Source organism: Flavobacterium sp. LC2016-01 (genome assembly GCF_009711135.1).
Taxonomy (GTDB): domain Bacteria; phylum Bacteroidota; class Bacteroidia; order Flavobacteriales; family Flavobacteriaceae; genus Flavobacterium.
On the sequence record NZ_WMIC01000005.1, the window covers coordinates 1 to 115,343 of the forward strand.

Genomic DNA, 115,343 nt, shown 5'->3' on the forward strand with positions numbered 1-115,343 from the left:
ACAGTAACTCCGAAACCTGCAAAAGTAATCACGACAGCAACAATCTGCTCTGGTGATACTTACACATGGTCAGTAAATTCAACAGCCTATACAACAGGCGGAACCTATACAGTTGCAAACAACGGCTGTACGGCCGATCAGGAACTGCAGTTGACAGTAAGTCCAAAACCGGCAAAAGTAATCACGACAGCGACTATCTGCTCTGGTGATACTTACACATGGCCAGTAAACTCAACAGCTTATACAACAGGCGGAACCTATACAGTTGCAAACAATGGCTGTACGGCAGATCAGGAACTGCAGTTGACAGTAACTCCGAAACCTGCAAAAGTAATCACGACAGCAACAATCTGCTCTGGTGATACTTACACATGGTCAGTAAACTCGGCTAATTATACAGCAGGCGGAACTTATGTGGTTACCAACAATGGATGCACGGCAGATCAGGAACTGCAGTTGACAGTAACTCCGAAACCTGCAAAAGTGGTTACCACCGCGACTATCTGTTCGGGAGATACTTACACATGGTCAGTAAACTCGGCTAATTATACAACAGGCGGAACCTATACAGTTGCAAACAATGGATGCACGGCTGATCAGGAACTGCAGTTGACGGTAACTCCGAAACCGGCAAAAGTAATCACGACAGCGACTATCTGCTCTGGTGATACCTACAACTGGACAGTAAACTCAACAGCTTATACAGCAGGCGGAACTTACACAGTTGCAAACAATGGATGCACGGCTGATCAGGAACTGCACTTGACAGTAACTCCGAAACCCACAAAAGTGGTTACTACGGCAACAATCTGCTCTGGTGATACCTACAACTGGACAGTAAACTCAACAGCTTATACAGCCGGCGGAACTTATACAGTTGCAAATAATGGATGCACGGCTGATCAGGAACTGCAGTTGACAGTAATGAATCTTGCAAGTCCGATAGTTGGATTAATAACTCAGCCGACATGCACATCATCAACCGCTAGTGTTGAATTAAGTGGTTTACCAACTGGATCATGGACTATTAATCCGGGGAATATTATTGGAAATACTGCTACAACAACAATTACTGGCTTAATTGGTGGTAATACTTATAATTATACAGTTACTGACTCTTTAGGATGTCAATCTGCACCTTCTTCAAACGTAGCGGTTTCAAATTATATTTGTGCAGAAGATGATACTCCATCAATAATTAATGGAGCGACAGGTGGAACTATTTCGACTGTTTTTGCAAATGACAAAATAAATGGATCTTCATTTTTACCAACAAATGTTACTGTTTCTACAAGTACACTTCCAACAGGAATAGTTTTTAATTCTGATGGAACAATAACGGTTGCATCTAATACGCTTGCTGGTACACACTTGATTACTTATACGATTTGCATGTCGGCAAACACTAGTATTTGTGATTCTGCAACGGTAGAGATAGTAATTGAAAGACCGGTAATCGACGCAGTAACAGAGATTACAACAGCGATCAACAGCAACAACGGTGGTACAACTATCTCTTTAACTGCCAATGATACGCTGAACGGAACTCCGGTTACAGTAGGCACAGGCGCTGGTAAAGTAACATTCACATTAATCAACACGCTTCCAACAGGACTTACAATCAACGCAGACAAAACCATCACGGTAGCTCCGGGCACAGCCTCAGGAAACTACGAAGTGGAATACACGATCTGTGACAATGACCATGCGCTGAACTGCGATACGGTGAAGAGTTATATTTCCGTTACAGGCGATACGCTGGTTGCCAATACAGATTCTCCGGCTTCAGTGACACAGTCAACAACGGCTCAGACAATCATCACGGTAATCAGCAACGATACCAGAAACGGACAACCATTGACAGCATCAGAAGTAAAAATCACAACCACAGTTCAGGATCCTTCAGGCTACCTGACATTGGATCCGACAACAGGAGTTGTAACGCTTGGCGCAAATGCTCCAGCGGGAACTTACACGCTGACGTATTCGATCTGTGACAAGAGCAATACATCAAACTGCTCAACGGCGATTGTGAACCTAACGGTAAATGCTCCGGTAGTAATACCTGTAATCGACGCGGTGACTGAAACGACAACAGCCATCAACAGCAATAATGGAGGTACGACGGTATCACTAATAACTAATGATACACTGAACGGAACCCCGGTTATAGTGGGAACAGGTGCAGGACAGGTTGGCTTTACACTGGTAAGCACGCTTCCGGCAGGATTAACGCTAAATGCAGACAAAACGATCACGGTAGCTCCGGGCACAGCCTCAGGAAACTACGAAGTGGAATACACGATCTGTGACAACGACCATACGCTGAACTGTGATACAGTGAAGAGTTATGTTCAAGTAACAGGCGATACGCTTGTTGCCAATACCGATAATCCGAGCGCAGTGACACAATCAACAACGGCCCAGACAATCATCACGGTAATCAGCAACGATACCAGAAACGGACAACCGCTTACAGCATCGGAAGTAAAAATCACAACCACAGTTCAGGACCCTTCAGGCTACCTGACATTGGATCCGACAACAGGAGTTGTAACGCTTGGGGCTAATGCTCCGGCGGGAACTTACACCTTGACCTATTCAATCTGTGACAAGACCAATACATCGAACTGCTCAACAGCTACAGCAAACTTAACGGTAAATGCTCCGGTTGTGATTTCGATAATCGATGCGGTAACTGAAACGACAACAGCGATCAACAGCAATGTTGGAGGTACAACTATCTCTTTGACGGCTAATGATACGCTGAACGGAACTCCGGTTACAGTGGGAACAGGCGCAGGTCAGGTAGGCTTTACCCTTATCAGCACGCTTCCAACAGGACTTACAATCAACGCAGACAAAACCATCACAGTAGCTCCGGGCACAGCATCGGGAAGCTACGAAGTGGAATACACGATCTGTGACAATGACCATGCGCTGAACTGTGATACGGTGAAGAGTTATGTTTCCGTTACAGGCGATACACTGGTTGCCAATACCGATAATCCGAGTGCAGTGACACAGTCAACATCGGCTCAGACGATCATCACAGTAATTAACAACGATACCAGAAACGGACAGCCATTAACAGCATCGGAAGTAAAAATCACAACCACAGTTCAGGATCCTTCAGGCTACCTGACCTTGGATCCGGCAACAGGCGTTGTAACGCTTGGGGCTAATGCTCCGGCGGGAACTTATACTCTGACGTATTCGATCTGTGACAAGACCAATACATCAAACTGCTCAACGGCGAGTGTGAACTTAACGGTAAATGCTCCGGTTGTGATTCCTGTAATCGATGCGGTGACGGAAACTACAACGGCCATCAACAGCAACGCAGGTGGTACAACAATATCTTTGACGGCCAATGATACGCTGAACGGAACTCCGGTTACAGTAGGCACAGGTGCAGGTGAAGTAACTTTCACATTAATCAGCACGCTTCCAACAGGACTTACAATCAACGCAGACAAAACCATCACAGTAGCTCCGGGCACAGCCTCAGGAAACTACGAAGTGGAATACACGATCTGTGACAATGACCATACGCTGAACTGTGATACGGTGAAGAGTTATGTTTCCGTTACAGGTGATACATTGATAGCTAATACAGATGCTCCAAGCCCAGTGACACAGTCAACAACGGCTCAGACCATTATCACAGTTGTGAACAACGATACCAGAAACGGACAGCCATTAACAGCATCGGAAGTAAAAATCACAACCACAGTTCAGGACCCTTCAGGGTACCTGACATTGGATCCGACAACAGGAGTTGTAACGCTTGGCGCGAATGCTCCAGCGGGAACTTACACGCTGACGTATTCGATCTGTGACAAGACCAATACATCAAACTGCTCAACGGCGAGTGTGAACCTAACGGTAAATGCTCCGGTTGTGATTCCGGTAATCGATGCGGTAACCGAAACGACAACAGCGATCAACAGCAACGCAGGAGGCACTACCATCTCGCTTACGGCCAATGATACGCTGAACGGAACTCCGGTTACAGTGGGAACGGGTGCAGGACAGGTTGGCTTTACGCTTATCAGCACGCTTCCGTCAGGCTTAACTTTAAATGCTGACAAAGCCATCACGGTAGCTCCGGGTACAGCCTCAGGAAACTACGAAGTGGAATACACGATCTGTGACAACGACCATGCACTGAACTGTGATACAGTGAAGAGTTATGTTCAGATTACGGGCGATTTATTAGTATTGAAAGATGATGTAGCAGGTCCAATTGCAGGAGTTAATCATGCAGTGACGGTTATAAATGTTTTAGGAAATGATACTAAAAACGGATTGCCAATTACGGCTTCTGATGTAAATCTTTCTGTAACTATTGCAGATCCATCAGGGTATTTAACTTTAAATCCAGACGGAACAATAGTCTTAAAAGAAAATGCACCAGCAGGAACTTATGGACTTACTTATCAGGTTTGTGAATTGAACACAACAAATTGTGCAACAGCCAATGTGAAAGTTACAGTTGTTCTTCCAACGATGACCGTAACGGCAAATAGTTATTGCTCTAATGATGTTCCGTATGTATCTTATAACGTAACACCGGATAACTTTACAACAAATAATTTATTGACTGTAAAATGGATTGATAGTGCCAACAATGTTGTAGCGACTCAAACTAATTTACCATTGAGCGGAAATATTTTATGGCCAGGTGCAATTGTTGACGGCAACGGAATTGGAGTTGACTGGCCAGGATGGTTGCTAACAAACGGTCAATGGACAGAAGGCGCAGATGGATTTGAGAAAACCAGAACGGGAGTTACAATGGAGTTTTCATTAAACCCTACTGTAAGTGTAGCTGTAAGTTATCCTCCGGCAACACCACAATGTAATGCGAGACCAACTTTTGAAATCAAAGCAAACAACGACAGTGCTGGACCAATTGATGCTAAAAAAGGCATTAGCACGGCATTGAATATATTTAGTAATGACCGTTTAAACCAAACTACAGTAAACCAAACAGCTGTTGTTTTAAGTACTGTGGTTGCAAACCCTAATTTGATTTTAAACGCAGATGGTTCTGTTGATGTTAAAACAGGTACACCATCAGGAACGTATCAATTGACATATCAAATTTGCGAAGCTTCGAATTTGTCAAATTGCAGTCAGGCAGTTGTAAACGTTACAGTCGTGAATTCAGATGATCCGGCACCAGCACCACAGATTATTACAAAAGATGATCTTCAGGTAAATGTTGACGGAATTAATGGACAGCTTGAATTTATCAATATTTTAGATAATGACTTGCTGAATAACTTGCCAATCGATCCAGCAAATGTTGTCATTTCTAATACACCAAAAAGTCCATATTTTGAATTTAATGCAGACGGAACAGTAAATGTAAAACCAAATACGCCGGGAGGAACTTATGCTTTGACTTATCAAGTATGTGAAAAAGCAAATGCATCAAATTGCAGTTCGGCTACATTAAATGTTTTTGTTGAAGTTCCAAATATTGCCATTATTAAAACGGCAGTATTTAATGATGAAAACGGAAATGGATTTGCAAATGCAGGTGAAACAATCACCTATAAATTTAAAGTTACCAATACTGGTAATGTTCCGTTGACAAAAATAACAGTTAAAGATCCTTTACCTGGAGTTGTCGTTTCAGGACAAGCAATTGATCTAGCAGTAGGTGAAGCTAATCAGAATAATTTTACCGCACAGTATAAAATCACGCAAAGCGATATTATTCTGGGTACTGTCAGCAATCAGGCAACTGCAATTGGTTTTAGCGCTAGAGGAGTTGATGTTGAAGACAAATCAGATGATGAAAGCAATACAGGAGATAATCCGACAGTATTAAGCTTAGATGGCTGTAAAATAAAAGTGCTGAATGCTTTTTCACCAAATGGAGATTCAAAAAATGCAAGATTCTATATTCAAGGAATAGAATGTTATCCTGAAAATACAGTTGAAATTTATAATAGGTGGGGTGTATTGGTATTTGATACTGACCACTATAACAATCAAGACCGCGTTTTTGTTGGAGTTTCAGCAGGACGAGCGACTGTAAAAGAATCAGATGGATTGCCGGTTGGAACCTATTTTTATGTCTTGAAATATAAAGATAATGATTCAAATCCGCACGAACAGTCAGGTTACTTGTATCTTAATAAATAAAAAATGATAAACGGCTTGACTTTTAGCCAAGCCGTTTTAAAAGCTTACTAAATGAAAAAATTAATTTTAATTTTCATGTTTTTTTCAGTTGTGTGTTCCGCTCAGCAAGATTCGCAGTATACACAATATATGTATAATACAATCTCTGTGAATCCAGCATACGCGGGTTCGCGAGGTGTACTAAACGTATTTGGATTGTATCGTACACAATGGGTAGGACTTGACGGAGCACCACAAACAAGTACTTTTTCAGTAAACACACCTTTAGATAATACTAAATTAGGATTGGGTGTTTCTTTAGTCAATGATAAAATTGGGCCAACTGTTGAAAATACATTGTCAGCTGATTTGTCTTATAGTATTCCAACTTCTGAATCATTTAAACTTTCTTTCGGAATAAAAGCTACGGCCAATTTGTTTAATCTTGACGTAAACAAATTAAGTTTTGAAGATCAAGGCGATGAACAATTCCAAGATTTAAATAATAAATTCACGCCAAATATCGGTGCCGGTGTTTATTGGCATTCGGACCGAGCTTATTTAGGATTCTCGGTTCCTAATTTCATCGAAACAAATCGTTATGACGATAATAATACCGCCATTTTTAAAGAAAAAATCAATTACTATCTAATGGCGGGTTATGTATTTAATCTGGACAAATTAGAATATATCAGGTTTAAGCCAGCCTTATTGACCAAAATGGTTCAGGGAGCTCCTTTACAGGTTGATGTTTCAGGTAATTTTATGTTCTATGATAAATTTGTTGTTGGGCTTGCTTATCGCTGGAGCGCTTCAGTAAGTGCAATGGCAGGTTTTCAAGTGTCAAAAGGGATGTATATTGGTTATGGATATGATCACGAAACGACTGCTTTAAGAAGATATAACTCAGGATCTCATGAAATTTTCCTTCGTTTCGAGTTTTTCAACAGTTTTAACAAAATGATCTCTCCACGATTCTTCTAATTAATGCCAGCTATGAGAATTAAAATTTTAAGCTTTTCTGTTTTGTTTGTGTGCTTTCTTTTCAAAATGAATGCGCAGACAGCAAACAATACAAATGCCGCAGACAAAAAGTACGACGATTATGCTTACGCCGATGCCATAAAAGCATATGAAAGCCTTATAGATAAAGGTGTTAAAGATGAAAGAATCGTGCAAAGACTTGGCAATTCGTATTATTTTATTGGTGAGTTGCCCTCTGCTCTTCAATGGTACAAAGAGTTGTTTGCAATAAATGAAGAACAGGAACCGGAATATTTGTACCGATATGCTCAGTGCTTAAAAGCATCCGGAAATTATCGAAAGGCCGATGAAGTTTTAGAAAAATTCAACCTAAAAGCGGGTTCAGAAAAAAGAGCTTCATTGATTAGAGAGGATAAAAATTATTTGGAACAGATAAAATTAAATTCGGGACGATATGAAGTTGCTGATGCCGGAATAAATTCGCCTTATTCTGATTATGGAAGTGTTATTTACGATAAAAGAATTGTTTTTACTTCGGCCAGAGATACGGGCGGAATTGCAAAAACGAGTTTTAAATGGACAAACAAATCTTTTTCTAAATTATATATTGCCGATTTAATGCCAGATGGAAGTGTCAGCAAGCCAAAATTATTCCGTAAAAAACAAAAATCAAGATTCAACGAGTCAACTCCTGTTTTTACAAAAGATGGCCGAACGATGTATTTTACAAGAAATAATTTTACTGACGGAAAAAGAGGAAGCAGCGATAAGCAAATAACACTTTTAAAACTCTATAAATCAGAGTATGTTAATGATGCTTGGGAAGAAGCTAAAGAACTTCCTTTCAATAGTGATCAGTACAGCACTGCGCATCCCGCATTGAGCATGGATGAAAAAATCTTGTATTTTGCATCCGATATGCCAGGAACTTTAGGACAGTCAGATTTGTTTAAAGTTGCCATAAATGCAGACGGAACTTTTGGACAGCCTCAAAATTTAGGACCGGTGATTAATACCGAAGGAAGAGAAACTTTCCCTTTTATATCTGCCGAAAATGAACTTTATTTTGCTTCAGATGGACGTCCAGGATTGGGCGGACTTGATATTTTTGTTACAAAAATAAATGCCGATGGTACAATCGACGATGATGTACAAAATGTGGGAGAACCTGTAAACAGCAAACAAGATGATTTTGCATTTACAATTGATAGAAAAAACAGAAACGGATTCTTTTCTTCCAATAGAGAAAACGGCCAAGGTTTAGATGATGTTTATCGTTTTACAGAAACTAAAAGGCTGGTTTGCGAACAGGATTTAATGGGAACAGTTTCTGATGCTGAATCGAATGAAGTTTTATCAAATGTCAGTTTAACTTTATTTGATGAAAATTTAAATCCTCTTTCAACAATTACAACAGATGAAAAAGGAAATTATATATTTCCAAAAATAAAATGCGGTAAAAAATATTCTATTCGAGCATCAAAAAGTGATTATGGAATAAAAGATATTTCGACAGCAGTTAAAAAAGCAAATGGCAAGACAACTATGGATTTTACAATGCAAAAAATATTCAAACCTTTAGCGGCTAAAACTATCGAAATCAAAAAAACAGCAGTGAAACCGGTTAAACTCGGACCAATAAAAATTGGAACCGATTTGGCCAAATTGCTTCATATTCCAATGAACTTTTTTGATTTAGGAAAAGCAACTATCAAAAAAACATCTGAGCCTGATTTGCAAAAAGTGGTTGATATTTTAAATCAGTATCCAAACATAAAATTAGACATACGTTCGCATACTGACAGCCGTTCATCGGCAGAAAGCAATCAAATTTTATCAGATAAAAGAGCACAGTCAACTAAAGATTGGCTTATCAGCAAAGGAATTGATGCTGGCCGATTAACAGCAAAAGGTTACGGTGAAACAAAATTAATAAACAGATGTGCTGACGGAGTAAAATGTACCGAAAAAGAGCATCAGCAAAACAGACGAAGTGAATTTATCATCGTAGGTTTGTAAAAAAATAATTCATAAAAAAGAGCGCTTTTCTTAACTTAGAAAAGCGCTCTTTTTTATGGAATCATTAAAAGCGTTAAAAAAACAAATTTTTCACAAAAAACTTCTTCAATTGATTTCATTCTTTATTGAATAATTTTGAAAAATCGAAATGTGCTGTATTTTATTTAAAATGAATGAATTAGCTTTTTAAAAAGTAAATTTTAATAACAAGTTTTATCATTTTTTATTTAACTTTATAAAACTAAATTTTTTCAGATATGACTGTAAATCAAATACTAAACGCAAAAGGGAGAAATGTTTTTTCCGTACTTTCAACTACAACAGTTTATGAAGCATTGAAAGTAATGGGTGAAAAAAACATCGGGGCTATCCTTGTAATTGATGGAACCGACCTTAAAGGAATATTGTCTGAAAGAGATTATGCCCGAAAAATTGTTTTAAAAGACAAATCGTCAAAAGAAACATTTGTGCATGAAATTATGGAAAGCAATGTTTTCTCAGTAAATCTTTCAAATAATATTGAAGATTGTATGGAGCTGATGAGTACAAAAAGAATCAGACATTTGCCTGTTTTAGAAGATGGAACTGTAGTTGGAATTATCTCAATCAGTGATGTTGTAAAGGCAATTATCGAAATTCAGAAAGACACAATAAACCATCTAAATTCTTATATTTCCCAATAAAGAAAACCTGAAAAATATACTTTTAAAAATAGTCCTGATTTTGATGGACTATTTTTTTTTGATGCTATAAATTGTTATTTTAACAAAAGAAAGCACTAAAAACGCCCCATTTTAAACTAAGACTTATATCTTTGTAAGCTAGAATAAAAGCTAAAAATAATGAACAAAGAGAGTAAAAGAAGAGAAGCGCTGCTGTATCACTCAGAGCCGACTCCAGGAAAAATTCAGGTAGTTCCAACAAAAAAATACGCAACCCAGAGAGACTTATCGCTGGCTTATTCGCCAGGAGTTGCAGAGCCATGTTTAGATATTGCAGCAAACGTTGAAGACGTTTATAAATACACAGCAAAAGGAAACTTAGTAGCTGTAATTTCAAATGGTACTGCAGTTTTAGGACTTGGAGACATTGGTCCTGAAGCATCAAAACCTGTAATGGAAGGAAAAGGTTTATTATTCAAAATATTCTCTGATATTGATGTTTTTGATATAGAAGTCAATACAAAAGATGTAGAAGAATTTATCCAGACAGTAAAAAATATCGCTCCAACTTTTGGAGGTATTAATCTTGAAGATATTAAAGCACCGGAATCTTTCGAAATTGAAAGAAGATTGGTAGAAGAATTAGATATTCCGGTAATGCACGATGACCAGCATGGTACGGCGATTATCTCGTCAGCGGCATTAATCAATGCGCTAGAATTAGCAGGAAAAAAAGCAGAAGATGTAAAAGTAGTAGTTTCTGGCGCAGGTTCGGCTGCAATAGCATGTACTGATTTATATGTTTTACTTGGTGTACAGGTTAAGAATATTTTAATGTATAACAGTAAAGGACTTTTAACAAAAGACAATCCTTCACTTTCTGAATTACAATTAAAATATGCAATTGACGGTCCTAAAATTGAATTAGCTGAAGCTGTAAAAGGTGCAGATGTTTTCATCGGACTATCTTCAGGAGATATTCTATCGCCTGAAATGTTATTGACAATGAAAGATAATCCGATTGTTTTTGCAATGGCAAATCCAAATCCGGAGATCGATTATAATTTAGCTGTAGAAACTCGTAAAGATGTTATTATGGCTACGGGACGTTCTGATTTTCCTAATCAGGTTAATAACGTTCTTGGTTTCCCATATATTTTTAGAGGAGCACTAGACGTAAGAGCTACAAAAATTAACGAAGCAATGAAAATGGCGGCTGTAAAAGCTTTAGCTATTTTGGCAAAAGAACCAGTTCCAGAACAAGTTAACGTAGCTTACGGTGCGACAAAATTAGGTTTTGGTCAAGAATATATCATTCCAAAACCGTTTGATCCTAGATTGATTACAATTGTAGCGCCTGCAGTTGCAAAAGCAGCAATGGAATCTGGTGTAGCAAAAAATCCTATTACGGATTGGGCAGCTTATGAAGATGTGCTTCGCGAACGTATGGGGAATGATAACAAAATGGTACGTTTAATTACGAACCGTGCTAAATTAGATCCTAAACGAATTGTTTTTGCTGAAGCGGATCACTTAAATGTATTAAAAGCGGCGCAAATTGTTTATGAAGATGGTATTGGTTTCCCTATTTTATTAGGAAACAGAGAAATTATATTAGAATTAAAAGCAGAATTAGGTTTTGATGCTGATCTTGAAATCATCGATCCTAAAACAAATGAAGAAGAAGCAAGACGCAATAGATTTGCAAATTCATACTGGGAAGCAAGAGAGCGCAGAGGTGTTTCATTGCTTGATGCTCAAAAATTCATGCGCGAAAGAAACTATTTTGCAGCCATGATGGTAAATGAAGGAGAAGCTGATGCTGTTGTTACTGGTCATTCTAGAAGTTATCCAAGTGTGGTAAAACCAATGCTTCAGTTAATTGAAAAAGCACCGGGAGCTTCACTTGTTGCAACTGCAAATATGATGCTTACAGCACGTGGTCCAATGTTTTTATCAGATACTGCAATCAATATTAATCCGTCTGCTCAAGATTTAATTAATATTGCATTGATGACTGCTAAAACAGCAAAAATGTTTGGTATTGAGCCAGTTATTGCGATGGTTTCGTATTCAAATTTTGGTTCATCAACACATCAAAATGCTTCAAAAGTGAGAGAAGCGGTTGCTTATCTGCATAAAAATCATCCTGAATTGATTGTTGATGGAGAAATTCAGGCAGATTTCGCTTTAAATTCTGAAATGCTTAAAGAAAAATTCCCTTTCTCTAAATTAGCAGGCAAAAAAGTAAATACATTGGTTTTCCCTAACTTAGAGTCAGCAAATATTACTTACAAGCTATTGAAGGAATTGAATAAGGCAGGTTCTATTGGTCCAATTATGATGGGACTTGGTAAACCCGTACATATTTTCCAGTTAGGAGCAAGCGTTGAAGAAATGGTAAATATGGCTGCGATTGCAGTTATTGACGCTCAAGAAAAAGAAATTAAAAAAAATAAAGTAGTCCAATAGCCCTTATAGTAAACTGAGATCAATATTGTCTTATTTTTACTTATATTTGGTACTATAAATTATATTTATGATAGCACATTTGCAAGGGAAATTGGTTGAAAAAAATCCCACAGAAGTTGTAATTGATTGTGGTGGAGTGGGTTATCATGTAAATATATCTTTGCATACCTTTTCACTGATTCCTAACGCTGATTTTATAAAATTGTATACGCATCTTCAAATTAAAGAAGATGCGCATACTTTATTTGGTTTCGTCGAGAAATCAGAGCGCGAAATATTCCGAATGTTATTATCTGTTTCTGGTATCGGTGCCAATATTGCAAGAACAATGTTGTCTTCAATCGAGCCAAAACAAATTATTAATGCTATTGCATCTGGAGATGTCGGAGTTATTCAGTCAATTAAAGGAATTGGCAGTAAAACAGCGCAGAGAGTTATACTTGATTTAAAGGAAAAAGTGTTAAAGTTGTACGACTTGGATGAAGTTTCGGTAGTTCAAAACAATACAAATAGAGATGAAGCGTTATCTGCTTTGGAAGTTTTAGGATTTGTTCGAAAAGCTTCTGAAAAAGTAGTCGAAAAGATTGTCAAAGAAGATCCGGAAGCTACTGCAGAAACCATCATAAAAAAAGCATTAAAAAGCTTGTAATTCAACTAACATAAACCAATTGTATGCGTAAAATTTGTATTTTTTTACTGGTTTTATTTTGTGGCAATGTTTTGCAATCGCAAGTAAATCCGGCAGTTCAAGATACAACAAAAACTCAGTTTTCCGTAGGGAAAGTAGAGTTGAAAGATCCACCAAGCATACTTTCGGCATACAAATACGATCCAATTTCAGATCGTTATATTTATTCCAATTCAGTTGATGGCTTTCCTGTAAATTATCCAATTATTTTAACGCCTAAAGAGTATGAAGATTTAGTTCTGAAAGAATCTAGACGTGACTATTTCAGAAAAAAAGCGGATGCAATTGATGGTAAAAAAGCGGGAAGCGAGGCAGCAAAAAAGAATTTACTGCCAAGATATTACGTTAATTCAAGTTTTTTTGAAAGCATTTTTGGAAGTAATACTATTGACGTAAAGCCAACAGGTTCAGTTGAAATGGACTTGGGAATACGCTACACTAAACAAGACAATCCTTCATTTTCGCCAAGAAACAGATCAAGTCTCACATTCGATTTCGATCAGCGAATCAGCATGAGCTTAATGGGGAAAGTGGGTACAAGATTAGAGGTAAATGCTAATTATGATACCCAGTCAACATTTGCTTTTCAGAACTTATTTAAACTTGCTTATACTCCTTCAGAAGATGATATTATCCAGAAAGTTGAAGTAGGTAATGTGAGCATGCCGTTAAATAGTACATTAATACGCGGTGCACAGAGTTTATTTGGTGTAAAAACACAATTGCAATTTGGAAAAACGACCGTTACAGGAGTTTTCTCTGAACAAAAATCACAAACAAAGAGTGTTGTAGCCGAAGGTGGTGGTACAGTTCAAAACTTTGATTTGTATGCCTTAGATTATGATAACGACAGGCACTTTTTCTTATCACAATATTTTAGAGATAAATATGATGCTTCTTTAAAAAGCTATCCCGTAATTAACAGCCGTGTTCAAATAACTCGAATAGAAGTTTGGGTAACCAATAAACAAAATAGAGTAAGCACAACGAGTAATAATCTTCGTAATATTATTGCGCTTCAGGATTTAGGTGAAGGGCCTCTAAGTGATGTTCCAGATAACCAAGTGGTTGTTATTAGCTCTACAGCAGGATTCTTTAATACTTCTAAACCTATTGATTCACCATCGGATAATGAAAATAATGCTTACAATCCTGCTGCAATTGGTCAGCCAGGAGCATTTTTAAATTCGAATATTAGAGAAATCGTTACGGCAAAGTCTGGATTTAACAATACAAATGTTAACGAAGGAACTGATTACTCCATATTGGAGAATGCGCGCAAATTAACAGCTAACGAATTTACTTTCAATCCGCAACTTGGGTACATATCGTTGCAACAGCGTCTGGCAAATGATGAGATTTTAGCCGTTGCATATGAATATACAGAAGGAGGAAAGATCTATCAAGTTGGAGAATTTGGAAGTGACGGGGTTGATGCAACTGTTGTTACAGGAAGTAATAATGCAAATCAGGCTATTATTACACAAAGTTTGATTTTGAAAATGCTTAAAAGCAACTTGACAAATGTGCAGAATCCGGTTTGGAACCTGATGATGAAAAACGTTTATCAAATTCCGCAGGCGTATCAAATTAAACAAGATGATTTTAGAATGAACATCTTATATACAGATCCTTCGCCAATAAATTATATTACGCCAGTTCCTGGAACTCTTTTTCCAGATGATGACCCTGTAAATCCAAAACCAGAAAATTATTATATTACTAAAAAACCATTATTAAATGTTTTTAACCTTGATCAGTTAAATTATAATAATGACCCACAAAAGGGCGGTGACGGATTCTTTGATTATCTTCCAGGTATTACTGTTGATGTTCAAAACGGTCGTATCATTTTTACAACAAAAGAGCCTTTTGGAAAACTTCTGTTTGATAAACTAAATACAGGTTCAGGAGAAAACTATAACGATCCTTCTACATACAATCCAAATCAAAAAAAATACGTGTTTAATAACATGTATCGAAATACACAATCTGGAGCTTTGCAAGATAGTGACAAGAATAAATTTTTATTGAGAGGTAAATATAAATCGTCAGGAAGCAGTGGAATTCCGATTGGAGCTTTCAACGTACCTCAAGGTTCTGTTGTAGTTATGGCTGCCGGACGAAGATTAGTTGAGGGAATTGATTATAGTGTCGATTATCAATTAGGAAGAGTTCAAATTTTAGATCCGTCGCTTCAGGCTTCAAATACACCAATTGAGGTTTCATTGGAGAATAACTCTATTTTCGGACAACAAACCCGAAGATTTATGGGATTCAATATCGAACATAAAATTTCTGATAAATTTGTTGTTGGCGGTACTTATTTGAAAATGACTGAAAAGCCGTTTACTCAAAAATCAAGTTATGGTCAGGAATCTGTAAACAATACAATTTTTGGATTTAATGGAAATTATGCGACCGAAGTTCCATTTTTTACAAGATTAGTGAATAAACTTCCAAACATTGATACAGATGTTCCGTCAAATCTTTCTGTTCGAGGCGAAATTGCTTTTCTAAAACCTGACGCCCCAAAAGCCAGTGATTTTGAAGGCGAAGCAACTATTTACGTAGATGATTTTGAAGGTTCTCAATCAACAATTGATATGAGGTCTGCATATGCGTGGAGTCTGGCTTCGACACCATTTGTTAATTCGATAAATGACAATACATTTAATGCAAATTCAAGCACGTTAGAATATGGATATAAACGTGCAAAATTAGCTTGGTATACGATTGATCCTGTTTTTTATTCGTCAAAGCCTTCTGGTATTTCAAATGATGATTTGTCGTTAAATACCACTCGAAGAATTTACAGTAAAGAATTATATCCAAATACGGATATTGCTCAAGGTCAGATTCAGGTAGTAAATACATTGGATTTAACCTATTTTCCATCAGACAGAGGACCTTATAATAATAATCCGAATTTTAGTTCAGGTGCGGCATCTTCAAATTTTGGAGGAATTATGCGTGCTTTGAACTCAACCAATTTTGAGCAGGGAAATGTTGAATACATTCAGTTTTGGGTATTAGATCCATATGTTGGAAATGGGGAAGCTCCGGGGAACAATACGGGAAAAATTTATTTCAATTTAGGAGAAATTTCTGAAGATGTTTTAAAAGACGGAAGAAAGCAATATGAAAATGGTTTAGGGCCAGATCAGGTAATGGTTAATCCGCAGCCGCTTTGGGGAGATGTACCGGCTTCTCAATCTTTGATCTATGCATTTGATACTAATCCAGATAATCGAAAAAATCAGGATGTTGGTTTAGATGGATTGCCAGATGCTAAAGAAGCCTCAGTTTATACGAATTATGCAGGAGAAGAAGATCCTGCGGCAGATAACTATAAATATTATTTAAATACTGACGGAGGAGTTCTGGACCGTTATAAAAGATACAATGGAACAGAAGGAAACTCTGCTGTAAGTATTGATGATCCTAATCGTGGGTCAACAACACTTCCAGACGTAGAAGATATTAATCGTGACAATACTATGAGTACGATTAATGCTTATTATGAATACAGTGTCGATGTGAAACCTGGAATGCAGGTAGGGCAAAATTATATTACTGATATTCGTGAAGTAAGCAATGTCGAATTGCCAAACGGCGGAACGACAACTGCAAGATGGATTCAGTTTAAAATTCCGGTTGCAAAACCTCAAAATACTATTGGAAACATATCTGATTTTAGATCTATCCGTTTCATGCGCATGTTTATGACGGGTTTTACCGATCAAATGACGGTTCGTTTTGGAGCTTTAGATTTAGTGAGAGGCGAATGGAGAAGATACACCGGTACGCTTGATGCAAACGATCCAAATCCAGATGATGATGGAACACAGTTTGATGTTGCGGCAGTTAATATTCAGGAAAACGGTACAAAATGTCCTGTAAATTATGTTATTCCGCCGGGCGTTCAAAGAGAGCAATTGTACAATAACAATACAATTATCAATCAAAACGAACAGGCTTTAGCAGTTCGAATTGGAGGTACAGGATTGCAGTATCAGGATTCAAGAGCCGTTTTCAAAAATGTAAGTGTAGATATGCGTCAGTATAAAAAACTGAAAATGTTTTTGCATGCTGAATCACTTCCAAATGAAACTGCGTTATTAGATGAGGAAATGGTTGGTTTTATTCGTTTTGGTAACGACTTTACACAAAACTATTATCAAGTCGAAATTCCATTAAAAGTTACACAAACAGGAGGATCTTGTACAATAGCTCCAGATTTAGTTTGGATGGAAGACAATAATATTGACTTAGCGCTTGAGTTATTAACCCGAATGAAAATCAAAGCCATGCCTTTAGATATTAATTCTCCTAAAAGAGATATTAATGGCGTGTATTATCCTGATGATGACCCTGATTTGATTTCAAGTGGAGGTGATGGTGACAGTAAATTAAAGCTGGGTATTAAAGGAAATCCAAATTTTGGTTTGGTTCGAAATTTAATGGTCGGAGTAAAAAGCAGGGCAGATCATAAAGATATTAAAGGAGAAGTTTGGTTCAATGAACTTCGTATGTCGGATTTAGATAATAAAGGCGGAATGGCAGCATTGTTAAATGTTGATACCAACATGGCCGATTTTGCGACCGTTTCGGCAACAGGAAGGAAAAGTACGATTGGTTTTGGATCGCTTGAGCAGGGAGCAAATGAAAGAGATCGTGAAGATATTCAGCAATATAATATCGTGACAAATTTGAATTTAGGAAAATTAATGCCTCACAAATGGGGAATTAATTTGCCTTTTAATTATGCTATCGGTGAAGAAGTTATTACGCCAGAATATGATCCTTTTAATCAGGATATCAAATTAGATCAGCTGATAAAAGAAACAACTGATCCAGCGGAAAAAGATAATATCAGAACCCGAGCAGTAGATTATACAAAGCGTAAGAGCATTAATTTTATTGGCGTTAGAAAAGACAGAGCTCCAGAGCAGAAACCTCATGTTTATGATATTGAAAATTTCACATTTTCACAATCATACAATCAAGTGGCGCGTCATGATTATGAAGTGGAAGATTATCGTGATGAACAGTCAAATTCGGCTGTAAATTATGCTTATACTTTTCAGCCAAAAGAAGTGGTGCCTTTCAAACAGACCAAATTCATGAAAAAAAGTGATTATTGGAAAATGCTGAGCGACATTAACTTTAATTATCTTCCTTCGAATGTTACTTTCAATACAAATATTTTAAGACAAAGCAATCGTCAGCAGTATCGACTTGTAGAAGTTGAAGGAATTGGGCTTGATCCACTTTACAGACGAAATTTTGCTTTCAACTATCAATATGGTTTTGGTTTTAATGTGACCAAATCTTTAAAACTGAATTATACTGCAGCATCAAATAATATTGTGAAAAATTATTTGAATGCTGATAATACACCAAAAGAAGATTTCAACATTTGGGATGATTATTTTGATTTGGGAACACCAAATCAGCACTTGCAGCAATTAATATTGAATTATGAAATTCCGATTAATAAAATTCCAGTTTTAAGTTTTGTAAAGGCGGCATATACCTATACTGCAGATTATAGCTGGCAGCGTTCATCAACGGCTTTATCTCAGTTTACGGCGGATGACGGAATTACATATAATTTAGGAAATACAATTCAAAATGCAAATTCAAATACGCTGACTTCAACATTTGAAATGAATAAATTGTATAAGTACTTAGGTTTGACTCCTGGAGGAAAAACAGCTGCGAAACCGAAACCGACAGCGCCACCAAAACCAGGAGAAAAAATTGTAAATACAACGGCAAAACCTGTAGTTAATAACAGCCCGTTTTATGACGGTTTAATTGGTGTTTTGACAAGTTTGAAAGATGTAAAGGTTAATTATACTAAAAATAGCGGAACGGTTTTACCGGGTTATACCCCAAGCGTTGGTTTCTTTGGTACAGCAAAACCATCTTTAGGGTTTATTTTTGGAAGTCAGGACGATGTTCGTTATGAAGCAGCAAAAAATGGCTGGTTAACGAATTATGATAATTTCAATCAAAACTTTACACAGGTTACAAACAAGATTTTAAAAGTTACTGCAAATATTATCCCGTTTCCTGATCTGACAATTGATTTGGCTATGGATCGTACTTATTCTCGAAATTCATCTGAACAATATAGTGTTGTGGATGGAGAATATATGCCATTATCACCTTATACATATGGAATGTTTTCAATCTCAACGGTATTGATCAAAACATCTTTTGCAACCAGCAATGAAAATGAATCGGCGGCATTTGATGATTTTAGAAATAATCGTTTAGTCATTGCAAATCGATTGGCTGAGGACCATTATGGAGCCGGTGCGACAATACCAAGATATGGAGATGCAAATAATCCAATTCCTGCACCTGGAGATGCGAATTATGCTGTTTATAGTGCCAATGTAGGATATCCGATTGGTTTTACAAAAAGCAATCAGGCCGTTTTACTGCCATCATTTTTAGCAGCTTATTCAGGAGGAAATGCTTCAAGCAGTTCAACAGATATTTTTAGAAGTTTCCCTATTCCAAACTGGAGTATAAAATACAATGGTTTGATGCGTTATAAATATTTTAAAGATAAATTCAAACGTTTCTCTTTACAACACAATTACAGAGCATCTTATACGGTAAACCAATATAGATCAAATTTTGATTATTACGAAACTCCAGGCGGACAAGATGTGAATACAAACTTCTATAACCAAACGGTAATGTCAAATGTCAATTTAGTGGAGCAGTTCAGTCCGCTGATTCGTGTCGATTTTGAGCTTAAAAGTTCTTTCCGTCTGTTGACCGAAATTAAGAGAGACAGAGCATTATCGATGAGTTTTGATAATAACTTGCTTACAGAGGTAAAAGGTGTTGAGTATGTTGTGGGAGCGGGATATCGTTTTAAAGATGTTATTTTTTCATCTCGATTAGCAGATAGTCCAACGGGAATTATTAAAAGTGATATTAACATAAAAGCTGATTTTTCATATAGAAATAACCAGACATTAGTTCGTTATTTAGATTATGACAATAACCAGCTTGCGGCAGGTCAAAATATTTGGGCATTAAAATTAACAGCAGATTATGCATTCAGCAAAAATCTTACAGCTATATTTTACTATGATCATTCATTTTCGAAAGCAGTTATTTCGACTTCATTCCCGCTTACAAATATTAGATCAGGATTTACACTCAGATATAATTTCGGAAATTAAATTTAGAATTCTGAACTAAATTTTATTAGAAGATTATTACATTTGTGTCTTATTTATTAAATTATCAATTTTCAAACATACTATTATGAGCATACCAGCAAATTTAAAGTACACAAAAGATCACGAATGGGTTAGCATCGAAGGCGATGTTGCGACTGTAGGAATTACTCATTTTGCACAAAAAGAGTTAGGAGATATCGTGTATGTTGAGGTAGAAACTTTAGATCAGACATTAGATAAAGATGAAGTTTTTGGAACAGTTGAGGCTGTTAAAACAGTTTCAGATTTATTTTTGCCTTTAACAGGAGAAATTATTGCTTTCAATGATAGTTTAGAAAGTGCTCCAGAAACTGTAAATTCTGATCCTTACGGTGCAGGATGGATGATCAAAATAAAGATTGCTGATGCATCAGAAATTGATTCATTATTGTCTGACGCAGCTTACAAACAACTTATCGGTGCCTAAACAACTTCTTTTAATTTGGGCGATTATCTGCTCAGGTATCATTACTTATTTTTGTTTGACAAATTCAAGTAATATCCCAGCAATTAATTTTCCAAGCATAGATAAAATTGTTCATTTTTGTTTTCATTTCGGATTTACAATTTCGTGGATTTTGTTCTTCAAAAAAGAACTTAAAGGGCAGCATGCAAATGATTATAAAGCCTATCTGATTTCGTTTATATTTTCCGTTTTTTTTGGAATTACAATCGAAATTCTGCAGGGAGTCTTAACAACTACAAGAACTCCTGACGTAACAGATGTTTTATCAAATACAATTGGTGCAACCGCTGGCGTATTTTGTGCTATTGGTTTAAGGAAGCAGATTGACAAAATAATAGGAATATGATTACCCACTTCGGTGGGTTTTTTATTATACTAAAACGAAGCTTTATAAATAGTGCTGTTTTTTGAATTTAAAATGTATTTTTGTGCCGATCTGATATAATATAAATCATGAACATTAAGCAATACCTTGATTCAACGTATCTTAAAACTGCTTCGCAAGCTGGACTTTCGGAAGCAGAAAATGATATTGTTGTACAAAATGCAATTGAAGAGGCAATTGCAGAAGGTTTTAAATTGATAATGATTCGGCCGGAAAATGTCAGCTTGGCGAAAAAAATGATTCTGAAGGCTAATTCGACTTTGCTTGTTGGTACTGTTATTGATTTTCCGGAAGGCAAATCAGATTTAGAAACCAAGATTAAAGAAGCAAATGAAGCTATTGAAAATGGCGCAGACGATTTAGATTTTGTCTGCAATTATGAAGCTTTCAAAAATGGAGATATTGCATTAGTCAAAAACGAAATTTTAATAGGTATTCAAATTGGTTTAGCGCATAATAAAACTGTAAAATGGATTATTGAAACTGCAGCTTTAACCGATAAAGAAATTATTCAGCTTTCGGCTTTGATCAAAAATGTGGTGATATCTAATTTTAAAGAAGACGATTATGCATCCGTTTTTGTAAAGTCATCCACAGGTTTTTTTAAAACAGAAAATGATTTGCCAAATGGTGCTACCGTTCCAGTGATTATTATAATGTTAGAAAATGCTTCACCTTTGCCAGTTAAGGCGGCAGGTGGTGTCAGATCATATGAAGATGCAATAGAAATGATTCGTTTAGGAGTTAAACGTATCGGAACTTCAGCAGCAAAAAAAATTGCTAATGGAGAAAATACCCCAAATCAATATTAAATGAAAACCAAATTTTACGCAACAAATAAAAGTGCATTCTCTTTTGTTTTGCTGTTAAGCTCGCTATTTGCTTTTGCGCAGAACAATACTTCTTCTGTTCAATCAGGATTTACAAGTGAACAATTTCCTGTTTTTGATAATTGTCAAAATTTAGCCGATAAAAAATTAGAAAACTGCTTTTATAAAGAAGTTCAGGATTTTGTTTTTCAAAATTTTGAAGTGCCTGAAAATCTAAAACAATCCAATTATAAAGGTGAAGTAAAAGTACTTTTTGAGGTTGATGCAACAGGTATATTTAAAGTGATTTATGTAAATACAGCAAATGAAGAATTAGCTGCAGAAGCGAAACGTGTTTTCGGCAAATTTCCACAGATAAAACCTTCTACTTATAATGGAAAGCCAACATATTCAAAATATACGATTGCAATTGGTATTCCTTTAAAAAATTCTGATCAGCTTGCAGCAGAAGCTTTGGCAGCATCCCAAATTTTAAAGCCGGCTGAAAAACCTATGACGGAATTGGACAGTATTGTTTATAAAAAATACAATAATCCAGAATTTGAAAGTCATTTAAATATTCCGTTTTCTCATAGTTATTATGCGCAGTTTGATGGCGCAATGAATCAGGTTGGAAGTAATAATCATACAGCTTCAAAACCCTATACTTATGCTGAGGTTTCAAAATATTATAATTTGAAAGCGGTAAATGAATCGCTTCAAAAAAATGTTTCGACGTGGCTGGGCAGAAAATGGTGGAATGAAAACTTAGTTCAGATTCAGGGAGAGGATTATTGGCTGACTTTAAACCCTATTGTTGATCTTGAATTAGGAAAAGCTTCAGATCTTGATGCTTCTTATACGTATGTAAATACGCGTGCTTTAAATTTTAGAGGAGGTTTAGGAAAACAAATAAACTTTACAACAACGATTTTTGAAAGCCAAGGCCGTTTTGCAGGATATTTTAATGATTATGCCGAATCGCTTAAACCATCTGGAGGAAATCCTGCGATTATTCCTGGCGTGGGTATTGCAAAAGGATTTAAGACGGATGCATATGATTTTCCTTTGGCGGAAGCTAATATTACTTATACGCCATATAAATTTTTTGATCTGCAGTTAGGTTATGGCAGAAATTTTATTGGAGATGGATATCGTTCATTGCTTGAAAGTGATGGAGCAAGTCCGTATCCATATTTTAAAATTAATACAACTTTCTGGAAAATTAAATATACAAATACGTACATGTGGCTGAAGGATGTTCGTCCTGAAGTTACAGTTGATAAAACATATGCCACAAAATTTATGGCAAATCACTATTTAAGCTGGAATGTTTCAAACAGATTAAATTTAGGTTTCTTTGAATCAGTTGTTTGGACAGATACTAATAATAGAGGGTTTGATGTCAATTTTGTGAATCCAATTATTTTTTACCGTACCGTTGAATTTACGTCTTCTTCAAGAAGCGGTAATGCAATGCTTGGTATTACGGGAAAATATAAATGGAATAACAGTATAAACTTGTATTCGCAGTTTTTAATCGATGAATTTTCGGTTTCTGATGTAAAAGCAGCGGATAAAAGCTGGAGAAATAAATTTGGTTTTCAAATTGGAGGAAAATACTTTAATGCATTTGATGTAAAAGATCTTTTGGTTCAGATAGAATACAACCATGTGCGTCCTTATGTGTATTCGCACAGTGCGGTGATTACAAATTATGGACACAATAATCAAAGTCTTGGTCATCAATGGGGAGGGAATTTCAATGAGCTTGTGATGATTGGTCGTTATCACAAAGGACGTATTTTTGGTGATGCAAAATTTACTGTTGGAACACGAGGATTAGATTTTAATACCACTAAGGATAGTTATAATTACGGAGGCGATATTTATAAAAGCTATGATGTAAAACGTCCATATGATACTGGAGTTAAAGTAGGACAGGGAAATAAAACTAGTGTTTTTATTGCTGATATTCAAGGAGGATATTTGATAAACCCGATGACGAATTTGAAATTGTATGGAAGTTTCATTTACAGAAATTTTGATCCGACCCAAGAAACAGCTACGACTTTTAAACAAAGTACGACTTGGTTTACTATAGGATTGCGTTCAGATATTTTTAATTGGTACTTCGATTACTAGAATTTTTATAGGATTTTTCGAAACAATTGTGTTAAAGATTTACAAGTCCTTATTTAGTAACGGTTTTATTGAAAAAAATCTAATTTTATAGTTCTTTATTCTACAATCTAATTTGTACATTTGCAGCACTCAAAAAAATATACAAACAATAGAGGTTTGAACACTACTAAAAATACAATTTCACTAAAATCAATATTTCTGGACTTCAAAGAGATTACAAAGGCTGGTTTGGCTATCAGTGTTTTGTTTTCTTCAATTGCCGGATATTTATTAGGTGTAAATAGCGAGCACCCTTTTAAATGGAGCGTTTTGCTTGTTTTGTCAATTGGCGGTTACTGTATGGTTGGAGCTTCGAATGCATTTAATCAAGTAATTGAAAAAGATATCGATGCCTTGATGGATAGAACAAAAAATCGTCCCGTTCCTTCAGGACGTATGTCTCCAAAAATGGCTTTGTTTGTAGCAAGTCTGCTGACCATTATTGGAATCACTTTGCTTTATACCATAAATGCAAAGTCAGCAATGTTTGCTGCTATTTCCATATTTTTATACACAAGTATTTATACACCTTTAAAAACGGTTACTTCATTATCTGTATTTGTTGGTGCTTTTCCTGGTGCAATACCATTTATGTTAGGTTGGGTTGCCGCAACGGGTGAATTCGGAATTGAAGCAGGAACTTTGTTTTTGATTCAGTTTTTCTGGCAGTTTCCTCATTTTTGGGCAATTGGCTGGTTTTTGTATGAAGATTATGAGAAAGCTGGAATCTTCATGCTTCCAACAGGGAAAAAAGATAAAGGGACTGCTTTGCAGATTATTTTATATACCATTTGGCTTATCATAGCTTCATTACTTCCGGTTTTGGGCTATACAGGACAATTGTTTATTTCTCCTATTGCTGCGGTGTTAGTATTTTTATTAGGATTATGGATGCTGTTTTACGCGGTAAAATTATATCAATTGCGAACAGCAAAAGCGGCAAGAACTTTAATGCTGGTGAGTGTTTCATACATTTCACTATTGCAGATTGTATTTATAGTAGATAAATTTTTAAGATAGTTATGGAAATGACAATTAAAGCAAGTGAAGAACAAGAGAGTAAATCAAAATCGGCTAAACTGATTTTGTTATTCGCCATGGTGAGTATGACCATGATGTTTGCGGGACTTACAAGTGCATTTGTAGTTAGTAAATCAAGAGCCGACTGGTTGAAGGATTTTGAATTGCCAATTGCATTTTATTATAGTACAGCAGTGATTATTGGCTGTAGTGTTACTTTTTATCTGGCAAAAAAAGCAATCCAGAAAGACAACAGAAGCTTAACAACGGCTTTGTTGTTAGGTACATTGGCTTTGGGTGTTTTGTTTGTAGTTTTACAGCTTGTAGGATTCGGACAGATCATGGAAAGTGGTTATTATATGACAGGTCAAGGCAGTTCAATTACTGCAACCTTCCTTTATGTAATTACTTTTGTACACCTACTGCACTTACTTGGCGGGTTAATTTCGCTTTTAATTGTAATTTATAATCATTTTAAACAAAAATACAATTCAACTCAAACTCTTGGTATAGAACTAGGTGCAATGTATTGGCACTTTCTAGACTTATTGTGGGTTTTATTATTTTTATTTTTATATTTCTTTAAATAAGAAAAAAACGTAAATTTGGGAACTTTTTAACGAATATCTTTTATGGAAGCGACAGTTACTACTGCAAACAACGACGAAAAAACTTGGGGAGGCGGCAATGAGCCATTAGGAGCAAGTTATGGTAAAATGATGATGTGGTTTTTTATCGTATCAGATGCCTTGACATTCTCTGGATTTCTAGCGGCTTATGGTTTTTCTAGATTTAAATTTATTGAAACTTGGCCTTTGGCTGATGAAGTGTTTACTCACTTCCCATTTTTGCATGGTAATCCACAACCAATGCTTTATGTAGCCTTAATGACTTTTATTTTGATTTTTTCATCTGTAACAATGGTTTTGGCAGTTGATGCTGGTCATCAATTGAAAAAAACAAAAGTTGCATTTTATATGTTCTTAACTATTATTGGAGGTTTAATTTTCGTTGGTTCTCAAGCTTGGGAATGGAAAAACTTCATTAAAGGAGAGTATGGTGCAGTTGAGACAGCAGGTGGAAGTTTGTTGCAGTTTGTTGATAAAGATGGTAAAAGAGTAGCTCTTGAAGAGTTTGCGGTAAAATTGCCAGAACAGCCAGAAGAACTTACAAGAGCCAAAGCAAAATGGTTTATGGAAAGCGCTGAAACTGTTTCAACATATTCAGTTGCTGAAATCCAGGCTGGTTTTAAGGCGCATCCTGAATTATTGATCAGAACAGAAAAACTTACAGCTGAAAAGAAAAAAACAGTTTTAACAAGAGCAGAATCTGAAAATCGTTTAGCGACTGCAAAATATGTTGTTGAAGGTGCAAACTTAACTAGAAACGAATACGGAAGTAAATTATTTGCTGATTTCTTCTTCTTCATTACAGGATTCCACGGATTCCACGTTTTCTCAGGAGTTATTATTAATATCATTATTTTCTTTAATGTATTATTAGGAACTTACGAGAAAAGAAGAAGCTACGAAATGGTAGAGAAAGTTGGTTTATACTGGCACTTTGTCGATTTAGTTTGGGTATTTGTATTTACAGTTTTCTACTTAGTTTAATTTTAGATTTTAATTATTATGTCACACGAGCACGTATCAAATACAAAAAGAATCTGGTTTGTTTTTGCATTACTATCAGTAGTAACAACAATAGAGGTTATTCTTGGTATCTACAAACCTGGAGTATTAGAGTTTAATCATTTTGTAGGTTTGAATTTGTTGAACTGGATTTTCTATATCCTGACAATTTTCAAAGCTTATTATATAGTATGGGCATTTATGCACATGGAAGGTGAAAAAAGCAGCCTTAGATGGTCTGTTGTATCACCAGTTATTTTCCTAGTTTTATATTTATTGTTTATTCTGTTGACAGAAGGACATTATATTTATGGGGTTTTTAAAGATTCTACTATTAAATGGAATTTTTAACATGATATTAATTCGAAAAGAAGCTCCGATTTGCGGAGCTTTTTTTATTTTTGTACCTCAATATTTGTACGCATAAACAATGAAAAAAAATATAGTTCTCTTTGTACTTTTTGTTCTGCCTATTGTAGCTTATTTGTTTTTTGCATCTGGAGTAAACAGCTTTACTAAACTTCCTACCATAACTCCACAAATTGCTGATCTTGGCAATTGGAAATCCTTAAAAGGTGAAAAAGTAACTTTAAATAAGAAAATTACAATACTTGGTTTTTCGGGTACTGAAATCGTGAAAAACAGAGGTAACTTTTTTAATCTGAACGAAAAGATTTATCAACGCTATAATGGTTTTAAAGATTTACAGTTTGTAGTTATCTGTCCATTAGGGACGGAGGAAGACGCTAAAAAACTTGTTGAATCTTTAGGCTCTTTTACAGATGTTTCGGGCTGGCATTTTGTTTTTGCTTCTCCAGAAGAAATCAAAGCTTATTATAGCCAGTTGTTTTTAAAGGGCAAACTTGATAGTAATCTTGGAACATCAAATGTTTATATTGTTGATAAAGAAAGAAATCTTCGAGGACGAAAAGATAAAGACGATTACAAAGAAGGATATGATACTTTTCACCCTTCAGAGCTGAGCAACGAAATGCTTGATGATTTTAAAATCATTTTATATGAATACCGCGCTGCTCTTAAAAAGAACCACAATGCCACTAAAGAACTTTAATTTTTACCTACATGTTTAAAAATAAATCATATATCGGAATTTCGTTTATCGTTTTGATTTTCGGAATTTATGCAGTGCCAAAAATTGTCGACAGAATTCAAAACGGTGAAGTTGTAAAAGGAAATCGTTTGGATAATGTTGGTTTAAAAAATTCGAAAGAAGGAGGTAAATTATTGACCATCGGTCCGGCTCCTAAATTCGAATTAACAAATCAGGACGGTGCTAAAGTTTCAAATGAAACGTATAAAGGAAAAGTTTATGTTTTGGAGTTTTTCTTCACAACTTGTCCTTCAATTTGTCCAAAGATGAATTTAAGTATGCTGGAAATTGAAAAGACTTTCTTTGGAAATCCTAATTTCGGAATTGTTTCTATTACAATAGATCCTGCTCATGATACGCCGCAGGTTTTAAAAGATCATGCAAAATTATTAGGTGTTAAATCTTCAAATTGGAATTTCTTAACAGGAGATAAGGCAACGATTATGGATTTGTCTAACAAAGGTTTCAATTTATATGCAGGAGAAAATGATAAAGTGAATGGTGGTTTTGAGCATTCAGGTTTATTTGCCTTAATTGATAAAGACGGAAAAATTCGATGCAGAAAAGATGATTTTGGAAATCCAATTTTATACTATGATGGCTTAGATAAAAAAGGAGTTAGAGAAATTCAAGAAGATATTAAAGTATTATTAGAAGAATAAAATGGAAGATAATTCGATAGAAAAAAAATACAATAAATTTATTATTGCGGTTTCAATTGTAATACCGGTGGTTGTGGCAATTTTATTTGGTGTGAAGCTGAAAGATTTTGGATATAATGTTGAACCGTTATCTATGTTGCCTCCAGTTTATGCGACAATAAACGGTTTAACAGCAGTTGTACTGGTTGCGGCTGTAATGGCTATTAAAAATGGAAAACGTTTATTGCATGAGCGTTTAATGACTTTTGCAATTGCTTTGTCTGTTGCTTTTTTAGTGATGTATGTTGCTTATCATATGACGGCAGATTCTACTAAATATGGTGGTGAAGGAGTGTTGCGTTACGTATATTTCTTTATTTTAATCACTCACATTTTATTGTCGATTGCTATTATTCCACTTGTTTTATTTACTTACGTTAGAGCATTGGCGCAACGTTTTGACAGGCATAAAAAATTGGCTAAAATAACTTTTCCGCTTTGGTTATATGTTGCGGTTACAGGTGTTGTAGTTTACTTAATGATTTCTCCTTACTATGTACATTAATAGAAAAAATAGGTTTCAAGTTTCAGGTTTCAGGTTTCAAACTTTGTTTTTTGGAATTTGTTTCTTCTTAATTGGGATTTCAGCGAATGCTCAATGTGCGATGTGTCGTGCTGCACTTGCGGGAGATTCAAATGTAAAGAAGGCAGAAGCTGTAAATGACGGAATTGTATATTTAATGGTAATTCCGTATTTGCTTGTAGGTATAATTGGTGTTCTGATTTACAGAATGTATCAATCTAAAAAGAAAAAAGCCGAATAATTTTATTCGGCTTTTTTTATAAGTGCTATTTTCAATTTTCTTTTAGTGAAATAATATGTTCCAACAAATAATAAGAACATGATTATTTTGCAAAATAAAGCGAGAATAAAATTCGAAGGATAAATGTCTAAATCGGAGTACATTGTCCAAGAACTTGGAAGGTAGTCACGATGGAAAGTTATAATAAATATCATCAATCTTTCAATAGAAACCATTAATAGAAAGCTAAATACTATTCTTAAAAGAGATTTTTATAAACTTTTTTAATTCGTAGTAGCTGCGTAATTAACAGCCATAAAATCGGTTGAGCCCAAATTCCAAACCAATATTTCCCGAACATTCTGTTTAATAGAAGATTTTGTTCTTCTGCATTGCTTTCAAAATAAAAAACAAAAATTCCAATAATCCAGATTGTGAAATAAATTACGCCAACGAAAGAGATGAAATTTGTTGCTTCCTCATCTATTTTATACAGAATAGAATTCTTTGTAAATATTGAGATAATTAAAAAAAGCACTGAATACAAACCAAATGCTGTGAAAAAATCCACAGTTAGGATCTGAAGTAAAAGCATTATATTTTCCTTCATTTAGGTTTTGTTTTCGATTGATGTTAAATTCAGAAACCAGTTATTTTTATTTTAATCCATCAACAGAAACATTCACGGTTCCGTTTATTTTTATAAAAGCGATAATTGCCTGATTGGTCAGCTGAATTTTATCAAATTGAATGTCTTCCATTTTTCCGTTTACAAAAACACCGGGCATTGGAGAATAGTTCTTTAGATAAGAAGCCATACTCTTTTTCCCTTCTTCTAAATTTGGCTGAATAGAGTAACGGCAGTTTTCTTCCATTTTTCTTAAAATGTAACCTTGTCCTAGCCAGCTTGCAGTTCTCATTAATCTGCTTTTGGTGTCTAAAACATAATCTAATTTGTCAAAATAAATTTCTTTTGTCTGCGGATTGTATTGTGGGAATCCGTTTAGGTATAAAGTTCCGTTTATAGATCCTAAAACGTCTAAAGCAATTACCATTTTTCCGTCTTTATGCCAAATTGCAACATTTTTCACGGTCACTTTTTTACTTCCGGATCCAAATTCCTGATTAGCAAAATTTTGGGTCATTATTTTAGAAGCATCTGCATAAGTTGAGATTGCTGCAATATTGGCCGAAATTTGATTTGGAATTTTGGCAACAGGTTTTAAAACAGTTTTATTGGCGTTGAATTTAGATTCAGGCTTTTTGCCAACAATTGTTTCCATGTTGCATTTCATTCCCATATCTAATAAAAACGAATCATTTTTTAGTTTTACATTGGTTGAATAAACTTCAATTGGAACAATTCTTAACCAGCTTTCATAGGTATCACTCATTTGAAATGGAGTGCATAGTTTTTCTAAAGCTGATAAAACATTCGGTTTAAAGTCCATTGATGTTTCAATTGCTTCGTCTATTGTCTTTTCAATTTGTGATTTAAAAATTGAAATTGCAGGATTTATCAAATACGTAATTGGCATATTTTTCCCAAACACTGTCATCGTTGGGCTTTCGTTCCAGTTTAATGATTTAAACTCGGTTTTTGTGTTTAATTTCCAATTGGTCAAAGCGACATCGCTGGATAAAGTGATGACTCCATTTAGATTAAATTCGCGCGTATCATATAATTCAACGCCTAATTTTTTAGTTCCAATTCTGTATTTAATGGTTGCTTTTAAAGGAAGAATCGTTTTTATCTTTTTATTTGGAGCTGCAGGGTCATTTTGGATTTTTATTGGAGCCTGTTTCCAGATTTTAATTTCGATATCATCATCTTCAATATTGTTGTCCTCGTAAATTAGTCCATTTAAGAGTGTATTGGTCTGATTTTCTATGTCAGACAGTTTTACTGTTATCGGTAAATTAATAAAAGACGGATTTGCATCATAAACTAGTGGGCTGGCGTCGTCTGGCTCTGGTTTTAAAGTTTCAAGTTTTTGTGATGTTGAACAGCTGAAAAGCAGTATAGTAGCTGTAAATAAAGCGAAAATTGAAGAAAACTTCATAGGTACAATTTTTTTTAAGTGAGACAAAATTAAGAAAAGAATTAAATAATCTTAAAAAAGTGTAACAATTACAAAAGTGCACCGTCTTATTTAAGTATTAAAATAAATTATTAACGTTTTGTTATCATAATTTACTTATAAAAAATATTATTATTGTTTTAAAAATTAACAATACCATGATTGAAATAAAAGATTTGCATAAATCCTATAAAATGGGAAGTTCAGAACTGCATGTGTTAAAAGGTATTAATTTTAATATTGAAGAAGGTGAGCTTGTCGCTATCATGGGATCTTCAGGGTCAGGAAAATCTACGCTTCTTAATATTTTAGGAATTTTAGATGAAGCTGATTCTGGAAGTTATACTTTAGATAAAACTCCAATCAAAAAATTGAACGAAACGATAGCCTCAAAGTATCGCAATAAATTTTTAGGATTCGTTTTTCAATCTTTTAATTTGATCAATTATAAAAGTGCACTTGATAATGTGGCAATGCCATTATATTATCAAGGTATAAAAAGAAAAGAACGTTACGAAATTGCAATGAGATATTTGGAGAAAGTTGGTTTGGGTTCACATTCACATCATTTGCCAAATGAACTTTCCGGAGGTCAAAAACAGCGTGTTGCAATCGCAAGAGCATTAGCCTCAAATCCAAAAGTATTACTTGCTGATGAACCTACAGGGGCTTTGGATACTAAAACTTCTTATGAAGTAATGGAGCTTATTCAAGGAATTAACGATGAAGGTAAAACTATTTTGATCGTTACGCACGAACCAGATATTGCCGCTATGTGCAAGAGAAATGTGGTCCTGAAAGACGGATTAATTATTGACGATAAAAAAGTAGAACAAGTTAGAGCTTCATCTTATGTTTAATATTGAGCGTTGGCAAGAAATATTTGATGCAATCTCCAAAAACCGGCTGCGTACCTTTTTGACTGGAGTTTCAGTTGCATCTGGGATTTTTATTTTGGTGATTTTGCTTGGAGCTGGAAAAGGGCTTCAAAACGGTATTGAGAAACAATTTGAAAATGATGCCCAAGGAATTATTGAAGTTTGGTCGAATGTAACAACTAAAGGGTATAAAGGGTTAAATCCAGGAAGACAAATTCAATTAAGAAACAGCGATTATGATCTTCCAGTGTCGAAATTTAACGACCAATTAGATAAAAAATCTTCTGTTCGAAGTACTTGGGGAGGGATTGTGAGCTATGGAAAAGAATCAGGAAATTATCAGTTTCGCGGAATTACACCAGATTATTTAGCACTTGAAAATGCTACTATTATTAATGGACGTTTCATTAATAACAGTGATATGGTAAATAACGAGAAAGTTGTGGCTATTGGTTTAAAAGTTAAACAGGATTTGTTTAAAGAACAAGATCCAATAGGAAAAGAAATTTTAGTTAATAATATAAATTTTAAAGTAGTCGGGGTTTTTACAGATCCATCTGGAGAACGAGAAGAATCTAGAGTTTATATGCCTATAACGACTAATCAGCGTGCTTTTGGAGCCGGTGATAAATTAAGCGGCATGCAGTTTGTTTTAAATAAAAAACCAGATTATGATCAGGCTTTGGCACAGTCTAAGCGATTTACTGAAGGTGTAAAAGAGCTGTTAAAGAGCAAAAATATTGTTGCTCCGGATGATGACAGTGCGATTGGGGTTTATAATTCGGTAGAAGATGCAAAGCAGTTCTATGATTTAAATCTTTACATCAGATTGTTCTTTTGGTGGGTTGGTATCTGTACTATTATCGCTGGAGTTGTTGGAGTAAGCAATATCATGCTGATTATAGTAAAAGAAAGAACTAAAGAAATTGGAATTAGAAAAGCTTTGGGAGCATCACCATTTTCGATCATCTCAATGATACTTCATGAGTCTATTTTTATTACGACAATTGCTGGTTTTACTGGATTATTAGCAAGTCTTTTATTGTTAGAATTTGTGGGGCCGATGGTACAGAGTGAATATTTTAGAAATCCAGAAGTAGATTTTAGTGTCGCTTTGACAACACTAGTTTTACTTGTATTTGCAGGCGCGCTTGCTGGATTTTTCCCAGCTTACAGAGCAGCCAAAATAAAACCTATTATAGCACTTAGAGACGAATAATTATGTTTAAAAAAGATAATTGGGACGAGATTTTACAGGCCTTAACGGCTAATGTTTTCAGGACAATTCTGACTGCATTTGGCGTGTTTTGGGGGATTTTTATTTTGGTAATATTGCTTGCAGCCGGTAACGGTTTAGAAAATGGAGTAAAAAAAGGTTTTGACGGTATAGCCACAAATACCATGTTTATGTGGAGTCAGACAACTTCAAAAGCTTATAAAGGATTGCCTAAAGTACGCAGATATGATTTTAGAAATAGTGATGTCGCAGCATTAAAAGCAGCTTTGCCAGATTTATTATATGTTTCTCCTCGAAACCAATTGGGAGATTTTAACGGTACAAATAATGTAGTCCGTGGCACTAAAACTTCGGCATTTACTATCTATGGAGATTATCCGGAACTGATTAAGCAACAGCCTATGGATATCATTAAAGGCCGATTTATCAATCAGCAGGATATTTTAGACAGAAGAAAAATAGCTGTGATTGGACAAGGGGTTATTTCTGAACTTTATGGGAAAGCAGAAGAAGCAATTGGAACTTATATTAAAGTAAATGGGATTAATTTTATGGTCGTTGGTGTTTATCATTCTAAACAGCAAGGCGGTAATGCAGAGCAGGAACAAAAAAATATTTTTGTTCCATTTACTACCTTTCAGCAGGCCTTTAATTATGGTGATAAAGTGGGCTGGATGGCGCTTACTGCAAAAGACGAAACTTCGATAACCGATTTAAAGCCGAAAATTTTAGAATTAATAAAAGCACTTCATTCTGTCAATCCAAAAGATGAAAGAGCAGTTGGTAATTTTGATTTGTACGAACAATTTAATAAAGTACAGAGTTTGTTTAATATCTTGAAAATCATTGCTTATTTTGTTGGAACTCTGGTTTTGATTTCTGGAGTAATTGGGATTTCAAACATTATGCTTATTGTAGTTAAAGAACGTACAAAAGAAATTGGAATCCGCAGGGCCTTGGGGGCAACTCCATCAGCCATCCGCGGGCAAATTTTATCTGAATCTATCTTTTTAACTATTATTTCAGGAATGCTGGGAATTGCAGTCGCAACGGGAATTATTGCTGTTTTAAATATGGCGCTGGATTCCATGCCGCCGGGCAACAATACAATGTTTGCAAACCCAAGTGTAGATTTAGGAGTAGTGTTTGTTGCCTTATTAATATTAGTGGGTTCAGGTTTGCTAGCCGGATTTATTCCTGCTCAGACCGCAATTAATGTAAAGCCCGTTGACGCTTTACGAACAGAATAAATTATCAATCAAAATATAATCGATTAAACCAAAAACAAAATGAAAAAAGGAGTAACCGTAACCATTTTAATCTTTATTGCAATAATTTTCTTTGGTGCACTTTATTATTTGTATGCTAAAAATCAAGAGTCGCCAATTGTTTTTCAAACTGAAAAGGCAGAGATTAAAACGATAGTAAAAAATACCATTGCAACAGGTAATATTCAGCCTGATGAAGAGGTCTTAATCAAACCAAACATCTCGGGAATTATTGAAGAAGTATATATTAAAGCTGGAGAGAAAATTAAAGCCGGCGATATGATTGCCAAAATTAGAGTTGTTGCCAATGTGTCGAATGTAAGCAATACTCAAAATCAGGTACAAACTGCTAAAATTGCATTAGATAATCAGGAGAAAATCTATCAGAGACAAAAAACACTTTTTGAAAAAGAAGTAATTTCTGCAAATGATTTTGATGCAGCTCAATTGACTTACAAACAAGCGAAACAGAATTACCTGGCTGCAAAACAAAGCTTAGATATTGTTAAAACAGGAACAACAACATCTTTGGGCAGTTATGCAAATACATTAATTCGTTCAACTGTTAACGGAATGGTATTGGCAGTGCCTGTAAAAGTTGGAAATCAAGTTATTGAAAGTAATAATTTTAACGAAGGAACTACAATTGCCAGCGTTGCCGATGTTGGAAGAATGATTTTTATTGGAAAAATTGACGAGTCTGAAGTAGGTAAAATTAAAGAAAAAATGCCTATTGAGATTACAGTTGGTGCCATTGAAAATAAAAAATTCGATGCATATTTAACAGATATTGCTCCAAAAGGTGTTGTAGAAAATGGCGCTATTCAGTTTGAAATAAAAGCCAAATTAGAAAATAAAGGAGATACTTTTATTAGAGCTGGATTAAGTGCAAACGCATCCATTATATTAGATAAAGCAGATAAAGTTTTGGCTATTAAAGAATCACTTGTGCAGTTTGACAAAAAGACTCAAAAACCTTATGTAGAAGTTGAAACGGCACCACAAAAATTTCAGAGAAGAGATTTAGTTTTAGGTGTTAGTGACGGAATTTATGTTCAGATTAAAAGCGGTGTTGCAGCTTCTGATAAAATCAAAATCTGGAACCAAGGCTTGATCAACGAAGGAGATAAGGATAAAAAATAATTTGATTATTTAAAAGAGTTTTTGGGTTTTTAAAATGTTAAATTTGCATGGCTTGCTTGCTGTGCTTCATTCAAAATATATGAAAATAAATAAAATAAATAGTCTAGTTTTTGCCATGCTTTTTGGATTTGGATTATCAGGTCAAGCACAGACAAAACATTGGACACTGGAGGAATGCGTTAGATATGCATTAGATAATAATATCACGATAAAGCTATCAGAATTAGATGTTGAAAATGCTGAAATAAATAAAAAAGATGCATTTGGCAAATATCTCCCATCAGTTAACGGAAATGCGTCACATTCCTGGAATATTGGTTTAAATCAAGATGTAACTACAGGTGTTTTGCGTAATCAGACAACTCAATATTCATCTGTAGGTCTAAATGCCGGAGTTGATATTTACAGAGGTCTGCAAAATCAAAATACATACAGACGAACAAAACTTGCTATTATTGCGTCACAGTATCAATTACTGAAAATGCAGGAAGATATTTCTCTGAATGTTGCAAATGCTTTTCTTCAGATTTTAGGCTATAAAGAAGATTTAAAAATAAAAACAGAACAGCTTTCTATTGATGAAAAACGTTTAAAACGTTCTGAAGAAATGGTTAGTGCAGGAACAATTCCGCGTGGTGATTTATATGATTTGAAAGCCACTATTGCAACAGATAAACAAAACATTGCAGTTTCGGAGAATAATTTGCTGATCTCAAAATTGAGTTTGGCACAGCTTTTACAGCTTAAAGAATTTGCAGATTTTGACGTTGTTGATGATACCAATGCAAAAGATGAAAATAATATCATGGCACAAAGCCCAACTGATATTTATAATAAAGCAAAGGAAACAAGAACCGAATTAAAATTGGCACAAACCAATCTTGAAATTGCTGAGAAAAATGTGGCAATTGCTAAAGGTGCTTTTCAGCCTACTCTAAGTGGTTTTTATGGTTTTAATACGAGAGCAAGTTATAGTGATCAAATAAAATTTGATGCAAATAATCAGCCTTATACGGTAGGACCAGATCCAATATTCCAGCAGTTTAGCGATAATAAGGGACATAACTTTGGTTTGCAATTGAATGTGCCAATTTTCAATGGATTCTCTGTTAGAAATAATGTTGAACGAAATAAAGTAAGTTTAGAAAAATCTAAAATAGATTTAGAGCAAAAAAGTTTAGATTTGCAACGTAACGTGTATACTGCGTTTACAAATGCAAAAGCTGCGTTAAATACGTACGAAGCTGCAACGATAACTTTAGAGGCAAGACAGCAGGCTTACAATTATGCTAAAGAAAAGTATGATGTAGGATTGATGAATTCATTTGATTTTACGCAGGCTCAAACGTTATTAACAAATGCGCAGTCTGATGTTATCAGAACGAAATACGATTATTTATTTAAAATAAAAATTCTTGAATTCTATTTTGGAATTCCAATTGTTCCAATTCCTGCAAAATAATTTACTATGTCAAAAAAAACAATTTATTTCTTAGTCGGGGGCGCAATCATCATTATTGCGACTTTAATAGGTTTGTCGAAATCGGGAGTTATAGGAAATAAGGATGAAGGAAAAGAAGTAGAAATCTCAAAAGTTATCTCGTCAACAGTTGTCGAAACGGTTTCGGCAACTGGAAAAATCCAGCCTGAAATTGAAGTTAAAATTGCTTCAATGGTTTCAGGTGAAATTATTGCGCTGAATGTAAAAGAAGGTCAAGTTGTTAAAAAAGGGGATTTATTGGTTAAAATAAACCCAGATTTATATACTTCAGGTCTGGAACGTTCTGTTGCAAATCTTGCAGGGACTAAAGCTGGTTTGACACAATCTGATGCAAGCTATAAAGAAGCAAAGGCAAATTACGAGCGTAATAAAACCTTGTATGATAAAGGTGTAATTTCAAAATCAGACTGGGACAAAGCGATTTCGGCTTATGAGGTAGCAAAAGCAACAAAACAAAGTTCGTATTATAATGTTCAGAGTGCTACGGCTTCTGTTACTGAAGCTAGAGATAATTTAGGGCGTACTACTATTTATTCTCCTGCCGATGGTACCATCTCAGTATTAAATGTTGAGCTTGGAGAACGTGTTTTAGGAACACAGCAAATGGCTGGAACAGAACTTTTGAGAGTGGCCAACCTTAACAATATGGAAGTTGAAGTTGATGTCAACGAAAATGATATTGTAAAAATTAAGATTGGAGATGAGGCAAATGTTGAAGTTGATGCTTATTTGAAAAAGAAATTCAAAGGTATAGTAACCAGTATTTCGAACTCAGCAAGCACGGCTTTGACTTCAGACCAAGTTACAAACTTTAAAGTTAAAGTTCGAATTCTAAAAGATTCATATAAAGAGTTATTAGAAGGAAAACCAGCAGCTTATTCGCCTTTCCGACCTGGAATGACCGCCACAGTTGATATTATTACGACAACTAAAACAAATGTTTTGGCAGTGCCAATCAGTTCTGTTGTAGTAAAAGCTGATACGGCTGCAGTAAAAGATTTTAAAGCTGAAGATCCAAACGAAGATAAAAAAGCAGCACCGAAAAGCGATAAAAAATTCGAATGCGTTTTTGTAAAAGTTGGAGATAAAGCTAAAATCAGAATCATCAAAACTGGAATTCAGGACGATACGAATATTGAAGTAATGGCTGGATTAAAACCAGGCGATGTTGTAATTACAGGACCTTATACAACCGTTTCTAAAGATTTGAATTCTGGGGACAAAGTAAAGCTTAAAAAAGCGGAAGCGCCTAAAAAGTAGATTCTAGTATGATAATTGCTTTGCATGGAATGCCGTCAGAAATTATTTTTAGTATTTTTGGAAGCTCTATCAGTGTAATTGTATATTTGATATGGGTGCATTATAGTGTATATAAAACAAAATATTATAATGACGAATTTAAATATTTTGCAATAGAAAAAAAGCTGATTTTATACATAGGCTTTTTATTGGGAAATTTAGGTGTATCATTTGTCTTGTTCTGGTTATTAACCTTTATTTTTGCGTCTTTAATTTTTGTATAATTTTTTAATCACACACCGTATTGTCTTTTATTCTTAACATCGAAACAGCAACAAAAAATTGTTCAGTATCAATTGCAAAAAATGGTGAAACTATTCTATGCAAAGAAATCGCTGAAGAAGGATATTCGCATGCCGAAAAACTTCATGTTTTTATTGAAGAAATAATTACAGAATCAGGAATCTCGGTTCAAGATTTAGGGGCTGTTGCGGTAAGTCAGGGACCAGGATCCTATACAGGTTTGCGTATTGGAGTTTCTGCAGCAAAAGGCTTGTGTTATGCTTTAAATATTCCGCTGATCGCTGTTGATACATTAGAGACCTTGGCTTCAAGAGTTTCTGTTTCAGAAGGAAAAATTATTCCGATGCTTGATGCCAGAAGAATGGAAGTTTACAGTGAAATTTTTACTTCAGATTTTAAAAGAGAAAGAGCGATTCAAGCTGAAATTATTTCTGAAGAATCTTTTTCAGAATACAAAGATGTGCTTTATTTTGTTGGTGATTGTGCCGAAAAATGCAAGCCAGTTTTAACAAAAGAAAATTTTGTTTTTTTAGAAGAAATCAAATATCCTTCGGCAAGAGAAATGAGTAAAATCAGTTATGATAAATATCAAAAAAGCGACACCGTAGATGTCGCTTATTTTGAGCCTTATTATTTAAAAGATTTTATGATGACACTTCCATCAAAAAAATAATTATCTATTTTATTTTTGAAGCGTAAACGGCTGAACAGAAATTCCTGCTTCGTCTAAAGCTATTTTGCAGTTCTCTAAAGTTTCAGAAAAAACAGCTCCATAATTGCCATTTTTTGCCCACGGACGAACCGCAAAATCCACAGAACTTGCTGATAAATTTTTTACAAAAACTTCTGGTGCAGGAGTCTTAAGCACTTTTGGGTTTTTATTCAAAACATCTAAAAGAACCTCTTTTGCTTTTTTGATATCGGAGTCGTATGAAACTGAAAAAGTCAAATCTGCTCTTCTTTCTCCCTGCATGGAATAATTGATAATTGTTCCATTTGACAAAGCACCATTTGGAACAAAAACAGTCTGATTATTTCCTGTCAGCATTTTGGTGACAAAAATCTGGATTTCTAAAACTGTAGCAATAACGCCCTGTGCTTCGATTGTATCACCAACTTTAAAAGGCTTAAAAACAATAATTAACATACCGCCGGCAAAATTAGAAAGCGAACCTTGTAATGATAAACCAACTGCAAGTCCCATTGCTCCTAAAATGGTAACAAATGACGTAGTAGGAATTCCGAGATTTGAAATAAAGGTTACAAATAATAAAATTCGGAGTGACCATAATAAAATATCGGCGAGAAATTTAGTCAATGTAGGATCTAAATTTCGTTTCACCATTATTTTCCTGATCGATCTGTTTATTAATCTTATGGCGTATAAACCAACAAATAAAACGATAAGAGCAGAGATTAATTTTGGAGAATAATCTACTAACACTCCTATTAGTGCGTTGGCGTAAGTGCTGAATTGTTCTGGGCTCATAATTGTATTTTAAGGATAAAAAAAACCTTCTCAAAACGAGAAGGTGTATTATTTTGCAAATATAAAAAATATTTATTTTTATAAGAAAAGAAAGCGGTTTTATTCCTTGTCAGCTTCTTCTACTGCTGGTTCGCTTGTATCCGCAACAGTTTCTGAAACAATTGATTTGGTGTCATCAGCAGCTTCTGCAGTTTTCTCTTTTACGGTTTCAATAACATCGCTGATTGCGTCAGATGCTTTTTCAGCATATTCGCTCACAGTCTCTTTCGCTTTATGAGCATATTCTGCAGCAGATTCGATGATTGGTTCAGATGCTTCTTTTGCTTTGGCAATCGTTTCTTCGGCAAAAGTTTCTGCTTTCTCAATGTATGGTGCAGCGGCTTCTTTAGCTTGCTCAAAAGTACTTTCGGCATTAGTTGCCAATTCGTTTACAGATTCTTTGGTCGAGCCAAATAAGTTTTTAAAAAAAGATGATACACCCATGGTTTTATATTGATTAGTTAAGAATACAATATTAAGTAATTTTATAGAACTTATAGTTTTATTAATGATAATTTATTGAAAATAAGATTTATACAGGATAAAAAAAACGCCCGCAATTTGCGGGCGTTTATCTTCTTTGTGATATTTTGTATTAAGCATTCAAAGCTTCAACTGTAATTGCTTCATCATTCAGCATGCTTTTCAGCATGTTTTCGATACCGCTTTTTAAAGTAAAAGTCGATGATGGGCAACCGCTGCAGGCACCCTGCAAAATTACTTTTACAGTTTTGTTGTCTTCATTATAAGAATCAAAAGCAATATTTCCACCGTCTGCAGCAACTGCTGGTTTTACGTATTCTTCCAAGATATTGATAATTTGCTGAGAAGTAACGTCTAATTTGTCAAACGCTTCATCTTTGGCAACATCATTTTTAGCTTTAATTTCAATTAAACTTTCATCTAAAACAGTACCGCCGTTTTCGATAAATTGTTTAATAAATGTTCTTAATTCTAAAGTAATTTCATCCCAGTTATTGATTTCATATTTTGTTACCGAAATATAATTTTCATCAATAAAAACTTCTTTTACGTAAGGAAATTTAAATAATTCCTGTGCTAGCGGTGAAGAAGCTGTCTGGTCGATATTTTTATATTCAATAGCATTTTTTGTCAGCATTCTGCTCACAACAAATTTTAAAGCGGCAGGGTTTGGAGTTGTTTCTCCATAAACTGTAATAGGCTGTTTTTTTGGCTTGTTTTCGTCGATAGTTACAATAACACCGCCTTTGTCAACAAAAGCCTCAATTTGCTCCGCAACAGCATCTTTTACATCATCCCAGTCAACAATACTGAATCGCTCAATTGCGATGAAATTTCCTGAAATATATACTGTTTTTACAAACGGAAGATAAAATAATTGCTGTGCAAGTGGTGATGCTTGTGCCTCATCAATATTTTTGAATTCGAAATTTTGATTTTTTGTAATGAAATCTTCGAATTCAAATTTTAAAATCGTCGGGTTTTGTGTTTCTTTTATAGTGATTTTTGTCATGGTCATATATTTTTTGCAAATTTAGTAAAGTTATTTTCTACTAATACTTATATTTGGTTTTTTAATAAAATAATTAAGACTCTTTTCAAATAAATCGTATTAAATTATGAGAGTCAAAAATTTCTTTAAACAAATTTGCCTTTATGGAATTTAGAATCAAGGTTTTATTCATTTTTTTGGTTACATCATTTTATTCCTATTCGCAAGAAGGAATTCCCGTTTACTCAGATTATTTGTCGGATAACCTTTATTTGATTCATCCATCAATGGCCGGTGCAGCAAATTGTGCAAAAGTAAGATTAACAGCAAGAAAACAATGGTTTGGGCAAGATGACGCGCCTTCACTAGGAACTTTAAGTTTTAACGGAAGAATTGGAGAGCGTTCTGGAGCAGGAATAATTGTTTTTAATGATAAAAACGGGTACCATTCTCAAAAAGGATTAAAGCTTACTTATGCGCATCATATTATGTTTTCAAGAGATGAACTTGATTTGAATCAGCTTTCATTTGGTATCAGTGGGGGCGTTATTCAGAGTCAATTAGATGAAACCAAATTTGGAGGGACTTTTGATCCAATCGTTTTTGGATCTATTCAAAAAGATTCTTATTTCAATGTTGATGTTGGAGCTTCATATAACTATTTAGATTTTTATGCACATGCGACTGTTCAAGGACTTCTTGAAACCAGAAGAGAATTGTATACGGATTATGAAAGCGACAATTTGAGAAAGTTTTTGCTTAGTGCCGGATATGTTTTTGGGAAAAACGGAAATTTTACCTGGGAACCATCTGTATTGCTTCAAGTATTTGATCAGACGAAAGAAAAAACTATTGATTTGAATATGAAGGTCTACAAAAATGTAGATTTTGGTAGTATATGGGCAGCGTTTTCATATAGAAGAAGTTTTGATGGAGCGCAATACAGCACAGGAAGTGGTGTAAAGGCTCAAAAACTGCAATATTTCACGCCAATAATTGGAATTAACTATAACAATTTTATGTTTGCTTACACCTACTCACAAGTTATGGGTGATGTAAAATTTGATACTGGCGCTTATCATCAAATTACTTTAGGTATCAATTTATTTTGTAAAAAAGAACGTTACGATTGTAATTGTCCTGCTATTAATTAAATTATTATGTTAATCAAGTCTGTAAACGGAAAATCACCTTTGATCCCAGAGGATTGTTATGTTGCCGAAAACGCGACCATTGTTGGAGATGTTTCATTTGGACATTCCTGCAGTGTTTGGTTCAATGCGGTTATTCGCGGTGATGTTCACTTTATTAAAATTGGCAATAAAGTAAATATTCAAGATGGTGCAATTATTCATTGTACGTATCAAAAACATCCTACTATTATTGGAAATAATGTTTCAATAGGGCATAATGCAATTGTACACGGCTGTACTGTTCACGATAATGTTTTAATAGGAATGGGCGCTATCGTTATGGATAACTGTGTGATAGAAAGTAACTCAATTATTGCGGCCGGAGCTGTTATAACACAGAATACTGTTGTTGAATCTGGAAGTATTTATGCAGGCGTCCCAGCAAAAAAAGTGAAAGATATTGATGAATCTAACTTTGCTGGCGAAATCGAACGTATTTCAAACAATTACGTAATGTATTCGAGCTGGCTTAAGGAATAAAAATTCAAGAAATTACAAAAAATAAAAATTCCAAATTCCAATGATATAGATACTATTGGAATTTGGAATTTTCTTTTTTGTAATTTAATTATCTATAAATTGATCTTTTCGAAAAAAGCACTCTTATAGCTTTCGCTGATTGGAATTCGTTTGTCACTAATCAAAACCTTATTTTTCTGTATCGATTTGACATGTTTTATATTAATGATATAAGATCTGTGAATTCGCGAAAAACCTTTGCTGGAAAGCAAGTTTTCCAGTTTTATTAAACTGATTAACGTTAGCGTAAATTTATTGTCGGTTGTGTAAATTTTTACATAATCTTTCAGGCCTTCAATAAATAAGATATCTGAAAAATTCATTTTTACATTTTCATATTCAGCTCTTACAAACATAAAATCTTGCTCTAATTCTGGAGTTGCTGTATTTTCAGAAATAGCTTGAATAGCCGTGGCCGGATTTACAATTTGCTGTGCTCTTACAACCGATTTTAAAAAACGGTGAAACGGAATTGGTTTTACTAAATAATCAACTGCCCCAAGATTAAATCCTTCCACAGCATAGTCAGAATAAGCAGTTGTGAAAATTACCAAAGGTTTTTTTTCAATTGTATTTAAAAAGTCAATTCCAGAGAAGTGAGGCATCTGGATGTCCAGAAAAATTAAATCAACATTATTTTGATTGATAAAAGATACAGCGTCGATGGCATTATTGAAAGTAGTTAACAATTCAAGAGAGTCTACTTTTTTGACAAAATCTTCTAATAATTCAACGGCTAAAGGTTCGTCATCAATAATTACACATTTCATCTGCTGGAAATTAAGTTTTTAAAATTTTGTTTTGGTGCTCAAAAGTACTTTGAAATCAATCAATTAAGTTTTAAAATTTTCATAAAATAAGCGTTTATTTTATAATTATCTCTTAACGTTTAGTGCAATTTGAATTAATTAATAGCAGTTTGAATCTCATCTAAATTTAAATTCAGATGAACTCTGTAATACTCGTTGTCCTGCGTAATTGTAAGCTGATGCGCATTTGGATAAAGCAAATCAAGTCGGCTTTGAATATTTACCAATCCAATTCCTGAATTTTCAGGATCTTTTACATAATTTTCAATTGTATTTTCTATCCAAAAATCAAGACTGTTTTCATGAATAAAAATTTTGATTTTAACATGCGCTGCACCTTTATAATCGGTTCCGTATTTAAAAGCATTTTCAACAAATGAAATTAAAAGTAAAGGCTCTATAAATTTATTTTTTGTATCGCCATGTACATTTATAACAATGTCTTCAATATTGTTAAGCCTCAGTTTTTGCAGTTCGATATAATTCTGAATATAATTGATTTCTTTTTCTAAAGCCACCGTTTTATTATCAGTTTCATACAGCATATACCGCATGAGTTCAGATAATGTCACGATGGCATCAGGGACCAAATCAGATTTCTTGTGTGCCAATGAATAAATACTGTTCAAGGAATTGAATAAAAAATGCGGATTAGTCTGCTTGCGCAAATAAATCAATTCAGTATTTGTTCTATGTGTTTCGGCAATTAATTTATTTTGCTGATTATTATAAAATTCAGTCAATGTTCTAATAATTGCACTTATAGTAAGTATTAAAATATAGAAAAAAGAAGGAGCTATTCTAAAAAAGAAAGGCTGTCTTATTTCGGTTCTAAAATGTGCGCCTTTTGGGAAAAATTTGGGATCAGGCATCATTCTCGGCGGACGCATGTTTTCGGGTCTTAAATGTCGAAATTCTGGAATAAAATAATGCGTTCGGATGACCATGAACACAACAATAAGAACTAGAACAAAAACAAAGTAGAGCCAGTATTTTTTTTCTAAAAGCAAAACCGGAACCAAGTAAAAATAGTTCAGATAAAACAATATAATTCCAGTAATCCATTGCGCATAAAAATCATTATTGATTCTAAAGGGACTTTCGTAAAATTGAATTAAAGAAGTCAATATAAAGAAAATCCATATGATACAATGAAATAGAATTTTGTTTGAACTTGTATTTTTAATGGCGTCGATCTTCATTTAGAATTTTATTTTTAATAAAATTAAATCATTTTTTGTTAAAGTTGGCGGCATATTCTTGTCTAGTTTGCTGACAACCAATTTAGCTGTTTTTAAGGCATCTTCTTCTGTAGAAAAGCTTTTTGTGTTACTTATTACAGGAATAATGGATTGCTTTATCAGAATTTTGTTTTTGTCCGAAATAGTATAGCCCCAGCCCGTTTTTGTTTTAAAGGAATCAACTTTGAATGTTTCGGTTTTTGCACAACCAGCAAATTGTAAAACAAGTAAAATAAACAATAAATTCTTCTGGATTTTACCCCAGAAGAATTGTTTTTTAGTATTAATTATCATCGTCGCTTTGTTCGTCAAGAGGTTTGAATTCCCAGGCATCATCAAAATAAGTTGAACCTGATCGACCCAACATATAAAAACCGCGGTTATTAATAGCAAAGCCCACGGCGTCTGTTCTTGTTGCACCTTCCATTGAAGTTCGTTCTACCCAAAGATCTGTTGACGGATTATATTCCCAAACGGTTTTTATACCATCACCTCCCACAACATATCCTAGACCATTCAAAGAAAAACTTGATGAGTTTGAACGCGTTACAGCATATTCATCGTTGTAGGTGTAATCATCATTTGTATCTTTATCAATGTCTCGCTTTCTTGTCCAGACATCTGTTGCAGGATCAAATTCCCAAAAGTCTTCCTGAAAAACACCATTGTTAATTCCAGTTCCTAGATAAGCTTTATCGCCAATTATAAAAACAGTTGCATTTCTTCTTTTGTTGCCGCTAAAGCCGTTTACTAGCGTCCAGGCATTTGCTTGATCATTGTATTGGTAGAAATCTTTCAGGTAATTTCCGTCATATCCCGTTCCAAAATACGCTTTCCCGCCAACTTGAAATCCTAATGCACCATAACGTCCAGTTCCTGCAAAATCTGTTTTTTGAGTCCAGCTGTTGCTTGTTGGGTCATATTGAAAAAAATCTTTCAATTTATTAGTTCCATCGTAACCAAGACCAATATATCCTTTTCCATTCAAAGTAAAACTCGAAGCAGAGCTTCTTCCCACACCTGTAAAATCAGCTTTTTGTTCCCAATAATCTCCATTAGAATTATAAGCCCATAAATCTTTTAAATATACATCACCAGTATAGCCAGTTGCGATGTAAGCATAGTCACCAATTACAAAACTAGTAGCGCTTGATCTTGCTGGGCCATCAAATGCCGACTTTTTAATCCAGTTTCCTATTAAATCATCATCGTCATCGTCATTGCTGCAACCTGCAAAAATAAGAGCTGAAAATAGAGTTGCGAATAATATTCCTTTTTTCAAATTATTCATAATGTGTAAAATTTATTTATTGTTTGTATTTGATGCCAATGCTAAAAATGCTGCCGTTTCCTGTATTAAAATTGTATACAGTGTGATCTTCAGAATCTGTCAGTTTGTATTTTTTATTAAAATCATAACCAGCTTTAAAATTCAAAAACCAATTTGTATCTACATTTCGTTCATATTCAAAAGCCGATGTCATTTGAGATAAACTCACTTTTGATGCATTATAATCGGAGCTAGATTTTTGATCTAAATAATAATAACTCCCATTAAAGCTGTTTGTTAAGCTGAATTTATTTCGAATATTATTTGAATATGAAATTTGTGAGTCAGGAAATCCAACTGAAATTGTGCTTTTTTCGCTCAGTATATAGTTTATTGCTAAAAGCGGAATAAACTTTGGAGCCCCAAAAATGGCTGATCTTGCAGTTCCAACTGTAATAGTTGTATTTGAATTCAATTGCTGATTGACTTCAAAACTTCCTAAAAGGGTAAAATCAGAAAAATCTAAATTCTCCTGAAAACTGAACATTGGCGTAACCGAAAATTTCAGTTTTGTTTTGTCCGAAACTTGAAACAAATAATCCGTTTTATTTTGAAACTGATTGAACCGATCCAAATTTTCAAATGATGAAAAATTGTTAAGTTCATAGTTGATACTCAGCTTTGAATATTCTGTTGTATTTGTCAACTGGTTTTTGCTATTTATTTTTTTATTGAATAACACCGAAACGCTGCTTTCATTAAAATCAATTTTATCAGTGGGTTCTGTTTTTAAATTCACATTTGCCGAAAAAGTTTCTTGAGCCTTCATACTGTAAAATGAAATTGTAAAAACGGAACATATTAAAAGCCTTATTCTCATTACTTATTTATTGGTCCAAAAGTAGGTGGCTGATGCTTTTAAAAAAAAGAATATATATGTATGGCGTTTTTTGATAGACTAAACAGCCCTTTTTAAGGCTGAAACAAAGTTTTGATGGTATAATGCCATTATAGATGATTTTTTGCTGTTTGTAGTGCAAAAGCGCATGACTGTATATGTTGTAGTGCGGTGCAGATTATGCCATTTTATATTTGCCGAAAAATTATATTATGCACAAGTTTATATTGATGTTCTTTTTTGCAGTCACGATACTTTCGTGCGGTACAGATACTGATGCAGGTGAATTTGTTGTTGGATCCGATTATTTGGCAATAAGCAATAAAGCGATTTTAATTGATACCATGACGGTTGATATGTCGACAATAAATTTTGATTCTCTGGCGACCTCAAATAAAAACCGAATTTTAGTTGGAAACTACGATGATCCAATTTTGGGGAAAATTAAATCAAACAGTTATTTTCAGTTAGCTGGAGATTCTTATAATTTAAATATTACAGGAGGCTCAGATACTGAAGCAGTCAATTTTGTTTTTGATTCAATTTCCATGATCTTAAAATATGACAACTATTATTATGGAGACACCACAAAAGTGCAGACATTTGATATTCATCGACTCACACAAAGAATAAAACCGAATACGGGCGATGATAACTTGTATAATAATTCTTCGTTCGCGTACGATGATGAAAGTATTGGGTCAATTTCATACAAGCCCAGACCACTTGAAAAAGATTCTATTGTAATTAAAATGAGTGATGTTTTTGGTTCGGCCCTTTTTCAAAAATTAAAGAAAAGAGAAATTACTGATTTTGACAGTTTTTCAGAATATTTGAAAGGACTTGTTCTTGTGCCTTCAACTTCAAATTCCTCGAGCGTTATTGGTTTTCATGTTTCAACAAGCAAAGTCAGGATGTATTATTCCAAATACCAGTCTGATACTGAAGAAACACCTTATGTAGTTGATTTTACAATTTCAGATGCAACAAAACAATTTAATGCAATTTCACTTGACAAATCGGGAACTGTAATTCAGAATTTGCCCATTTCCAGCAGTAAACTGTCAAGTTCAGCCACAAATCAGCAAGGTTTTATTCAGTCGGGTACAGGAGTGGCATGCCGTATCGATTTTCCTAATATAAAACAGCTCAAATATATTGCAGATAATGGAGCAATTGTGAATGCTGAACTTATAGTAAAGCCCGTCAACAATAGTTATTCTTCAAAATATCCTTTAGCCGATTCCCTGTCTGTTTTTGTAGCAGATAATTTAAACCGAATCAGCGCTTCCTTGGTGAATTCGGCAGGGACAACGGTTTATGGCATTTTAAATAAAAAAAGTGACGAGTTTAATGAAGATGTTGGATATTCAATTCCGGTTGGGAATTTTCTGCAAAGAGAAATGCTCAAAAAATCGGATTCAAGATCCTCTCTGATTCTGACATTACCAGGAATCTATAAAACAGTAAATCGAATTGTTTTAGGCGATCAAAAACATTTGAACAACAAAATTCAATTGAAAATTTATTATATCTCGTATTAAATGAAAAATAAAATAGTTTTTTTAAGCTGCTTCATTTTATTGTCGCTGACTTCATTTTCTCAAAGTATTTCAAGTTCACCTTATTCGCTTTATGGCGTTGGAAGTGTCTACGAGTCAGATTTTGGAATTCTTCCCTCTATTGGTTCGTCAGGTATGGCTTTGCCTTCGACAACTTTTATAAACAATTTAAATCCTGCGTCTTTGGGTTTTATGTCATTAAACCATTTTATGTTTGATATTGGTGGAAATGCGATCGCGACAACTTATCAAAGCAGTTCTCGAGAAGAAAAACGAAATAATTTTCAGTTTTCGCATATGGCTTTTGCTTTTCCTGTTACTAAAAATTCAGGATTTAGTTTGGCATTACGTCCTTATTCTAGTGGTACTTTTAAAATTTCAAATCTTAAACTTCCAATAGAAAATAGTTTGGAATATTATTATTTGACAGCCGCAGGATCTGGCGGACTTAATAATTTTGATTTTTCATATGGATATAGATTTGGGAAAAAGCTTTCTCTTGGTTTTTCAGGTTCAGTATTATTTGGAAACATTGCCGATGTACGAAGTTTTCTCGTAGAAAATACGCTTACAACAATTACAAAAAAAACAAGCTATAATGGTCTGCGTGCCACATTAGGAGTACAATATAAAATAGATTCTACTTTTACGATTGCTCCAGTAATTAAATTACCTGCTCAAATTAAGGCTTCAAAAGTGCAGAGTGTTCAGGTTATTGCAGATGAAGTTACAACTAAAATTGAAACTGATGTTGCTTCAGATATCGACGATTTTTATATGCCTTTAGAAATAGGAGTGGGGTTTAGCAAGCGCTTTAAAAATAATTTAAATATGACTTTAGATTATGAAAGAAGTTTTTGGAACAGTACAAACCAAGCTGAGTTATACGGAAATTTTGTAGATCAGGATAGATTTGCTCTCGGTTTTACATATAAGGCCAAGAAAGATTATAGAAAATATTGGGACCGGGTTCAATATGCAATGGGAGCCAATTTTGATAACGGATATCTTGAAGTAGATGGAAAACGAGTAAATAATGCGGCAGTTTCTATCGGGCTTTCTTTACCAATAGAAAATACTTTGACAACCCTGAACATTTCCTATTCTTACGGACAAAAAGGGAGAATCGCTAATGATCTAATAAAAGAAAATTATCATAAACTGTCTCTGAATTTATCTTTAGACGGAATTTGGTTCGTCAAGCGAAAGTTTGAATAAAACTTAAAAATCTTTGTGTACAACAGGATATTTATAATCCAAAATTGATTCCAATACAGCTGGATTTGAATTGACATAAAATTCAGGTTCACTTTCTTTAAGAGCTGAAAAACCCACTTTTTCACGCAAAATATTTTGTGTCTGACGGGCCACCGCTTCACCAGAATCAATAATCTGGATGTGGTCCGGCAGAATTTTTTTTATCTGAGGAATCAGGTACGGATAATGACTGCATCCTAAAACCAGATAATCAATATTGGCATCAATCATTGGCTGTAAATACGATTCTAAAAGCTCGGTCATCTCTGGTGAATTTAGATTTCCATCTTCTATAAGTTGTACTAAGCCATAACCAACTTGCTCTATTATAGTTGTGTTTTGGAACATCTCGGCTGTTTTGTTAAACAGTTCGCTGTTTAGAGTTCCTTTGGTCGCTAAAATTCCAATTACTTGCGTTTTTGAATTATTAGCGGCAGGTTTAATAGCCGGTTCAATTCCTATAAACGGAATATCGTAATCAGCACGTAGTTCACGAATGGCATTTGTTGTGGCTGTATTGCAGGCTACAACAATTAATTTACATCCCATTTCGATTAATAAATCAACATTTTTTTTACTGAGAGCAACAATTTCTTCTTTGGTCTTTTGACCGTAAGGCGCATTTTTGCTGTCTGCTAAATAAATGGTTTTTTCGTTTGGAAGAAGATTATGAATTTCATTCCAGATTGAAGTTCCTCCAATTCCAGAATCAAAAACGCCTATAGGATTGTTATTCGTCATAAATACAAATTTAATATTTTTTGAAATAAATTGATGTTTCAATTTAATCGAAATCTGTAAATTTTTATCTTTTTTTGGTTTAATTTATTGTAAAAAAAATGCCCAGACTTTTAAAGTACTGAGCAGTTTTTTAATAATAAGAAATTAATTTCTTAGAATCCTAAATCTTTTTTCACATCAGCAGTGATGTTTGGACCATCAGCTAAGATAAGTGTAGAACCATCTAAAACGTATTGGTAACCTTTAGCTTTTCCAACTTTTTGGATAGAAGCTTTCACTTTTTCCATAATTGGTTTCATGATGTCAGAATCTTTTTGTTGTAGTTCTTTTTGTGCATTGTCTCTGTAATCAACAATTCTTTTTTGCATGTCTTGAACTTCTTTAGCGCGCTCTGTGTTAACTGCTTCAGTTTGTTTTGTAGACTCTTCTTCGTACTTTCTGATTTTAGTTTGATATTCTTCAACCATTTTTTTGTATTCCGCGTCGTATGTACCACTTAATTTTTGTAGTTGATTTTGAGCATCTAGCATAGCAGGCATTTTCGACATAATCTCGCTAACATCAACATGGGCAACCTTAGCCTGTGCATTCATTGTGTTACTTGCTCCTAAAATTAGAACGGCAGCAATTAGTAAAGTTTTGATTTGTTTCATCATTTTTAAAATATTAATTAATTATTGGTCGTATTAGGTTTTTGTGTTTCGGCTTCTTTCGCTTTTTTAGCCGCTTCTCTTTCTTCTAATATTTTTTTTCTTCTTTCTTCTAATTCTTTTTTACGCTGTTCGTACAGTTTTTGTCTTTCTGCTGCTTTATCTACCGCTGGTTCTGTTGTTGCAGGTACTGTTTCAGGTTTTGCCGTTGTTCCGTCAGTTTTGCTGGTTTCAGCAGGTTTTGCTGTCTCTGCTGATTTTGCAGGTTCAGAAACCGTGCCATTTTTTTTAGCTTCTCTTTCGGCTTGTATGGCTTTTCGTCTGTCGTCGTATTCTTTTTTCTTGGCTTCCTGCTCTAATCTTCTGTCTTCGATTAGTTTTTCTCTGGCTGCTTTCTTTTCATCCAGTGCTTTTTGTCGATCAGCCATCGCTGGATTTTCATCAATAGCATTTTCTTTGCTCTCTTTAACTTCCTGATCTTTCAATTGTTTTTTAGTCAATTGCTCTCTTTTGTCAGTTCTGTTTAAAACTCGTATAACCTGATCGCTGATGTCAAATTTTTTATTGCTGAAAAGCATTGTCAAATCTGAAGATTTATCAAAAATAAAATCATAGTTTTTAGCTTCAGCAATGTCCTGTACAGCAGTAAAAACTTGATCCTGGATTGGTTTAGCAAGCGAAGCCTTTTGATGCATTAGATTTCCGTCAGATCCAAATTGCTTTTGCTGATAATCCATCATTTCAGTTTCCAGAAATTTTATTTCCGTTTCTCTTTCATCGATAAGCTCTTTTGTTAAAAGTGCTTTTTCAGCTTTTAAACTTTCTTTCAGTTTATTTATTTCTATTTTTTTGGATTCAATTTCTTGTTTCCATTTTTGAGCTTTTAGCTCTAATTGAGCTGTTGCCTCTTTATAGTCAGAAACGTTTTCAAGAATGTACTCCATATCGATATAGCCAATCCTTGTCGTTCTTGTCTGTGCCTGACTTGTATTTGCTACAATCAAGGCTAAAAATATAAATAAAAACTGTTTTATCATAACATAACTTTATTTGATGATTTTTAACCAAACGCTAATAATTGTCTAAAATTGTTGACCAATGATGAAATGAGTTTCCCATCCATTTGCTTTATTGGTAACAGAGTTAGGAAGTGCGTCAAAACCGTAACCGAAATCAATTCCTAGTAATCCGAATGCTGGCATGAATACACGTAAACCTACACCTGCAGAACGGCTCAAATCAAACGGGTTATAATCCTTAAATGTTGGATAAGATGAACCTGCTTCTAAGAATGTCAGCGCATAAATTGACGCTGATGATTTTAATGTAATTGGATAACGTAACTCCATAGAGAATTTGTTATAAATTGTTGCTCCAATTTGCTGACCAGCGGCATTTGTAGGAGTCAATGATCCATTTGGATATCCTCTTAAACCAATAGTTTCTCTACCGTCCATTGAGTACTGTGCCATTCCGTCTCCTCCTAAATAAAAACGCTCAAATGGTACTACACCTCTTGCTTGATCGTAAGCTCCTAAGAAACCAAACTCTGTCAGGGTTCTTAAAACTAGTTTACCATATACTTTTGTATACCAGTCTGCTTTAAATTTGATTTTATAATATTCTAACCAATTGTATTTCTTTTGATCGACTTTAGCTTGATCAGTGTCAGCATTTGCATAATCAGATCCAACACTTACATATCCAGATTGTCCGTTTACCGTTTCTGTTTTCACAAAATCACCCGTGTTTAACGGCTGACCATCTACTCCAGATGTTGGTGTTCCAGTATATTGTGTTTTGTATTCTTTCTGGTTTTGTAAGTCTCCATAATTGATTCCGTTAAGTAAAGAATAAGGAGGCGTTACTTTTGCAGAAATACTAAACTCCGAACCATACATAGGGAATATAGGGTTTGTACCTTTATTATTTCTGGTAAGACCTATAGTATAAGCAAGGTTTCGCGATGCTCCATTACCAAAGGTAAATAATCCTGTATAATAATTGTTCAAGTCATAGTGCTGATAACTTACCGATTGTGATAATACGAAGAAATCATCAGGTACTTGTAAACGTTTTGCTAAACCAACTTGTACTGTAAAAATATTAAAACTTTTGCTTTTATCAACAGTTCTTGTTGCGTAATTGTTGTTGAACTGTTTACTATAAGAAATTGCAGAACTGAATTGTACTGGTTTCTTGCCTCCAAACCATGGTTCAGAGAATGATAAACTATAAGTCTGGAAGTATGTACTTCCTTGTAAACGAAGGGCTACTTTTTGACCATCTCCCATTGGAAGCGGTTTGTAAGATTCTTTGTTAAATATATTTCTTGCTGAGAAGTTATTGAATGAAAGACCTAAAGTTCCAATGAAACCTCCACCACCGTAACCTCCTTGAAGCTCAACCTGGCTAGATCCTTTTTCAACAAGTTGATATTCGATATCAACTGTTCCTGCTCCAGCATCAACATTTCTAAATTCAGGTTTGATAGATTCTGGATCAAAGAAACCTAACTGTCCAATTTCACGAATTGTTCTTACTAATTCTTCTTTACTGTATTTGTTTCCAGGTTTTGTTCTTAGCTCACGATAAATTACGTGGTCATTTGTTTTGTCATTTCCTGTAACATAAATTTTGTTGAAATAAGCAATTGGACCTTCTGTAACTCTAATTTCAAAATCAATAGTATCGTTAACTGTTTTTACCTCTACAGCATTGATGTTAGAGAACAAATAACCGTTGTTTTGATATAAGTTTGTAATATCTTCTGCGTCTGGTTTTGTTTTATCTGCAATACGTTTTTCTAGTAAAACTCCGTTGTAAGTTTCTCCTTTTTTAATACCTAAAATACGGTGAAGAAACTGGTCAGAATAAACAGTATTTCCTAAAAATTTAATATTTCCAAAGTAATATTTGTTTCCTTCTTCTACATTAATTTTAATAGCAAGCATATTTTTCTGCTTATTATAAGTAACAGAATCATAAATAATACGAGCATCTCGGTAACCTTTTTCTTTATAAGCAGCAACTACTTTTTCTAAGTCGGTTTTGTATTTTTCAGGAATGAATTTTGATGCTTTTAAAACACGAAGTACATTTTTTTGCTTCGTATCTTTCATTGCAGCTCTTAATTGAGTGTCAGTAAGTTGTTTGTTTCCAGTGAAATCAATACTGCTGATTTTTACCTTATCGCCCTTGTCAATTCGGACAAGCATATTTACCATATGACCGTTGATGGTATCAGGTGTATTTGTAATAGTAACTTTTGTGTTATAAAAACCTTCTTTTTTATATTTATTTTCGATGTAATTTTTGGTAGTGGTAATTAAGTTTTCATTGACAATTTTGTTTTTTGTCAAATTATTATCCTTAATAAGTCCTTCGATTTTACTTTTCTTGACACCAACAATTTTAACTTCATTTAATTTAGGAAGCTCAACAATATTAAGGTCTAGATAAATACTGTCATTTTCAACTTTATTGATGTAAAAAGCGATTTCGTCAAAAAGGCCAAGTTTGCCTAACTTTTTAATTGCGCTGCTTATTTCTTCACCAGGAACTGTTATTTCCTGTCCTTTTTGAAGACCAGAAAACGTAACAACGGTTTGTTCATTGAAGCTTATTTTACCAACAACAGAAACTTTAGCAAGAATATATTTTTTTCCTTGATCAAAAGGAACTCGATCTTGTGCTTTTATTTGTGAAAAACTACCCAAAAGTAGCAGGGTAAGGACTATTTGTACTCTTTTTTGTAACACTAAAAAATTATTTAATTTGTTCACTGGTTTTTCCAAATCTACGTTCTCTTTTTTGATAACTAATGATAGCCTCATATAAATCTTGATCTTTAAAGTCTGGCCACAAGACATTCGTAAAATACAATTCTGCATAGGCAATCTGCCATAGCAAAAAGTTACTTATTCTATGTTCTCCACTTGTTCGTATTAATAAATCTACGTCAGGTAAATTTTGCGTGTAAAGATGCTCATTTATAATTGAATCGTCAATAGTGTCTAATGAAATTATATTATTTTTAACTTTATCGCTGATGATTCTCACGGCATTTACCAATTCCTCTCTCGATCCGTAGCTTAAAGCCAGTGTCAGCGTAAGGCGTGTGTTGTTTTTAGTCTTCTCAATAACGTCTAAAAGCTCTTTTTGGGCTGATTTTGGCAGTTTTTCAAGATTGCCAATTGCATTAAGTCTGATATTGTTCTCTTGTAGAGTAACAAGTTCTTTTTTTAATGAATTGATCAATATTTTCATTAAGGCTTCGACTTCCAGTTTTGGACGGTTCCAGTTTTCTGTCGAAAAAGCATATAGCGTTAAGTATTCAATACCTAATTTAGCGCAATTAGTAATTGTTTTTTTAACTGATTTTGTTCCGTTTTCGTGACCAAAAGCGCGTAAAAATCCTTGTTGTTTTGCCCAACGTCCATTTCCGTCCATGATAATGGCCAGATGTTTTGGTAAGTTTGAGCGATCTATAGTGTCTAGTAAATTCATTGTATTATTCTGCGCAATAGCAAGGTTTTTGTCCAAAGGTATACGTTAAAGTAATGCCAGAGAAGACATACCAGTCGTTATTATTTAAATTTCCAAAACGCAAATTCGATAAATTGCTGTTACTTGGGTTGCTTCCGTCAATATTATCTGTAAAGGTATAACGGGCGCCAACTTCTGCACCTATCACAAAATGCGGTGTTACGTTTGATTTTATTCCTAATGTCATAGGTATGGCAAAAGAACCTGCATCTTTGTCTTTTTTTGTGGCTCCTCCGCTAATGTATAAATCATCATAAAAAAAGGCACTTATACCTGTGTATATATAAGGTGTAACTTTTGTATGGTAATCATGCAAATTGAAATCGAAAAAATTAAATTCTAAACCAGCTGAAAACTCTTTGATTTTGTTTTCGAAACTGTAGCCTCTTTTGTTTCTTCCTGATTCATCAGAATCTTTATCATTTCCTGCAACTGTTGATTGTGTATAGGAAAAACGATAGGCATGGCGCGGGCTCTTATTCCATTTGTATAATACGCCAAAAGCCAGTTTATCTGGATTGATATATGTCGTACTTCCTACGTCTCCAACAAAGTTGCTTCCGCCAAGAAAAACACCAATCTCATTGATTTGAGCATTAAGTGTAATAAAGGGGAAAAAACATAACAATAAATTAAAAATTTTCTTCATTTAATTCAAAATTGCGTGCAAATATAATAATTATCGATACGAATCAACGTTGCTTTGATTAAATGTGCTTTTTTTTCAATTTACATTATGATTTTGAGACATTTAATGCGGATTCGATACATGCAGAACGAGAAAAAGTGGTATTATCGTATAGTCAGCCGTCAGAAAAAGACTTAATTTCTTTTGTCTTCTCCCCAGAGCAATTTATTTCTCAAAGTTTTTAAGAAAGTCTCTCCCGGAATCTCTACCATTTTGATTTTGTAATCTGTTTTTTTGATTTTTAAGATAGATTCATTTTTAACAGATGAAATTCTTGAATCTAGAGAAACTAAATATTGATCTTCTCTTCCTGTAACGCGTAAAGTTATTTCGGTGTCATCAGGAATTACAAGTGGTCTGGCTGTTAAATTATGTGGTGCAATAGGAGTAATTACTAAGCTTTTTACATCTGGCGTTAATATTGGTCCGCCACAGCTTAAAGAATAACCTGTTGAACCGGTTGGCGTCGAAATAATCAAACCATCTGCCCAATATGAATTTAAATATTCGTTGTTAAGGTAAGTTTCCACAGTAATCATCGAAGTAGTGTCTTTACGGCTGACAGTAACTTCGTTCATCGCGAAATTCAGTTCTTCAAAAGCGTCGTTTTTAGGTTCAGAAGTCAATCCTAATAAAGTACGTTCAGAAGTTGTGTAATTTTGATCAATAACGAACTGCAATAAACTGTCAATATTCTCTTTTTGAACTTTGGCTAAAAAACCTAATCTTCCTGCATTTATACCTAATAAAGGCACGCCTGAATTACGAACAAAAGCGGCAGATCTTAAAACGGTACCATCGCCGCCAATACTAATCAGCATTTCAAAACTATTATCTAAAATTGTACTTGAAGAGAATGTTTTATAGTCTTTTTTTATGAGCTGTTTTTCATAAAGCATCTCCAGAAAATTTTCTTCAATAACGAGTTCAACATTGTTTGAAGCAAAAAACGAGAAAATGTCTTTTATAATAGGCTCGGTGCTGTTTTGATAATATTGTCCGTAAATGGCTATTTTCATTATTTTTAAATTAGATAATGTGGCAATTAGAAAATGTGATAATTGGAAAATATGATTATTAGATAATTACGAATGAGATGATTTTTCAATTTTAAATACAAAAAATTATCTAATTTTCTCATTGACTAATTATCTAATTAAATATTAAGGTATTTGTCTAAGTAATCAGAGCGTTCTTTTAAGCTATTGATGTAAGCATCTTCCTGATGTTCAGAAATAATTTCATAATTATATCGTCTAAAAGTCTGGATGATTTCATTCATTGGTCCAACACCAATTTTGACCGTAATCTGAACATTTTCTAAATCAGCTTCCGATATAAAACAGCCTAGAATTTTTCCATTATTGCTTTCTACAATTTGAGTTACTTGACCCATTGAATAATCCAAAAGCCCTTTTTGAACGATAATAATACCGCCTTGTTCTTTTAAAAATGGCGTTTCCTGAAAGAATCTCATGATATCTTCCATTTCGTAATAGCCTATGTAACTGTTGTTTTCATCTAATACCGGAATTGTATTAGTATGATTTTTGGCAAAAACTTCCAGAACATCAAGCCAGATCATTGATTTTCGAGCAAAAAAACGCTCTAAAGTGTATTTGTAATCAATTGCTTTTTTGTCTGTGTCAAAAGTTTCGATATCATCTGAAGCAATACTTCCAATGAAAATTCCGTCCTCGAGAACTGGGAAATGCGAAAAATCAACATCCGCAAAAAAGTCCTGAACAGATGCTATCGTTTCCTGACTGTCAATCGCTCTGAAATCATTGGTGATATAGTTTGTAATTTCTGTCATAAATCAATTGAAGATATTTCCTTGCAAAATAATCAAAAAATACCAAAAACTGCTACGTTTTACTTTGTATTTTTGTCGTAACAAATATAGTGTTACTAGAATTAATTATCTATTTATATGACAAAGTTAAGTGTAAATATCAATAAAATTGCAACCTTAAGAAATGCCCGTGGCGGAAATGTTCCTGATTTATTAAAAGTAGCGTCCGATATTCAAAAATTTGGAGCTCAGGGAATCACCATTCACCCACGTCCAGATGAGCGCCACATTCGTTATCAGGATGCTCGTGATTTAAAAGCAATTGTTACTACAGAATATAATATTGAAGGAAATCCGCAGCATAATTTTATTGATTTGGTTTTAGAATGCAAACCAGATCAGGTAACATTAGTTCCAGATGCTGTTGGCGCAATAACGTCATCTGCAGGTTGGGATACGATTAAAAATCAAGAATATTTGACTGAAGTTATTCAGGAATTTCAAAGAAACGGAATCAGGACTTCCATTTTTGTTGATCCAGTTTTAGAAATTATTGAAGGTGCCAAAAAAACAGGAACTGACAGAATTGAATTATATACAGAAGCTTTTGCGCATCAATATGATTTAGGGAATAAAAATGGAATTGATCCTTACACGAAAGCGGCAGAATTAGCAAATGAATTAGGTTTAGGAATTAATGCTGGACATGATTTGAGTTTAGATAATATTCAGTTTTTTAAACAAAACATTCCTGGTTTGCTTGAAGTTTCAATTGGGCATGCCTTAATTTCAGAAGCACTTTATCTTGGTTTAGATAATGTGGTTAATATGTATTTGAACAAGTTGAAATAATTCTTTAGAAAAAAATAAAATATGCTTTACTCAAAAATAGAAGGCGAAGGAAAACCATTTGTGATCATGCACGGTTTTCTTGGAATGTCTGATAACTGGAAAACACTTGCGGGGCAATATGTCGAAGCTGGATTTCAAGTTCATATTTTAGATTTAAGAAATCACGGTCGCAGTTTTCATTCTGATGAATGGTCTTATGAAGCCATGGTTCAGGATGTTTTTGAATACTGTCAGGCAAATAATTTGACAAGAATTGATATGCTTGGACATTCGATGGGAGGGAAAGTAGCCATGCTTTTTGCAACAACTCATCCAGAAATAGTGGACAAACTGATTGTGGCCGATATTGGTCCGAGATTTTACAAACAGCATCATCAGGATATTTTGGCAGGATTAAATGCAGTCGATTTTTCTGTAAAACCAAGCAGAGCTGATGTTGAAGCAATCGTAGGACAGTATGTTCCTGATTTTGGAACGCGTCAGTTTTTATTGAAAAATTTATATTGGAAAGAGCCAGGACAATTGGCTTTCCGATTTAATCTGGAAGTTTTTAATAATAATCTTGACGCTATCGGAAAAGCTTTGGCAGATGATTTAGTTTTCGAAAAACCAACATTGTTTATAAGAGGAGGAGAATCGGGATATATTTTAGATTCGGAAGTCGACTCAATAAAAGAGCATTTCCCGAATTTAAAGTTAGAAACAATTCCAAATGCTGGACATTGGCTTCATGCCGAAAACCCTAAAATGTTTTTTGAGCTGACAGCCACATTTTTAAAGGAGTAATTAATCTTGATAAAATTTTATTACTTTTAAATAAATTTTAAACCTGAAAAACTATGAAATTAATACTCAGACTTCTTGTTACTGCAGCTTTAGTGTTGTTAATAGCTAATTTTTTAAAAGGTGTTCATGTAGCCAGTTTTGGTACGGCTGTAATTGTTGCAGTAGTTTTAGGATTGCTGAATCTTTTTATAAAACCTATTTTGGTTATTTTGACTTTGCCGGTAACGTTTATTACGCTGGGCTTGTTTTTGTTGGTTATAAATGCCATTATAATTTTGCTTTGTACAAATATTGTGGGCGGGTTCAAAGTCGATTCGTTCTGGACAGCATTAATTTTTAGTGTGATTTTGTCTATTCTACAATCTATTACTTATAAAATATTAGGAGACGATAAATAAATAGTATTAAGCAGGGTAAAAACAGCTTCAAATACAATATATTAAAAAGTTGGTTGGGTTGCAAAAATTTTATAATTTTGCAACCCAATTTTATTATGTAAATTAAAGAAGAAGATGGATATTAAAAGAGTAGCAACAGACGCTGTGAATGAAACGATTGTATTAAACGTTGTTCACATGGATTATAAAGGTCAAGTAGCAAAAAGAATAAACGAAAAAATGCCATTGGCTACTGTAAAAGGATTTAGAAAAGGACAAGTTCCTAAAGATCTTGTTGAAAAACAATACGGAAAAGCAATTAAGCAGGAAGAAGTTAAGAAAGTAGTTGATTTGGCTTTAGAGCGTTTTGTTCAATCTGAAAGATTAAATCTTTTAGGAACTCCTCTTGCTAAAGAAAACGAAAACTTTGATTGGGATGCTGAAGAATTAACTTTCGAATACGAAATTGGTTTAGTGCCAAACTTCGAAATTGATCTTGAAGCTAAAAACAATATCGTAAAATATATCGTTACTGCAGATGATAAATTAATCGATGGACAAGTAGAGCGTATCCAAAAACAATTTGGAAAAGCAATTCCTCAAGATAAAGTTGAAGCGGATTCAGATTTAACTGGAACTTTCACAAACGAAGAAAAAGGAATCAGCAATACAACTACAATTTCTGTTTCTACTTTCAACAAAAAAGCGGGAGATAAATTCATCGGTAAAAAAGTTGGAGATGTTGTTACAGTAAGCACAAAAGGTTTATTTGAAGACGATCACCAATTAATGGATTACTTAAAAGTAGCTCATGATGATGTTCATGGTTTAGATATCGAAGTAAACTTTACAATCGAAGCGATCAACGGTGCTGAATTGGCAGAATTGAACCAAGAATTATTCGATAAACTTTTTGGTGAAGGAAAAGTAGCTTCTTTAGAAGATTTAAAAGCTAAAATTAAAGAAGATGCTGAAGCACAATTTGCACAGCAAGCTGACCAAAAATTATTATTAGACGTTCAAGATTTCTTGATCGAAAGCACAAAATTTGATTTACCAGCTGAATTCCTTAAAAAATGGTTGCAAACTGTTGGAGAGAAAAAACTTTCTGCAGAAGAAGCTGAAGTGGAATACGCAAGATCTGAAAAAGGTTTACGTTTCCAATTAATCGAAGGAAAAGCAATGGCTCAAAGTAATATCCAAATTACTTTTGAAGACTTAAAAGAGTTTACTTCAGGTGCTATCAGACAACAAATGGCTCAATTTGGACAAACAAACCCAACTGAAGAAGAAGTTCAAGGAATCGTGGCTAGAGTTTTATCTAACCAAGAAGAAGTGAAAAGACTTTCTGAGCAAGTGGTAGCGGCTAAATTGTTAGATTTATTCAAAGAGAAAGCAAATCCAACAACTAAAGAAGTTACTTACGAAGAATTTATTGCTGCTTCATACGGAGAATAAATTTTAAAGAAATAAGTATATTGAGAGCGTCAGGATTTTTTTCCTGACGCTCTTTTGTTTTAATTTATTTTTGATTACTTTTCAGGAGCTAATCCAGCTATCCGTTGCAAGTTTTTCATTGCTGCCTTTTTTTGTAAGGTATAAAAAGAGCTTCCGCTGGTCGCTTTTTTCTACCAACAAAAAATAGTTGCCATTTCAAAAAGCTTTTCACTGCTATCTGGGCTAGAAATAGGACAAATTGACATTCTTTAGAAAGAGGTATAACCTTTGATGAAGAATAAATACGTTAAATAAAGTAAACTTAGAACAGATACATATGAACTACGGTAAAGAATTCAAAAAATTTGCTACAAAGCACCAAGGAGTTAACACAATGTACTATGACAAAATCATAGCAGCGATGAACCCAACAAACATGACTCCATATATTATCGAAGAACGTCAGTTGAATATTTCTCAATTAGACGTTTTTTCAAGATTAATGATGGACAGAATTATCTTTTTAGGAACAGGTATCGACGACCAAATCGCTAATATCGTTCAGGCGCAGTTGTTATTTTTAGAAAGCGCTGATGCATCAAAAGATATTCAAATTTACTTAAACTCTCCAGGAGGAAGTGTTTATGCAGGTTTAGGAATTTATGACACTATGCAGTACATCAAGCCAGATGTTGCTACAATCTGTACAGGAATGGCAGCTTCAATGGGAGCAGTTTTATTATGTGCTGGAGCAGCAGGAAAACGTTCGGCTTTGCCACATTCTAGAGTAATGATTCACCAGCCATCTGGAGGAGCACAAGGTGTTGCAACAGATATGGAAATTAACTTACGTGAAATGCTGAAATTAAAAGATGAGCTATATCACATCATTTCACAACATTCAGGACAAACTTTTGATAAAGTTCACAAAGACAGTGAACGTGATTATTGGATGATCGCTGACGAAGCAAAAGAATACGGAATGATTGATGAAGTTTTGAGAAGAAGCTAAAAAATTAAGTTTTTATTGTTTCAAGTTTCAGGTTTCAAGTTAACAAAGGCAATTTGAAATCTGAAACTCGAAACTTAAAACAAAAATAAAAAGAGTTAAGAAGTTACTAAGTTTTGGAGGTTTTGGTAAAAAGTCTCTAAAACTTAGTAACTTTGCAGCTTATAACGAAAAAAGAATGGCTAAAGTAGTATTAGAATGTTCGTTTTGTGGAAGAAAAAAGCCAGAAACTAATTTATTGATTGCTGGTATCAATGCACATATTTGTGATAAATGTATTGAACAAGCGCACGGAATTGTATTAGAAGAATTAAAATCAAGCGGAAGCGCGAAACTTGTTGGGGATTTAATTTTAAAGAAACCAAAAGAAATCAGAGCTTTCCTTGATCAATATGTAATTGGTCAGGACCAGACAAAAAAAGTAATGTCGGTTGCAGTTTACAATCACTACAAACGTTTAATGCAACAGCAGTTAGACGATGAAGTTGAGATTGAAAAAAGCAACATCATTATGGTAGGTCAAACCGGAACTGGAAAAACATTAGTTGCAAAAACAATTGCAAAAATGCTAGACGTTCCGTTGGCTATTGTTGATGCTACGGTATTGACAGAAGCAGGTTATGTAGGAGAAGATGTTGAAAGTATTTTAACTCGTTTGCTTCAAGCTGCTGATTATGATGTAACCAAAGCAGAAAGAGGAATCGTATTTATTGATGAGATTGATAAAATTGCACGTAAGAGCGATAATCCGTCAATAACGCGTGACGTTTCTGGTGAAGGTGTACAGCAGGCTTTATTGAAATTGCTAGAAGGAACTGTTGTTAACGTACCGCCAAAAGGTGGACGTAAACACCCAGACCAAAAGTTTGTTGAGGTAAATACTCAAAATATCTTGTTTATTGCAGGTGGTGCTTTTGATGGAGTAGAGCGTATTATTTCTAAACGTTTGAACCGTCAGGCAGTGGGTTATTCAACTTCAAAGAATGTTGACAATATCGACAAAGACAATTTATTGCAATATATCATCCCAAAAGATATTAAAGATTTCGGATTGATTCCGGAGATAATTGGGCGTTTGCCAGTTTTAACGCATATGGATCCTTTAGACAGAGAAACATTGCGTGCAATTTTGACACAGCCTAAAAATGCATTAGTAAAACAATATCAGAAATTATTTTTAATGGATGATGTTGAATTCAGTATTACTGATGAAGCTTTAGATTTTATTGTTGATAAAGCTCTAGAATACAAATTAGGCGCACGTGGATTGCGTTCGCTTTGTGAAGCAATTTTGACAGATGCAATGTACGAACTGCCAAGTTCTGATGATAAAGTTTTATCGATCGATAAAGATTATGCAGAACATACGTTAAGTAAAAACTTATTGAAGCGAATGGAAATTGCTTCGTAAAAAATGCGAAATAATTTTGTTAAAGTTTTAAACTTTGACAAAGTTCAATTATAGAACCTGTTCATTTATTTGAACAGGTTTTTTTATACTTTTTCAATTAGATTTTCGTTTCAGATTTTATGTAAATTGTAGACATGAAAAATATGATTTTTGTAATTGGCTTTGCTTTGCTTTTATCTTGTACCCAAAAAGATAATAAAGAAATAGTGATTTCTAAAAATGAAAATAAAGTTGAAATAATTGGAGAATCAAAGCCCCGAATAGAGGTCGATTACAGTAAATTTTATAAAGAGGCAAAAGCGTATACGCTTCAAAACAATTTAAATAAAGACAAATTTATTTTAATCGATTTGGGATTGCATTCCGGCTTAAAACGATTTTTTATTTATGATTTTAAAAAGAATGCAATTGTAAAATCCTGCATGGTTAGTCACGGCTGTGGTGATAATAGATGGGGCGCAACAACGACTAAAGAAAAAGCGCAGATTAGCAATGAGTTTGATTCGCATCGTTCTTCGGTGGGAAAGTATGTTGTATTAGACCGAGGCGTAAGTCAATGGGGAATCAAGGTAAATTACATTTTACAGGGAAAAGAGAAAACCAATTCGAATGCGAGAAACCGTGCGATAGTTTTACATTCCTGGGAAGCGGTTTCTGAAAATGAAGTTTATCCCGAAGGTACTCCTGAAGGCTGGGGCTGTCCGGCTGTTTCAAATGAAAGCATGAAAGAAATTGATGAACTTTTGAAAACAAATAAAAAAGTCCTGATGTGGGTTATTAAGTCCTAACTAACTGGTGTTTTGAAAATAAAATTTCTCGTTTAGCCCTGATCGAAACGGTATCCTTTTACTGCGGTCCCGAAGCCTCGGGACGCAGTAAAAGATATAGTGTAGAGCAGGACAAGTGGTCTTTTGAAAACGAAATTGCCTGCTCCTAAAAAAATTACTGCACTCTAAATTTCTCTCTATATTCAATAGGTTTCATGCCAACCATTTTATAAAACACTTTTCTAAATGCTTTTGGATCGTTATAACCGGTTTTTTCGATAATTTCTGAAATCGAAAGCTGGGTTTGTTCAAGATACTTTTTTGAACTTTCGACTCTTATATTTTGTAAATATTCGATTGGCGGAATTCCGGTTACTTGTTTAAAGCGGCGTGTCATGTTTCGGGCGCTTGTTGGAATATCTTTGGTGATTTCTTCCAGTTTTTCGATCGTATTATAATGGCTTTCTATTTTTTGTTGCAACATCGCCACTAAAGTGTCGTTGTGCAGATGATTGGGTCTGAAAGTGCTGAAATAACTTTGTTTATAGCGATTTAAATCGATCGAAAATATTTTGGCAATCTGAACAGCAATTTCGTTTCCGCAGTATTTCTGAACTAAAAGAATCAATAAATGAAATGTTGAGGTTGATCCGCCGCTGGTATATAAACTGCCGTCGGCAGTCAAGGTTTCTTCGGGTTTTAATTTTACTAACGGAAAAGCTTTTGTAAAAGCACTACAGGCGTCAACATGTGTAGTGGCCAATTTTTCGTTTAATAAACCTGACGCGGCAAACAAAAAAGCGCCTGTGCAAAAACTGGCTAATTCGGCTCCGGATTGATGCTGTTTTTTTAGCCACGGAATAAAATCTTTGTTTTTTGCGATCATTTCGCTCATATTATCTGTGGTAAAAGCGGGAATCAAAATCAGATCCAGATCGATATTTGAAGTTTCAATTGCATGAACATCATACCCAAATACCTGTTCATTAGTAATTTGGCCAGCCGATTGAAAAACCATAATATCAAAAGGTTTTTCAGATTCCTTGCTAAGTTTATTGGCTGTTTCAAAAACTTCTAAAATCGCAGCTATACTTAATAATTTGTAGTCGTGCGGTACAATTAAACCTGTTTTCTTGCTCATGATTTGTGGTATTTGAAAGATTAGCAATTTGACAAAAGTAAGTAAAATGTCTTAAATGACCCTAAAAATGACTTTTATTAGCATTTTTAAGTAATCTTAAAAAATTACATTTGTTTTAATTAATTTGTAATTTTATCAAGATGAAAACAAAAATCTTCTTAAATCTTCCTGTAAAAGATTTAAACAAGGCAGTGGCTTTTTATAATGAACTTGGCTTTTCGACCAATCCAAAATTCACAAATGAAAAAGGAGCTTGTCTGGTTATTGACGAAAATATATTTGTGATGCTTTTGGTTGAAGAGTTTTATCAAACCTTTACCAAAAAGCAAATTTGTGATGCTGCTACAACTAGTGAAGTACTTATTTCAATTTCTTTGGATTCTCGTCAACAAGTTGATGAAATGACCGAAAAAGCTGTTAAAGCTGGCGGGGTGGATTATATTCCAGCAAAAGATTATGGATGGATGTATCAAAGAACTTTTCTAGATGTTGACAACCATCACTGGGAAATTTTCCACATGGATGAAAGTCAGATTCCAGAAATGGGATAGTTTTTAATTAAATATTTAAAATATGATTACTGTCCAAAACACAATAGAAGCATCAATAGAGAAAGTTTGGGAATTTTGGACTTTACCAGAACATATTCAAAACTGGAACACAGCTATAGACAACTGGTATACACAATATGCTGAAAATGATTTGAAAGCTGGCGGGAAATTTAAATATAAAATGGCCCAAAAAGAGGGAGCCGCAAGTTTTGATTTTGAAGGAATCTATACTAAAATTGAAAGTCATTTATTAATAGAATACAAACTCACTGATAATAGAATAGGAAGCGTACATTTTGAAAAAATCGATAATAAAGTGAAAATTATCGAAGTTTTTGAACCCACAAAAGAAGATTCTGAAAGCATGCAGAAGCAATGGTGTCAAACGGTTATTGATAATTTTAAAGCGTACGTCGAAAATAATTAGGCGCTATTTTAAACTAAGAAAGAAATTCATAAAATAATTTTATAACAATGATAACAATAAAAAATACGGTAAAGGCATCTAAAGAGAAAGTTTGGGAATTTTGGAATAAACCGGAGCACATTACAAAATGGGCATTTGCATCTCCAGAATGGCATGCGCCTCGTGCAGAAAATGATTTAAAAGAAGGAGGAAAATTCACTACAACCATGGCAGCGAAAGATGGAAGTATGAGTTTTGATTTCTGGGGAGAATATACTTTGGTAAAAGAAAATGAAGCAATCAATTATACAATGGGAGATGGAAGAAAAGCTGAAATTATCTTTAAAGAAATTTCTGAAGGAGTCGAAATAATTGAAATTTTTGAACCAGAAACTCAAAATCCGGAAGAAATGCAACGCGGTGGATGGCAGGCAATTTTGGATAATTTTAAAAATTACGTTGAGAATAATTAGTTTCTTTTAGGTTCACATGTTCTAAGGTGCAGAGGGACAAAGGCTCAGTAAATCGTCAAACTGTGCTTGCATTGCTTACATGGTTTAAAAAATAATTGTTTCACAAAAAAAATAAAAAAATGACAAAACAAATATGGTTGAATTTGCCCGTTAAGAATATTGCAAAAGCGAAGGATTTTTTCTGGAAAATAGGTTTTTCGTTTAATGAACAGCACGATACGCCAAGTTCTACTTGTATGGTAGTTGGTGAAGGACATTTTGTTGTGATGCTTTTTGAAGAATCACTTTTTGCTACTTTTTCTCAAAACAGCATTACAGACACCAATTCAAGTTCTGAAGTATTGATTTCGATTGATGCTGAAAACCGAGAAGAAGTTGATGAATTAGCGAAAAAAGTGACTGAAGCCGGCGGAACTGTTTTTGCAGCACCAGAAGAAAGTCAAGGCTGGATGTATGGCTTTGGATTTGCTGATTTAGACGGACATCGCTGGAATGTTTTGTTTATGGATTTTAGTAAATTATCGTAATATGGAAACGTTAGAATTTAAAATTAGAATAAAAGCTCCAGCAACAAAAGTCTGGGAGGTTTTATGGAACGATGACACTTATAAAGAATGGACGGGCGCTTTTTGCGAAGGTTCGTATGCCATAAGTGATTGGAATGAGGGTGATAAAATCCATTTTATGTCGCCAAGCGGTGAAGGAATGAACAGCATTATCGAAAAGAAAATTCCAAATGAATACATGGCTTTTAAGCATGTTGGAGAGATTAAAGATTATAAAGAACTGCCTCTTGACGAAGAAACTAAAAAGTGGAGCGGTGCAATGGAAACGTATCGATTAACTGCAGACGATGAATTTGTCGATTTGACAACTCAAGTTGATGTAGTCGAAAAGTATATCGATTATTTTAAAGAAGCTTTTCCGAAAGGATTGGAAAAAGTGAAAGAATTGGCGGAAAAATAGAGTTAAAAGAACAAAGAATATAGAATATAGAGGGAAAACTTGTTTATTCTTAAAACCTTTTTAAAAAACAATAACAATTTATAATTAACAATTAATAAAAAAAATCATGGCAACAGTAAACCCTTATTTACTTTTTGACGGAAATTGCGAAGAAGCATTTCTGTTTTACAAATCCGTTTTTGGCGGGGAATTTCCATACATCGGAAAATTTAAAGAAATGCCCGTGGAAGAAGGATGTGATCAAGTTTCAGCAGAAGATGCAGAAAGAATTATGCACGTTTCATTACCAATTGGCAACACAGTTTTGATGGGAAGTGACAGTTCAACAAGATTTGGAAAACTTCCTATTGGCGACAATTTTTCAGTTTCGATTAATACAGAAAGCACAGAAGAAGCTGACCGAATTTATAATGGACTTTCAGTTGGAGGTAAAATCGAAATGCCTTTAGCTAAAACTTTTTGGGGTGCTTATTTCGGAATGTTCACAGATAAATTCGGTACAAAATGGATGGTAAACTTTGATGAAAACCAGCCAACAGGATAATTTTAAAGTTACGTTATTGTAATAGCGGAACATATTTGTTAAATTACTTGAAAAAGCACATGTTTATGTGCTTTTTCTTTTCAAAAAAACAAAGATTATTCTTTTTTATCAACGAGAGATTGCCGATTTTTGTCGCTTCAAAATCAATTAAGGAAAAATGGCAATAGAGGATAAAGAAATTATTTTATTAAAAGTTTCAGGACATGATAAAATAGGGGTTACGGCAGGTTTAACAGCTGTATTGGCGACATACGATGCTAATATTCTAGATATTGGCCAGGCCGATATTCACGATACACTTTCTTTAGGAATTTTATTCGAAATTGAAGCCGGTTCTTCTTCGGCGCCCGTTTTAAAAGACTTATTATTCAAAGCTTACGAATTAGAAATTAAAGTAAAATTTATTCCGATTTCTATTGAAGACTATGAAAAGTGGGTAAAATCACAATCAAAACAACGTTACATCATCAATATTTTAGGTGAAAAATTAGCGGCTTCTCAATTGGCTGCGGTGACTAAAATAATGTCAGATCAAAACCTGAATATTGATTCTATTATACGATTAACAGGCAGAACTTCTATCGTTGAAAAAGAAGAATTTCCGCGTTCATGTATCCAATTATCGGTTACTGGCGAAATTGTAAATAAAATTGGCATGACAGCTAATTTTATGGAAATTTCACGAACTTTAAATGTCGATATTTCATTTCAGGAAGATAATATTTACAGAAGAAACCGCCGTTTGGTTTGTTTCGATATGGATTCAACTTTGATCCAAACTGAAGTTATTGATGAATTGGCAGAATTAAATGGAGTAGGACCGCAAGTTCGAGCAATCACTGAATCTGCTATGAATGGTGAAATTGATTTCAACGAAAGTTTTAAACAGCGTATGGCTTTGCTGGAAGGTTTAAGCGAAGAAGTACTGCAAAACGTTGCTATCAATTTGCCAATCACGCAAGGTGCGCACCGCTTGATGAAGGCACTTAAATATTACGGATATAAAACAGCAATTCTTTCTGGAGGTTTCACTTATTTTGGAGAGTATCTTCAAAAAGAACTCGGAATCGATTATGTTCACGCTAATCAATTAGAAATTAAAGACGGTAAACTGACAGGAAAATATTTAGGTGATATCGTAGACGGACAAAAAAAGGCAGAACACCTAAAAGCAATCGCCGAAAAAGAAGGAATTCACATCAATCAAACTATTGCAGTGGGTGACGGAGCAAACGATTTGCCAATGCTAAACTTAGCCGGCTTAGGAATCGCTTTCCACGCAAAACCAAAAGTGAAAGAAAGTGCTTCAACGTCAATCTCTAGTTTAGGTCTTGATGGTGTTTTGTATCTTTTAGGATATCACGATCGATATATTGATATGATGTAATCAGTGAGTGTTTACAACGTTTTGTCATTTCGACTAAGGAGAAATCTCCGCAAGTAGCTCGACAATCAAAATAAAAATAAACAAACCTCAATCTTTACAATAAAAGGTTGAGGTTTTTTATATGGGCATGCCCCTCCGGGTCGGGCTACCCGTTTCAATCTTTTGTGCCGAACCCCGGCACAAAAGGATTTCCACTTCTATCCCTCATGCGGTTTAGTGGAATCACAGTTTTTAATAATTTTATATATATTAAAATTTTGGCTAGTGCGAGCGTCACGCTCGTACCCGCAAAGAAAATAATTTTGAAGTTGATTGTGCTCACGAGCTGGACGCTCGCGCTAGCGGAGCTATCATTTATTTAACATATTTTGATTTAAAATATTTAATTATTTTTAAACCGAGAGTGTTAGTTTTAAAATAATCATCAGAGTATTCATTTTTTTCTATTAAATTATATTTTATCAAAATACCTAAAGCTCTTTTGAAATGCTGAGGGAAAATTAATTTTTTCATTATTTCATCAGAACTGACAGTAGCATTGTTTAATTCATCTATAAGTGAAATTAATTCAATAAAAGTAGATTTTTCTTCATTACCAAGTTTATTTACATCTTTAAAAAATTCTTTAGCAGTTTTTTCATATTCGGAATTTTGAATTTGTTTGCTGTCAAGGTATTCGATGTTTTCACTTCTTATTTGACTAATTAAAGAATTATTGGTAGCAATTAATTCATCTTTTTCTAGAATTAATTGATCGATTTTATTTTGCAATTGTTGTAGACTTTGTTTTCCTGTTAATTGTTGTTGGATGTTGAAATTATGATTTGCATTCTCGATTTCTTCTTCTCTTGTAATTTTATTATTATATCTTTTGAAAAATTGCAATATTTTATTAATTAAAACTTGAATGAAAGGAAATAAAATAGAATATAAAGTTGCAATAAAAATTGGCTTCCAAATTCTTTCAAAATTTACTGTAAAGAAATTGTTTTTTACATACTCTATTTTATTAAGGGCATTATCTTTTTCAAAAGCTAAATAAAAAAGTATATCCCAATTGTATAAAAATAATACTACCGAATATGTTATAATTATAGGTAATCTAAGTTTATTTTTAAATTCATTATTAATGTTTTTAATACTTGTTTTTACACTTTCAATTTCTTCAATCATAATTTAATTCATAAATTTTAATTCATAAATTTTATTTCTACATCTCCTTCAACTGCTCCAAATAATCCCTCTGATTAGAAAGTCTAGGAATCTTATGCTGTCCGCCTAATTTATCACGTTCCTTCAACCAATCATAAAATAAATTCTCACGCGCAACATTAATCACCAAAGGATTTAAAGTCATATTGTTGTAACGCTTGGCTTCATAATCAGAATTTAAAGTTTGTAGCGTTTCGTCTAAAACTTTTTGGAAAAGACCAACATCAGCAGGTTTTTTCTTGAATTCGATCATCCATTCGTGTGCACCTTTTTCTTTGTCATGCATAAAAATAGGAGCGACTGTATAATCGATAACTTCGGTTTGTGTTACTTGACACGCTTTGGCAATTGCTTGATCAGTGTTTTCGACCATTAATTCTTCTCCAAAAACATTAATATGATGTTTGGTTCTTCCCGTAACTCTAATTCGGTACGGATTTAAAGAAGTAAAGCGAACTGTGTCGCCAATTAAATAGCGCCACAAACCAGAATTGGTTGTAATAACAATTGCGTAATTTTTGTTCAATTCGACATCAGCAAGACGAATCGCTTTTTGGTTTGGAGTTCCAAAAGTTTCCATCGGAATAAATTCATAGAAAATTCCGTAATCCAGCATCAGCAATAAATCGTTCGAATTATTCAAATCTTGAATGGCAAAAAAGCCTTCAGAAGCATTGTAAATTTCGTAGTATTTAAAGTCCTTGCTTGGTAAAATTTTCTTGTATTGTTCTTTATAAGGAGAAAAACTCACGCCTCCATGAAAGTAAACTTCGAGATTTGGCCAAAGTTCAAGTAAATTTTGATTGCCTGTATTTTCTAAAACTTTATTCATTAAAACCAGCATCCACGAAGGAACTCCGGCAAAACTGGTTACATTTTCGTTTTTAGTTTCATTTATAATCGCCGCAATTTTGGTTTCCCATTCACTCATCAGCGAAGTTTTACTGCTTGGCGTACTGCTGAATTCGGCCCAAATTGGCATGTTTTCAATTAAAATAGCCGATAAATCACCGAAAAAAGTATTGTTGTTTTCGTAAATCTGAGAACTTCCGCCTAAGCGTAAACTCTTTCCAAGGAACAACTCAGAATCTTCATTGTTATTCAAGTACAAACACAGTAAATCTTTGCTTCCTTTATAGTGACAATCTTCTAAAGCTTCATTACTTACAGGGATAAATTTACTTTTAGCATTTGTTGTACCGCTCGATTTAGCAAACCATTTTATAGGAGTTTCCCAAAAAACATTTTGCTCACCCTGGCGTGTGCGTTCGATCAAAGGCTGTAATTCTTCATATGTTGAAATCGGCACTCTTTCTGTAAATGTCTGATAGGAACTTACAGATGCAAAATCATATTTTTTCCCCACTATAGTATTTTCTGATGCAGTCAATAAATTATGCAGCAGTTCTTCTTGGACTTCATTCGGATATTTTAGAAAAAGCTCTATTTGGTGTATCCTTTGTTTGAGGACCCAAGATGCGAAAGAGTTAATGATAGATACAGGCATGAGTGATTTTTAGATTTTTTAGATTGCTGATTTTAAATTTTAGATCTTTCGTGTTGCGTAAAATCAAGAAATTTAAAATTTGAATATCAATAGACAAATACTAACTTTGTCATCTTATCAAAAATAGTATTTTTTTGTAAAAAAAACCATTCTAAATGGAGTAAAGATTCTAATTTAATGGAATTAGAGGCTAAATTCAATACTCAGAGAGGTAAAATAAAAATCAGCAATCTTCAATCTAAAATACAATGACTTATCAAGGCGTACTTACAAAAATGCAGACAGAAATTGGAAATCCAATTCAATATTATTTGGTTTTCGAAGATAGCTTCTTAAGTATGAATCAGTTATTGGACAAAGAGATTGAGATAAATTTTGTTGGTTTCCAATGTTTGAATTGCGGTAAAAAGAAAAAAATATACAGACAAGGTTTCTGTTACGATTGTTTTTATTCAAGTGCTGCGGTTGGTGACTGGATTATGCGACCAGAATTGAGTACAGCTCATTTAGGAATTGCAGATCGTGATTTAGAATATGAATCGCAGGTGCAATTACAGCCTCATATTGTGTATTTGGCTTTTTCAACTGAAGTAAAAGTAGGGGTAACAAGAAAAACACAAGTCCCAACAAGATGGATTGATCAAGGCGCAACGCAGGCAATTTCTATTGTTGAGGTTCCAAACAGATATTTAGCCGGGATTACTGAGGTCGCTCTAAAAGACCATTATACAGATAAAACCAACTGGCGAAAAATGCTTCAGAGTACTACAGAAACGTGTGATTTAATTCTTGAAAAATCAAAAGTTGAAAGCTTAATTCCTGCTGAAGTAAAGGATTATTTTTACAGTCAAAAGAATGATGTTTACGAATTAAATTATCCGGTTTTAAGTTATCCTGCAAAAATCAATAGTCTGAATTTAGATAAAACACCTTCTTTTCAAGGTAAATTAGTTGGAATTAAAGGACAATATTTATTGTTTGAAAACGGAACCGTTTTTAACATTCGCGGGTCAGAAGGTTATGTTGTTACCATAAACGTCTAGTATAAACAGCGTTTCGTCTATTCATTTTCAGCATCTGTATAAAATTACCAAATAGGTAATGTAATCATTGTATTTTCGGCGTTTTTAAGAATAGAGGATGTGAATTTTGTTAAATTGCTTTACAATTATGTAATGTTTACTTATTCAAAGATTTTACTTTTAAGAAAAAATTAACTTATATTTGATTTGTTCAATGCCACTGACAAATTAATAAAGTAGAAACTTTTTTAATTCTAAAAACAAAAATGAATGAGTAACGTAAAGAAAGTTAACGCGCTCAGACGCAATATAATGCGCGGTTTAACCAAGAATATTGGCCGTTCTGTTCTGCAGAAGAGCGGGCAGATCGACAAAAATGAAATCAAAAAAGTACTTATTTCCAGACCTAATAAAAGGTTAGGGAATTTACTTTTAATTACACCGCTTATTCAGGAAGTCACTGATACATTTCCAAATTGTAAAATTGATTTGTTTGTAAAAGGAGGACTTGCTCCAATAGTTTTTGAAAACTACAAAAACATTGATAAAATAATAGAACTGCCTAAAAAGCCTTTCAATGAATTAATCAAATATTTGAAAGTTTGGACATTGATCAGAAAACAAAATTATGATGTTGTTGTCAATGTCGATCAAAATTCGTCGTCTGGCCGTCTAGCAGTAAAATTTTCAAGTGCAAAAGTTAAAATCTTTGGAGATCTTCCGGAAAATGTAGAATTGCCTTATGATGATTATGATCATATTGCAAAATATCCAGTTTATAATTTTAGATATGCTTTAAGCCAATTTGGTGTTGAAGATAAAAAAGAACCAGTGGCATTAATAGATTTAAAATTATCGTCTGATGAAATTGCAAAAGGAAAAGCAATTTTGAATGGAATCGTCGATGAAAATAAAAAATCGATTGCCATATTTACTTTTGCAACCGGAGAAAAATGTTATCAAGTAGAATGGTGGGAAGAGTTTTATGCCGCTCTAAAAAAAGAGTATGCTTCAGACTATAATATTTTTGAAATTTTGCCAGTCGAAAATGTTTCTCAAATAAATTTTCAGGCACCTTCATTTTACAGTAAAGATGTTCGCGAAATTGGTTCAGTTATGGCAAATTCTGCGATTTTTATAGGAGCAGACAGCGGTATTATGCATTTAGCAAGCGCTTCAAAGGTGCCAACAGTAGGTTTGTTCTCGGGAGCGAATATTAAAAAATACGAACCATACGGAAACAACAGTCTTGCTGTTGATACGAATACAAATTCAATTCCTGATTTTATCCGAATAATCAATTCGATTTTAAATAAATAAGATTAAAATCTGCTATAAATTAAAAAAGCCTGTTCTATTAATAAGAACAGGCTTTTTTTATGAAGTCAATTTGACTTAGTTTTTCTTCTTAAATAATCCATTCAGCAAGTCACTTGCTTTTTTGGTTACTTCTTGAGTTTTTTGCTCTTTTTCTGTTTTTGCAGCTTGAGTTGTATCTTTTGCCTTTGTGTTTTTGTTGATCAAATCAGTTAAAGCAGAAGCTCCTTTCTGCGTTAATTTTTCTTTTTGCTGATTCGCTACTTGTGAAGCTAAACTGCTTACAGCCGCTTTCATATCAGTGCTGATTTTTGGGGTTGAAAAATTACCCGTAATTAAGGCATTAATTGGAATGTTTTCCAGTTTTGCAGCATCGGCAGGAGACATTTTTGCAATAAAAGCATTTGCTTCGCTTCCTAGATATTTAGCCGGAACGTCAAATTTCAAGTTATAATTCATAGTTTGGTCAAAACCGTGCGTTCCACCAACTGTAACTTTAATGTCTTGGTATTTAATGTCAAAAGGTTTAACGTTTACTTTTCCGTTGTCAAAAGTCAAAGCAGCCTTAATATCATTTAAATTCACTTTGTTTACGTCAAAGAACTTAATGTTTGAACTAAGAGAATTTAGTAAAGTTGAGTTCTTGGCATTTACAGTTGTCGAAAGCAATTGTCCAATTAAATCACCCGAAATAGATTTTAAATCCGGAGTCAATTCATTTGCATCCAGATTTCCATTTAATTTGATAGTCGAATTTAATTTACCATTAATGATTCCTGCTATTGGAGCAATCTTTTTCATCATGTCTAATTGCGTAAAAGTTTGAGCAATATCAACTTGATTGAAACCTAAATTCATATCAAAAGTTGGAACCTTTTCTTTTGTTGAAACGGCTCCGGTCAAACCGATTGTTCCTCCAAAAATCGATGTTTTAAAGTTTTCTAAAAGTGCTTTTTCATCTTTAATAATCAATTTTCCAGAAACATCTTTCAGTTTTAAATTGTCATATAAAACAGTATTCGCTTTTGCATTTAGCGTACAGTTTAAGAAAGCTGGAATTTTCATTGCTTCAGCTGGTTTTGCTGCAGTTTTTGTTTCTTCTTTTGCAGGTTCGCCGGCTGTCATAAAATCATCAACCGCTAACTGATTTGAACTCATATTGAAGTTTCCTCTTAATTCCTGTTTTTTGAACATGAAACCATAGAAATTTTCTAAAACTCCGTTAATAGCAATATCACTTTTTCCGGTAGTAGCATTAAATTGCTTTAAGTTGATTTTACTCGGATTAAATTCAACCTGCGCAATGCTGATGCTCATCGATTTATTGTTTTCATCAGTATATTTAAATCCTGACAAACTCATTGTTCCTGCATTTTTAATGTTCTGATATTGACTTTTTTCTACAGAAGCCATATCAAAATTCGTTGTAACATCAGCTTTTAAAATACCAGCAAGCGGTTTATCCATTTTAATTGGATATGCTTTTGAAAGATTAGCCAAATTGATAGTTCCTTTTAAAGCCGCATCAACAATTGGGTTTACGGTAATATTTTTAATATTCGCTTTAGCGCTGAAAACGTCTTGATCAATTTTAAAAGTCAGTTTATCTAAATTGACGTAAGTATCATTTAGTATTCCGGTTTCGTTGATGATTTTTGTATCAATTACAATGTTTTGAACTGATTTTGGTAAGTTCGGATATTGAAATGAACCGTTGTTTGAAGCAATTGCAATATTGAATTTTGGTACTGTTGTGTCTGTTAATTCTCCTTTTGCAAAACCTGTAACGGTGAAATCTCCTGTTGTTTTTACGCCATCTAAACTTGATGCATAAGCTGAAGGAATTAAGCCTAAGAAGTTTGTAAATGACGAAGTTGGAGTTTTAAACTTTAAATCATAAATCTGAGCTTTGTCTGTCATTTGAATGAATCCGTCAAACTCCAAAGGCAGTTGATTGATCAAAGCTTTATTTTCTTTAAACGTATATTTGCTCTTATCAAGATCAATTCCTAAAACAGCATCTAAAGTCAGTTTTACATTTTTCATGTAATTAACTTTATCCATATCCAGCGATATTTTTGCTGTTGATTTTGTCGTTAAATCTAATTTTGAATTGGTAAAATCTCCTGTTCCTTCGTGGTTCAGGCTGTCAATTACCATTTTAATTTTAGAACCTTGATCAATATATCTGAAGGTGAAATTTTCGATTTTATAATTTTGGATTTTTAACGAAAGCGGTTTGCTGTTATCATCTTTGGTTTCTTCTTTTTTGTCTTTTAAAGCAATATCAAAGTTTCCAACGCCGTCTTTATTAAAAATAATGTTGATCAAACCATTTTCTGAAGTAATTCCTTGAATATTTAAAGGTTCATCTTTTCCTTTAAAAAGCTCTTTAATACTCATTTTCAGGTTCAATTGCCCTAATGAAACTAAAGTATCGCCTTCAAACGGCGCTTTGTTGATAATTACCAGTTTTTCGATTCCAACTGCAGCATTTGGGAAATTTCGGAACAAGCTTAAATCGGCATCAGCAAAACTTACTTTTGCATCAACACTTTCGTTGATAGCATCCGCTATTTTTGCTTTAATCTGGTCTTTAAAGAAGTACGGAATGGCAAATAATGCGGCCACAAGAACCACAATGACAATGGCGGTTATTTTTAAAATTTTCTTTAACATATTTATAGATTTGAGGGTTTACTTAAAAATCGACTTCTGCAAAAATAACTTTTTTTACCACAGTTCGCAGATAAAATTTTCTTAAAAATGTAAGAAATGTATTAATTTTAAACAAAAAAAATCCGTTTGGAAAATTTCAAACGGATTTGGTTTTTGCTGTTATATTTATTTTTTGATAAAAGAAATAATTTTATTTGTCAAGTCTTCTGAAATAGGAAGACTTTCATTGTTGTAGCTTTCAAAATTGGCCTTGTTATCGCCGTCAATAATTTTTAAAACGTGATTCATTTTATCAACGATGACCAATTCAGCATTTTTGCTGGCTTTTGATAAGCTTTCAGCATCTGAAACATTTACCTGTAAATCTTTATTTCCTTGAATTATTAAAATTGGAACCGCTAGTTTCTTTATTTCTGTCTGTGGATCATATTTAAACCAGGAAATCAAATAAGGCTGAATGCTTGCTCTGAAAAGCGAATTTAAAAGCGGGTCAACTTTCTTCACTTTATTGCCACTTTTTAAACTGTCAATGATCGGAAAGGTCATTTCTTCAATCTGTTTGTTTGATTTTGACGAAATCTGCTCTTTTAAAAGTTTGTCTGCCGATTCGCCTGCGCCTGCTATCGAAACAAATTTGTTTGCTTTTGCTCCAGCAATCATTCCGATTAAGGATCCTTCACTATGTCCAATAATTGTTATTTGAGAGAAACGTTTGTCCTGTTTTAAAAAGTTAATCCAGCTTTTAGCATCTTCGGTATAATTTTCAAAAACTAAACTTGTTTCATCAGCACCTGATGATTTGCTTTCGCCAATTCCTCTTTTGTCATATCGTAGTGATGCAATTCCATTTTTTGCCAATGCTTCAGCAAGCATTTTCAATGAATTGTTTTTCATCATCGGATTATTTCCGTTTCTGTCTGTTGGTCCTGAACCTGCAATTATTAATGCGACCGGACATTTTTTGGTAACATCAGGAACAGTAAGTGTTCCATAAAGCTGATCAATGTTGATCTTTAAAGTAACATTTGTTTCTTTAAATGTATCTTGTTTTGCGTTTTGAGCATTTACAGCCGACAGGGATAAAATACTCAAAAACAAAAATATCTTTTTCATTTTTTTTAGCATTGAATTACTTAATATTAATTCCAAAAGGCATCATAGCTTGAACTCCTTTTTGTTTTTGAAGCTTTTTAACCTGCTCGATCAACAAATAGTTTTCTTCACCAATTTCTTCTTTTATGAAAGCTTCTTTAGATTGTGCAAAAGGCATTTTTGATAAAATATCGCTAAATGTTTTTTCGTATTCAGGATAATTTTGAGTACTGTATGTTTTTATTTTGGCCATTTTCGCGGCTTCGGCAATTGCATCATTTAATCCACCGATTTTATCTACTAAACCAATTTTTAAAGCTTCAGTTCCAGACCAAACTCTTCCTTGTGCAATGGCATCCACTTGTGCAAATGTCATTTTTCTTCCTTCTGCAACATGTGTTACAAAAGTCTTGTAGATCTGTTCAACACCTTCTAAAGTAAAAGCTTTAAACTTTTCGTCGACTGGAACAAACGGACTGTAATTTGCTGAGTTTTCGTGTGTTTTTACTTGTTCAGTATTAATTCCTAATTTATTGGCTAACGGACTGAAATTTGGCAATATGCCGAAAACTCCAATAGAACCCGTAATTGTATTGCTTTCAGCGAAAATTTTATTAGCGTTGCAGGCAATATAATAACCTCCAGATGCTGCATAATTCCCCATCGAAACTACTACAGGTTTTACTTTTTTAGTCACTTCGATTTCTCTCCAAATCAAATCTGAAGTTAAAGCACTTCCGCCTGGACTGTCAATTCTTAAAACAATTGCTTTTACATCATCATCTTTTCGAGCTTCCTGAAGCGCGCGGCGCATTGAACCTTCACCAATAACCGTTACATCACCTTCACCGCTTTCAATTTCGCCTTGAGCGTAAATAATTGCAATTTGATCCGTTTCGATAATTGTCGATGCCGTCGTTACATTGTTTTGTGTATAATCATCAATTGATATTTTATTGTAATCGTCGTCGCCCGTTACTTTTAATGCTTTTTTGATTGCATTGTGATACACATCTTCATAAGCAACAATGTCAACTAAGCCATTGGCTTTTGCCATTTCTGGCGTTCTTGCCAATAAACCATTTGCAATTTCATTTAATCTTGGAAGCGGAATATTTCGGCTTTTTGAAATATCAGCAGAAACAGTTGCCCAGATTGAGTTTAGCAGCGCAGTAACTTGTTCTCTGTTAGCATCGCTCATTTTATTTTCTAAAAATGGTTCAACGGCGCTTTTGTATTTTCCATGACGAATAACTTCCATGTGAATGCCTGATTTGTCTTGGAAATCTTTGAAAAACATTACTTCAGATGAAAGACCTTTAAAGTCTAAATCGCCCGCTGGATTTAGATAAACAGTATTGGCAACAGAATTTAAATAATATTCTTTCTGCGAATAAGTATTGGCGTAAGCCCAAACAAATTTTCCAGATTTTTTAAAGCTTTCAAGAGCATTTCGTAAATCTTTATATTGAGCAAGTCCTAAAGACGATTCATCATTTAAAATGGAAATTCCTTTGATGTTGTCATCCGTTTTTGCAGCTTCGATAGCGTTGATAACATCCGTCAGGCCAATTCCTTTTTGTTCTGAAAAAACAGTTACCCAAGGATCTTTATATTTTCCAGCGTAATCATTTTTGATATCTTTTAAATTCAATTCAATAACCGAATCTTTTTTTACAGAAACGGTATCTTCTCCTCCAAAAATAGCCCCAATAAGGATTACTCCGAAAAAGAATAACATGATAAATACAAAAATACCAATCACTGTGGCAATTACATTTCCTAAAAACTTCATAATGTATATTTTTTTAATAAGTAGCTGCAAAGGCTCCTTTGTTACAAATATATCTAAATACGGTTTAATTCTGTTATACGATTTATGAAATATTTGTAGATTTCACATTTTTAAACCTGCTAAATAATGTATTCAATTCTAAAATAGTTTTAGTTACTTTGCATTAATTATGAAGTCACAGCATCAAGTCGTTTTATCTATAGGAAGCAATCAAGGAAACAGGTTAGCAAATATTGAAAGTTGTATTGCTTTAATACATCAGGAAGTGGGAACTGTTATCAGGGTTTCAAAACTATATGAAACTCCCGCTTGGGGATTTGAAAGTGATGCTTTTTATAATTGTGCGCTTCTTTTGCACAGTACTTCATCGGCACAAAAAATATTGAATCAAGTTTTAAAAGTTGAAAAGCAGTTAGGAAGAATCCGATCCAATCAGGAAGGTTATCAGTCCCGAATTATTGATGTTGATTTGATTGCTTTTGACAATGAAATTATCGAAACTGAAAAGCTTCAGATTCCGCACCCATTAATGCAAAACAGAAACTTTGTATTGCTGCCGGTTCAGGATTTAAAGTTAGATTGGAAGCATCCAATTCTTCAAAAAACTATTTCAGAATTAATAGCAGTTTCTCCAGACGACAGTGTTTGTACGGCAGTTCAGAATTTAAAAAGTCCGTTGCAGGAAATTGCATTAGAAAACTTCAATTATATTGCTTTTGAAGGAAATATTGGTGCAGGAAAAACGACATTAGTTCATAAAATTGCAGAAGATTTTAACGCCAAAACAGTTTTAGAGGGATTTGCAGATAATCCGTTTTTGCCGAAGTTTTATAAAGATCAGAACCGATATGCTTTTCCGCTGGAAATGTCTTTTCTTGCCGACCGTTATCAGCAATTATCAGATGACTTAAAACAATTTGATTTGTTTAAGGATTTTATCGTTGCGGATTATCATATTTTTAAGTCGCTTATTTTTTCTAAAATAACACTTGGAGAAGATGAATATCGACTTTACCGAAATCTATTCGATATTATTTATAAAGAAATGCCAAAGCCAGATTTGTACATTTATTTATATCAGAATACCCAGCGTCTTCTTCAAAATATTAAGAAACGCGGACGCAGTTACGAGCAGAATATAGAAGCAGATTATTTAGATAAAATCAATAATGGTTATTTGGATTATATTAAATCGCAAACCGATTTGAATGTTCTGATTATTGATGTTTCAGATCGTGATTTTGTTAAAAAACACGAAGATTATCTTTTTATTTTAAATGAAATTCAGAAGAAAATAGGATAAGACCTCAATTAGGGAATATGCCAATTAGAAAATTAGATAATTTTTTATGCGGTTTCGAGAGCATTTCCTAATTCTCTAATTGACACATTATCTAATTATAATATTCCGAGTTGTTTTCTCAGTTTGGCAGATAATTTTTCGTTAACTAAACGATACGACTGCTGAATGTATTTTTCCCATTCTGATTTTTTCATTTTTGAGATATCATCAATCAAAACCCATTTGTATTTTGCAACATAAGGAGCCGGTTTAAATCCGGGTTTAGTACTCATTTCTTCAAATTCTTCATCTAAAACCTTAAAGGAAGCAGAAGTTGGATTTTGGTCAAGACCAACAACGCAGTACATTTTTGTCCCCACAGAAAATACAAGGTCATGATCCCATTTGATGTCTTCTGTTGTCCCAGTTAATTTATGGCAGATTTCGCGAATTATTTCAATATCCATTTTTATCTTTTTAATGTAAAGTGTCCTCTTAAAACAGGCTGAGTGTTGTCAATTTTTAATGCAAACCAATAGTCTGACGCAGGTAAAGGTATTTTATTTATTGTGCCGTCCCAATATTTTTTTGAAGCGTTTAGCTGCGCAATTAATTTTCCGTAACGATCAAAAATTGTAATTTGTGCTTCAGGATAATTCTCCATTCCCGTTACTTCCCAAACATCATTAAAGGAATCATTATTTGGAGTAAAAAATGCAGGGAAAACTAGAACAACAAAACTTTTTGAAACTGTTTTACAGCCAATTTTTTCTCTTGCATAAGCAGTTTGCAATCCGCCAGGCGCGTCTTGAAAAATATTAGAATTCTGAAAATTTAATCCGTCAATAGAATATTCGTAATAACTTTCGGGATTGCTTAGAATGATAGTTACGGTTCTATTGTCAACATCAATTTTTTGAATTTCGGGAGCCGGAAGTTCTATTACTTTAATGGTTTTTCGGTTTGAGCAATTTCCTGCAGTGGAAGCCGTAACATCAACATAGTAAGTTCCTAATTCAGAAACTGTTATTTTTTGGGTTGTTTCTCCCGTTGACCATAAGTAACTCATATTACTGATTCCTGCATCAAGCGTAACCGAATTAGGCGCACACAAAACCACTTCTTGATTTTGAACATCAGGAAGGGGGTAGATTTTTATTTCTATTGGAATTCTGGTTAGTGAACGGCATTCATTATTATTCGCTTCGGCATAATAAATGGTATTTGCCGAAAGATTAGGCGTAATAAACAAAGAACCAGTTCCTAAAATCGATCCGCCCGTTTTTGAGTTGTACCAATTTGCTTCACCAGCGGAAACAGTCGCTTCTAAAAAAAAGATTCCAGAACCACAAACCGGTTCAGGATTTGAAACAGAAATTACTTGGGGAACTATATTTACTCTTACTTCTACAGGCGTTCTTTTTGTAATACAACCTTCAAATTCGGCTGCAGTGTAATAGGTTTTATTTGCATTTAAAACAGGAGTTGTGAAGCTGGAGCCAGTTGCAATTACGTTTGCTCCAGTTTCATCAGCATACCAATTTATTGTTCCTGCCGAGCTTTTTGCTTCTAAAACGGCAGTTCCCGATCCACAAATATCAGGAGCTTTTGTTTCGGTAATTGATAAGATAGTCAGCGAAGTGCTTGCGCTTATTTGCGGATAAACATCGCCAGGCATTCCTCCATATTCTACAATATATCCTCTAGGATAATTTACGTTCGCAGGATCTGAACTTCCATAAAGTGAAGTATCGTTCCATCTTCCTTTTTGCCCATTTCCGGGTGGTGCTATATAAGCATAATCTTCGGCTCCAATCAAGGCTAGTTCACCGCCATTATCTGGTTCTTTATAATCATTCCAGTAAGCAAAAGTTGTGGTAGAACCACTTTGACGGCCATACCAAAATTGAGTTCCTTCTTCTGGGCCAGTTTCCCATATCCAATAGGGTTCTTTTCTGGCATCGCTGCCGCCAATCCATCCAGTCCCCGAAAGCTGTTCTCCAACAAATATTGCTTCGTCTAGAGTGGTTATGGTTACTAAATAGCCTTGCAAACCAAAATAATTACTTGCAGCTGCTGCTCTTTTGGCGTTACCCCAAGAAATTCCCGGACTCGAAACAAATTGATAATAATGTTTTGAAGAAGGCAAATAATTCGCCTGTCCCAAGCTTATGGAAAAATTCCTAATGCCTTTTGGAGTTGCCGAGCTATTTCTAAATTCAACTGCTTTTATAGCAGCAATAAATTCAGAAAGTGTGGCACTGTTGTTATTGCGTGAAATAGTAAGTGTTCCTGAATCTGGATTCCAGCTTGATGTTAAATTGGGATTTGCATTTATTAAGGTTAATGTGTCTTCACCATTTACATATCCCGAAGAAATTTGAATATAAATCGCAGTAAGTTCTTCGGTTGAATTGATCGCGACATCGGTTACAATTTTTATACTGCTTTGCGGGCAATAAACCTGATTTCCAGTTGCTGTAATTACAGACGCGGCCGTTGTGGCTTTTTGTTTGTTTTCTTTTTTTAATTCTCTTTCAGACAAAGGCACACTTTTGAAGGCAAAAAATATATTACAGCACAGTAATACAATTGCCAAAGTGTATTTGCAAGAGAATTTAGTTTTCATATTTAAAATTACAGTTTTTAATTGAAAACTGCCAAGGCAACATTGAAAAATGAGTTTTCAGGAAAAGTAGAATTTATCTTTTTAATGAAAAATGACCTCGTAAAATTGGATGCAGATTGTCAATTTTTAAAGCATACCAATAATCTGAAGCAGGAAGCGGAGATTGATTAAAAGTTCCGTCCCAGCTCATTCTTGAAAGAGATAATTGGGCTAATAATTTTCCGTAGCGATCAAATATTGTGACTTGTGCCTGAGGATAATTTTCCATTCCAGTAACTTCCCAAACGTCATTAAAGCTGTCGTTGTTTGGCGTAAAGAAAGCAGGAAAAACTAATACGACAAAGTTTTTTGCAGTACCGCCACAGCCACCTTTTTCTCTTACATAAGCAGTTTGTAAACCACCTGGAACATCATAAAAAATATTTGAATCCTGGAAATTTGAACCATCAACTGAATATTCAAAATAAGATTGTTCTTTTTTAAGATAAATTATAGCTCTTGTTCCTTCAACATCAATTAGGTCTATCTGCGGAATTTCATGTTCTTCCACTATAATGGTTTTTCGGCTAGTACAGCTTTGCGGAGCTGGACTTGTTACATCAACGGTATAAGTTCCTCCAGTGCCTATTTCAATAGTTTGAGTTGTTGCTCCTGTTGACCATAAATAAGTCATTCCTGATATTCCGGCATCAAGCATTTTCTTTCGAGATTGACATAATGCTACTGTTTCGTCTGTAACGGCTGGAGGCGTATAAATAGTAATGTTTACTGGAGTACGATTTGTATTTAAACAGCCATTATTTGAAGCTTCGGCATAATAAATTGCAGAAGATGTTATGGCTGGCGTTGCAAAACTATTTCCGGTAAAAATACTTGTTCCTCCTGTTGATGTTGTATACCAATTGATGAGTCCAACATCAGTAGAAGCTTGAAGCGTTACACTGCCTGGTCCGCATCTCGAAACATTTGATGCAACTACAGTTGGTGTTGTTGGAGTTTTGTTAACAACTGCCGTAACTGATTTTCTGTTGGTTTCACATCCGGCATCAACGTAATAAGTGGTTGTACTATTTATTATTGGAGTTGTAAATGAATTTCCTGTAGCGACCGCGGTGCCTCCAGTTGCCTGCGTATACCAGCTGATTGTTGCCCCAGCCGTTGCAGTTGCGGTTATAGTAAAACTTCCTGAATCACAAATTGGATTTGGAGTCAATACATTTGCTTCTGGAATTGTAATTTTAGTACTTGCGGCAATTTCTAAAGGCGATTCTCCTGCTGATCCGCCATATTCTACTACATAACCTTTTGGCTGGTAATCATCTCCTGGAGTTAGTGATCCAGTATTTGACAAATCATTCCAAGACCCTCTTATTCCTACTCCAGGTTGTGTAATATGCGCATAATCTTCATCGCCTTGCTGATTCGGTTCACCTGTATTCCAAAATGTATAGGTCATTGAGGTACCTGCTTCAGGACCTGTGACCCATTTCCAAACGCCTTCAGTTTCTGCATCACTTCCGCCAATCCATCCCGTTCCTGATGCCTGCTCGCCGATTAGTTTGGCTTCATCTGCCGATAAAATAGTAGCTAAATAACCTTTAAGTCCATAATAAGTACTTGCAGCAGCTGCATCTCGTGCCGAAGTCCAGGTAATGCCAATACTTGGCACATATAAATAAAAATGCTGCGTTGAAGGCAAATAATTAGCATTTCCGATCGTTATTGAAAAGGTTCTAGTTCCGGAAGCAGCAGCAGCAAAATTTGTAAAAACCACATCTTTTACTGCATCCACTAAGTCAGCATACAAAACATTAGTGCCTGTCGTACTTGTTATGCTTAATTTTCCTGCTGTTGCATCCCAACTTGTTGTTACATTAGGATGTGAAGCGGGATTTGAAAGAGCGAGCTGATCAAAACCGTTTGAATAACCAGATGAAACCTGAATGTAAACGCCTTTAGTTCCTGTTTCTGCAGGATCATGCGTAATACTAAAAGTGGTTACAATTTTTATTGTGGTTTGCGGACAATATAGTTGGTCTCCTGTTGCTTTAACTATAGGAGCAGTTGTTGTAATTTGAGCAAATCCAAAGGAAGTGGATAGCAATAAAATGAATAAGATATATATATTAAGAGAACTATTATTTTTCATTTTATAAAAGTATCACTTTTATAATAATAAAAAAATAATTTTCATTTTCTAACATTTAAAGCTGTAATTTATTGTAAAATAACAATTTATTACGTTAAAAATGCTTCTAATTAGAATTTGGTCAGTTTAATTTTTGAAACAAATCCCAAACCACAATTCCGGCACTTACGGCAATATTTAAAGAATGTTTGGTTCCTAATTGCGGAATCTCAATACAGCCATCGCAAATAGCAACGGCTTCCTGCGCAACACCATAAACCTCGTTTCCAAAAACCAAAGCATATTTCTGTTTTTTTTCAACTTTAAAATCCTGAAGAAAAATAGCACTTTCAACTTGTTCTATAGCAAGAGTCAGAACATTTTCTTTTTTAAGACTTTCAATAACTTCAAGCACGTTTTCATGATGTTCCCAAGCAACAGTTTCTGTTGCGCCCAAAGCAGTTTTGTGAATTTCTTTATTTGGTGGAGTGGCTGTAATACCGCATAAAATGATTTTTTCAATCAAAAAAGCGTCGGCAGTTCTAAATACAGAACCGATGTTATGCAAACTGCGAATGTCATCCAAAACTAAAATTAAAGGTGTTTTGTCTGATTTTTTAAAATCTTCAATCGATTTGCGGTCTAATTCGCTATTTTCAAGTTTTCTCATTTTGTATTGTATTCAGGTCATAAAAAAAGCCTCCAAAGATAAGGAAGCTTTTTCTATTATTTTATTTTGTTTTGTTTTTCAGACTAGCTTTTTACTGGATCTGGTAAAACTGTACCTTTAATTGTAAGTACTTTTGTTGGCTGTCCTTCAGCATTAGAAGTAACAGTTACGGTTTTTGTAAATTGACCAACTCTGTCAGTAGCATATTTTACACCAATAATTCCTTTAGCACCTGGAGCGATTGGCTCTTTTGGTGTAGTTGGAACAGTACATCCGCAAGAACCTTGCGTGTTTGTAATGATTAATGGTTTTGTTCCGTTGTTAACAAAAACGAATTCACGTTTTCCGTCAGCATTGTGAGCAATTGTCCCGTAGTCAATAGTTTCTGTTTCGAAAGCCATTCCTGCACCTTCGATTTTAGCAACTTTTGCAGTTCCTTTTTTAGCAGATTGCGCGTTAGAAGCCGTAACTCCAGCTACAGCAAGCATAACAAATAAAATTATTTTTTTCATTTTTATAGTCTTTGTTTAAATGATAGAACAAATCTATGTAAAATTCTTAAATGTCAACTTAAAAATCTCTTAAAATATTTTAATTTTTGAAGCCTTCGATATGCCGTTAAAAAATTATAAATTCGCTGTCTTAATTTTCATTTAAAAATACATCGATTTGGCAGCTAAAGAAAAAGTGGTGAAAGAAACACCTTTAATGAAACAGTACAACGAAATCAAGAGAAAATATCCTGATGCATGTCTGCTTTTCAGAGTAGGGGATTTTTATGAAACATTTGGAGATGACGCCATCAGGGCCTCTAAAATTCTTGGAATAACATTGACCAAAAGAGGCGCAGGTTCAGAGACCGAAACCGCTTTGGCTGGTTTTCCACACCATTCTATTAATACCTATTTGCCAAAATTGGTTAAAGCAGGCCTTCGAGTAGCAATATGTGATCAGCTTGAAGATCCAAAAATGACTAAGACTATTGTAAAACGTGGCGTGACTGAATTGGTAACTCCTGGAGTTTCTTTAAATGATGAGGTTTTACAGTCTAAATCAAATAATTTTTTGGCATCGGTTTACTTTGCCAATAAAAATATCGGAATTTCTTTTTTAGATGTTTCAACAGGTGAGTTTTTAACGGCTCAGGGAAATGCAGAATATATTGATAAGCTTTTGCAGAATTTTAATCCGAGTGAAGTTTTAGTTCCGAAGAATAATAAAGGTGATTTTAAAGCCGCTTTTGGAGATGATTTTCATAGTTTTTATCTAGAAGATTGGATTTACAAAGAAGATTATGCTTTAGAAACACTTACAAAACATTTTCAGACTGTTTCTTTAAAAGGTTTTGGGATTGAAGAATTGAAAGAAGGAATTATTGCTTCTGGAGCAATTTTGTATTATTTGTCAGAAACACAGCATAATCGCGTGCAGCATATCACAGCAATTCAGCGTATTGCAGAAGATGCCTATGTATGGATGGATCGCTTTACGATCAGAAATTTAGAATTGTATCACAGTTATAATCCAAATGCCGTAACGCTTTTAGATGTAATTGATAGAACACTTTCGCCAATGGGAGGCCGTTTATTAAAACGATGGCTGGCATTGCCACTAAAAGACAGCAATAAAATAAAAGGGCGACATGATGTGGTTTCTTACTTGAAATCAAATCCTGAAGTACTGCACAACATTCAATATCAAATCAAGCAAATTTCCGATTTGGAGCGACTAATTTCTAAAATTGCAGCGGGAAAAGTTTCACCTCGCGAGATTGTTTATTTGAAAGAATCTTTGGATGCTATTATTCCAATTAAAACCTTGGCTCTTGAAAGTCCTCAAGAAGCCGTGAAAATTATTGGAGATAGTTTGCATGCCTGCGATTTATTGCGAGAAAAAATTAAAACGACTTTAAATCAAGATGCGCCCGTTGCGATTGCAAAAGGAAATGCAATTGCAAAAGGAATCAATGAAGAATTAGATGAATTGCGCGCAATTTCAACTTCTGGAAAAGAATATTTAGAAGGAATTGAAAAAAGAGAGTCAGAGCGCACCGGAATTTCTTCGCTGAAAATATCTTTCAACAATGTCTTTGGGTATTATATTGAAGTTCGAAATACGCATAAAGACAAAGTGCCCGAAGAATGGATTCGTAAACAGACTTTAGTAAATGCAGAGCGTTATATTACTGAAGAATTAAAAGAATATGAAACTAAGATTTTAGGAGCTGAGGAGAGGATTTATAAAATCGAAACAGATCTTTTTGAGCAATTAGTAGCTTGGATTTCGACTTATATTAAGCCGGTTCAAATGAATGCTAATTTGGTTGCACAGTTAGATTGTTTGTGTTCTTTTACACAATTGGCTATAGAAAATAAATATGTCTGTCCAGAGATTGACGATACGTTCGAATTAGAAATCAAAGAAGGAAGACATCCTGTAATTGAGAAACAATTGCCGGTTGGTACGCCATACATTTCTAATGATGTTTATCTGGATAGAGAAACCCAGCAGATTATTATGATTACTGGTCCAAATATGTCTGGTAAATCGGCGATTTTGAGACAGACGGCTTTAATTGTATTGCTGGCTCAAATGGGAAGTTTTGTTCCTGCAGACAGTGTTAGAATGGGAATTGTAGATAAGATTTTTACAAGGGTTGGAGCTTCTGATAATATTTCGATGGGTGAATCTACATTTATGGTGGAGATGAATGAAACGGCTTCGATTTTGAATAATATTTCCGACAGAAGTTTAGTTCTTTTGGATGAAATTGGAAGAGGAACCAGTACGTATGATGGAATCTCGATTGCCTGGGCAATTGCCGAATTTTTGCACGAACACCCGTCAAAAGCTAAAACTTTGTTTGCAACACATTATCACGAATTAAACGAAATGACCGACTCGCTTCCGAGAATTCAGAATTTCAACGTTGCAGTCAAAGAATTGAAAGATACTGTTCTTTTTGTCCGTAAACTGGTAAAAGGCGGAAGTGCGCATAGTTTTGGTATTCATGTGGCAAAAATGGCCGGTATGCCACAATTGGTTATTTCTAAAGCACAAAAGCTTTTAAAGAAATTAGAAAAAAATCATTCAAGCGATGCTTTAAACGGAATAAAAGCAGCAAATGATGAAATGCAGATGAGTTTCTTTAACTTAGATGATCCTTTGTTAGAAGAAATAAAAGAAGAGATTTTGGGGCTTGATATAAACGCAATAACTCCGGTTGAAGCACTGATGAAGCTGAATGAGATTAAAAGAATGTTGGTCAAAAAATAAAAATAAAAATTTTCAAGTTTAAAGTTTAGGTTATCAGAAAGTTATAAAATAAGTAAAATATTTTTTAGAAAAACGCTTGTGTAATTGAATAAATGTCCTAAATTTGCACTCGCAATACGGAACAAGTGAAGTGTTGTAGTTCTTAAGCAGAATTTGAAAGGCGAAAATAGCTCAGTTGGTAGAGCGCGACCTTGCCAAGGTCGAGGTCGCGGGTTCGAGCCCCGTTTTTCGCTCAAAACCATATAATGCTCGGATGGTGAAATTGGTAGACACGCTGGACTTAAAATCCAGTGAACAGCAATGTTCGTGCGGGTTCAAGTCCCGCTCTGAGTACTAAAGCCTCTTCTTTTGAAGAGGCTTTTTTTATTATGCAAAACTGCATTTAAAAGAAATTTGCTAAGTAGGTCTCTTTTAAAAATCTAAGGATCTGAGAGGTCTAAAATCAACAATCAACAATCTAAATTTTCTAAATGGGTGCTTTTGTAATCAGCAGGCGGTTTAATGATGAATATAAATTCACGTTCACTTCGAGAAAAGGAAAGGTGATTTTTACGAGTTTGAGTTATGAGCTGCGATTTGAGTGCGAAGAAGATATTCAGAAATTCAAGGCAAATATTGAGCTTGCGAAGTTTCTGAAGTTTAAAGGTTCTGGGGGAAAGTATTTTTTTAAATTGATGCTTGGCGAGGTTCATTTTGCAACGAGCCGTAAATATAGTACAGAATTGCTTCTGCAGAAAGGGATAAAAGAAATTGTAACTTATGGGGTAAAAGCAGAAGTTCTGGACTTTTCGTCAAATGATTCGATTTTTGAAGATGAAGTTGTTGAAGAAGAGGAGATGGAGTGAATAAAAATCCTGATATTTTAAAATTTCAAATCCCAACAAAGAGTTTGTTATTAAAGTGATATAGATAATTTCTAATAACGCAAAATTCCAAATTCCGCTAATACACAATGTGTTTTTGGAATTTGGAATTTTATTTTATTGGGATTTGCTAAATTTTAGGCATAAAAAAAACCATCGCTATGATGGTTTTAAAATTTTTAGAACTTGGTTCTAATTATTTTTTTACTTCTTCTACTTTAGCAGCAGCAGAATCAACTTTAGCAGCAGCAGAATCAACAGTTGCAGCAGCAGAATCAACTACAGCAGCAGCTGAATCAACAGCAACAGCAGCAGAATCTACAGCAGGAGCTTCAGCAGCAGCGTCAGCTTTTTTACAAGATACAACAGTTAATACAGCAACAACAGCTAAACTTAAAAATACTTTTTTCATCTTACTTTATTATAAAAGGTTAATTATTAATTCGTGGCAAAGATATAAATTTTTTAATATGTAAAATATTTTTTCACTTTTTTTTTAAAATATTTTCATCGCTCACGATTATCTTAGTTATCAATAAACATGCCAAAATACTAAAAAATTATTATATTATGGTATTTTTTATGGAATTTATTTTTCGCTGCATATTCATCAGAAAAAATAATGTTTTAGATTCTCTTGCTTGCAGTTTATTTTGTTTTTTATCAAATATTCTCGAAACGTAAAGCTTCGATTTTGGCTCTTTTTAATACTTCTAAGGGCAGTTGTTGCTATTTAGGAGACTTTAATGCGGTTTTGGAATTTTAGATTGTTTCTGAGACTATTTTCATAATGCAGTTTGTGGCTCCTTTATTGTCTTGAATAAAGTCTCTGCAGATTTTGCTTTTTTCTTCAAAAAATACTTCATCGTTCAGTAAACGATCAAAATAGCTTTTTAATTCTTTTTCGTTTGAAATAGAAATACAGCCGTCTAATTGTACTAATGAAACTGCTTCGGCAAAATTGGAATAATTTGGACCAATTAAAATTGGAATCCCAAAAGTTGCCGGTTCTAAAATGTTATGAATTCCAGGATTTCCAAAACCGCCGCCAACATAACCAATAGTTCCGTAGCTGTATATCTTCGTTAGTAAGCCGATAGTGTCAATAATAAAAACACTGTAATTTGATAAATCAGCAACTTGATCTTTTTCGGAAAACAAAACGGCAGATTTTGTGATTTGAGATTTTAGACTCGAGATTTGATCTTCTTTGATATTATGTGGCGCAATTATGAATTTTACATTCTCAGGAGCTTGATTGATATATTCGGCTAATAAAGCTTCGTCCTTTGGCCAAGAACTTCCTATAACTATTACGGGGCTATTGTTTTTGAATTTTTCAATAAAATCAACAGTGTTGTCTCTTTCTAAAATGGATGCAACGCGATCAAAGCGCGTATCGCCGGAAACAATTACATTTTGAAAACCAATGGTTTCAATTTTTTCTTTTGATTTTTCATTTTGAACAAAGAAATAAGTAAAAGCTTTCAGGGCTTTTCGGTAAAAACCGCCATACCATTTAAAAAACATCTGATTGTCTCTGAAGATTCCAGAAATCAAATAGGTTGGGGTTTTGCTTTTTTCTAATTCTTTTAAATAGTTGAGCCAAAATTCATATTTAATAAAAAACGCCAGTTCCGGATGGGCTAATTTTAAAAATTTCTTTGCATTGCTTTTAGTGTCTAAAGGCAAATAAATAGTAACATCAGCAACTGTGTTATTTTTACGCACTTCGTATCCGGATGGTGAAAAAAAGGTTACAATAATTTTATGCGACGGATATTTTTCTTTGATTTTTTCAATAACAGGAAGTCCTTGTTCGTATTCGCCAAGCGAGGCAGAATGAAACCAAATCGTTTTGTCTGATGATTTTATTTTTTCTTCTAAAATTGCAAAAACATTTTTTCGGCCTTCTACAAAAAGCTTAATTTTCGGACTAAAAAGCGCTACGATTTTCAGAAAAAACCCAGCAATAGAAATAACTAAATTGTATAAAAAAAGCATCTGTTTATTTTTGTGGCTAAATTACATTTCTTTCGATTATTTTCATTGGTTTGAAGGTATTAAATAACTATTTTTGTTGCTCCTTTTAAAGATTATGTTTACAAATCAGGTCTTTATTTTAAATGTTATTCAAAATGAAAAAAATACAAATGGTTGACTTAAAGAGTCAATATGAAAAAATAAAATCTACAGTTGATGCTTCAATTCAGGAAGTTTTAGATACAAATACTTACATAAACGGACCATTGGTTCATCAGTTTCAAAAAAATCTTGAAGATTATTTAGGAGCAAAACACGTAATTCCGTGCGCAAATGGAACAGATGCTTTGCAGATTGCAATGATGGGTTTGAATTTAAAACCAGGCGATGAAGTAATTACTGCGGATTTTACTTTTGCAGCAACTGTTGAGGTTATTGCTTTATTGCAGTTAACGCCAGTTTTAGTTGATGTTGATGTCAATAATATGAATATTGATATCGAGGCGCTTAAAAAAGCAATCACGCCAAAAACAAAAGCAATTGTTCCGGTACATTTATTCGGACGCGCTGCTAATATGGATGCGATTATGGAAATTGCAGCAGAACATAATTTATATGTTATTGAAGATAATGCTCAGGCAATTGGAGCTGATTATATTTCTAAGTCCGGTGTAAAAACTAAAGTTGGAGTAATTGGTCATGTTGCGGCAACTTCATTTTTCCCTTCTAAAAATTTAGGCTGTTATGGAGATGGTGGAGCGATTTTTACAAACGATGATAAATTAGCTCACATTATCCGTGGAATCGTAAATCACGGAATGTACGAGCGTTATCACCACGACGTTGTGGGAGTGAATTCTCGTTTAGACAGTATTCAGGCTGGAGTTTTGAATGCAAAACTGCCTTTGCTTGATGAATATAATAAGGCACGTCGTTTAGCGGCAACAAAATATAATGCAGCTTTCGCAGGAAATGCGCATATCATTACACCAGATTTTGATGCTAATGAAAATGATCACGTTTTTCATCAATATGTATTAAGAATTATTGATGCTGACAGAAACGCTTTGATGCAGCATTTGTTGGATAAAGGGATTCCGTGTGCAATTTATTATCCAATTCCGTTACACTCTCAAAAAGCATATTTAGATCCTCGCTATAAAGAAGAACAATTTCCGGTTACCAATCAATTAGTGCAGGAAGTAATTGCTTTGCCAATGCATACAGAACTTGACGACGAACAGATTAAATTTATTACCGATTCTGTTTTAGAATTTTTGAATAAATAAAAATGAAAAAAAGAGGTCTTGTAATTTTGATGATTTTTCTTCAGTTTTCGGTTTTTGCCCAAAAAGCAATTTCGAAAGAAGAGAATGCAGTAAGTAGTCAAGTTGAAATTTTGCGTCAAGCAATGATTGATGCTGATGGTGTGAAATTGAAAGCATTAACTTCAGATAAGCTAAACTATGTCCATTCAAACGGTAATTTTCAAAATCAGACAGAATTTGTCGAGGGAATTGTTAGCGGAAAATCTGATTTTGTAACTATAGATTTTCAAGACCAAACCATCACAATTCAAAATGATGTTGCGATTGTAAGGCATGTACTCGCGGCTCATACAAAAGATGGCGGCGTTGATAAAGATATTAAAATAGGAATAATGCTTGTTTGGCAGAAACAAAAAAACAAATGGATTCTTATTGCAAGACAAGCTTATAAATTAACTACATAAAAAAAACAACCAAAAAAATGAAAGTATTAGTAACAGGAGGATTAGGATTTATTGGTTCTCACACCGTAGTCGAATTGCAAAATGAAGGCTTCGAAGTGGTGATTATTGATAATCTCTCAAACTCTTCAGAAGATGTTTTAAAAGGTATTACAGCCATTACGGGAAAAACGCCTTTATTCGAAAAAATTGATTTAAGAGAAAAAAGTGCCGTTCAGGATTTCTTTAAAAAACACAATGACGTTACTGGAGTAATTCATTTTGCAGCTTCAAAAGCAGTTGGTGAAAGTGTTGAACAGCCATTGTTGTATTATGAAAACAACATCAGCAGTTTAGTTTATCTTTTGCAGGAATTACAGCAAAAACCTGAGGCAAGTTTTATTTTTAGTTCATCTTGTACGGTTTACGGTCAAGCCGAAAAAATGCCAATTACTGAAGATGCTCCTGTTCAGACTGCGATGTCTCCTTACGGAAATACAAAGCAAATTGGAGAAGAAATAATTACTGATACAGCTAAAGTAACTAATATCAGTGCAATTTTATTGCGTTATTTTAACCCAGTTGGAGCGCATTCGTCAACTGAAATTGGAGAATTACCTTTAGGAGTTCCGCAAAATTTAGTACCATTTATTACACAAACGGGAGTAGGTCTGCGTCAGGAATTATCTGTTTTTGGAAATGATTATCCAACGCCAGATGGAACTGCAGTTCGCGATTATATTCATGTTGTAGATTTAGCAAAAGCACACGTTATTGCATTACAGCGTTTATTGAATAAAAAGAATTTGGCGAAAGTTGAAACTTTTAATTTAGGAACCGGAAAAGGAAGTTCTGTTTTAGAAGTGATCCATAGTTTTGAAAAAGTAAGCGATAAAAAACTGCCATACGTAATTAAGCCACGCCGCGAAGGTGATATTACTGAAGCGTATGCTAATACAGATAAAGCAAATAATGTTTTAGGCTGGAAAGCAGAACTAAGTTTAGACGAAGCAATGGCAAGCGCCTGGAAATGGGAACAGAAAGTTCGTTCTTAAGAAAATTTAGAAGAAAATATATTGTAGAGGCGCATCGAAGAGCGTCTAATTAATAAAAAAAATACCAAATAATCGATCTGTGATTATTTGGTATTTTTTTTAAATGTTATTTAATTTTTATGAAACAAAATTTAGATTATAAATTGATTTTTGCACTTGCAGCTGTTGGAATTGTTTGGGGGACTACCTTCTTAGGGATTCGGGTTGCAGTTGAAACAATTCCGCCTTGGTTTGTAACTTCAATTCGTCAAGGATTGGCGGGATTGATTATGATGACTATTTTGTTGTTTAAAAAACAATTAAAATGGATTGGTTGGGGAAATTTCAAGCAACAGCTTATTCCATCAGTCTTAATGATTGTAATTGCAAATGGTTTTACCACAATCGCAGAACAAACATTGCCAAGTGGATTAGCTTCTGTAATAAGTGCTTTGTCTCCGATATTGATATTTCTTGGAAGCATTTTAGTTGGCTTGCAAAAAATGAGCTTTAAAGGTTTTATTGGAGTGTTAATTGGATTTTCAGGAGTCGTTTTTATATTTAAAGATGGACTTGGATCGTTTTTAGATGCTGATTACAGAACCGGAATGATGTTTATGGGATTTGCAATTTTAGCTTGGGCTATTGGAACAATTTATACCAAAACACATGCTAATAAATCAAACAATATTGTGCTTAACTTGTTTTATCAATTTACATCTGCATCTTGCATTCAGTTAGTTTTGGCTTCAATTTTTTCGCCAAATCCAGATTTCAGTTCGTGGAGTTCCAGAAGTATTTTTGCGGCTTTGTATTTATCAATTTTCGGATCTGTAATTGCTTTTTTTAGTTATAGTTATGCTTTGAAACATGTTACAGCGGTTCAAGTTTCTATTTTAGCTTATATAAATACGATAATTGCTGTATTTTTAGGTTGGCTACTTTTGGATGAAGTCATTACAATTGATTTTATTATTGCTACAGCGCTTATTATTTTGGGTGTTTTTATTGTCAATTATAAGAAGAAGGAAAAAAGAACTTTGTAGGGTTTATAAATTTTTAAAACATATTAAAAAACAAAATCCTCATAAACATAAGTCTAGGAGGATTTTTTTTATGTTTATAGTTTTTAACTGATCACTAAAAACGGAATACTGAACACTTAAAAATTAAGCATTCGCAGTAACCGCTTCTTTATCAATTTTATTAATCAAACCAGCTAACACTTTTCCTGGGCCAACTTCAGTAAACAAAGTAGCGCCGTCAGCGATCATTTGCTGTACAGATTGTGTCCATTTTACAGGAGCTGTCAACTGAATAATTAAGTTCTTTTTAATTTCATTTGCATCAGAAACCGCATTTGCAGTTACGTTTTGGTAAACTGGGCAAATAGGAGTTGAGAAAGTAGTTGCTTCAATCGCAGCAGCTAATTCTTCTCTTGCCGGTTCCATCATTGGTGAGTGAAATGCACCTCCAACAGGTAAAATTAAAGCACGTTTTGCTCCTGCAGCTTTCATCGCTTCACAAGCTTTTTCAACAGCCGAAGTTTCTCCTGAAATTACTAATTGTCCTGGGCAGTTATAATTTGCCGCAACCACGATTCCGTCAATAGAAGCACAAACTTCTTCCACAATATTATCAGCTAAACCTAAAACCGCAGCCATTGTAGATGGAGTGATTTCGCAAGCTTTTTGCATTGCCAAAGCACGCTGAGAAACTAATTTCAAACCATCTTCAAAAGATAAAGTTCCGTTAGCAACCAAAGCTGAAAATTCTCCTAAAGAATGTCCTGCAACCATTTCTGGTTTAAAATCTTCGCCTAAAGTTTTTGCCAAAATAACCGAGTGTAAAAATACAGCTGGCTGCGTCACTTTAGTTTCTTTTAGTTCTTCGGCAGTACCTTCAAACATGATATCTGTAATTCTAAAGCCTAAAATTTCATTGGCTTTTTCGAATAATTCTTTGGCTAAAGCCGAGTTTTCATATAAGTCTTTGCCCATTCCTGTAAACTGTGCGCCCTGACCTGGAAATACGTATGCTTTCATTTGTCTAATTTGTTTTTTTATTTTTTTGGAATTGAAAATTAGTTTCAATTGAAAGGCAAAAATAACACTTTTTTATTTCGTATAATCCTTAAACATGTAAATCCATGCTAACCTTGAAAATCTCAGATTGAAAGAAGTGAGCAAAGTAATGACAACAGCGATGATCGGAATTATTCTTAAATCGAAATTGGTTTCGAAGAAAAGCTGTGCAATACAATACGTTGCAATTCCCTGAGCGACTGTTAATCCGTAATTTACGTACATCGCTCCAAAAAAGTAGCCAGGTTCTTTTTGGAATTTATAATTGCAATGACTGCAATATTCATTCATTTTTGGAAGACCAAAATTCAGAAAAATATTTTTGTCCGTAAAAACTTTTCCTTTATGACAAATCGGACATTCGTTGCTTAAAATATGAGTTAATGCATTTGACATGATCTTGTTGTTTTTTATTTATACAAAGGTAATTCGGAGTAGGATAAAAGTCTTTTTAGTATCTTCGCTACTTATAGCACAATAAAGACATTTTTAACTAAATTTTCAAAATTAAAGCTCCAAATTCCAAATCTAAGTTCTGTAGTCAGAAAACAATAAATAGTATCTGTGTATGAAAAAGTATCCCGTTTATAGTGTTCAGAATTTTAGCTGTAATGATATTCACCGTGATTTTTATGTGAATACTTTTAAAGAACATTTAAAAAGCCACAGTTTTGTCGAAGAACCGCATCGTCATGATTCCTATTTAATGGTATTTTTTACAAACGGTTCAGGAAAACATGAAGTCGATTTTGATCAATTCGAAATAAAAAGAGGCAGTTTATTTGTGCTTCAGCCTGGTCAAATGCATCATTGGAGTTTATCTGAAGACATTGAAGGCTTTGTAATCATCTTTTCACAGGAATTGTATAATCTCTATTTCGGACAAAAAAACATCAACGATTATAATTTTTATCATTCTATTCATAACCGACCAGAAATAGTTTTTGAAGAAAAAGAAATCTCAAAAATCCTTCCGTATTTTGATTTATTAATTGCGGAAAACAATCAGGAAAACAAATATCAATTAGATAAAATGCTGAATTTATTAGATTCTATTCATATCGAAATTTCCAGAAAATACAGCGAAACCTATTCGCATCAAACTCATTCATACAATATCAAAATCAATAAGTTCGAATCTCTTTTGGAGGAATATTTTAGAACCGAAAAACTGCCGTCATTTTACGCAGAAAAACTAAATATTACGCTAAAACATTTAAATAGAATCTGCAATGAAATTCTGCAAAAAACCGCCACGGAAGTAATCACGGATCGCGTAATCCTGGAAATAAAAAGAATGTTAATCGACAAACAATTAGCGGTAAACGAAGTAGCGTTTAAAGTAGGTTACGAAGATTACTCGTATTTTTCCAGATTCTTCAAAAAACAAACAGGAATCTCGCCAACAGAATTTAGAAATACTGTACGTTGATTTTTTTGTTAGCCACGAATTCACGAATTTTATTTGCCACAGATTTAAAGGATTATTTGGATTAAATCTGTGAAAATCTTTTCAATCTGTGGCAAAAGAAAAAAATAATTCGTGAATTCGTGGCAAACAAAAAAAGCCTGCACTTCCTAAAAAGTGCAGGCTTTTCAACCAACCAAATTAAAACTTATTATAAAGTATTAAGCTTGTTTTACGAATTGTAATTCGATATTTAATTTTACTTCTTCTCCAACTAAAACACCTCCAGTTTCAAGAGCAGAGTTCCAGTTTAAACCCCAATCTTTACGATTGATTTTTCCTTCGATACTTAAACCAACTTTTGTATTTCCCCATGGATCAGTCAAGATTCCGCTATATTCTACTGGGAATTTTACTTGTTTTGAAACACCTTTGATAGTCAAATCTCCAGTTAATTCATAATCTCCAGCATCAATTTTTTTGAAAGATGAAGCTTTGAAAGTTAATTTTGGATTGTTCTCAACATCAAAGAAATCTACACTTCTTAAATGTCCGTCTCTGTCTGCATTTGCAGTGTCGATAGAAGCGATATCACCAGAAAACTGGATATCTGCATTTTCGAAGTTTTCTCCGTCTGAAGTAATTGTTGCATCGTAAGTTCCAAATTTTCCTGAAACATTTGTAAACATCATGTGTTTAACTTTAAAACCAATTTCTGAATGTGTTGGGTCAATTGACCATTTTGTAGTTGCCATAATTTTATTTTTTAAATAATTAATTTATTTCATTTTGATAGGACAAAGTTACGGTGGCAGTAAGCGTAACACACTTAACCTAGATTAAGAAATAAAAAATGTGATAATTTTTTAATTGTCAAATTTATTGCTGTTACTCTGAGCGATCCCGATCCCGAAGCCTCGGGACGGGAGAAGAGTTTTTTTCTGCCATAGATTAAAAAGATTTCCACAGATTATTTATTCCCATGCTTCTGAAACAAAATCATTTTAATCATTTTAATCTGTGGCAAAAAAACTTGATGAAATTGGAACAAAAAAAGAAACGATAATAAGCTAAAAACCAGCTTAAATATCGTTTCTGAAAAAAAAAGTATTAATTGTAATCTTCAAATTAATAGTTCATCGGAACATCCATCAATAAAAATTCAGCATCTGTATTTGCTTTAATGTTTAAAATGTCAGTTCCTGAAATTCCAACTGCATCCCGAGTATTTAATTCCTGGCCGTTGATCGTTACATTTCCTTTCAAAACGAAAGCATAAACTCCGTTTCCTTCTTTTTTGATTTTATATTCTGTTGCAATTCCAGCATCAAAATTCCCCATATTGAACCAAGCGTCCTGATGAATCCAAACACCTTCATCATCTGCATTCGGAGATAAAATTTGAGCCAATTTATTGTGTCTGTCAGCAACGTCCAAAGTAATTTGCTGGTAACGTGGCGTAACGTTTCTTTTATTTGGAAACAACCAGATTTGCAACAATTTAGTCTGTTGATCAGCATTTGGATTAAACTCACTATGTTGTACTCCAGTTCCGGCGCTCATCACCTGAATATCGCCATTTTTGATGATTTCAGTATTTCCCATGCTGTCTTTGTGAGCCAAATCGCCTTCTAACGGAATCGAAATGATTTCCATATTGTCGTGAGGATGTGTTCCAAAACCCATTCCGCCCGCAATCGTATCATCGTTCAAAACACGAAGCGCCCCAAACTGAATTCTATCCGGATTATACCAGCTCGCAAAACTAAAGCTATGATAAGCGTTTAGCCATCCGTGATTTGCATTTCCTCTTGTTTTTGCTTTGTGCAATATTATATTTTCCATGATCTTTCTGTTTTGTTAATTTTATAGTACAAAGATACCATCAACGTCAAGGAAAAGCACTTAATGTAGATTAAGAAAAGGTTCTGAGGTTCTAAGGTGCTATCCCGAGGCTTCGGGACTAAGGTTTTTTTGAAGCAGAAATTTTTAGTTTCAAAAGACGTTTTGTCCCGCTATCCGTTTCAATCTTTTGCGCCGAACCCCGGCACAAAAGGATTTCCACTTCTATCGGGGCTAATCTAGAAGTTTTAGTTTTCAGAAGTTGTGTTTTGTACGTAAAGTATAACCTTATAGTTTGTCATTTCGACGAAGGAGAAATGACAATATTGCGTGTAGATTATTATGTTCAAAGAAAAATAAACTTTGCGCCATCGCGTCTTTGCGAGATTACAAAAAATCGGAATTATTTAATCCTAATCAATTTCCCTTTTCCAACAACTTCATCAAGATAATTCGCAGAAGAACTTTTCTTATCATGCATGTAAAACAGAATTGTATCTTTTTTGATTTCGTCTTTTGAAATACTGATAATTAAGTCTCTATTAATGAAATTATCTAATAATATTACATTGCCATATGAAACTTTTCCTTTTGGCACATATTTATTATCAAACACAAAAACACTGTCGTTAAAAGTGATTTTATCTTTTTGGATGTATGAATTGTCATCTTCTATTAAATAATTATAACGGCCATTAAGCTTATCTGTTTTCTGGATAAAGCTCATTGAAAGCAGTGTTATGATTAAGGCAAAATATTTCATAATGTTTTAACTGTATTGATTTATAAACTGCTGTACAACTGCATCTGTATTTTCATGACGTTTTTTCTTTTCCAATTCAATTGGTGGCGAAGCCCGTTCCAGACAATCTTTCACATCGCAGGTTTCACAAGTAACACCAACAATTCTCTTCACTAAAGGTTTTCCTTCAATAAATTTGAATTTCTTTTTCATTGCAGGCGTAATCAAAATTCCAACTGAGATACTTCGAATATTATTCTCCACAAAAGGATCTTTTGTAGCCGATGAAAAAACCAGATATTCATTGCCGCTGTGAACATAACTCGAAATCTGAGCATCAAAAAAATGCGCTTTATTTTGTTTGATCGCTTCGTCGATGGTTTTTACAGAAACCCATCTTCTGCAATAATGTTCGTTGGTTTCATTGGCGTGCGGTTCCTGCTGATTGGTAATGTGCAGTTCTTTTTTAATTTGATACACATCAGAACCCATTTTATGCGACATTCTCAAAAAGAATAGGTTTTTCAGTTGAAAATCTTTCGGCAATAAATTCGTCAATCGCTGATAAAACGATTCTGGCGAAACCTCAAAACTTTCAATCAAAGACACAAAATCTTCCGGATTCGGACTTGGATTATTCAGGAAAAGATCGATTTTATCGACCACAGTTTTTCTCGGCAATAATAAAGCGCCGGCAAAATAAGAAGCATAAAAGTTATTCAAAACCTGATCAAAATTGTCAAATTTAATCCAGCTGAAAGTCAACAGACGATCTGATATTTTTAAGTAATTATAGGCTATTTCTTTTGCTAGAATAAAAGCTTTTTGTGGGGCATCAAGTTCTGTAGAAAGTAATAAGGTTTTACTTTTCGGAACATAAATTGAACGCAAATCGCCCAAAGCTTCCTGATCGGTAAACGCAATTTCCTTTATGTTGTATTCGTATTCTTCTTTTAAAATCGCTTCCAGTTCTTCAATGCTGATTTTAGAATCCAGATTAATCTGAAACGACTTCGAAAACGCAATTACTTTTTCTTCTAAATCTTCAAAATAATTACTGTGCGCTTCCTGATAAGAGCGTAAAGCGGCCAAAAAGAAACTTTCACGGCTTAAGTTGTAATGTTGTGCAATTTCGATAATCGTACTAATAAACGCATTGACTTTCGCCGGAGCGTTGGCAATAATATCAATTAAATCGGCTTCCTGAATTCCGAAAAGCTCTAGCGGAATCTCTTTTAAAATTCCGGATTTTAAAATTTCGCCGATCGGAGCGAGGTTGTTATCGAGTTTTAAAGACACCATTTGGTCATAAGTCACGTCCAAATGTTCGCAGAGTAATAAAATTTTATCTGTTTTTGGATATTTTTTACCCTTTTCAATCTCGTTTAAATACGATTTTGAAAGATTTGTCAATTTGGCCAAGCCAAAAAGAGACAGGTTTTTTTGAGTACGAACCTGCTTCAATTTCAGTCCGAAGATCAGCTTTATATAGTCTTTTTCAATATCCATGAACCAAATATAACTATTATAAAAATAATCGCCAAAAAATTATTTTTAATATTTAGCGAACGTTCGCTTGTTTTGTAAAAAACTTTTTTCTAATATTGTGGTGTAGAAATTATTAAAAATCAAAACGTTATGATTTTAATATTCTGAAATGAATAGAAATTGATGTAACAATGAGATTTTTTTCTAATAAAAAAATAAAACCACAGCTATGAAAAACCAATTAGAAATTACCGAAACGGCAATGGAATTTTTAGCCGAAAAGAAGCTTCGTTATCCAAAAATCTGGACAGAAGAGGCGATTGTTTTTATAACCGAATTGCATCGAAAATTCGAATCGCAACGAAAATTATTGCTTTTGCAGCGCGAACAAAAACAAGTCACTTTTGATCAGGGAATCATGCCAACTTTTATTCCGGAAACGAAGAATATCAGAGAAGGAAATTGGACAGCTGCAGAAACTCCAAAAGATTTATTGGACAGAAGAGTGGAAATTACTGGACCAGTTGATCGCAAAATGATTATCAATGCGTTGAATTCTGGAGCCAAAACTTTCATGGCGGATTTTGAAGACAGCACTTCTCCAACATGGCAAAATCTTATGGACGGACAAGTGAATTTGATCGATGCAGTTAACAAAACCATTACGTATACCGATTTGGTCAAACAAAAATCCTATCATTTAAATGAAAAAATTGCAACGCTGATTGTGCGTCCGAGAGGTTTGCATTTGCCAGAAAAGCATCTTTTAATTGAAGGAAAAGAAGTTTCAGGTTCTTTGGTAGATTTTGGTTTGTATGTTTTTCACAATCATAAACGACTTTTAGAAAATAATTCAGGGCCGTATTTCTACATTCCGAAATTAGAACATTATTCAGAAGCACGCTGGTGGAATAATGTTATTGATTTTACTGAGGATTATTTGAAGCTGAAAAGAGGAACGATAAAAGTGACGGTTTTAATTGAAACGATTACGGCAAGTTTTCAGCTCGATGAAATTATTTACGAATTGAAAGAACATATCGTGGGCTTGAACTGCGGACGTTGGGATTATATTTTTTCTTATATCAAAAAGTTCAGAAAAAATCCAAAATTCATCGTTCCGGATCGCGATCAGGTAAACATGACTTCGCCTTTTATGAATGCGTATTCGAATTTGGTTATTCAAAGATGTCATAAACGCGGTATTCATGCGATCGGCGGAATGGCAGCGCAAATTCCGATTCGAAATAATGAAGAGGCCAATGCAATTGCTTTCGCCAAAGTAAAAACCGATAAAGAACGTGAAGTTCGAAATGGCCACGACGGAACCTGGGTAGCGCATCCGGATTTGGTTGCTGTCGCTAAAGAAATTTTTGATAAAGGAATGCCGACTCCCAATCAGATTCACATCAAAAGAGAGCACCGAAAAATTACAGAAGAAGATTTAATTGAACCACCAATTGGAATCATAACGGAAAATGGTGTTCGCAAAAATATCAACGTTGGAGTTTTGTATCTGGCTTCCTGGCTGAACGGACAAGGCGCCGCAGCTTTGCATAATTTGATGGAAGATGCCGCAACGGCCGAAATTTCGAGATCGCAATTGTGGCAATGGCTTCAGAATAAAGTGGTTTTGGATAATGGCAAAAAATTAGATTTGGCGTATTATCACGAATTGGCTTTAGAAGAATTTCAAAAAATTAAAAACGAATTAGGAGAGGAAAATCACGAAAAACAACAATTTCCTTTAGCTGAAAAAGTATTGGAAAGATTAGTAGTAAATACTGATTTCGTTGATTTCTTAACGATTCCGTGTTACAAATATTTATAAAAAAATCCGCTAAATCCGCAAGATCTGCGAGAGAATAAATTTTTCACGCAGATTTAGCAGATCCGGCAGATAAAATGAGAGTAAAAAAAATCTAAGCAGATTTTTTAATAAGACAAAAAATAAATCCAGTTAAAACTGAACACTTTTAGCTGTAAACTGAACACTATTTACTTACTAACCACTTTAACTTAAATTATTTATGAAAACAACAGAAGACAGAATTCAGGAATTGATTAACGATTGGATAACGAACCCGAGATGGAAAGGCGTTGAACGTCCTTATACTGCGAGTGAAGTAGTTACACTTCAGGGTTCCTATCATATTGAGCACTCTATTGCCAAAATGGGAGCGCAAAAATTATGGAGAAAGTTAAAAAGTCAGGATTATGTAGCTGGTTTGGGGGCGTTGACTGGAAATCAGGCGATTCAGGAAGTCGATGCGGGTTTAGAAGCGATTTATTTAAGTGGCTGGCAGGTAGCTGCTGATGCAAACCTGGCGGGCGAAATGTATCCTGACCAATCGCTTTATCCGGTAAACAGCGTTCCGATGGTGGTAAAAAAGATAAACAATGCGTTGTTACGTGCTGATCAAATTCAGACGGTTAACAATATTGAAGATAAAAAAGATTATCTGGTTCCAATTGTGGCTGATGCCGAAGCGGGTTTTGGGGGAAACCTAAATGCTTTCGAATTAATGAAATCCATGATTGAAGCCGGAGCTTCTGGAGTGCATTTTGAAGACCAATTGAGTTCTGCTAAAAAGTGCGGGCATCTGGGCGGAAAAGTTCTGGTGCCAACTCAGGAAGCTATTAACAAACTAATTGCTGCACGTCTGGCTTCAGATGTTATGGGTGTTTCAACTTTAATTGTTGCGAGAACAGATGCAGAAGCAGCAAATTTATTAACGAGCGACGCAGACCCAAGAGACAGGAAATTTTTAACCGGAGAAAAAACGGCAGAAGGTTTCTTCTATGTGAAAAATGGAATCGAGCAAGGAATTGCAAGAGGCTTGAGCTACGCGCCTTACGCCGATTTAATCTGGATGGAAACCAGTAATCCGGATTTAGAATTTGCGAGAAAGTTTGCAACAGCAATGAAAAAAGAATTTCCAGATAAGATGCTGGCTTACAATTGTTCGCCATCTTTTAATTGGGCCGCGAAATTAACGGTTGCCGAAATGGAAACATTTAGAGAAGATTTGGCTGCAATGGGATATAAATTCCAATTCATCACTTTGGCAGGATTCCATGCTTTGAACACAAGTATGTTTGAATTGTCAAGAGCGTACAAAGAACGCGGAATGGCTGGATATTCTGAATTGCAGGAACGTGAATTCGCTTTGCAGAAAAACGGATTCAGAGCGGTAAAACACCAAGCTTTTGTGGGAACTTCTTATTTTGATGCCGTTCAGAATACGGTTATGATTGGAAAATCAACCATAACAGCGATGGAGCATTCTACGGAGGTTGAGCAATTTTAAATTTTTCCGCCACGAATTCACGAATTATTTTTTATAATCTTTGAGAATAAAAATTCGTGAATTCGTGGCGGAAAATCTTATTTTTTTAAGAGCCTTGCTTTCATTTTACTGAAGAATTCAGGCGTAACACCAATGAAAGAAGCGATTTGTTTTTGAGGAACTTTGTGTACTAATGTTCCGTATTTTTTAGTGAATTTTTCAAAACGTTCTTCGGCGGGTAAACTTAAATTATCCATTAATCTTTGCTGATTAGCGACTAAAGAATTTTCAATTAAAATTCTAAAAAAGCGTTCCAATTTTGGAATTTCAAGGTACAATTGCTCCTGATTTTCTTTGGATAACGAAACAACTTCAGCATCTTCTAGAACTTCAATAAAAAGCTGTCCGGGTTTTTGCGAAAAAAAACTGTACATATCGCTCATCCACCAGCCTTGACAAGCAAATGCCAAAACATGCTCAACAATATTATCGTTGATATTAAAGCTTCTTAAAATTCCCGAATTTACAAAATAAGAATGTTTGCAGACTTCGCCAGCATTCAATAAAATTGTTTTGGTTTTATAAGTATTCGTTTCTAGTTTAGATAAAAAAAGTGCTTGCTCTTCGGGTGTCAAAGAGACGTGTTTGGCAATATTTTCAAGGATTAATGCCATTATTTTTTCTCGTCTATTAAGGTAAATGTAGTTGCCACAAAACGATTGTTTACGATAGAACCCGTAACAGAGGCTTTTCTGATGGCGTTGCAAAAACCGTCTTTTGCGTGCGCGTCTCCATGTTGATCGATTTTTGTTCCGTCAACAAAATATGATTTTCCGTCAATGCGAACGGCTAAATCACAGCTTTTACCTTTCATTCCGAATTGGCATTCTCCGCAAGAAGCTTCTACAATTGTTGGTTTATCGATTACTTTTTTATCTTGAGCCTGAGCTGCAATTCCGATAAAAAGGAATAGTACGAATATAAGTTTTTTCATTTTTTAAGAATTTACAGTTATTAATTTTGCCGTTTCTTTGGCACGTTCGGTTATTTTTTCGATTGGTGTTGCCAGTGAATCGTGGCTTAAAACAACTCCCATTCGGCGATAAGGTCTTGAAGTTGGTTTTCCAAAAATCCTGAAATCAGTCTTTGGTAAAGCAGCTACTTTTTCTATTCCGGTAAAAGTTGGATTTGCAGCATCTTCGGATGCTAAAATTACGGCACTTGCTCCAGCTTTTTCTAAAGTAATTTCGAAAATTGGAAGACTTAAAATGGCTCTCAAGTGCAATTCAAATTCGTTAAAATTCTGAGTTCCTGCTAGAGTTACCATTCCGGTATCGTGTGGACGAGGCGAAAGTTCAGAGAAATAAACGCCTTCATTTGTCAAGAAAAATTCAACGCCAAAAAGGCCAGCGCCGCCAAGTGCTTCGGTAATTTTTTCGGCCATGTCCTGCGCTTGGTATAAATCGGCTTCAGAAACTTGTGCCGGCTGCCAGCTTTCCTGATAATCACCGCGTTCTTGTCTGTGGCCGATTGGCGCGCAAAACAAAGTTGGATTGTTATTTTGAGTAACTGTTAAAAGTGTAATTTCCGAATTAAAATCAACAAATGCTTCTACAATAACTTCGATCACATCACCACGCGAACCTGCAACAGCATATTGCCATGCTTTTTCGATATCGCTTTCTGTTTTTATAGTCGATTGTCCTTTTCCTGACGATGACATTAATGGTTTTACTACGCATGGAATTCCAACTTCCTGAACGGCTTTTTGCAGTTCTTCTGCTGAAGTTGCGTATTGGTATTTGGCTGTTTTTAAACCTAATTCTTTAGCTGCTAAATCACGAATGGCTTTACGGTTCATAGTGAAGTTTGCCGCTTTCGCTGAAGGAACAACGGTAATTCCTTGCTTTTCGTAATCGTAAAAACGTTCGGTGCGAATGGCTTCTATTTCAGGAACTATAAAATCGGGTTGGTGTTTGGCTACTATTCGATCAAGCGCTTCGCCGTCGAGCATATTGATTACTTCAAAACCGTGTGCGACTTGCATTGCCGGTGCATTTTCGTAACTGTCAACTGCAATTATGGTTTGTCCGATTCGTTGTGCGGCAATGACAAATTCTTTGCCTAATTCGCCTGAACCCAGGAGTAGTATTTTCATTTTGTTTGATTTAAAGTTTGGGTATTTTGGCTCGCTTTTATAATAATTAAACTGCTTATAAAAGTTAGAATCATTAATGCAAATGATAGAAATAAAATCATCAGTATCGAAAACAGAATTATATCTGGAATTTGTGATTTTAATACAACAGATAATCCATTAACCAATTGCCCGATTATGTAAATTGTAAAAAGTGATAGTATAAACTTGGAACTTACTCCAAAAGAAAATTGAGAACAAGCTTGAAAATAAGTTATTTGATTTAATGAATGGCTTATTTTTTTAGCTGTTTTCCAAAAGAGGAAAACAATAAAAACAGGAAAAATGATTCCCCAAAATATTGGATTCCAAAAAATACCGAAATCACATATTTGGATACATAAGTCGATGAAAAGGCTTTTTGAAAAAATTAATAATGGAAAAAAAGCAGTCACAAAAATCCCAGCAATGACTGCGTATTTTTGAATGTTGTTTTTTGATTCCATTTAAAATTATTTTGAGAGTAAAGATAAATAAAATGGAATTTATTCTCACGCTGATTTTGGAGATTCGGTAGATTTTAGTTTAATTTTTACATTAAGTAATCACACAGTTTGTCATTCCGAGGAACGACAAGATTGTGGGAATTATGAAATGAAATTATGAACACAAAAGTTCTTGTTAACCCGTTCGCGTGAGGGATAGCAGCGGAAAGCCCACAGCCTGACGAAGGAAGTGCGAGGACTTGTAACGGATAGCCCGGTTCGCCTTTTTCGGCGAACACGCCCAAAATACAAAACCGATACTTCTTTTAAAAGTATCGGTTTTTTATGTTAATGGAAATGATCTTCTTCAATTTCGAATTCAGCATCTTTTTCCCAGATTTCCATTTCGCAGGGTTTGCAGTTGAATTTTAGTTTGTATTCAAGTTCTCCCTGTTTTAATACTAATGGCTCTTTTACTTTAACGCCAACGATATCTTTTTGGTGTATCGGGCATTTTTTTAATTCGTATTTGATGCAATATTTGGTTGTCATTACGCGAGATTTTCCTGGATCCCATTGTAATTCGAATGCTTTTTCGATTTCAGTAACACCATGACGTTCGTAGAATTTACGAGCCGTTTTGTTCGAAACATTGTACATGAAATCCAATTTGGTTTCAGGATACGGATGTGACGTTTTTACCATTTGGTGTTCTTCGCGTTTGTAATTTGCCAAACGAATTTCAGTCAATTGATCGTAAACGGTTCTTCTCATTTCGTTGATTTTTGAAATAGGAAGGAACCAGTTTTGAGAAAACATAATGTTGATTTCATTAGCAGTATAAGGCGTGAAACCAGTTTTTGCCAATTGTGTTTTGATGTTTTCTTCGATTGATTCGCCAGTTTTTGTCTGTTCTTTTGCGTGTTCTAAATTCACGATGCTTACATTTCCGTCTTCATCGGTTGCGATTAATTCAAAACCGTTTTCAGTTTCGGTAAGCAATAAAGTTGTGCTTAATTTACGAACAGCACTGTCTTCTCTTTCCACAATTTTGATGAAAGCGGCGTCGTTATTTCTATAGATGAAAGTTCCGTCTTTTACTTCTTTTAGAACGTTCGGGTAAATTTTACCGTTTTCGGCTTTGTTTACATAGATTCCGTCAGCTTCGTTATTTTCGTTGATAAAACAAAGTCCGTCACCGTTGTTTAACAATTCACCGTTTTCGATTTCGTAAGCGTTTCCAACCGTTCTAATTAATTTTCCAATATATTGTCCTTTTGATTTTGGGCTTTCCCAAGAACCAATGGAGCTATGTCTTTCGTTTACGAAATAGTCCGTATAACCACGGTTGAAGGTTCTGCTTAAAGAAGAATCAAAAGTGTACGTACAAGTTCCAGAAGAAGCTTTCATGTATTTTTCGCTTCCTTCACCTTCTAAATAACTATCTAATTTTTGACGTAAGTAAGAAACGTTGTTTTTTACGTAAACTACATCTTTCAATCGTCCTTCGATTTTAAAGGACACGATTCCGGCTTCAATCAAATTCGGAATCTGTTCTGAAATATCTAAATCTTTAATCGAAAGCAAGTGACTGTTTTTGATTAAAGTTTCTCCGTTTCCGTCGATTAAGTTATAAGGCAAACGACAGTTTTGAGCGCAAGAACCACGATTGGCGCTGCGTTCTCCATTGGCTACACTCATATAACAGTTTCCACTGAAAGAAACGCATAAAGCTCCAGTTACGAAAAATTCTAATTCAACATCAGCATGATCGTAAATGGTTTTAATTTGATGAAGGTTTAATTCGCGTGCTAAAACCACACGTTTGATTCCGGCATCTTTTAAGAATTTAATTTTATCAGCGTCACGATTATTGGCTTGTGTGCTGGCGTGAAGTACGATAGGAGGTAAGTCCATTTCCATAATCGCCATATCTTGAATAATCAAAGCATCAACACCAATATCGTATAATTCCCAAATCATTGAACGACACGTTTCAAGTTCGTTGTCATACAAAATGGTATTCATAACGACAAAAACCTGAGCGTTAAATAAATGCGCGTATTGTACCAAAGCAGCAACATCTTCAATAGAGTTGTTGGCATTAGAACGTGCACCAAATTGTGGCGCACCAATATAAACTGCATCGGCGCCACTGTTGATGGCTGCCATTCCTCCAATTAAATCTTTAGCAGGAGCTAATATTTCGATTTTCTTCTTCATTTCTAAAACTTTAGACTTTTGTGGTATTCCCGAAAAAAAGTGTGCAAAGGTCTTATAAAATATTCGAGTTTGCTAATGATAGAGGGATTTTTTTGAAATTGTTAACTTATCTTAAGGTAAAAAAGGTTTTTCAAATGATAGATATTTTTATTTTATAATTAGTAATTAACTGTTATTTTCAAGACCTTCAAGTACTTCTATGATTTTGTCTGCTTTTTCTAAATATGACTGCCTTTCATGTTTACCTAATTCATACCCTTCATGTAATATTTTATTTCGTATTGTTAGCAGTTCTCTCATTTCTATATTATGACTTTCATTTTTTAATTCAGAAGCAAGGAATTTCAAAATATCATTTATTGATTTTGATTCATTATTAGTGTATCCTTTTTTGATCATTAAATTACTGCCGAGTTTTTCAATTAATTGCCAACGTTTAATAATATCAAACTCATCATTTAAACTATATTTTATTACATTTTCTTGTTGTTTATCTTCGTGTTTTCTTAAAAGTAATTGCGTATATGTGAAACCAACAAAGATTGTTACAATTCCAGTTAGAGCAATTACAAGTCCTAGATTTTTTTCAATGGCAAAATCTTGATTCTGATAAACATAAATGAATACTCCAACAATAGAGTAAAGAGCTCCAGTTAAGGATATGACAGTCATTAAGCGCTTTCTTCTATTATCAGCTTTATCTTTTTCTATTTTTGCTTTAAATAAGCTTTCTTTAGCTTCCAGTATGTCACGCAATGATATTTCTTTATCTCCTGTTTGTCCCTTTTGCGCTATAAGATTTGCTCTGTTCACAATCAATTCGTATAATTCCAAGACTGTTTCTTCTAAAGCTTGTTCTGCTGAAGGAGTGAATTTCTCAAGATGTTTTTCAATTTTAGATATTTTATCCAATTTATCCATTTTGTTCTGAATTGAATGTTAAATAAACAGTTGTAGCTACGGCAATAAACAATGTTATAATGAACCAAATTACATGATTTGTTTCTTTGAATTTTTCAACATCTAGTAGACTTCCGGCAATTAGAGAAAAAATAAAAGCTATAATCTGAATTACTTTTATCCACCATTTTTTCTTAGTCTTAATAGGGAAACGTTTTGAATATGTTGCGGCTTCACTTATTATAGCTGCAGTTATTTCAGTGCTAGTACCGTCATTTCTGCTTGCCTCAATTCGAGTAGCTTCATCAATAATGTCTTCAGTCCATTGTTTGCAATGTCTAGTTAGTTCAATCTTACCATTTGGGTTTAGATCGGAGACTTTTTCATCTGGTATATCAAATTCAATTTTCACTAATTTTGTTTCAGTTTTTGTTATTATAAAGAAATACTAACAACTATTATTGGTCAAATATATAAATTATTTGTTACTATTTATTGTGTTAAAAAAAAACTGCCTAGTTATTTAAACTAGGCAGTTTTTCTAAAATAAAAAGCTTTTAATTATATTAAAGTGCTCTCATTTTAATTTGTGATAAAGTGTTTTGAATACTGTTTAATTGTTTTGAAACAATGTAAACCTGACTGTGTTCAAAATGATTTTCTTCGAGTGCTGTTTTATATTTTTCAATTGCAGCTTCTTCACCTGTAACACAGGCATTGATAATTGCTTTAGTGTCGCCTCCGGTAAAGGATGATTTGATGTCAATCCATGTGCGGTGTAAAGCGCCTAAAGGTCCTCCACCAGATGTGTCTGTTGATTTGCCTAGTTTGTTGATTTCGTCTTGTAATTCGACAATAAATAAAGCACGTTCGCGGGCATAATCAAGAAAGTCGGCTTTCATGGCTAGATTTTCGACATGTTCGGCGGCGTTTGTATATCCTAGTTTTCCGTCTTCAAGAATTGAAATTAATCCGTTCAAAGTTTTTACGGTTTCGTCTGTGTTTACATCTGTATGTATCATGATAAATAGTTTTTAATTAATACATTACAAAGTTGACGATTTCTAAAACGTTATGTTTTACAGGATTATAACTAGGATTTTATAATATTGTGGAATGGGAATTTTGAAAGTGTTGAATTGTGTTTCTCGCAGATCTAGTGGATTTAATTGATTTTTTTTCTTTTGAAAATGAATTTTCTCGCTCACTGTTTTGCGTGAGGGATAGCAGTGGAAAGCCCACAGCCTGACGAAGGAAGTGCGAGGACTTGTAACGGATAGCCCGACCCGCCTTTTTCGGCGGGACACGCCCAAAATAATCCCATAAAAAAACAGCTTAAAGTATAAAA

Annotated in this window: 98 protein-coding genes, 2 tRNA genes and 1 pseudogene; 58 read left to right on the top strand and 43 right to left on the bottom strand. The window is 34.2% G+C overall.

The window, feature by feature from the left end; all coding sequences use genetic code 11:
* The 19 genes from GKZ88_RS11260 to GKZ88_RS11350 all read left to right on the top strand — a co-directional run.
* Window positions 1-6,162: gliding motility-associated C-terminal domain-containing protein (locus tag GKZ88_RS11260; protein ID WP_155102481.1), on the top strand; the 6,162-nt coding region annotated here is incomplete at its 5' end.
* A gap of 51 nt (window positions 6,163-6,213) precedes the next feature.
* Complete coding sequence (locus GKZ88_RS11265) at window positions 6,214-7,125, top strand: type IX secretion system membrane protein PorP/SprF (protein WP_155102482.1); 912 nt, start codon at window positions 6,214-6,216, stop codon at window positions 7,123-7,125.
* Between the two features lie 66 nt (window positions 7,126-7,191).
* Complete coding sequence (locus GKZ88_RS11270) at window positions 7,192-9,144, top strand: OmpA family protein (RefSeq protein ID WP_347343871.1); 1,953 nt, start codon at window positions 7,192-7,194, stop codon at window positions 9,142-9,144.
* A gap of 257 nt (window positions 9,145-9,401) precedes the next feature.
* Complete coding sequence (locus GKZ88_RS11275; RefSeq protein WP_155102484.1) at window positions 9,402-9,827, top strand: CBS domain-containing protein; 426 nt, start codon at window positions 9,402-9,404, stop codon at window positions 9,825-9,827.
* A 159-nt stretch (window positions 9,828-9,986) separates the two neighbouring features.
* Window positions 9,987-12,278, top strand: coding sequence for an NADP-dependent malic enzyme (locus GKZ88_RS11280; protein ID WP_155102485.1), 2,292 nt, complete (start codon window positions 9,987-9,989; stop codon window positions 12,276-12,278).
* Between the two features lie 67 nt (window positions 12,279-12,345).
* Complete coding sequence (ruvA, locus tag GKZ88_RS11285) at window positions 12,346-12,927, top strand: Holliday junction branch migration protein RuvA (protein WP_155102486.1); 582 nt, start codon at window positions 12,346-12,348, stop codon at window positions 12,925-12,927.
* Between the two features lie 23 nt (window positions 12,928-12,950).
* On the top strand, window positions 12,951-20,180 hold the full coding sequence (sprA, locus tag GKZ88_RS11290) for a cell surface protein SprA (RefSeq protein WP_155102487.1): 7,230 nt from the start codon (window positions 12,951-12,953) through the stop codon (window positions 20,178-20,180).
* Window positions 20,181-20,265: 85 nt separating this feature from the next.
* On the top strand, window positions 20,266-20,646 hold the full coding sequence (gene gcvH / locus GKZ88_RS11295; RefSeq protein ID WP_035651485.1) for a glycine cleavage system protein GcvH: 381 nt from the start codon (window positions 20,266-20,268) through the stop codon (window positions 20,644-20,646).
* On the top strand, window positions 20,639-21,031 hold the full coding sequence (locus tag GKZ88_RS11300; RefSeq protein ID WP_347343872.1) for a VanZ family protein: 393 nt from the start codon (window positions 20,639-20,641) through the stop codon (window positions 21,029-21,031). The genes gcvH and GKZ88_RS11300 overlap by 8 nt, the downstream gene beginning before the upstream one ends.
* A gap of 107 nt (window positions 21,032-21,138) precedes the next feature.
* Window positions 21,139-21,882: a deoxyribose-phosphate aldolase gene (deoC, locus tag GKZ88_RS11305; protein WP_155102489.1), complete on the top strand. Its 744-nt coding sequence runs from the start codon at window positions 21,139-21,141 to the stop codon at window positions 21,880-21,882.
* The gene (locus GKZ88_RS11310) at window positions 21,883-24,024 is read left to right on the top strand and encodes a gliding motility protein RemB (RefSeq protein ID WP_155102490.1); all 2,142 of its coding nucleotides are present in this window, start codon (window positions 21,883-21,885) and stop codon (window positions 24,022-24,024) included.
* A gap of 156 nt (window positions 24,025-24,180) precedes the next feature.
* Window positions 24,181-25,083, top strand: a complete 903-nt coding sequence (gene cyoE / locus GKZ88_RS11315) for a heme o synthase (protein WP_155102491.1) — start codon at window positions 24,181-24,183, stop codon at window positions 25,081-25,083.
* A gap of 2 nt (window positions 25,084-25,085) precedes the next feature.
* On the top strand, window positions 25,086-25,673 hold the full coding sequence (locus GKZ88_RS11320) for a cytochrome c oxidase subunit 3 (protein ID WP_155102492.1): 588 nt from the start codon (window positions 25,086-25,088) through the stop codon (window positions 25,671-25,673).
* A gap of 42 nt (window positions 25,674-25,715) precedes the next feature.
* Window positions 25,716-26,696, top strand: coding sequence for a cytochrome c oxidase subunit 3 (locus tag GKZ88_RS11325; protein ID WP_155102493.1), 981 nt, complete (start codon window positions 25,716-25,718; stop codon window positions 26,694-26,696).
* Between the two features lie 18 nt (window positions 26,697-26,714).
* A complete protein-coding gene (locus GKZ88_RS11330) occupies window positions 26,715-27,065 on the top strand; it encodes a cytochrome C oxidase subunit IV family protein (RefSeq protein ID WP_155102494.1) in 351 nt (116 codons plus the stop codon).
* 79 nt (window positions 27,066-27,144) lie between these two features.
* Window positions 27,145-27,786: a hypothetical protein gene (locus GKZ88_RS11335; protein ID WP_155102495.1), complete on the top strand. Its 642-nt coding sequence runs from the start codon at window positions 27,145-27,147 to the stop codon at window positions 27,784-27,786.
* An 11-nt stretch (window positions 27,787-27,797) separates the two neighbouring features.
* Window positions 27,798-28,487, top strand: a complete 690-nt coding sequence (locus tag GKZ88_RS11340; RefSeq protein ID WP_155102496.1) for an SCO family protein — start codon at window positions 27,798-27,800, stop codon at window positions 28,485-28,487.
* 1 nt (window position 28,488) lies between these two features.
* A complete protein-coding gene (locus GKZ88_RS11345) occupies window positions 28,489-29,031 on the top strand; it encodes a DUF420 domain-containing protein (RefSeq protein WP_155102497.1) in 543 nt (180 codons plus the stop codon).
* On the top strand, window positions 29,021-29,290 hold the full coding sequence (locus GKZ88_RS11350; RefSeq protein ID WP_155102498.1) for a hypothetical protein: 270 nt from the start codon (window positions 29,021-29,023) through the stop codon (window positions 29,288-29,290). The genes GKZ88_RS11345 and GKZ88_RS11350 overlap by 11 nt, the downstream gene beginning before the upstream one ends.
* 635 nt (window positions 29,291-29,925) lie before the next feature.
* Here GKZ88_RS11350 and GKZ88_RS11355 read toward each other — a convergent pair.
* The gene (locus GKZ88_RS11355; RefSeq protein ID WP_155102499.1) at window positions 29,926-31,332 is read right to left on the bottom strand and encodes a DUF4403 family protein; all 1,407 of its coding nucleotides are present in this window, start codon (window positions 31,330-31,332) and stop codon (window positions 29,926-29,928) included.
* Between the two features lie 176 nt (window positions 31,333-31,508).
* Here GKZ88_RS11355 and GKZ88_RS11360 point away from each other — a divergent pair, with 176 nt between their 5' ends.
* The 7 genes from GKZ88_RS11360 to tsaB all read left to right on the top strand — a co-directional run bounded on the left by GKZ88_RS11360 (window position 31,509) and on the right by tsaB (window position 39,592).
* On the top strand, window positions 31,509-32,210 hold the full coding sequence (locus GKZ88_RS11360; RefSeq protein WP_155102500.1) for an ABC transporter ATP-binding protein: 702 nt from the start codon (window positions 31,509-31,511) through the stop codon (window positions 32,208-32,210).
* The gene (locus GKZ88_RS11365; RefSeq protein ID WP_155102501.1) at window positions 32,203-33,447 is read left to right on the top strand and encodes an ABC transporter permease; all 1,245 of its coding nucleotides are present in this window, start codon (window positions 32,203-32,205) and stop codon (window positions 33,445-33,447) included. The genes GKZ88_RS11360 and GKZ88_RS11365 overlap by 8 nt, the downstream gene beginning before the upstream one ends.
* A gap of 2 nt (window positions 33,448-33,449) precedes the next feature.
* The gene (locus GKZ88_RS11370; RefSeq protein WP_155102502.1) at window positions 33,450-34,715 is read left to right on the top strand and encodes an ABC transporter permease; all 1,266 of its coding nucleotides are present in this window, start codon (window positions 33,450-33,452) and stop codon (window positions 34,713-34,715) included.
* A 39-nt stretch (window positions 34,716-34,754) separates the two neighbouring features.
* Window positions 34,755-35,876, top strand: coding sequence for an efflux RND transporter periplasmic adaptor subunit (locus tag GKZ88_RS11375; protein WP_155102503.1), 1,122 nt, complete (start codon window positions 34,755-34,757; stop codon window positions 35,874-35,876).
* Window positions 35,877-35,955: 79 nt separating this feature from the next.
* Complete coding sequence (locus GKZ88_RS11380) at window positions 35,956-37,338, top strand: TolC family protein (RefSeq protein ID WP_155102504.1); 1,383 nt, start codon at window positions 35,956-35,958, stop codon at window positions 37,336-37,338.
* Window positions 37,339-37,344: 6 nt separating this feature from the next.
* A complete protein-coding gene (locus tag GKZ88_RS11385; RefSeq protein ID WP_155102505.1) occupies window positions 37,345-38,637 on the top strand; it encodes an efflux RND transporter periplasmic adaptor subunit in 1,293 nt (430 codons plus the stop codon).
* Window positions 38,638-38,920: 283 nt separating this feature from the next.
* Window positions 38,921-39,592: a tRNA (adenosine(37)-N6)-threonylcarbamoyltransferase complex dimerization subunit type 1 TsaB gene (tsaB, locus tag GKZ88_RS11390; protein WP_155102506.1), complete on the top strand. Its 672-nt coding sequence runs from the start codon at window positions 38,921-38,923 to the stop codon at window positions 39,590-39,592.
* 9 nt (window positions 39,593-39,601) lie between these two features.
* On the opposite strand, the gene GKZ88_RS11395 is transcribed toward tsaB, so the two are convergent.
* The 3 genes from GKZ88_RS11395 to GKZ88_RS11405 all read right to left on the bottom strand — a co-directional run bounded on the left by GKZ88_RS11395 (window position 39,602) and on the right by GKZ88_RS11405 (window position 41,942).
* Window positions 39,602-40,408: a mechanosensitive ion channel domain-containing protein gene (locus GKZ88_RS11395; protein ID WP_155102507.1), complete on the bottom strand. Its 807-nt coding sequence runs from the start codon at window positions 40,406-40,408 to the stop codon at window positions 39,602-39,604.
* A gap of 99 nt (window positions 40,409-40,507) precedes the next feature.
* Window positions 40,508-40,891 (bottom strand): YtxH domain-containing protein, encoded by a 384-nt coding sequence (locus tag GKZ88_RS11400; RefSeq protein WP_155102508.1) that lies wholly within the window; start codon window positions 40,889-40,891, stop codon window positions 40,508-40,510.
* 151 nt (window positions 40,892-41,042) lie between these two features.
* Window positions 41,043-41,942 carry a NifU family protein gene (locus tag GKZ88_RS11405; protein ID WP_155102509.1) on the bottom strand — a complete coding sequence of 300 codons (900 nt, stop codon included), beginning with the start codon at window positions 41,940-41,942 and terminating at the stop codon, window positions 41,043-41,045.
* A gap of 143 nt (window positions 41,943-42,085) precedes the next feature.
* On the opposite strand from GKZ88_RS11405, the gene GKZ88_RS11410 reads away from it, so the two are divergent.
* Window positions 42,086-43,075 carry a type IX secretion system membrane protein PorP/SprF gene (locus GKZ88_RS11410; protein WP_155102510.1) on the top strand — a complete coding sequence of 330 codons (990 nt, stop codon included), beginning with the start codon at window positions 42,086-42,088 and terminating at the stop codon, window positions 43,073-43,075.
* A gap of 6 nt (window positions 43,076-43,081) precedes the next feature.
* Window positions 43,082-43,594 (top strand): gamma carbonic anhydrase family protein, encoded by a 513-nt coding sequence (locus tag GKZ88_RS11415; protein ID WP_155102511.1) that lies wholly within the window; start codon window positions 43,082-43,084, stop codon window positions 43,592-43,594.
* A gap of 92 nt (window positions 43,595-43,686) precedes the next feature.
* On the opposite strand, the gene GKZ88_RS11420 is transcribed toward GKZ88_RS11415, so the two are convergent.
* From GKZ88_RS11420 to GKZ88_RS11440, 5 genes are all read right to left on the bottom strand, one after another.
* Complete coding sequence (locus GKZ88_RS11420) at window positions 43,687-44,403, bottom strand: LytTR family DNA-binding domain-containing protein (protein ID WP_155102512.1); 717 nt, start codon at window positions 44,401-44,403, stop codon at window positions 43,687-43,689.
* A 134-nt stretch (window positions 44,404-44,537) separates the two neighbouring features.
* Entirely contained in the window at window positions 44,538-45,644 is a 1,107-nt protein-coding gene (locus tag GKZ88_RS11425) for a sensor histidine kinase (RefSeq protein WP_155102513.1), read from the bottom strand.
* On the bottom strand, window positions 45,645-45,977 hold the full coding sequence (locus tag GKZ88_RS11430; protein ID WP_155102514.1) for a DUF4907 domain-containing protein: 333 nt from the start codon (window positions 45,975-45,977) through the stop codon (window positions 45,645-45,647). It lies immediately after the preceding gene.
* On the bottom strand, window positions 45,967-46,974 hold the full coding sequence (locus GKZ88_RS11435) for a kelch repeat-containing protein (RefSeq protein ID WP_155102515.1): 1,008 nt from the start codon (window positions 46,972-46,974) through the stop codon (window positions 45,967-45,969). Before GKZ88_RS11435 ends, GKZ88_RS11430 begins: the two co-directional genes overlap by 11 nt.
* Before the next feature lie 16 nt (window positions 46,975-46,990).
* Window positions 46,991-47,782, bottom strand: coding sequence for a DUF6268 family outer membrane beta-barrel protein (locus tag GKZ88_RS11440; protein WP_230392511.1), 792 nt, complete (start codon window positions 47,780-47,782; stop codon window positions 46,991-46,993).
* Window positions 47,783-48,063: 281 nt separating this feature from the next.
* On the opposite strand from GKZ88_RS11440, the gene GKZ88_RS11445 reads away from it, so the two are divergent.
* Together GKZ88_RS11445 and GKZ88_RS11450 are read left to right on the top strand one after the other, a co-directional pair.
* Complete coding sequence (locus GKZ88_RS11445) at window positions 48,064-49,395, top strand: DUF4270 family protein (RefSeq protein ID WP_230392512.1); 1,332 nt, start codon at window positions 48,064-48,066, stop codon at window positions 49,393-49,395.
* Window positions 49,396-50,631: an aromatic hydrocarbon degradation protein gene (locus tag GKZ88_RS11450; RefSeq protein WP_155102517.1), complete on the top strand. Its 1,236-nt coding sequence runs from the start codon at window positions 49,396-49,398 to the stop codon at window positions 50,629-50,631. It abuts the gene before it with no gap.
* Between the two features lie 3 nt (window positions 50,632-50,634).
* Here the strand turns inward: GKZ88_RS11450 and murI are convergent, their stop codons facing one another.
* From murI to GKZ88_RS11490, 8 genes are all read right to left on the bottom strand, one after another.
* The gene (gene murI, locus GKZ88_RS11455) at window positions 50,635-51,411 is read right to left on the bottom strand and encodes a glutamate racemase (RefSeq protein ID WP_155102518.1); all 777 of its coding nucleotides are present in this window, start codon (window positions 51,409-51,411) and stop codon (window positions 50,635-50,637) included.
* 152 nt (window positions 51,412-51,563) lie between these two features.
* Window positions 51,564-52,067, bottom strand: coding sequence for an OmpH family outer membrane protein (locus GKZ88_RS11460; RefSeq protein WP_196216472.1), 504 nt, complete (start codon window positions 52,065-52,067; stop codon window positions 51,564-51,566).
* Window positions 52,068-52,081: 14 nt separating this feature from the next.
* Entirely contained in the window at window positions 52,082-53,098 is a 1,017-nt protein-coding gene (locus GKZ88_RS11465; protein ID WP_155102519.1) for an OmpH family outer membrane protein, read from the bottom strand.
* 45 nt (window positions 53,099-53,143) lie between these two features.
* On the bottom strand, window positions 53,144-55,897 hold the full coding sequence (locus GKZ88_RS11470) for a POTRA domain-containing protein (protein WP_196216473.1): 2,754 nt from the start codon (window positions 55,895-55,897) through the stop codon (window positions 53,144-53,146).
* On the bottom strand, window positions 55,830-56,570 hold the full coding sequence (locus tag GKZ88_RS11475) for an isoprenyl transferase (RefSeq protein ID WP_155102520.1): 741 nt from the start codon (window positions 56,568-56,570) through the stop codon (window positions 55,830-55,832). Before GKZ88_RS11475 ends, GKZ88_RS11470 begins: the two co-directional genes overlap by 68 nt.
* 4 nt (window positions 56,571-56,574) lie before the next feature.
* Window positions 56,575-57,258 (bottom strand): DUF6089 family protein, encoded by a 684-nt coding sequence (locus tag GKZ88_RS11480; protein WP_155102521.1) that lies wholly within the window; start codon window positions 57,256-57,258, stop codon window positions 56,575-56,577.
* A gap of 173 nt (window positions 57,259-57,431) precedes the next feature.
* On the bottom strand, window positions 57,432-58,316 hold the full coding sequence (locus tag GKZ88_RS11485) for an NAD kinase (protein WP_155102522.1): 885 nt from the start codon (window positions 58,314-58,316) through the stop codon (window positions 57,432-57,434).
* A gap of 137 nt (window positions 58,317-58,453) precedes the next feature.
* The gene (locus tag GKZ88_RS11490) at window positions 58,454-59,113 is read right to left on the bottom strand and encodes a CBS domain-containing protein (RefSeq protein WP_155102523.1); all 660 of its coding nucleotides are present in this window, start codon (window positions 59,111-59,113) and stop codon (window positions 58,454-58,456) included.
* Between the two features lie 117 nt (window positions 59,114-59,230).
* Between GKZ88_RS11490 and GKZ88_RS11495 the strand changes: the two genes are divergently transcribed.
* The 7 genes from GKZ88_RS11495 to GKZ88_RS11525 all read left to right on the top strand — a co-directional run bounded on the left by GKZ88_RS11495 (window position 59,231) and on the right by GKZ88_RS11525 (window position 65,752).
* Window positions 59,231-59,944 (top strand): pyridoxine 5'-phosphate synthase, encoded by a 714-nt coding sequence (locus tag GKZ88_RS11495; RefSeq protein ID WP_155102524.1) that lies wholly within the window; start codon window positions 59,231-59,233, stop codon window positions 59,942-59,944.
* 21 nt (window positions 59,945-59,965) lie between these two features.
* Window positions 59,966-60,730 (top strand): alpha/beta fold hydrolase, encoded by a 765-nt coding sequence (locus GKZ88_RS11500; RefSeq protein ID WP_155102525.1) that lies wholly within the window; start codon window positions 59,966-59,968, stop codon window positions 60,728-60,730.
* 53 nt (window positions 60,731-60,783) lie between these two features.
* Window positions 60,784-61,128 (top strand): phage holin family protein, encoded by a 345-nt coding sequence (locus GKZ88_RS11505; RefSeq protein WP_155102526.1) that lies wholly within the window; start codon window positions 60,784-60,786, stop codon window positions 61,126-61,128.
* Window positions 61,129-61,242: 114 nt separating this feature from the next.
* Window positions 61,243-62,565, top strand: coding sequence for a trigger factor (locus GKZ88_RS11510; RefSeq protein WP_155102527.1), 1,323 nt, complete (start codon window positions 61,243-61,245; stop codon window positions 62,563-62,565).
* Window positions 62,566-62,881: 316 nt separating this feature from the next.
* Window positions 62,882-63,556, top strand: a complete 675-nt coding sequence (gene clpP, locus GKZ88_RS11515) for an ATP-dependent Clp endopeptidase proteolytic subunit ClpP (protein WP_155102528.1) — start codon at window positions 62,882-62,884, stop codon at window positions 63,554-63,556.
* Window positions 63,557-63,731: 175 nt separating this feature from the next.
* Complete coding sequence (gene clpX, locus GKZ88_RS11520) at window positions 63,732-64,964, top strand: ATP-dependent Clp protease ATP-binding subunit ClpX (protein ID WP_155102529.1); 1,233 nt, start codon at window positions 63,732-63,734, stop codon at window positions 64,962-64,964.
* Between the two features lie 134 nt (window positions 64,965-65,098).
* Entirely contained in the window at window positions 65,099-65,752 is a 654-nt protein-coding gene (locus tag GKZ88_RS11525) for a murein L,D-transpeptidase catalytic domain-containing protein (RefSeq protein WP_155102530.1), read from the top strand.
* Between the two features lie 154 nt (window positions 65,753-65,906).
* Here the strand turns inward: GKZ88_RS11525 and GKZ88_RS11530 are convergent, their stop codons facing one another.
* Entirely contained in the window at window positions 65,907-66,872 is a 966-nt protein-coding gene (locus GKZ88_RS11530) for a helix-turn-helix domain-containing protein (RefSeq protein WP_155102531.1), read from the bottom strand.
* Window positions 66,873-67,012: 140 nt separating this feature from the next.
* Between GKZ88_RS11530 and GKZ88_RS11535 the strand changes: the two genes are divergently transcribed.
* The 7 genes from GKZ88_RS11535 (at window position 67,013) to serB (ending at window position 71,199) form a co-directional block, all read left to right on the top strand.
* Window positions 67,013-67,423, top strand: coding sequence for a VOC family protein (locus GKZ88_RS11535; protein WP_155102532.1), 411 nt, complete (start codon window positions 67,013-67,015; stop codon window positions 67,421-67,423).
* Window positions 67,424-67,445: 22 nt separating this feature from the next.
* The gene (locus GKZ88_RS11540) at window positions 67,446-67,850 is read left to right on the top strand and encodes an SRPBCC domain-containing protein (protein ID WP_155102533.1); all 405 of its coding nucleotides are present in this window, start codon (window positions 67,446-67,448) and stop codon (window positions 67,848-67,850) included.
* Window positions 67,851-67,897: 47 nt separating this feature from the next.
* Complete coding sequence (locus GKZ88_RS11545) at window positions 67,898-68,302, top strand: SRPBCC family protein (RefSeq protein ID WP_155102534.1); 405 nt, start codon at window positions 67,898-67,900, stop codon at window positions 68,300-68,302.
* A 119-nt stretch (window positions 68,303-68,421) separates the two neighbouring features.
* Window positions 68,422-68,829 carry a VOC family protein gene (locus GKZ88_RS11550; RefSeq protein ID WP_155102535.1) on the top strand — a complete coding sequence of 136 codons (408 nt, stop codon included), beginning with the start codon at window positions 68,422-68,424 and terminating at the stop codon, window positions 68,827-68,829.
* Window position 68,830: 1 nt separating this feature from the next.
* Entirely contained in the window at window positions 68,831-69,268 is a 438-nt protein-coding gene (locus tag GKZ88_RS11555) for an SRPBCC domain-containing protein (protein ID WP_155102536.1), read from the top strand.
* A 106-nt stretch (window positions 69,269-69,374) separates the two neighbouring features.
* On the top strand, window positions 69,375-69,812 hold the full coding sequence (locus tag GKZ88_RS11560; RefSeq protein ID WP_155102537.1) for a VOC family protein: 438 nt from the start codon (window positions 69,375-69,377) through the stop codon (window positions 69,810-69,812).
* Between the two features lie 157 nt (window positions 69,813-69,969).
* On the top strand, window positions 69,970-71,199 hold the full coding sequence (gene serB / locus GKZ88_RS11565) for a phosphoserine phosphatase SerB (protein ID WP_155102538.1): 1,230 nt from the start codon (window positions 69,970-69,972) through the stop codon (window positions 71,197-71,199).
* A gap of 354 nt (window positions 71,200-71,553) precedes the next feature.
* Here serB and GKZ88_RS11570 read toward each other — a convergent pair whose 3' ends face one another.
* Complete coding sequence (locus GKZ88_RS11570) at window positions 71,554-72,372, bottom strand: hypothetical protein (RefSeq protein ID WP_155102539.1); 819 nt, start codon at window positions 72,370-72,372, stop codon at window positions 71,554-71,556.
* A 37-nt stretch (window positions 72,373-72,409) separates the two neighbouring features.
* Entirely contained in the window at window positions 72,410-73,918 is a 1,509-nt protein-coding gene (locus GKZ88_RS11575) for a GH3 auxin-responsive promoter family protein (protein ID WP_155102540.1), read from the bottom strand.
* Window positions 73,919-74,166: 248 nt separating this feature from the next.
* On the opposite strand from GKZ88_RS11575, the gene GKZ88_RS11580 reads away from it, so the two are divergent.
* Together GKZ88_RS11580 and GKZ88_RS11585 are read left to right on the top strand one after the other, a co-directional pair.
* Window positions 74,167-74,961, top strand: coding sequence for a DUF2797 domain-containing protein (locus GKZ88_RS11580; RefSeq protein WP_155102541.1), 795 nt, complete (start codon window positions 74,167-74,169; stop codon window positions 74,959-74,961).
* A gap of 249 nt (window positions 74,962-75,210) precedes the next feature.
* Window positions 75,211-76,260 (top strand): glycosyltransferase family 9 protein, encoded by a 1,050-nt coding sequence (locus tag GKZ88_RS11585; RefSeq protein WP_155102542.1) that lies wholly within the window; start codon window positions 75,211-75,213, stop codon window positions 76,258-76,260.
* 75 nt (window positions 76,261-76,335) lie between these two features.
* Here the strand turns inward: GKZ88_RS11585 and GKZ88_RS11590 are convergent, their stop codons facing one another.
* From GKZ88_RS11590 to sppA, 3 genes are all read right to left on the bottom strand, one after another.
* Window positions 76,336-78,936: an AsmA-like C-terminal region-containing protein gene (locus GKZ88_RS11590; protein WP_155102543.1), complete on the bottom strand. Its 2,601-nt coding sequence runs from the start codon at window positions 78,934-78,936 to the stop codon at window positions 76,336-76,338.
* Window positions 78,937-79,101: 165 nt separating this feature from the next.
* Entirely contained in the window at window positions 79,102-80,049 is a 948-nt protein-coding gene (locus tag GKZ88_RS11595) for an alpha/beta fold hydrolase (protein WP_155102544.1), read from the bottom strand.
* Window positions 80,050-80,065: 16 nt separating this feature from the next.
* Window positions 80,066-81,823: a signal peptide peptidase SppA gene (gene sppA, locus GKZ88_RS11600; protein ID WP_155102545.1), complete on the bottom strand. Its 1,758-nt coding sequence runs from the start codon at window positions 81,821-81,823 to the stop codon at window positions 80,066-80,068.
* A gap of 169 nt (window positions 81,824-81,992) precedes the next feature.
* Here sppA and folK point away from each other — a divergent pair, with 169 nt between their 5' ends.
* On the top strand, window positions 81,993-83,126 hold the full coding sequence (gene folK, locus GKZ88_RS11605; RefSeq protein WP_155102546.1) for a 2-amino-4-hydroxy-6-hydroxymethyldihydropteridine diphosphokinase: 1,134 nt from the start codon (window positions 81,993-81,995) through the stop codon (window positions 83,124-83,126).
* 95 nt (window positions 83,127-83,221) lie between these two features.
* Here folK and GKZ88_RS11610 read toward each other — a convergent pair whose 3' ends face one another.
* From GKZ88_RS11610 to GKZ88_RS11630, 5 genes are all read right to left on the bottom strand, one after another.
* The gene (locus GKZ88_RS11610) at window positions 83,222-83,572 is read right to left on the bottom strand and encodes an MmcQ/YjbR family DNA-binding protein (protein ID WP_155102547.1); all 351 of its coding nucleotides are present in this window, start codon (window positions 83,570-83,572) and stop codon (window positions 83,222-83,224) included.
* A 2-nt stretch (window positions 83,573-83,574) separates the two neighbouring features.
* Complete coding sequence (locus GKZ88_RS11615) at window positions 83,575-85,734, bottom strand: T9SS type B sorting domain-containing protein (RefSeq protein ID WP_155102548.1); 2,160 nt, start codon at window positions 85,732-85,734, stop codon at window positions 83,575-83,577.
* A gap of 73 nt (window positions 85,735-85,807) precedes the next feature.
* Window positions 85,808-87,883 (bottom strand): T9SS type B sorting domain-containing protein, encoded by a 2,076-nt coding sequence (locus GKZ88_RS11620; RefSeq protein ID WP_155102549.1) that lies wholly within the window; start codon window positions 87,881-87,883, stop codon window positions 85,808-85,810.
* A gap of 121 nt (window positions 87,884-88,004) precedes the next feature.
* Window positions 88,005-88,532: an RNA methyltransferase gene (locus GKZ88_RS11625; RefSeq protein ID WP_155102550.1), complete on the bottom strand. Its 528-nt coding sequence runs from the start codon at window positions 88,530-88,532 to the stop codon at window positions 88,005-88,007.
* An 83-nt stretch (window positions 88,533-88,615) separates the two neighbouring features.
* A complete protein-coding gene (locus GKZ88_RS11630) occupies window positions 88,616-89,044 on the bottom strand; it encodes a DUF1573 domain-containing protein (protein ID WP_155102551.1) in 429 nt (142 codons plus the stop codon).
* Window positions 89,045-89,201: 157 nt separating this feature from the next.
* Between GKZ88_RS11630 and mutS the strand changes: the two genes are divergently transcribed.
* The 4 genes from mutS (at window position 89,202) to GKZ88_RS11650 (ending at window position 92,653) form a co-directional block, all read left to right on the top strand.
* Window positions 89,202-91,808, top strand: a complete 2,607-nt coding sequence (mutS, locus tag GKZ88_RS11635) for a DNA mismatch repair protein MutS (protein ID WP_196216474.1) — start codon at window positions 89,202-89,204, stop codon at window positions 91,806-91,808.
* Window positions 91,809-91,968: 160 nt separating this feature from the next.
* Window positions 91,969-92,041: transfer RNA gene (locus GKZ88_RS11640), tRNA-Gly, on the top strand.
* A 14-nt stretch (window positions 92,042-92,055) separates the two neighbouring features.
* A tRNA-Leu gene (locus tag GKZ88_RS11645) sits at window positions 92,056-92,141 on the top strand.
* A gap of 137 nt (window positions 92,142-92,278) precedes the next feature.
* On the top strand, window positions 92,279-92,653 hold the full coding sequence (locus tag GKZ88_RS11650; RefSeq protein WP_155102552.1) for a DUF1508 domain-containing protein: 375 nt from the start codon (window positions 92,279-92,281) through the stop codon (window positions 92,651-92,653).
* A gap of 214 nt (window positions 92,654-92,867) precedes the next feature.
* Here the strand turns inward: GKZ88_RS11650 and GKZ88_RS11655 are convergent, their stop codons facing one another.
* Together GKZ88_RS11655 and GKZ88_RS11660 are read right to left on the bottom strand one after the other, a co-directional pair.
* A complete protein-coding gene (locus tag GKZ88_RS11655; RefSeq protein WP_109191883.1) occupies window positions 92,868-93,083 on the bottom strand; it encodes a hypothetical protein in 216 nt (71 codons plus the stop codon).
* A 350-nt stretch (window positions 93,084-93,433) separates the two neighbouring features.
* Window positions 93,434-94,675 (bottom strand): glycosyltransferase N-terminal domain-containing protein, encoded by a 1,242-nt coding sequence (locus tag GKZ88_RS11660; protein WP_155102553.1) that lies wholly within the window; start codon window positions 94,673-94,675, stop codon window positions 93,434-93,436.
* A gap of 134 nt (window positions 94,676-94,809) precedes the next feature.
* Between GKZ88_RS11660 and GKZ88_RS11665 the strand changes: the two genes are divergently transcribed.
* The 4 genes from GKZ88_RS11665 to GKZ88_RS11680 all read left to right on the top strand — a co-directional run bounded on the left by GKZ88_RS11665 (window position 94,810) and on the right by GKZ88_RS11680 (window position 98,442).
* Entirely contained in the window at window positions 94,810-95,943 is a 1,134-nt protein-coding gene (locus tag GKZ88_RS11665; protein ID WP_155102554.1) for a DegT/DnrJ/EryC1/StrS family aminotransferase, read from the top strand.
* Window positions 95,944-95,945: 2 nt separating this feature from the next.
* Window positions 95,946-96,386 (top strand): nuclear transport factor 2 family protein, encoded by a 441-nt coding sequence (locus GKZ88_RS11670; protein WP_155102555.1) that lies wholly within the window; start codon window positions 95,946-95,948, stop codon window positions 96,384-96,386.
* 17 nt (window positions 96,387-96,403) lie between these two features.
* Window positions 96,404-97,417, top strand: coding sequence for a UDP-glucose 4-epimerase GalE (gene galE, locus GKZ88_RS11675; RefSeq protein WP_155102556.1), 1,014 nt, complete (start codon window positions 96,404-96,406; stop codon window positions 97,415-97,417).
* A gap of 119 nt (window positions 97,418-97,536) precedes the next feature.
* Complete coding sequence (locus GKZ88_RS11680; RefSeq protein WP_155102557.1) at window positions 97,537-98,442, top strand: EamA family transporter; 906 nt, start codon at window positions 97,537-97,539, stop codon at window positions 98,440-98,442.
* Window positions 98,443-98,565: 123 nt separating this feature from the next.
* Here GKZ88_RS11680 and fabD read toward each other — a convergent pair whose 3' ends face one another.
* Entirely contained in the window at window positions 98,566-99,441 is an 876-nt protein-coding gene (gene fabD, locus GKZ88_RS11685) for an ACP S-malonyltransferase (protein ID WP_155102558.1), read from the bottom strand.
* Between the two features lie 72 nt (window positions 99,442-99,513).
* Window positions 99,514-99,876, bottom strand: coding sequence for a DUF983 domain-containing protein (locus GKZ88_RS11690; RefSeq protein WP_155102559.1), 363 nt, complete (start codon window positions 99,874-99,876; stop codon window positions 99,514-99,516).
* 172 nt (window positions 99,877-100,048) lie between these two features.
* Between GKZ88_RS11690 and GKZ88_RS11695 the strand changes: the two genes are divergently transcribed.
* Entirely contained in the window at window positions 100,049-100,912 is an 864-nt protein-coding gene (locus GKZ88_RS11695; protein ID WP_155102560.1) for a helix-turn-helix domain-containing protein, read from the top strand.
* Between the two features lie 197 nt (window positions 100,913-101,109).
* Here the strand turns inward: GKZ88_RS11695 and GKZ88_RS11700 are convergent, their stop codons facing one another.
* From GKZ88_RS11700 to GKZ88_RS11715, 4 genes are all read right to left on the bottom strand, one after another.
* On the bottom strand, window positions 101,110-101,643 hold the full coding sequence (locus GKZ88_RS11700) for a YceI family protein (RefSeq protein WP_155102561.1): 534 nt from the start codon (window positions 101,641-101,643) through the stop codon (window positions 101,110-101,112).
* 373 nt (window positions 101,644-102,016) lie between these two features.
* Window positions 102,017-102,733, bottom strand: coding sequence for a pirin family protein (locus GKZ88_RS11705; protein ID WP_155102562.1), 717 nt, complete (start codon window positions 102,731-102,733; stop codon window positions 102,017-102,019).
* A gap of 400 nt (window positions 102,734-103,133) precedes the next feature.
* The gene (locus GKZ88_RS11710) at window positions 103,134-103,493 is read right to left on the bottom strand and encodes a hypothetical protein (protein WP_155102563.1); all 360 of its coding nucleotides are present in this window, start codon (window positions 103,491-103,493) and stop codon (window positions 103,134-103,136) included.
* Window positions 103,494-103,499: 6 nt separating this feature from the next.
* On the bottom strand, window positions 103,500-104,981 hold the full coding sequence (locus GKZ88_RS11715) for an XRE family transcriptional regulator (protein ID WP_155102564.1): 1,482 nt from the start codon (window positions 104,979-104,981) through the stop codon (window positions 103,500-103,502).
* Between the two features lie 208 nt (window positions 104,982-105,189).
* Here GKZ88_RS11715 and aceB point away from each other — a divergent pair, with 208 nt between their 5' ends.
* Window positions 105,190-106,791: a malate synthase A gene (aceB, locus tag GKZ88_RS11720; RefSeq protein ID WP_155102565.1), complete on the top strand. Its 1,602-nt coding sequence runs from the start codon at window positions 105,190-105,192 to the stop codon at window positions 106,789-106,791.
* 199 nt (window positions 106,792-106,990) lie between these two features.
* Window positions 106,991-108,271 carry an isocitrate lyase gene (gene aceA, locus GKZ88_RS11725; RefSeq protein ID WP_155102566.1) on the top strand — a complete coding sequence of 427 codons (1,281 nt, stop codon included), beginning with the start codon at window positions 106,991-106,993 and terminating at the stop codon, window positions 108,269-108,271.
* Window positions 108,272-108,348: 77 nt separating this feature from the next.
* Here the strand turns inward: aceA and GKZ88_RS11730 are convergent, their stop codons facing one another.
* The 7 genes and pseudogenes from GKZ88_RS11730 to GKZ88_RS11760 all read right to left on the bottom strand — a co-directional run bounded on the left by GKZ88_RS11730 (window position 108,349) and on the right by GKZ88_RS11760 (window position 115,017).
* On the bottom strand, window positions 108,349-108,924 hold the full coding sequence (locus tag GKZ88_RS11730) for a Crp/Fnr family transcriptional regulator (RefSeq protein ID WP_155102567.1): 576 nt from the start codon (window positions 108,922-108,924) through the stop codon (window positions 108,349-108,351).
* Window positions 108,924-109,244: a DUF6370 family protein gene (locus GKZ88_RS11735; RefSeq protein WP_155102568.1), complete on the bottom strand. Its 321-nt coding sequence runs from the start codon at window positions 109,242-109,244 to the stop codon at window positions 108,924-108,926. The genes GKZ88_RS11730 and GKZ88_RS11735 overlap by 1 nt, the downstream gene beginning before the upstream one ends.
* A gap of 3 nt (window positions 109,245-109,247) precedes the next feature.
* Window positions 109,248-110,414, bottom strand: a pseudogene (gene purT, locus GKZ88_RS11740) (formate-dependent phosphoribosylglycinamide formyltransferase); the annotation flags it as partial.
* Window positions 110,415-111,220: 806 nt separating this feature from the next.
* Complete coding sequence (locus tag GKZ88_RS11745) at window positions 111,221-113,095, bottom strand: U32 family peptidase (protein WP_155102570.1); 1,875 nt, start codon at window positions 113,093-113,095, stop codon at window positions 111,221-111,223.
* Window positions 113,096-113,260: 165 nt separating this feature from the next.
* Window positions 113,261-114,016, bottom strand: coding sequence for a hypothetical protein (locus GKZ88_RS11750; protein WP_155102571.1), 756 nt, complete (start codon window positions 114,014-114,016; stop codon window positions 113,261-113,263).
* Complete coding sequence (locus GKZ88_RS11755; protein ID WP_155102572.1) at window positions 114,009-114,407, bottom strand: hypothetical protein; 399 nt, start codon at window positions 114,405-114,407, stop codon at window positions 114,009-114,011. The genes GKZ88_RS11750 and GKZ88_RS11755 overlap by 8 nt, the downstream gene beginning before the upstream one ends.
* A 154-nt stretch (window positions 114,408-114,561) precedes the next feature.
* Window positions 114,562-115,017 carry a PA2169 family four-helix-bundle protein gene (locus tag GKZ88_RS11760; RefSeq protein WP_155102573.1) on the bottom strand — a complete coding sequence of 152 codons (456 nt, stop codon included), beginning with the start codon at window positions 115,015-115,017 and terminating at the stop codon, window positions 114,562-114,564.
* Window positions 115,018-115,343: the final 326 nt, after the last annotated feature.

Bases quoted from the DNA above. Each gene is read 5' to 3' on its own strand.
- GKZ88_RS11715 (WP_155102564.1), bottom strand. From the start codon at position 104,981: ATGGATATTGAAAAAGACTATATAAAGCTGATCTTCGGACTGAAATTG.
- GKZ88_RS11555 (WP_155102536.1), top strand. From the start codon at position 68,831: ATGGAAACGTTAGAATTTAAAATTAGAATAAAAGCTCCAGCAACAAAA.
- GKZ88_RS11615 (WP_155102548.1), bottom strand. From the start codon at position 85,734: ATGAAAACTAAATTCTCTTGCAAATACACTTTGGCAATTGTATTACTG.
- GKZ88_RS11275 (WP_155102484.1), top strand. From the start codon at position 9,402: ATGACTGTAAATCAAATACTAAACGCAAAAGGGAGAAATGTTTTTTCC.
- GKZ88_RS11265 (WP_155102482.1), top strand. From the start codon at position 6,214: ATGAAAAAATTAATTTTAATTTTCATGTTTTTTTCAGTTGTGTGTTCC.
- GKZ88_RS11510 (WP_155102527.1), top strand. From the start codon at position 61,243: ATGGATATTAAAAGAGTAGCAACAGACGCTGTGAATGAAACGATTGTA.
- GKZ88_RS11325 (WP_155102493.1), top strand. From the start codon at position 25,716: ATGGAAGCGACAGTTACTACTGCAAACAACGACGAAAAAACTTGGGGA.
- GKZ88_RS11415 (WP_155102511.1), top strand. From the start codon at position 43,082: ATGTTAATCAAGTCTGTAAACGGAAAATCACCTTTGATCCCAGAGGAT.
- GKZ88_RS11530 (WP_155102531.1), bottom strand. From the start codon at position 66,872: ATGAGCAAGAAAACAGGTTTAATTGTACCGCACGACTACAAATTATTA.
- GKZ88_RS11700 (WP_155102561.1), bottom strand. From the start codon at position 101,643: ATGGCAACTACAAAATGGTCAATTGACCCAACACATTCAGAAATTGGT.
- fabD (WP_155102558.1), bottom strand. From the start codon at position 99,441: ATGAAAGCATACGTATTTCCAGGTCAGGGCGCACAGTTTACAGGAATG.
- GKZ88_RS11690 (WP_155102559.1), bottom strand. From the start codon at position 99,876: ATGTCAAATGCATTAACTCATATTTTAAGCAACGAATGTCCGATTTGT.
- clpP (WP_155102528.1), top strand. From the start codon at position 62,882: ATGAACTACGGTAAAGAATTCAAAAAATTTGCTACAAAGCACCAAGGA.
- GKZ88_RS11395 (WP_155102507.1), bottom strand. From the start codon at position 40,408: ATGAGCCCAGAACAATTCAGCACTTACGCCAACGCACTAATAGGAGTG.
- GKZ88_RS11575 (WP_155102540.1), bottom strand. From the start codon at position 73,918: ATGCCTGTATCTATCATTAACTCTTTCGCATCTTGGGTCCTCAAACAA.
- GKZ88_RS11445 (WP_230392512.1), top strand. From the start codon at position 48,064: ATGCACAAGTTTATATTGATGTTCTTTTTTGCAGTCACGATACTTTCG.
- GKZ88_RS11350 (WP_155102498.1), top strand. From the start codon at position 29,021: ATGTACATTAATAGAAAAAATAGGTTTCAAGTTTCAGGTTTCAGGTTT.
- GKZ88_RS11680 (WP_155102557.1), top strand. From the start codon at position 97,537: ATGAAACAAAATTTAGATTATAAATTGATTTTTGCACTTGCAGCTGTT.
- GKZ88_RS11660 (WP_155102553.1), bottom strand. From the start codon at position 94,675: ATGCTTTTTTTATACAATTTAGTTATTTCTATTGCTGGGTTTTTTCTG.
- galE (WP_155102556.1), top strand. From the start codon at position 96,404: ATGAAAGTATTAGTAACAGGAGGATTAGGATTTATTGGTTCTCACACC.
- GKZ88_RS11460 (WP_196216472.1), bottom strand. From the start codon at position 52,067: ATGATGAAACAAATCAAAACTTTACTAATTGCTGCCGTTCTAATTTTA.
- GKZ88_RS11435 (WP_155102515.1), bottom strand. From the start codon at position 46,974: ATGAATAATTTGAAAAAAGGAATATTATTCGCAACTCTATTTTCAGCT.
- GKZ88_RS11330 (WP_155102494.1), top strand. From the start codon at position 26,715: ATGTCACACGAGCACGTATCAAATACAAAAAGAATCTGGTTTGTTTTT.
- gcvH (WP_035651485.1), top strand. From the start codon at position 20,266: ATGAGCATACCAGCAAATTTAAAGTACACAAAAGATCACGAATGGGTT.
- GKZ88_RS11450 (WP_155102517.1), top strand. From the start codon at position 49,396: ATGAAAAATAAAATAGTTTTTTTAAGCTGCTTCATTTTATTGTCGCTG.
- clpX (WP_155102529.1), top strand. From the start codon at position 63,732: ATGGCTAAAGTAGTATTAGAATGTTCGTTTTGTGGAAGAAAAAAGCCA.
- GKZ88_RS11380 (WP_155102504.1), top strand. From the start codon at position 35,956: ATGAAAATAAATAAAATAAATAGTCTAGTTTTTGCCATGCTTTTTGGA.
- GKZ88_RS11270 (WP_347343871.1), top strand. From the start codon at position 7,192: ATGAATGCGCAGACAGCAAACAATACAAATGCCGCAGACAAAAAGTAC.
- GKZ88_RS11670 (WP_155102555.1), top strand. From the start codon at position 95,946: ATGAAAAAAAGAGGTCTTGTAATTTTGATGATTTTTCTTCAGTTTTCG.
- GKZ88_RS11485 (WP_155102522.1), bottom strand. From the start codon at position 58,316: ATGAAAATAGCCATTTACGGACAATATTATCAAAACAGCACCGAGCCT.
- GKZ88_RS11535 (WP_155102532.1), top strand. From the start codon at position 67,013: ATGAAAACAAAAATCTTCTTAAATCTTCCTGTAAAAGATTTAAACAAG.
- GKZ88_RS11375 (WP_155102503.1), top strand. From the start codon at position 34,755: ATGAAAAAAGGAGTAACCGTAACCATTTTAATCTTTATTGCAATAATT.
- GKZ88_RS11465 (WP_155102519.1), bottom strand. From the start codon at position 53,098: ATGATAAAACAGTTTTTATTTATATTTTTAGCCTTGATTGTAGCAAAT.
- GKZ88_RS11625 (WP_155102550.1), bottom strand. From the start codon at position 88,532: ATGAGAAAACTTGAAAATAGCGAATTAGACCGCAAATCGATTGAAGAT.
- GKZ88_RS11490 (WP_155102523.1), bottom strand. From the start codon at position 59,113: ATGACAGAAATTACAAACTATATCACCAATGATTTCAGAGCGATTGAC.
- GKZ88_RS11710 (WP_155102563.1), bottom strand. From the start codon at position 103,493: ATGAAATATTTTGCCTTAATCATAACACTGCTTTCAATGAGCTTTATC.
- deoC (WP_155102489.1), top strand. From the start codon at position 21,139: ATGAACATTAAGCAATACCTTGATTCAACGTATCTTAAAACTGCTTCG.
- murI (WP_155102518.1), bottom strand. From the start codon at position 51,411: ATGACGAATAACAATCCTATAGGCGTTTTTGATTCTGGAATTGGAGGA.
- GKZ88_RS11550 (WP_155102535.1), top strand. From the start codon at position 68,422: ATGACAAAACAAATATGGTTGAATTTGCCCGTTAAGAATATTGCAAAA.
- sppA (WP_155102545.1), bottom strand. From the start codon at position 81,823: ATGAAGTTTTTAGGAAATGTAATTGCCACAGTGATTGGTATTTTTGTA.
- GKZ88_RS11480 (WP_155102521.1), bottom strand. From the start codon at position 57,258: ATGAAGAAAATTTTTAATTTATTGTTATGTTTTTTCCCCTTTATTACA.
- GKZ88_RS11505 (WP_155102526.1), top strand. From the start codon at position 60,784: ATGAAATTAATACTCAGACTTCTTGTTACTGCAGCTTTAGTGTTGTTA.
- GKZ88_RS11425 (WP_155102513.1), bottom strand. From the start codon at position 45,644: ATGAAGATCGACGCCATTAAAAATACAAGTTCAAACAAAATTCTATTT.
- GKZ88_RS11495 (WP_155102524.1), top strand. From the start codon at position 59,231: ATGACAAAGTTAAGTGTAAATATCAATAAAATTGCAACCTTAAGAAAT.
- GKZ88_RS11590 (WP_155102543.1), bottom strand. From the start codon at position 78,936: ATGTTAAAGAAAATTTTAAAAATAACCGCCATTGTCATTGTGGTTCTT.
- GKZ88_RS11620 (WP_155102549.1), bottom strand. From the start codon at position 87,883: ATGAAAAATAATAGTTCTCTTAATATATATATCTTATTCATTTTATTG.
- GKZ88_RS11745 (WP_155102570.1), bottom strand. From the start codon at position 113,095: ATGAAGAAGAAAATCGAAATATTAGCTCCTGCTAAAGATTTAATTGGA.
- GKZ88_RS11540 (WP_155102533.1), top strand. From the start codon at position 67,446: ATGATTACTGTCCAAAACACAATAGAAGCATCAATAGAGAAAGTTTGG.
- GKZ88_RS11560 (WP_155102537.1), top strand. From the start codon at position 69,375: ATGGCAACAGTAAACCCTTATTTACTTTTTGACGGAAATTGCGAAGAA.
- GKZ88_RS11320 (WP_155102492.1), top strand. From the start codon at position 25,086: ATGGAAATGACAATTAAAGCAAGTGAAGAACAAGAGAGTAAATCAAAA.
- GKZ88_RS11585 (WP_155102542.1), top strand. From the start codon at position 75,211: ATGAGTAACGTAAAGAAAGTTAACGCGCTCAGACGCAATATAATGCGC.
- GKZ88_RS11760 (WP_155102573.1), bottom strand. From the start codon at position 115,017: ATGATACATACAGATGTAAACACAGACGAAACCGTAAAAACTTTGAAC.
- GKZ88_RS11410 (WP_155102510.1), top strand. From the start codon at position 42,086: ATGGAATTTAGAATCAAGGTTTTATTCATTTTTTTGGTTACATCATTT.
- GKZ88_RS11730 (WP_155102567.1), bottom strand. From the start codon at position 108,924: ATGGCATTAATCCTTGAAAATATTGCCAAACACGTCTCTTTGACACCC.
- GKZ88_RS11695 (WP_155102560.1), top strand. From the start codon at position 100,049: ATGAAAAAGTATCCCGTTTATAGTGTTCAGAATTTTAGCTGTAATGAT.
- sprA (WP_155102487.1), top strand. From the start codon at position 12,951: ATGCGTAAAATTTGTATTTTTTTACTGGTTTTATTTTGTGGCAATGTT.
- GKZ88_RS11500 (WP_155102525.1), top strand. From the start codon at position 59,966: ATGCTTTACTCAAAAATAGAAGGCGAAGGAAAACCATTTGTGATCATG.
- GKZ88_RS11630 (WP_155102551.1), bottom strand. From the start codon at position 89,044: ATGAAAAAAATAATTTTATTTGTTATGCTTGCTGTAGCTGGAGTTACG.
- GKZ88_RS11650 (WP_155102552.1), top strand. From the start codon at position 92,279: ATGGGTGCTTTTGTAATCAGCAGGCGGTTTAATGATGAATATAAATTC.
- GKZ88_RS11385 (WP_155102505.1), top strand. From the start codon at position 37,345: ATGTCAAAAAAAACAATTTATTTCTTAGTCGGGGGCGCAATCATCATT.
- GKZ88_RS11470 (WP_196216473.1), bottom strand. From the start codon at position 55,897: ATGAGGCTATCATTAGTTATCAAAAAAGAGAACGTAGATTTGGAAAAA.
- GKZ88_RS11655 (WP_109191883.1), bottom strand. From the start codon at position 93,083: ATGAAAAAAGTATTTTTAAGTTTAGCTGTTGTTGCTGTATTAACTGTT.
- GKZ88_RS11735 (WP_155102568.1), bottom strand. From the start codon at position 109,244: ATGAAAAAACTTATATTCGTACTATTCCTTTTTATCGGAATTGCAGCT.
- GKZ88_RS11365 (WP_155102501.1), top strand. From the start codon at position 32,203: ATGTTTAATATTGAGCGTTGGCAAGAAATATTTGATGCAATCTCCAAA.
- GKZ88_RS11705 (WP_155102562.1), bottom strand. From the start codon at position 102,733: ATGGAAAATATAATATTGCACAAAGCAAAAACAAGAGGAAATGCAAAT.
- serB (WP_155102538.1), top strand. From the start codon at position 69,970: ATGGCAATAGAGGATAAAGAAATTATTTTATTAAAAGTTTCAGGACAT.
- aceB (WP_155102565.1), top strand. From the start codon at position 105,190: ATGAAAAACCAATTAGAAATTACCGAAACGGCAATGGAATTTTTAGCC.
- GKZ88_RS11525 (WP_155102530.1), top strand. From the start codon at position 65,099: ATGAAAAATATGATTTTTGTAATTGGCTTTGCTTTGCTTTTATCTTGT.
- GKZ88_RS11335 (WP_155102495.1), top strand. From the start codon at position 27,145: ATGAAAAAAAATATAGTTCTCTTTGTACTTTTTGTTCTGCCTATTGTA.
- GKZ88_RS11400 (WP_155102508.1), bottom strand. From the start codon at position 40,891: ATGGGTGTATCATCTTTTTTTAAAAACTTATTTGGCTCGACCAAAGAA.
- GKZ88_RS11355 (WP_155102499.1), bottom strand. From the start codon at position 31,332: ATGAAGTTTTCTTCAATTTTCGCTTTATTTACAGCTACTATACTGCTT.
- GKZ88_RS11345 (WP_155102497.1), top strand. From the start codon at position 28,489: ATGGAAGATAATTCGATAGAAAAAAAATACAATAAATTTATTATTGCG.
- GKZ88_RS11750 (WP_155102571.1), bottom strand. From the start codon at position 114,016: ATGGATAAATTGGATAAAATATCTAAAATTGAAAAACATCTTGAGAAA.
- GKZ88_RS11340 (WP_155102496.1), top strand. From the start codon at position 27,798: ATGTTTAAAAATAAATCATATATCGGAATTTCGTTTATCGTTTTGATT.
- GKZ88_RS11420 (WP_155102512.1), bottom strand. From the start codon at position 44,403: ATGAAATGTGTAATTATTGATGACGAACCTTTAGCCGTTGAATTATTA.
- GKZ88_RS11580 (WP_155102541.1), top strand. From the start codon at position 74,167: ATGACTTATCAAGGCGTACTTACAAAAATGCAGACAGAAATTGGAAAT.
- GKZ88_RS11310 (WP_155102490.1), top strand. From the start codon at position 21,883: ATGAAAACCAAATTTTACGCAACAAATAAAAGTGCATTCTCTTTTGTT.
- GKZ88_RS11595 (WP_155102544.1), bottom strand. From the start codon at position 80,049: ATGAAAAAGATATTTTTGTTTTTGAGTATTTTATCCCTGTCGGCTGTA.
- GKZ88_RS11280 (WP_155102485.1), top strand. From the start codon at position 9,987: ATGAACAAAGAGAGTAAAAGAAGAGAAGCGCTGCTGTATCACTCAGAG.
- GKZ88_RS11665 (WP_155102554.1), top strand. From the start codon at position 94,810: ATGAAAAAAATACAAATGGTTGACTTAAAGAGTCAATATGAAAAAATA.
- GKZ88_RS11475 (WP_155102520.1), bottom strand. From the start codon at position 56,570: ATGAATTTACTAGACACTATAGATCGCTCAAACTTACCAAAACATCTG.
- folK (WP_155102546.1), top strand. From the start codon at position 81,993: ATGAAGTCACAGCATCAAGTCGTTTTATCTATAGGAAGCAATCAAGGA.
- GKZ88_RS11360 (WP_155102500.1), top strand. From the start codon at position 31,509: ATGATTGAAATAAAAGATTTGCATAAATCCTATAAAATGGGAAGTTCA.
- GKZ88_RS11405 (WP_155102509.1), bottom strand. From the start codon at position 41,942: ATGACAAAAATCACTATAAAAGAAACACAAAACCCGACGATTTTAAAA.
- aceA (WP_155102566.1), top strand. From the start codon at position 106,991: ATGAAAACAACAGAAGACAGAATTCAGGAATTGATTAACGATTGGATA.
- GKZ88_RS11570 (WP_155102539.1), bottom strand. From the start codon at position 72,372: ATGATTGAAGAAATTGAAAGTGTAAAAACAAGTATTAAAAACATTAAT.
- GKZ88_RS11370 (WP_155102502.1), top strand. From the start codon at position 33,450: ATGTTTAAAAAAGATAATTGGGACGAGATTTTACAGGCCTTAACGGCT.
- GKZ88_RS11430 (WP_155102514.1), bottom strand. From the start codon at position 45,977: ATGATAATTAATACTAAAAAACAATTCTTCTGGGGTAAAATCCAGAAG.
- GKZ88_RS11610 (WP_155102547.1), bottom strand. From the start codon at position 83,572: ATGGATATTGAAATAATTCGCGAAATCTGCCATAAATTAACTGGGACA.
- GKZ88_RS11545 (WP_155102534.1), top strand. From the start codon at position 67,898: ATGATAACAATAAAAAATACGGTAAAGGCATCTAAAGAGAAAGTTTGG.
- ruvA (WP_155102486.1), top strand. From the start codon at position 12,346: ATGATAGCACATTTGCAAGGGAAATTGGTTGAAAAAAATCCCACAGAA.
- GKZ88_RS11440 (WP_230392511.1), bottom strand. From the start codon at position 47,782: ATGAAGGCTCAAGAAACTTTTTCGGCAAATGTGAATTTAAAAACAGAA.